The following is a 115343-nucleotide window of genomic DNA, read 5'->3' on the forward strand; positions in this document are numbered from 1 at the left end:
ATCAAAATTGCCTTAGAAATATTTAAAGCGTCCAACAAGCCAAATAAACGTTGCGCATAATCTGTTGCATTCGGTTGAGACGTATTTAAACCCGCTGATTGACCATAACCTGGCGCATCCCAAGCAATCACATGAAAATAACGACTGAGTACATCAAGCTGATTGATCCAAGATGCTGAACCTGAGCTAATGCCATGTAGTAAAACCAAGTACTGCCCTTGTCCCGCCTCGCGGTAAGCTTGCACATCATCCTTGACGATTACGGTTTTAACTGGATATTTGGCTAATACATCAATCAGTGTCATCATTTCATTCCTTATATCGGTATCCGATCAAACGATTAACGTTTGATTTGAGACAATGGATGCTCAGGTGGATAGTTTGGAATCGTCGGTTTTCCAGTACCTAACATGACGCACATCAAGGCATCTTCTTCACCAGGATTAAATAAACCACGATAGATTCCCGGTGGAATTGAAATTAGATCACGCTCTTTCAACTTGGTTTGGAATTTCTCACCGTTATGCTCAATGAACAGATCAATCTCACCACGTAGCATGAAAAACACTTCCTCCACATCATGATGAATGTGCAAAGGGCCTTCACACTGAGGCGGGAGCACCATGGTAGAAAACGTAAAGTTTTCGGCTGGAACAGTATTATTGTCATTGGCAACTCCTGTTGCCCCTGTCCCCATATAGCGCATTTGCGCGCGACGATATTTCGGGTCATAGTCAGCTTGAAACTTCAAAGCATCAAAATCATATTTGCGTGTTTCAAAACGGGCAATTCGTGTATTTAACCAATCTTCTAAACTTGTACCGTTCGGTTGAGTCCATGTTTCAAATTGTTGAGTAGTCATTTTTAACTCCTGAATATCTTTGATTAATAACGTTTCAATAAAGGAAGCAAGAAGAATGATCCAATCACGGCAACTGCTGCTAAAAAGGTAATTCCTAAATTAAAACTATGGGTTTGCATTACAATGTAGCCAATCAAAACAGGTGCGATTGCACTGGCAAAATTACCTAGACCATTGAAAATCCCACCTGCTGTTGCGCCCACATCCGCTGTAGTCACTCGAGCGAGTAATGCAAATACTGCAGCGACACCAAAGCCCCACGCCATGGCACTTAAAGACATCGCTGCGATGACTAAAATTGGATTGGTCATAATGACCATGACATACATAAAGATTCCCGCGACCAGTAAGCCACTAAAGACTTGGATAGCACGGCGTCCTAGCTTGTCGGAAAGAAATGCACCAATCACTTCGCCCAGTAACATGGCAATAAATGGGAAGCTGGAATAAACCCCAAACTCTTTAAGATTAAAGCCCTTGTCTTGAATCAAATAAGACGGTACCCAACTGTTTAAGCCCCACAAATAAGTCATCAATGCAATATTGAAAATACACACCAACCAAAATGAACTGTTCTGCAACAACGACTTGGTGTTTTGAATATGTCCTTTAAAGTTGATACGTTTATTGGTTGACTCCAACTCAATGGTTTTCTTCAGTTGTAAATTACGCAGCCCAAATACAATGGCCAGTAATGCAATTACAGTTAATCCTGCCATGACAAAGAATGTTGTATGCCAATCATCATGTGCAAGCACAGCCGCAGTAATTGGGAAACCTAAGAATGCTCCAATGGGCGTACCCAGTAAAAACATGGTCGATGCACGAGCTTGCTGATGATCTGTATAAGTTTGTTTTACGATCGTATAAGCAAGTGCAAACAATGGACCTTCTGCCAAACCCAACAAAACACGTAAAATCAACATGCCTGTATAGTTGGTGGTAAAGCCCATACAGAACATCAGCAAACCCCAAGATGCAACACTCCAAAACAACATTTTCTTGGGATTAAAAATATCGCCCAAAAAACTTAAAAATACAGATGAAAATCCATAAGCCAGCAAAAAACTGGTCATGAGCCATCCCAGTTTTGCTTTATCTTCAGCAATCCCCATTGCACCTTGAAAGTGAGGGTCAGCAAATAACACCGCGATACTAATTTTGTCGAAGAATGCCAGAACGACACATACCATCAGGACAAAAGCAGGAACCCAATGCTTTAATCCATTTTTCTCTTCATTACTCATATTTCATTCCTTCGATTGAGTCATGAACCGTACTTAATGCCTATGGTTTTAATTTCATGACATTAAATTCAGGGTCTGCTAATAATTTTGGGTCTAATACAGTTCCAGATTGCATCCAGCGCTTTGCCAATTTGACCAATTTTGCATCGTTGACTGCGACCATATTCAATAAACGATGTTGTTGATCAAGATACAAATAACTGCACTGTTCAGCTGAACTCTGTCGCAATACAATATGCTGAGGGCTCTCTGGCTGATAAGTCCCTAAAACCTGAATATTGAAGTGGTACTGATCTGACCATAACCATGGGATATCGGTATATTCCGTTTCAATGCCCAACATTGATTTCGCTGCTGCAATCGCTTGGTTTTGAGCATTTGCCCAAGACTGAATGCAATATCCCAAGCTTGGATGGATCGCGACATCACCCGCAGCGTAAATATCCTGATCTGAGGTTTGACCGAAACCGTTCACCACGATGCCATCTTTAACGTCCAAACCCGCACTCACACCCAGCTCTTTTGCAATCTCTGCACCAGCACCCACCACGACGCAATCAAACAGTTCACTGCCATGTGGATGATTTAGCACTTCGACTTGCTTTAGTCCTGCTTCAACCAAATGTAGATTTTGGCTGTTTAAGTGAATCTGAGTGCCTTGCTGTTCATGTAAGTTTTTTAGAAATTGTGATACTTTTGGACTCACACTACGTGCGCAAAGGCGATCACCATATTCAAAGATATGTACTTCTTTACCTTGTTGACGAGCAGTCGCTGCGATCTCTAAGCCAATCCAACCTCCGCCAATCACAGCTAATTTTTGTGTCTGATCTAAAATGCCTGATAATCGTTCACAATCTTGGACATTGCGTAAAGTCACCACATTAGGAATAAATTGCCATGAATTGACAGGAACGCGAGCTCGACTTCCTGTAGCAATCAATAATTTGTCATAGGGTAAAATTTCACCACTATCTAAAACTACATTTTTCTGCTGGCGATCCACATGTGTCGCAATCGCAGGCTTATGCCATTGAATATTAAAGTCCTGAACCTGTTCAGGAGAAAATAGATGCAGGCTTTCATAGCTGGCTTGTCTTGATAACACCTGTTTTGACAGGGGTGGACGTTCGTAAAATACACGGTCTTCATTTGAAACCACATGAATCTCACCTGAATATCCATTTTGACGCAGTGTACTGACAGCCCAACCTGCGGCTTGTCCTGCACCCACGATCACCACTCTTTGCATAGCTTATGCTCTCAATTCAGGCGTGTTTTACACAGGTTTAACTTGTCTACGGGTCTGATCATCCAAACCACCTTCAATGGCCCATTCGGTGAACAGTTCTAGGCGATGCTCTTCCACGCGTGGCTGCCATTCTTCCGTCAAATAATCATCATTGGTGTAATATTCAAATGCTCCACCCAAAGGTGAGTTGACGTACCAAAAATAAGCCGAAGAAATTGGATGACGACCCGGACCAATAAAAGTTGACCATTCAGAACGGTTCATGTTTAAGCCACCACCGATCACTTCATGAATATCACGTACGACAAATGCGACATGATTAAGCCCAGCAGGTTTATTCGGTACTGATAGCAAGAACAAATCATGGTGATAACCTTGACCGCGACAACGTAGAAAGGCTCCACGATTGCGATAGGCATCTGATAAGAAAAAACCGATCTTTTCGATATAGAAGGACTCTGTTTTTTCTAAGTCAGGAGTAAAAAACACCACGTGACCAATCGCAACAGGCTGTCCTTTTTGATATACAGGACTTGCTGCATTTACTCGATTGATACTGCCGTATTGGTTAATTCCTTCTGTTTTTAATGCCGGTAAGTCATGAGTAAAACTTTGCTGAAAGCGAATGGTCATGCCATTTGGATCAAGACATTGCAGCATACCAGCAGACTCTTGATAGCCTTCTACATCTTTTAGACGCAGCGATAAATCAGATAAATCCTGGGGGTTCTCAACTCCCCAAGTCACTTCTCGCAAGGTTGAACCAGTTTCAATCGCCTGTGGCAAACGTAAATCATCGCAGTCAAATAGATAAATCTTGCTCGCATTTTGGGTTTGATAAAGATCGGTTCCATCGATATCCGACTCGATTTTTTGGAGACCAAAGTCTGCCAAAAACTTATTCGAAGCAACTCTGTCTTCTACACCAAATTTTAAAATTTCAATCCCTGTAATCATCGGATACCTCTTCAATTAAAGACAAAGCCACCATTGACTGGAATATTTTGCCCAGTCACAAATGAGGACAAATCAGACAGTAAATATAGTGCTGTTCCATTTAAATCTTGTGGTAACTGCTGTCGTTGTATTGCTCGACCATTGACATATAAATCGTGGCGTTGTTGTGGGACATATGCTGTGGCCTCAACCAAGGTTAGACCTGGAGACAAGGTATTGACACAGATATTGAACTGCCCGAGTTCCCTTGCCATAGAACGGGTCATCGCAATTAATGCGCCTTTGCTCGCCACATAAGCCATCAAATTTGGCGCACCCCATAAAGCGGTGTCTGAAGCAACATGGATCACTTTGCCAGTGGCTGACTGTTTGAGATATGGCACACACGCCTTAGTTACCAACCAAGTGCCTTTAACATTGATGTTCATGACTCGATCCCAAAGCTCCATGTCATAATCCATCATGTCCTTCCCACCAACATTGGTTGCAAGTGCAGCACAATTAACCAAACCATCGAGTCCAGATAATCGGGCAACAGCTTGTTCAACAGCTTGTTGAATTGAAATGTTATCTGCCAAGTCAATCGTGACAGCATCCACATCAAGCCCTTTGGCTTTTAATGCCTTCGCCTCTTCAGCAAGCAGGTCTGTCAAAATATCTGCCATAACCACTTGGGCACCTGCTTCCGCAATAGCTTGGGCAAAGTCTCGCCCCAAACCTCTGGCTGCGCCTGTGACAAGGACTTTTTTACCTTGCAGCAATGCCATGTTAACCATGCGCTTCTTCCTGCAACTCAATACGATTTGCACTTTTTAAATTGGCAATTTTCTTTAATTGCTTTTCCGCTTCTTTTTTCATTAAACGACGCAGACGAGATAGCCCAACATCATGCTGATAAAGAAATTCCTGCTGACGTGCGTGTGGCGCAAGGTTTTCTAAAATAATGCGATCTTGCTCAAGCACATCCCAATGCAATTTTTCTAAATGGTTGCGGTATAAGAAACGCCAAACATTACGCTGCCAACCACTCACTTTACGACAACGCCAAAAAAACACACGAGTGTTGTCGGCATCGATTGGCGTAGCATAGCCAACAATCCAAAACTCTCCGCCGGGTCCAAAGTCTTTACGATAAGGTATCGACAAGCGCAACCAGCTTGCTCCAGTATTGGCATATTCAACCCAATCAAAGTTCACACCGACTTGACCTTCTTTTTCAAAAACAAAGCCATGTTCTGTTGAACGGTGTTTCATTTCCGCAGTGCGGTCGCCTTCAGCCATTGAATGCGAAGTACAATGTAAATAACTGCCATGCATAGGGTCCATCACGTTATCGATGGCATATTGATGATTGACTTTCCAATCTGCCTGACACAAAAATGAACTCCATGCCTCACTGGCCAATTGTTCTGGAAATTCAAGTGGCTTTGCTGGTTCTTTGGCATCAATACCAAACCACATAAAAATCGCACCATGCTGTTCAATCACTGGATAGCTTTTGACGCAACTGGTGCCTTTCATTGGACATTCATGCACTGCGGGTACATCTTCAACAACACCATCATGGCGGACTTCGACACCGTGATACCAACAAGCCACACGATTGCCCAAATTCCAGCCCAAAGAGAGGCGAGCGCCACGATGTGGACAGCGATCCTCTAAGGCATGTACTTGGCCCTGATCATCACGCCACACCACAATGTTTTCGCCCAAGCGTGTAATTCCAACAGGATTAGCTGCAACTTCCCAACTGGCTAAAACAGGATGCCATTGATCACGTAGACCTAAATCTAAATACTCTTCCACACTTGGTGTTACTGATACTGCTGCATTCATCTCTTTTCTTCCTTGAATCAATAACCTAAACGTTGCATTTCGTCTGAGAATGTTTCAGACGTCCATGCTTCACCAGATTCACAGCGAAAACCTTGCTGATTTAAAGATTGGACAAGCTCATCTAGCTCAGTGATCCCTGATGAAAAAGCTTGAATTAAGTATTGAACAAAATCCTGTTCATAGACCGTGGGCGCTTTATAACGGGTTTGCCACACCAATAATTCAGGTTGCCCTGGGATTTGAATATTGTTTATTCCTGCTTCAGTTGCTGGCGTGGCATGAATCCAGTTCGCGAGCTTCTCATTAAATGTATTCATGAGATTCCATCCTTCTTAATGAAACTTATAGTTGAATTTGGACATCCTGCCCTTCAATCCGCACGGGATAAGTGCATAAATCACGACATCCCGGACCACTTTTTAACTCACCAGTGGGTATATCAAAAATCGCCTCATGCAATGGACATTCCACAGTCTGATCTTCAATAAAACCTTCTGTTAATAAAGCGAAGGCATGCGGACAAACATTTTCGATTGCAAAATATTGATCATCGATGAAAAACACACCAATTTTTTTACCGTCGACATCAATGGCTTTAGGCTCATCTTCGGTAATGTCATCTTGCTGACAAACTGAGATCCAACTCATTTTTGCATCCTTAATTTGTTTTATATATAAAACTTAATTTAGCATTTAAAACATAATAAATAGCATAAGCTTTGATCATTTTAATTGTCAATTTTTATATTTTGTTAATTATCAATGGATTAATAAAAAATCACATTTTTGTAAGTTTTTTAATGAAAAAAATGTTTTATATATAAACATTGAGATAAAAAATTTGCTGATTAAAATACAACAGTTCCTTTTAGAGGAATTTCATGATGAACACAGGTTAACTTAACAATGAATTCAACAACGACAGATGTTCTTTTAGAGCAAAACACGGAATCCAATACCGATGAGCGCTATTTAGTACCCGGTTTGGTACGTGGATTAGCCATATTAAAATTATTTGATCAGCACCATCAGGAAATGACCATTTCTGAAATTGCAGAGAAATTAGATGTCAATCGTTCAAGTGCTTTTCGTTTAATTCACACACTTGAGTTTTGTGGTTATTTAAGAAAAATGTCGCAAAAAACGTATGCCTTAAATAGCAATGTGATGGAGTTGGGTTTTAATAGCCTCTCAAAATCCTCACTCACCGATATTGCTGCACCTATTATGCGAGAGTTGCGCGATAAAATTAAAATAGCGGTACATCTATCAATTTTAGAAGGTACTGATATTGTGTTTACCAGCAATGTTCAATCGATCGGTTCATTTACCAGTAATGTCCATATCGGAACCCGTTGGCATGCGCATGCCACGGTCATTGGACAATTATTACTTTCTCGTTTGCCTGAGTCTGAAGTGATCAAACGTTATGAACATTTTAACGATTGGAAAGTCTACTCTGATCGAACGCCTCAAAATTTGGCAGCACTATTAGAGCGTTTAAAATACGTTCGCAGTCAAAGCTTTATGATTAGTTGGGGACACTTTAATACCGATATGGCCGCCAGCGCTGCACCGATTTATAATCAAGCCACACAAGAAATCGCTGCCGTGCTTTCAGTCAGTTGCCCACTCAGCACCTATTCAGAAGATGTATTTAAAAATGAAATCTCTCAAGATGTCGTGGACTATGCAGATAAAATTTCAAAGTTCATTTATATGCAATAGCAGTTATCTTTACTCAACCACATCCATTTTATGTCGTGGTGTGTAATTCATTGTGTGGATTAAATGAGCTGAAAGTGTCAACGAACATTATTGTTAAATGCGATCTGGGCATTCTATTGGATAAGAATAGGAATGCCCTAATGGTAAAATGACAATTGTTATGCTTACTTAGAATCTTATTATTGAATGGTTTTGGCATTCAGACAGAATTCGTATGACCTATCACCAAGACAGTCACGATAATGGCGACATACCAAGCACGATTTAAATTCAATCCCTTTTACAAACATTCTTAGTTGGCTGATTGGAAAAAACTTTTTTTGCAAAACTAAAGGCATCTTCTTGAGATGCAGGAATGACTGAACGATGTGTTTCTCCTGAATACTCGTGATATTCAACTGTTGCGCCACGAGAGCAAAAACTCGAAATCATCGCTTTAGTTGTCGGTGGCGTGACTGTGGTTTCATCCTGTGTGCCCTGAATAATGGTTACAGGGACTTTCATGGTCAATCGTGATGGATCTTGAGCTGTTTTCAAAAAATCAGTAACTTTGTCATAATCAGCACCCGCGTTTAAATATTGCCCAGCTTGCAACTGTTTTAATTTAAACAAAGGTGCAAGACATTGTGTCTTTGCTGCTTCAACTTGTGGTTTCATGGGTGCTTTCAGCAACTTATCCAAATCTATACTTGGATCTACAATATTTGCACCAAGCACTGTGACTGATAAAAATGGTTGGGCATGAACTACGCCACCATTCACAGCATTGTCCATGAATTTTAGAATCCCTGGTCCTACAGGTGCAATTGCGATCGCACCTTTCAAGGGATATTTCCCACCCGCTTGTTGAGTGAGCCCGGCAACCCACAAAGCCGCACCACCGCCTTCACTGTGTCCTACGACAATCCATTCATTGCTGAGTTGATTAGAATACCGATGTGCAGCGGTCACTATATCCGTCAAAGCAGCAGCATTGCTTTTTCCATCCAATAATGGACGATGCCCTACAGAACCACCCCAACCTTCATAATCTGTTTGCAAGACGACATAACCACGTTTTAACCATTCATTGAGATATGCATCACGTGTTGCATTTACGGCTTGAGAAGGCATACATTGCGCAGCAAATCCGGTTGTGCCACTGCCCCAACTCACCACAGGATAGCCCCCTTGAGGAACAGGTGTTTTCGGCAATGTCATGAGACCATTCACTGTTGTCGCTTTGCCATTAAATGAGCTTGTTGTATATGAAATCTGCACACGTTTTGCGGCGTCTGGTAATGTAGAAATATCTATATCTTGCTGAACAGATATTAATTTTCCTGTAGTCGCATTTTGACTGCTGTCCGTATTCATACAAGCACCGAGTAACAATGATGATGTCAATAGACCTCCGATCACCATTATCTTGCTTTTCAATGTTTGATAATTCAGAAAAATCATTATTTCCCCTACACGTTTATATTTCCTTTTCATCTCATATTTCCCTAGTTTGCTGGCTGATGTTTATCGTGCTTTAGTTTTAATTTGTTTTATATGCAAAACTATTTTTTACATACAAACAATTCAATTTATATCAGTCTAGAGCAATAGATTCAAACCGTTTTATTCAGACATCATTTGAGATAATTTTTTATTTATGTGATTTTTACTAAGATTGATCGATTGCTATATCTTCAAATCAACTGCCCACACCTGCATCAAAAATGTCAAAAAACTTCTAAATTTATCGTTTAAATAAGACTGAATAAAATCTTGATCAGGTTTAAAATTTTAATGAAAAAGAAAAAATAGCTTGAGATTGATTAAAAAAGTAAAGTAAGACTTATAGCCATAGATCACCTGTTGCTGCATTTAAATTGAGTCATTTCATTTCATGATAATTTTCAAGCATTTTAGCATCATATTTTAAACTCAATTTTTCAGACTTATTCGTCTGTTTCATCATGTCAATGAGCCGTCATAAAGATGACACTCAGTTGTCACAAGCGCTGTTTATGGTGTGGGCATCTTTAATTATGGATGAACCAGATGCTAAAAAACTCAAAGCAATTGCGCGCGTATTTTTATATTTTTCCCATTCTACTGCTGCTTACTGCTTGTAACGATTCCAATGATGATCATTCTACGGCTCAACCTGATGGTTCCAAAAAACCTGTTATGCGTTGTGCACCATAAGTCTTAAATATAAACATTTAATTAGGAGAAATATTGTGATTGATCGTCGTCAGTTTTTAGCAAATACCCTTAAAACAGGTTTTGGGGCAGCAACTTTATCAGCCTTTCCAGCCAGTATTCAAAAAGCACTCGCTATTCCCGCCAACAATAAAACCGGAACTATTCAAGACGTTGAACATGTCGTCATCCTGATGCAGGAAAACCGTTCATTTGACCATTATTTTGGGACACTTAAAGGCGTTCGGGGCTTTGCAGACCGTATCACTATACCTGTACAAAATGGGCGTAGCGTTTGGCAGCAACAACGAAGTAATGGTGCACTACTTACCCCGTTCCACTTGGATGGTTCAAGTAATAATGCTCAACGTGCACCGGGAACAAACCACACATGGGTGGATAGTCAAAAGGCATGGGACAATGGGCGTATGTCCAACTGGCCAACCTACAAAACTGATTATGCGATGGGTTATTTCAAAGAACAAGAAATTCCATATCAGTTTGCCTTGGCAAATGCCTTTACCATTTGTGATGCTTATCATTGCTCCATGCATACGGGTACAGATGCCAATCGCTCATTTCATTTAACTGGAACCAACGGCGCAGTACCGACCAGCACTGCCTTCGTAAATAACGAATGGGATTGGATTGATGGTGATCCGAAAAATGTGGATATTGGTTATACATGGAAAACTTATGCTGAACGCTTAGAAGAGGCTGGAGTCAATTGGATTTGTTATCAAAACATGCCAGATGAATGGGGAGATAACATGTTAGGTGCATTCCGTACCTTTAAAAAAGCCAATATTGATTCTGGTTATCCTGTTTCAAGTGGTGGTGCACCTAATAGCCCATACAATGCCGCAGCACAGAAACTACCATATAAAGCCTATGATGCCAGTAAGGACAATGCGAAAAATCCACTGTATAAAGGGATCGCTAACACATTACCTGGCAATAAACCTGAAGAGTTTTTAGATGCATTTAAAAATGACATTAAAACAGGAAAATTACCCCAAGTTTCATGGATCAATGCCCCTTCAATTTATTGCGAGCACCCTGGACCATCAAGCCCAGTACAAGGTTCATGGTTTATTCAAGAAATATTAGATGCTTTGACTGCGGTACCAGAGGTTTGGAGTAAGACCGTCTTTCTGATCAATTTTGATGAAAATGATGGTTATTTTGACCATGTACCATCGCCATCTGCTCCAGCATTACTTACAGATAACACCTATGCAGGTAAATCTACACTTAGCCAAACCGATATGCAGTATGAATACTATGTTCATGATGCACCTCTCGGTAGTAGTGGTCAGCCTAAAAAAGACAATGGCGTTTATGGACCTGGACCTCGAGTACCTTTGTTTGTGATTTCTCCGTGGAGCCGTGGTGGCATTGTTAACTCACAAGTCTTCGACCATACTTCGGTATTGATGTTTTTAGAAAAACGTTTTGGGGTCAAAGAAACCAATATTAGCCCATACCGTCGTGCGATCTGTGGGGATTTGACCACAGCATTTAACTTTAAAACACCTAATGAAGATGTATTGCCTGAATTAAATGGTAAACAAACTCGTGAACAAGCAGATCAATTACGATCAGCACAACAAAAATTACCCAATGTGCCAATCCCAACCAATTTACAACTTCCAATTCAAGCCAGTGGTATTCGTCGTTCAAAAGCTTTGCCTTATGAATTACATACCAGTGCACGTTGTCAAAGTGATGGAACAGTAAAACTTTTGTTTACAAACACAGGAACCCAAGGTGCAGTTTTTCATGTGTATGACAAATTAAATCTAAGCCGTATTCCACGTCGCTATATCATCGAAGCAGGTAAAACTTTGGATGATGTCTGGAATGTCAAAAAGGACAATCAAGGTCTCTATGATCTTTGGGTCATGGGGCCAAATGGTTTTCACCGTCATTTCAAAGGTGATTTGAATCGAAATCAAGATTTGCAGATCAATCCTGAAATCCGTGTTTGTTATGATATTGCTAATGGCAATGTTTATGTCGATCTGAACAATACGGGTGCTAAAGATACTGAGTTTGTGATTACCCCAGTGGTTTATCGAACTGATTCGCCTTTAAAAATCACGGTAAAAGCAGGTCAAACTTCAACTCAACACTGGGAATTAAAAGATGCTTGGCAATGGTATGATTTTGCTGTGACCTGTAGTCAAGATGCCAAGTTTTATCGCCGTTTTGCAGGGCGAGTGGAAACTGGCGAAGATTCTATAAGTGATCCTGCAATGGTCTAAATACTCAGGGCTGATCCCCATTTGATTCATCAAAAAGCCGTTTAATTTTAATCAACTAAACGGCTTTTTTATTATTAAATAAGTTATTGCTCTTGGCTCAAGTTTTTCATATCGCTTGATTATTTTTGAGTCAAGATATTCTCTGTCTATTCAGACCATATTTCAATTCAACGCTCGGATAAATCAACGACAAGTTTGTCATTTGATTTATCCCTCAAGTCACGATAATGTATTGATTATTAATTTATAGCTAAACCATTCTTATCTTATTTTTAACCAATGTTGTTGATCAATTAAAAACAATCATTAAGAAAGTATTAACAAGCGAATTTATTTGTAGAATGCAGTCATCTACCGAGGAAATCTCATGTTTGTCGTATTAGTTGAAGATGATCCCTACATTGCTCAAAGCATATTGGCTGCACTAGATTATTTAAACATTTCAGTTGAACATGCACGAACAGCTCGTGAAGCTGATTATTTTATCCGTCAAAGTTCAGTAGACCTGTGTTTATTGGATTTGGGGCTTCCAGACCAAGATGGCTTAGAATTACTTGCATCATGGCGAAAAGATCAAATTCATATCCCTGTTCTAGTCTTAACCGCACGCAATCGAACTCAACAATGCATTGAGACATTAAATGCTGGTGCCGATGATTACCTCACTAAGCCTTTTGATTTAAATGAGCTTATTGCGCGAATATTGGCATTGTCACGCCGCTATGCTGGCTATTCTTCCAATATATTACAGATGGGTGAGCTCAAAATTAACTGTGAGACACAAGAAGTTTTTTATCAAAATCAATTATTAAGCTTGTCTCGACGTGAATACAGTTTGCTTGAAATCTTTATGCTCTATCCAAATCAAATTTTAAAAAATGAACAACTGATTGATAAAATTTACGGCTTTCAAGATTCTATAGAAAGTAACGCAATCTCAGTTCATATCCATCATCTAAGACAGAAAATTCATAGCAATATTATTCAAACCGTTCGAGGGGTCGGCTATATCTTAAAAAATCCGGAGCAAAGCAAGTGAAAGGATACAGTCTCAAATGGAGGCTCGTGGTCAGTATTACTGTTATCTTTGTATTACTGTGGTCATTTGTTTTCTTTTGGCTTTATTTTGATTTAGCCAAACGTTTACAAAACACCTTAGATGAACGTTTATCAGCCTCAGCACATATGGTGATCCGTTTAGTCCAACAGCTCCCTCTACAAGACATTCATTCAGCACTCCAACATGAAACTCAGGATATTAATCATCCAAATCTGATCGCCTGTGAGGTCTCGGTTTTTAGCTCAAATATTGCCGTTGAACAAAAAATCGTGGCTCGAACTCGTGGTGCGCCAGAAAATCTACAGACACAAAAAACTGGTTTTAGTACATGGCGTTATCAGAATACAGAATGGCGCAGTTATGTCATTCAAAAAGGCAATATTCAGGTGGTAACTGCTGAAAAACTACAACTACGCCACTCATTGCTCAAACAAATTTTACAATCCGTTTTGATCCCACTGATCGCTACACTCTTTTTATGTATTCTGTTGATTTTATGGATTATGCGAGTGGAATTTCGTCCGCTACAAAATATTTCCAATACCTTGATTAAGAAAAAACAGAATTTATCGGAATCCGCCCTCTATTTGATTGAATTGAAGTCACAAAATACTCCCAAAGAAATCCAGCCATTTGTGGACAATTTATTTGATTTAATTCAACAACTTCATAAAAGTCTTGAAAATGAAAAGAGTTTTACCGCATTCGCTGCACATGAGTTGCGTAGTCCATTGACCGCAATCAAAACACACGTTCAACTGAGTAAACTCATGTTAGCTCAGTCTCAAATGACAGATCATGCGGCATTTAAAAACCTTGAACAAGCAGAACATAGTATTAATCGCTATGAACAACTATTAAAACAACTGTTATTGCTCAGTCAGATGGAGGCTATGACTTTACAAGCATTTCAGCCTGTCTCTACAGATATTGGTCAAAGTTTAAAGCAAGTTATGCTTGAACTTGAGTCGAACTACCCTGAAATCAGAAACAATTTAAACCTGACTATAGCGGTTGAGCAAACTATTCAAATTCCTGAAACTGAGTTGAATATCATCTTAAAAAATTTGATTGAAAATGCATATATTCATTCAAATTCTCAGCAAACAATTGAAATTCAATTAATAAAAGGTAAATTGATGATCATTGATCATGGTATCGGACTCGCTGACAATGAACTAACTTTATTAACACAAAGATTTTGGCGTAAATCGTCGCAAAATAATGGGCATGGATTGGGCTTATCTTTGGTTAAATTGATCCTTGAACGCTACGGTTACTCCATTCAATTTAGTCACAACCAACCACAAGGTTTAAAAGTCACCATCTATCTCGATAAAAGGCTCTAAAATAAACTCTTGGCATTTTTAAAAGCGTCATTTAATTCGATACATTAAAATCCGTGAAGATGTTTTCATTTGCGGAATAATTGACATTAAAGTAGTTAAAATAATGCCCATTCGACGCCAACCTTTAAACTGATTAAATAAATAAGTCTGCCCATATTTGAGTTTAGGATGCCAAGCTTCAATCGCTTTGTCGTCATCTAGACCAAACTTAAAAGTTGCTTTGGTTTTACTCACAGTGTCATGTAATGATGATTTGGTGCTCATCCATTGATTCAGCATATCAAAATGTACTTCTGCCCCTGAAAAACGTTCTGCCAAACCGATAAGAACTTGTTTATTTTGTGCTTCATTAAAATACATTAACACCCCTTCTATGACGAACATAAAGTCTCCTTGAGGGTGATCTTGTTTCAATTGATCCATCCATGTTGTTGTGAGCATGGAACTGGCAATTAAATGTTCATTTTCTTGTGGTGATAACAGTTTCTTTCGTTGTTCTATCACTTCATCGAGATCGAGTTGATAAAATTGTGCTTGCTGAGCACTTTCACCAATACGTTGAAGGCGTGTGTCTAATCCGCACCCAACAAAAACAACTATTGGGTTTTGATGGCATTGAATAAATTGCTTCACCTTCTGATCAAAATGATTAGAGCGAATTGCAACCCCAACTGAACTTGCGGTTTTATTTTTGTATTTTGAAAAATCATAATCAATTTTTTCGACCAATTCACAAGCCGTTTGATCGTTGATCAGAGGAACTTGTTTTCGTGTTTCTACGGACTTTGCATACAATGTAATCAATAAAGTATCAGCAATTTCATCTTGTAAATTCAAGGCAATCTTATTCATTGTGCTTTCCTTATAAAATTAAATATCTTTTTTGAACTGATTGATGCTCACGTTCAAAAGGGAAAAATTCACAAAAACCAAGTCTCCCCCCCGACACACTGTTTTATTTCATTGATCAACATCATGAAAAGTTAGACATCATGCTAAGCCTAATGCAACATAAATGCAAATAAATATCATTATCATTTAATCATATTTTTTGAATGAGGAATCTACACATTTTCTTGATGTATTTCTTTTATTAACTGATGTTACGCAGTAACTCTAAAATTAAATTTTGGAGCTAGAAGAATATGGATACGCGAAAACGTCATCCGCAATTGCTTGAGGCAGGACTCCTTCTAATAAGTAAAGTTTCTGCGAAACTTTGAATATTTTGACGATAGTGAACGAGTTCTGCGGTGAGCAGCGATGTCGCTGCGCAAGATAGTTGCCCTTGCGGAGCTTTGCTCCTCATGCCAAAACAAAAGTACATCGAGCCGAAGGCTATTCCATAAATTTAAACTTTGGATGTAAGACTCCGTCGTGTAAATTTAGCTTTTTCTTTTTCACCTACTTAATTTAAATCAAGTGCGTAACATCAGTTATTAAATTTAGAAAAATTAATGGGCTTATTCATTTAAAGTAAGAAAAAATGCTGATCTTTTCATGGCAAAAATTGAATATGGATAATAATTTTATCCATATTCAATCAATGATAGTTTTTGATTGTTACGAAGCCCAATGAAAAAATATTGAGTTTTCCATCCAATCAAAATTTGAATGTATATGTTCCTAAAATACGGTTTTCTATAAAATCTGCGCCTGGAGTATTTCCTGCTCCGTATTTAATATCAGCACGAATATGCCGCCACTCAGCACCTAGACCTTTAAATTTTCCTTGTGGAACGATGTAACTAACAATCAGATTTTTTTCAGTTTCTTTATTGTCCTTTAATCCTGCTCGATAAATACCACTTCCATTTAAATAACGTAATGTCAGTTTCAAACCTGGAATTCCGTTGTCTTTAAAATCATAACTATATAAAGCATGCCAAGTGAATTCTTTGGCTTTATAGAAAGCAACCGATGACCACGTTTGTAAATAGCCTTGTGGAACAAAGCCATTTAACAAAGGAATATTATCTTCTCCTGAATTTTTCTGTATGCCTAAAGACAATGTATTTGCACCATTTTGCATAGTACTTTGCAAACTCTTGGATTGAGCATCAATCTTTCCAAAATAAGCATCACCATCCTCTTTGTAATTGAAATAGCGAGTTTCAACTTTAAATTTTGTTGCGCCTATTTGATTTGAATATGCTGCACTGACATAGTGTTGTTGATAAATATCTTCAAGTTGTCCAAACCAATAAGCACCATTCCAATGCGGTGTCAGCTTATAGTCCAAACCAATGAAATTTAATCCATCACTGCGTTTACGAGGATCTGTCGATGCTCCTAAAGTAAATTTCCTAAACTCGTCATCATCACGTGCATTGACATGCGTAAATCTACCGGCAGATAACTTTAAATTTTCAATGTCTTTGCTTTCCAACATTACACCAGCAAAAGTTGTGATCAGTTGGCGAGAGTCATCCATGAATAATACGGGCGTTTTTGGAAAAAGCTCACCAATTTTGAGTTCGGTATCCTGATATTTTAATTTTAAAGTCGCACCCAGTTTTAAATAATCTCGTGCCTGACGCCCTTCAGATTGATCATATTTAAAAATGGTATCTGATCGTTCGTCATAACGATCCCTCAGACGCAATGCATACTGCACACCTAAATCTAATCCAAACTGTACGGGTGTATTTGTATAGCCAGACTCAAAACGTCCCATCACAGCTTGTGACCAACTCCCAATATCTTTATTTGTACCTTCAATGTCCCGTTCCATATAGAAATTACGTAAATAAATACTTTTTTCACTATTTTCTAAAAAGTCTGCATGAGCAGCATGAACATTTAAGTAAGCTAAAGCGGTATAAAGTGCGATTTTTTGCACTTTATAAAATACATTTAATCTCAACATAGGAAATCCTTTCCTGAAAGCTTAAGTTTTTGTTTATTGCAACGATGGGACCTTTACCCCGTTGTTATCTCAATCCAGTTCACTTTAATAAATTAAATAAAAATCAGTGCTATATAATCTTTAAGTGTTTTGGCTTAAGCTTAAGTATTGGAATTATTAATGTAATTTTCCATATCATTAAAAGTATATTGTCATACCTTTTGCTAAATCCCCATCTCATCATCCATTTTGACAGGCACAACATACATCACTCAGCGATTAAAGCTAAAATACAACAAAGCTCCTACTCGCTGTATTTGACCTAGTACCCTTCGAATTGCAAGGGAATTCCTTCTTCTTCAAATACCTGTTTAACGCACTCTAACACTTTGGATAAATAAGGACTTTGATCCATATTTCTTACCGCTAAAGAAATCGGACTATATGCTTCCATATCTAATATTGGGATATAAACTAGATTTTTCATTCCAATATCACTGGCACTTTCAGGAATAATACATACCCCTTCACCCGATGAAACCAAACCTAATGCCATATGGATTTCACGAACTTCTATCATGTTTTTTGGCACTAAACCTAATTCAGTGAAAATAGATTGAATCAACGTAGAAAAATTAGGTTTTTGTGTTGCCGGATAAGAAAATATCGATTCATCAATAATTTGAGATAAATAAATCCCTTTATGGACATACTCAGTCAGATAATGATTTTTATGAATTGCTAATTTTAATTTTTCTTTGCGCAGTAAAATTCGTTTGATTGCAGGATCACTGATTCTCAAACGTCCAAAACCCAAATCAATTTTTCCAAGCTTCAAAGCTTCAATTTGATCTTTGGTTCCGTATTCGAGCAACTCAACCTGAATATCAGGATTATTTTGACGAAATAAGTAAATAATTTGTGGCAACAAAGCATACAGTAAAGAACTGACATAGCCGATCCGTATAATCATATTGATTGAACTGATACGCTTTGCCATAGATGTTGCTTGTGCAGTATGTGTAAGAATTTGCACAGCATGTTGATAAAAAAATTGACCTGCATCTGTTGTTCTTACGGGTCGAGAACCCCGTTCAAATAACAAAATACCCAGTTCTTCTTCTAACTTCTGAATTTGTCTACTTAAAGGTGGCTGAGCTATACATAACTTTTCCGCAGCTTTGGTAATACTCTGCTCTTCAACGACCGTGACAAAATAACGAAGATGTCTTAATTCCATTTAATTGCCCTGCTTTGTTGAATTTCCATAAGATACAAACCCAACAGTCACAAATATAAAATATATTGAGTAATCAGCTTGGTGTTTAAGCATGATCCAATCATCCTTCATGGAACATTAATAAAGTCACAACATCTCAACTTTAATCACACCAAAACTGAACAATCCCACTCAAAACTCGCTTAACTTATAGAACGCTCCATCTTTAATATTTAAAAACAACAGCTTTAAAATACAGATCTATAAATTTGATCTTTTTCTAGTCTCCAATGAATAAAAAATATTTGAGAGTCTGATTTATAAACATTTGATTAAAGTAAAAGAACCAATTCAAGATCATATAAAATAAATATATAAATCATATTCTTAATAAATATTCATCATTTTAAAATAGACTTTTAAAAATGCATTTTGGAAAAAGTATAAAGATATACCTTACAAATACTAGAAAATTACATATAAAAATAACAATAATTTTATCAACAATGCAAGCCCGTACGTCTTTAAGCTCACTATTTTTAGACCGATGCCACTGAAAGTATTGTTTTCTCATAATAATGAAAAGGATATTTCAATTGAAACTAAGCATATATAACCCTCAGCCACTCCGTTTAGTCGATTTGCTCAAAGCTAGTGTTTTAAGTTGTTTCTTTCTAGCAGGCTGTAGTTCCTCTTCACATCTAGAGTCAAATCAACCACAAAAGCAAGTCAGCATTAAACGAGATAATTATGGGACACCTCATATCTATGCAGATGATACATATGGGCTTTTTTATGGTTATGGTTATGCGGTAGCAACAGATCGTTTATTTCAGATGGAAATGTCTAAACGCACGGGCTTAGGCACTGTTGCGGAAGTACTTGGGTCAGAATACCTTCAATATGATATCGCAACACATAGCCGCTTTAACCCAGATGAAATTAAACGGCAAATTGCGCAACTTTCCCCTGAAGATCGTGCCATTTTTGATGGCTATGCCGCGGGTTTCAATAAACGCATCGAAGAAGTATTGGCAAATCCTGAACTGATGCCAAAAGAGTTTATTGATTATGATTTTCAACCATCGCTATGGGCATCAGAAGATATTGCAATGGTTTGGGTTGGTTTAATTCTGAATCGATTCTTTTCTGCCAGTTCAGAGGTCTCAAATTTAGATTTACTGACACAACTTCAGAAAGAAAAAGGTCAAGTTACAGGTTTAAAACTCTATCAACAATTGCGTTGGCTGGATGATCCAAGCGCTCCAACGATCATTGAAAGTGATCAAAAAGCACAAATCTCAGTGCATCAAAAAGCGCAAGTAAAAAATATTTCACCGATCTCAGATCAAGCCGCTCAGCAATATCTCGCTCAAGCCCGAGTCGCAATGGGTAAGAATGTGGTCGATGGTGTTCCTACTGCAAGTAATGCATGGGTTGTCAAAGCAGATAAAACGGTTGAAGGTCAAACGGTTTTATATAATGGTCCACAGCAAGGCTGGTACACTCCTGCAATTACTTACTCCATAGGATTACATGGTGCTGGTTATAATCTGACAGGGATTACACCAGTTGGATTACCTGCAATTTTATTTGGTACCAATGGTAAAATTGCTTGGGGTTCGACAGTCGGCTCTCTTGATACTAACGATATTTATCAACTCAAATTAAATCCGAATAATTCAAAGCAATATCTCTATCAAGGACAATATATTCCTTTAGAACATCGTCAAATGAGTATTAAAGTACGTAATCAAGCAGACCATGTTTTAGATGTTTATAAAAGCAAACAGGGCTTTGTCAGTACATGGGATGAAAAAAACCATACCGCATATGCTCAAAAACGGAGTTGGGAAGGTCTAGAAATTGAAACCTTATTAGGTTGGGCAAATGCAGCTAAGGCAAATAACTGGAATGAGTTTCTTGATCAAGCCAAGCGTGTTGCAGCATCTATTACTTGGTTTTATGCCGATACAGAAAATAATATCGGTGTTGCTGCATTGGGGCGTTTACCGATCCGCCCTGAAAATCAACATATTCAGTTGCCAGCTCAGGGTGATGGCTCAATGGAATGGCAAGGTTTTTATGATTTTTCGCATAATCCCAAAGCTTATAACCCAGAAAAAGACTATATCAGTAGTTGGAACAATAAGGCTTATGCTGGCTTACGTTCAGACTCATCCAACTTTTCCTATGTCGATCGAGTCAATGAACTAATAGAACCTTTGACGAGCAAACAAAAATTAAGCCAGCAGGATATTTGGGACATCAATAAACTGGGGGCTTGGTCAGACCTGAATGCACGCTATTTTATTCCTGATATGGTCAAAGCGGCTCAAAGTCGTAAATCTTCGTCTTTAGCCAAAAAAGTCGCACCATTATTAGCAAGTTGGGATTTTAAATTACGCCCTGACAGTGAAGGAAAATTTTATCAAGGTGCAGCTCCAGCGATTATGCGAACATGGCTCAATCACATGATAGAACTTGTGCTTAAACCTCATTTATCTGAAAATATTTATACACGTTACACAGATACACTTTATCCAGTCAACAATGATCCGAGAAGTACTCAGCCAGCCAGCGCATCGAAACTCATCTGGAATGCATTACAGGGGAAACAAGCCACGGTTCCTCAAACCGTTGATTTCTTGAATGGTCAATTGCCTGAAGATGTGGTTTTGATCGCACTTGAAAAAACATTGCTCGAATTAACTAGCCAATATAACTCGAAAGAACCGAGTGACTGGAAAATACCTGTCGCGACTATGGGTTTTTCAAACAAAAATTCTGTCGGTATTCCTTGGGCTGATCAGGCAAATCAACAACAACTCAACACTTATGGCAATACTGGAAGTGCGACTTTCCGTGTGGTATTAGATCCTAGCCAAGTGACAATGTGTTCTATTCTTGCCCCAGGTCAAAGTGGCTTTATTCATCGAAATGGTCAACTTGATCCACACTTTGCCGATCAGCTTTCATTGTTTGAAAATTACACTTGTAAAAATGATGCGGTCAGTCAAAAGCAAATTGATCAAAATACCCAACAAAGTATCACGTTAAATTATTAATTTTGCAAAAAAAATAATATGCGTTATAATTGATTTTAAAGGTTCCTTTTCCTATTCACTTAGGGTGAAGGTTCTCTGTATAAAAGAATTGTTCAAACAAATCTTCGTTGAAGAAGCCTATTGAACTCAATAACTTTATTATTTGTTATACAACTTCTTAGAATAATTTTATAATATTGATATCTTCGCGATTTTTTCACTTCTGTTAGGGACAGGATCTGAGTAATAATTTTCTTTATTTTGAAAATAAATATCAAAACTTTCACTCATAAAAGCATCATGTTTACTTTGCTTTTTATAGATTCTAGCGATTTGGGGAATATAATATTCAAACCAGTCATTTAAACTTTTAAAAGATGAATAGTTTCTTAAATGATCGAATAAATACTGTAAGTCTGTAATTACAGCCGATACATCTGGATTAAACATCCAAAGTGATATTTTCATTGGTTCTATTGCTGTCATCGTATAATTATCTCGATGATCCAAACGAGCTACTGTATACAGCTGTGCACCTTGTTCTGTAAAACGAGAACATAGCAATTTTGTCCTTTGTATCTGAGAATAATCTGTACCCACTTCTAACTCTTTAGCTCTTCTTGAAATCTCAAGACATTCAGGCAACTTTTGTATGTTTGAGCACGCAATTAAACTAAAAATTTCAAAAGCTCTTTGCACCACATGATACTCGCCACTCCCCGTAATCATGCCCTCTTCCCAATAGTGCATTTTTCTAATTTTTTCTTCTGAGAAATCTAAAAAACCATCCTCATGTAAAATGGCAGATTGATGATCAGAAGCCACGATGGCACTGTCTTTAAGTTGAATCGCAAGGATAAATGTCATTTTTGTAATTAACTTTGTAGTTTACTTAATAGGTATATTAATATAAATTAAATACAAATTTAACAACATCTATTATAAAAAGAGGAGTATATGGCAGCAGACTCTCAGTTAATCATTGGTAAAGATGGAATAACCTTTATTACACCACGAGAATTCAAAGTTCATGCAGGTCAACACCAATTTAAAACTGGTGAAAGAATATCTATGCCAATTTTCCCTTTACAACAACCCATCTGTGTAGAATGTTTAATGGATGCGGCTAACCGAGGTTTGGGAATTATCAGGCGATGATTATAACAATAAAAGATTTTGATCAATTCATTGAGAATAACCAAAAAAATCTAGGATTCTATTGTCTAATCGATGGTGCTCAGATCGACCATAAACAAATTACGCATATTGAACATACCTTTGGCTCATGTGATTATCTATTTAAGGATACCTTTGAAGAAGAAGCTTATTTATTTGGCGGATTTTAATTCATTTACCGTTTATTCAATCTTTACAATTCGAGAATATTATCAAGTTGATGAATCAACATAATGCGATGATTTTTTTCAAAAGCGCACTCAACATAAAACAATTGAAAAATATATTACGTGAAAAACTTTATCTTGAATTAGAAGATGGAGGAATCGGTATTTTGAGATTCTATGACCCACGAATTTTAAATAGACTTCACCAAATCTTAACGCCAGAACAAAAAAAAGAGTTTATGAACGGAATTGATGCATATTATTTTAAACTCAATGACTTGGGGTATGAGATCAACAATAATGAAACTTAATCAAAATCAGATACTCAGCCTAGAATCATTAAAAGATAGAGATGAAATATGTGAAAGTATTTACAACGAAATTTTAGAAAACTCGTTATTACTTTCGATTTATGATCATGAAATACAACATCTTAAAACAGAAATTTATAACAGTTTTGATTTACTCGTCACTCAATTAATTACAGATAACGGTGTCATGATTGAGCTCATCATTTGGAATGTAATTCTTAGAAAAAAATTTTTATTTGATGAAAATATTCAAAAATTTATCTTTGCATCGAATGTTAAAGCCAAAGATTTATTATCAGTCTTAGAGTACGAAATGAATTAAGGACATAAAATGGATAACCTCTCTACTTTGGTACTCGGTTGGGCTGGTGTTGGTGATCAACCGAATCCTACAAAAACAACACCAAAGCCTCAAATTGGACAACCTACTCCTACGTCACCTAGCATAGGTGGTAAGCCCATAGGTGTGGGAACAGGAGCTGTCATTTTCGCTGGAATTCCAAATACTAGAGAAATTCCGTTATCTCCTGAAGCTTTAGAAGATTTAAAGAAAACTGCCAAAGAAACACAAGAAAAAATCAAAAATAAAGAAATCGATAAGGAAAAACAAACCAAATGTAAAAAATGTGAAGCTTTTACGTTTGGCAAAAAACATCGCAAGAAAATTTCATTTGGTGATCCCGATAATGCCAAATATCAATTTAAAATATCCAATATGTTAAGTGATCCATTAAAGTTTAGAGCAGGCACGCCTTCAGTTTCAGAGGGAAAAACAAAACCTTCGACCCTGATTGAAGAATGGCTTTTAAATGATGTCTCTTTTGATGGCTTATGGCCAATACCATGTACACTGGTTGAGGCTAAAGGAAATTATGCGCAGTTTTTAGCAGAATCAAAAAGAAAAATCCGAGAATTTATATATCAAGGTCTTATCAAAGAAGCAGGCAGGCAGAAAACAATCAATTTAAGATATAAAACTACTAAATTAATTTGGTATTTTATAGAAGAAGATGCAAAAAAGCATTTTGATGATGTTAGTGGTAGATTAGTTACAACCGTATATGAGCCCCTGTAAATAGAGATAAAAAATGGAATATAATTTACATGCTTTATTTTATAAAGCCTTATCGAATTCTGATCAAGAGATTCAGCAACAATTAAAAGCTTTAGAGAGTATCGTTCTTGAAGCTCAAAAATTACATCCTATTTTTTCAAATCTTTATATTAATAATGCGATTAACCCATCTAAACCTTTGGGTTATTCATTTCCAGGTCAAGAAGCTTTTAATTATTTATATAATACTAGAAAAAAAGATCCTTTTGAATCAGTGCTTTTATGTAATGGAGATGATAAAACCACTGAATATATCAGTGTTGCGTTAAGTAACATCGGATTGAGATTTGGACTTGAAAATCAATTAAATACGGAAATTTTAAAAAAGCTATTCCAAATAATGCTTACTCATTTAAATTTTAAATATATTTTTATTTATGATGACTTTTTTAGAGATATTGTTGTTTTCGAACACAGGCATCCTGTTTCAGCAATATGCTATGTTCCACAAATCATAAGTGAAAATTCCATTCCCCACTTATATAAAAAAATAGATGTTTTAAATGATCTCAATCAAGGAAGTATCTTGATTTTTGATGAAAATATTTTTGAAGAATCTGGTCGTATGAAAAAAATTATTGAAGAAAATGCGATTGCTTTAGTTGCCTTAAATGCAATTCCTGAAACTGAGCTGGATTCAGATTTTTTTAGTGAAGTTGATTTGTGATTTTGACTATTGATGATAAGGCTTTTTGATATGGAATATAATTTACACGCTTTATTTTACAAAGCCTTATCGAACTCTGATCAAGAGATTCAACAACAATTAAAAGCTTTAGAGAGTATCGTTCTTGAAGCTCAGAAATTACATCCTATTTTTTCAAATCTTTATATTAATAATGCGATTAATCCTTCTAAACCTTTGGGTTATTCATTTCCAAGTCAAGAAGCTTTTAAATATTTATATAATGCTAGAAAAAAAGACCCTTTTGATTCAGCACTTTTATGGAATGGAAAAAATGACAGCGCTGAATATATAAGTATTACATTCAGTAATAGCGGATTGAGTTTTGGACTTGAAAATCAATTAAATACGGAAATTTTAAAAAAGCTATTCCAAATAATGCTTACTCATTTAAATTTTAAATATATTTTTATTTATGATGACTTTTTTAGAGATATTGTTGTTTTCGAACACAGACATCCTGTTTCAGCAATATGCTATGTTCCACAAATCATAAGTGAAAATTCCATTCCCCACTTATATAAAAAAATAGATGTTTTAAATGATCTCAATCAAGGAAGTATCTTGATTTTTGATGAAAATATTTTTGAAGAATCTGGTCGTATGAAAAAAATTATTGAAGAAAATGCGATTGCTTTAGTTGCCTTAAATGCAATTCCTGAAACTGAGCTGGATTCAGATTTTTTTAGTGAAGTTGATTTGTGATGACAATGATTTTGTCTTCTCTCATCCTATACGACAAAAAGCCAATAACTGAACTTAATCAGTTACTGGCTTTTATAATCTTATGCAATTCCTGCAATATCCTTTAAGATTTTTATAAATACTTCCTTTTCTTGTTCAGGGTATTTTTCAAAAACTTCATTTTGATGACTGTCTGCAATATCAAATAAATAATGTGCTGTTTTCTTACCCTTTTCGGTCAATTTGAAAAAACCATCACTTTCAACCATTAAGCCATCTTTTTTAAGAATTGTTGCAGCCTGTTCAACCTCGCGCATCGGCATGGCAATATCTCGAGGTAAATCCGCTTTATTGGAAGCTGTTCCACTTCCCAATACCAATAATAAGCGAGCCTCACTGGTACGGAACCCTGTCACAAGCTGTTTAGGAATATAATCGGTTTGATAGAATTTAAACGCCCGACTCATCAGATAACACACATTACTGTATAAATGTCCTTGATGAAGTTGCCCTAAATCCTCTGGTTCAGCTTGAACAGTATCTTTCAACTGAAGCAAAGGGTGTGGAATTACCCCAGAATAAGCCCCTTGATGGTACACCAAAGGACTACGTCCTTGATCATGAAACTTCACCACTTTTCCAATAATGATCCAATGATCTCCACCTTCAATAATTTCATGTCGCTCACATTCAAACACAGCCGAACAATGGTCTAAAACTGGCGCTTTGCCGGCACCAGTCTGATAGCTTGTTCCCTCATATTTGTCGATATTACGGCGTGAAAATTTGTTGGATAACTCAATTTGAGAACCCGATAAAATATTCACAGCAAAATGAGTGGCTTGTTCAAATACAGAAAAACTAGATGAGTTCTTATCAATACTCCATAAAATCAAAGGCGGGTCCAAAGACACAGAGTTAAAGCTATTTGCAGTCACACCGACTTTTTCACCTTGATCATTTTGTGCGGTGACGATGGTGACGCCAGTTGCAAAATTTCCTAATGCACGTCTAAACTGCATCGGATCTATTGCGATTTCATCCATTGATTGTCGTGAATTCATTATTCTCTCCTGAATTTTTATCCTATTCGATGTCCTATCTTTGTCATCTCGATATCGTGGTTTAATCCAACTGATTAAATATCAAGGACCAACCGTGCTGACTTAGATCGAGAACAACACACCAATATTTGTTCATTGCTAGACTTTTCTTCATCTGTAAAGTACACATCACGATGGTCTGGTTCGCCTTCAATCACATCGCACATACAGGTACCACACACCCCTTGTTCGCATGACATCTCGATATCTATGCCTTCACGTGCCAAAGCTTGCAAAATCGTTTCTTCAGCATTGACCATAATGATCTTGCCACTACGTTCAGCCACGACTTCAAAAGCATCTCCGCCAGTTTCTACCTCAACCTGAAAATACTCTTTATGAATTTGCTGTTCGGGAAAATTTTGACTAAGGGCTAAGTTAATTACCCAATCCATAAAGCCATTGGGACCACACGTATAAATATGGCTATCCTTTTCGATGTCTTGAAGGGCGGATTGGAAAAACTCACGATGGTTGGCACCTTCCGATTTAAAATGAAAGGTGCTAAACGGTGCCAGCACACCATTTTTAATTTCATCGACAAAAGCACACTGCTCTGGGCTTGCTCCACAATAATGCAGCTCAAAGGAAGCGCCTTCTTGTGCAAGTTGATAAGCCATCGTAATCAAGGGTGTGATTCCAATACCCCCTCCTACTAATACCGAATGTTTAGCCTTAACCAATGGAAATAGATTTTTAGGTTCACTGACCTGAATCTGCATGCCATCTTTTAAGTCATCAAATGCAGATACTGACCCACCACGTGATTCAGGATCACGTAAAATTCCTAATCGAAAGGTACCAATCGCATTTGGATTTTGGCAAAGTGAATACTGACGTACCATGCCATTCGGCAAATGCACATCAATATGAGCACCTGCTTCAATTTTTGGTAATGCCGTTGAATTTGCAGACTCAAACTCCATGACTGCAACATTTCCACCTTCAACGTGACGGTTTCTGACAACCACATTATAGAGTATCGTCATGATTTATCTCCTTATTATGTGCTGAGCGCTAGGCTTAGCGCATAAATAATCCACCGTTAATATCCCACGTTGCACCAGTCACAAATGCAGCACTTGGGCTTGCCAGTAATGCACAGGTCTCAGCGATAAACGTCATACTGCCTAATGCCTTAACAGGGATATTTTCAATAAATTGCGTCATTTTTTCGTCGGATACTACGCTATGTACAATCGGAGACTCCATCGGTCCGGGAGCAATCGCATTCACAGTCACCCCTTTGGCTGCAAATTCTTTAGCAAAAATTTTAGTTAGGGTAACGATTGCGCCTTTGCTCGCTGCATAGTGTGCGCCTGTAGCAGTTCCACCATTTTGACCAGCCAAAGAAGCCATATTCACGATACGCCCATAACCCTGATCAGCCATGTATTTGCCAATAATCTGGCAAGCTTGGAAAGTGCCACGTTGGTTCACCTGTGTCACCCAGTCAAAATCCGCAGCAGTAATCTCTAAAACAGGCGTTGCCTTGGTCACAGTTGCATTGTTAACCAATACATCCAGTTTTGAGAATTTCTCTTGAATCCACTGCACTGCTGCATGAAAGTCAGCCTCTACTGAAATATCGAGTTTTAAGGCAAACATATTTTCAGCATATTGACTGCGTGCTTTGGCATTCTCTGCCTTTTCTAAGCTACTTGCTGAAATAATGACTTGATGTCCTTGAGCCGCAAAATATTCGGCAATGACATTACCCAATCCAGAAGCAGCACCTGTTACTAAAACCACCTGTTTCATTTTTCTGCTCCTAGAGGATATAACTGATACCCGCCAAGGTATCGGTCGAGTTAACTAAATTAATAATTTTTCTGTTGATTTTAAATCCATGCTCTGAGTCACGAACCAAATGAAATGTCACATCAGCGGTATAATGTTTTAGACTTTCCTTACGAAACTCACGTAAGTTTTGTGCGCAACGTAAAATAATTTCTCCATCTTGATTTTTTACAATGCGAACACGTGAGACACTACGTACAGTATTGGCTTTTGGTGCAGTTGAAATTGCCTCACCATTTTGTAAGCGTTGCACACGTAACTTACGCATATGATGATCGTCATAGGCATAGTTCAAATTATTTTCATAATCTGTCAGTTTGGGATCAATTGGAATAATATAGACGCCCTTCTCATTCCATAAATCTAACCAGTTATCATGCTCAGAGTGGTCCAACATATCTGCCTCAGCCCAAATAAAAGCTGTAATTTCATTGAGCAAATCTAAATCAATTTTCATGGCAATCTCCTTAAGCCGTCATCAACTTTTTCCACTGCTGATAAGCAGCACGCATGCCTGTTTCAGCACTGACATCACTCTTTAAACCATCATCAGTTTTCACTTCACCCGGTAGACCGCGATTTAACATGATCCATAAATCATTGCCTGCGTTTGCACCATGTTGTACACGTTCCCATGCCTCAGAATCGTCTGGAGTTCCAAAACCAAATGGTCCTTGGAAATGTTCATGTAGACGTAAACGATATTGATTGGCGATTTGTGGTCCACCATCCATGGTAATGACAGAGTGGTGAATTTCGGTTTCTTTGGCTGAAATAGGTTGCATAACTCGGAAGAAAGCCATTGAGCAAGCGATGTTAGGAAACAAATTCAAGTTAAAACCAGATCCGCCAACAGCACGTACGATGCGACGGACTTCCAATTCTTCATGACCTTCATCACGTAAAGCCTGAGCCAAGTCCTCAAAGCGCTCTTGGATTGGTCGCTCCATTAACTCTTCATCTAGATCGACCAGTTCAGGAATCATCACCATGACACTGTGACCATTGCCTAAGTCTTCGACAAAACCGGGTTGATTTTCAAAATTGAACAGTTCTTCTGTTTTCTCATCAACTGAGCTTAAGAAAGACTTATGTACTAAAGGGAAATGATAGGCATCCGTGGTATTTTCTAACTGAATTTTCCAGTTACCTGGGAAACGAAAACGATGCTCACCCAATACTTTGATTGGATACCCTGCACCTTGCTTCATAAACAGATCAATCCATTTTTTAGCAGCCCCCAAAAAATCTTCTAAGGGTTCGATATCCTGTTTAAAGGTGGCAAAAATCATTCCATTGTATTCTTCAACCCGTAAGCTCACCAACGGAAATTCAGACTTGTCGAGACAGTCGCCATAACTTTCGGGTGAAGGTACACCACGTAATGAGCCATCAAGCGCATAACTCCAACCATGATAAGGACAGACAAAACTATTGGTCTTGCCCTTTTTATGTTCGCATAGTGTTGCTGCACGATGACGGCAACGGTTTAACAAAACATGAACTTTCTTCTTACGATCTCTAACCACAACAACAGGTTGTTGACCTATATTGATCGTTTTATAACTTCCGCCTTCAGGAATTTCACTGGCATGTGCCACCCAGACCCAAGTGCTGTAATAAATTTTTTCCATCTCTTGTTCGAAGATATGTTCATCTTTATATAAAGAGGTATGTACACGATCACTTTGAACCAAATCACTGTAATCAACTTCAATGTTCTGCATTGGAATAATACTGTTCATATCAATTATCCTTTTCAATCTATCCATAGGTTATTGCTGAGACGGTACTGGCAATTTCGCTGTACTGTTCCAGTGGGATACGGGGCGACTAAAAATATTTTCAGTCTGGAAATGTTTAATTTTCCAACGCCCATTGGCTTGCTGTTTAAACTTCACTGTAAGTTTTGCGGCGTTTAAATGGCTTTGATCATTAGCAAAGGTTGAGGTTTGCAACATCAACCAACTTGCGTTTGCCTGTTCATCATTTATTTCAATTTGTTCTGAACTGACGAAGTGCGCATTCATCACAAAATGTGATTCTTTCTGGGTATAGCTTTTAAACATATTAAAAATGGCGTGCCAAGAATCATAACGTCCAAAAGATTGGGCATATTTTTCCCCAATCCCTTCCCATATACTGTCTGGATCAAATAAATCCATGAGTTCATCTAGATCAGTATCGGCATTTAAGCCATCACAAATTTCCATATAGCGGTTGATACAATTACGAATCGCATTTTGTGCTTCAAGTTGTTGTATCCGCTGTAAAAGATGCTGTAAAACGACTTGATCATTCATCTTTGCTTCATCCCTGTACTATTTTTTAATGTTGTTTATCAAACTATAGATAACCAGGTGTTGGCTTCATGCCAAAACTGACCAATGCCGCATTTTGTAAGGTGGCATCTCCCATAAAGGCATGCTGTGTCACCACATTGGTATCATTCACAAAACGGCTAAATGGATTGTGGGTATAGATTGCGGTCATACCTGCCAGCATTTGGATTTTACGTGTTACTTGTGCGCAGACTCTTGCTACATGGGTACATGACAAACGCATGTCACTAATCTGTTCCGCTGTTGGTGTACGGTCAGCAAGCACTTCATTCCAAACGATTTGCATGGTGTCATAGAACCAAACACGTGCTGCTTTAAACTCCGCTTCAGCCTGTGCAAATTCATATTGGGTCACCGGACGATTGGCAATTTCAGCCCCACCTGTAATTGAAGATTTACCCGGTGCCAACTTTTGAAACTCTTCAAGTGCTGCTGCCGCTACACCAATCCCGACCACAGTTAAAACCTGTGTTGCCAGTGACAGTGAGGGATATTTAAAAAATGGTTCGGATAACTTCGATGGTTCGCCACGAACAAAAGTCCATTCTTTTGCGACCAGAACATCTTTCACCACCAAATCATGACTACCTGTTCCTTTAAGTCCCACTGTATCCCAAGTCATTTCAATTTGTGCCTGTTGAGCAGGCATAACTGCCATACGTGGCAAACCTTGAGTTTCATTATTTTTTTGTGGTGAAATCCCGACTCCTACGATATCAGCCCCCATGCAACCACTAGAAAATTTCCAGCGCCCACTGACCACAACGCCTTCTTCAGTAATTTCCGCAGGTTGTGGTGGGAAAATACCTCCTGCAAAAACGATATCGGGACTGTCTTGGTATAACTGCTCAAGCGTTGCTTCAGGTAAACTGCCTAAATATGCAGGGCTCATCCCAAAGCTTGCAACCCAACCTACTGAGCCATCCGCTTTAGACAGTTGCTCAATCAATTCACAAAACTGTTTTGGTGACCATTCATTGCCACCAAATCGTTTCGGAACCAAAGCACGATATACACCAATTTTTTTGAGTTTCTCGATAATGTCCTGACTAACATAAGCTTGATTGTCAAACTCACCTGTACAAGCACGCTCGCGTATTTCCTGACATAAAGCGTCTAATTCTGCTGTTTTTGTGTCCATTACAAAATCCTTTGTCGCTAACTGATTCATTACCTGCTTCCTTGTAATTTATTGCCCTGCCTGAACGATATATTTCGCAATTGCACAGAGATATTCATCTGCATTTTGTTTTGCCACGATTTGTAAACCGATCGGAAAGCCTGATGCTGTTTGTAGGGGTATTGAAATTGCTGGGTGTCCTGACAAATTAAAAGGACGAACCAAACTGGTTAAATTCAAAAACGCCACTGTATTTTCAGCCTCACTCACTTTGGGTGGAATCTGTGGCAAGGTTGGTAAAATCAAGGCATCGAATTGCGCCAGTAAAGCATCAATTTCAGCCTTAAAATTGGCTTTGATTTGTTCTGCTTGTTGGACTTGATCCATTGTTGTTTGTGCAGCTTTGAGTAATCGACCGTTGACATCTGCTCCAACCAGTCCTGTTTCGGTTAAAGCTGCATATGCCTGCCAGTTTTCATAATTGATAATCTGCATACCTGCTTCAAATGCTGGATCAAACCATTTTGATTTCACCTTAGTCAGTGTCAAATTAGCGTTGGCAAGATAATTCTGAATGGATTCAATCACTACAGCATCAGCACTGACATCAAGCCAAGCGAGTTTTGGTGCCTGCGCTAAGTCCGTTAAAGGGTGAAAGCTTGGATCAATAATCTGCATTGCGGTTTCAATCATGTTGACTGACATTGCAAATGGTCCAACACAGTCCAAAGAACTTACCGCTGGATGCACGCCTTGACGACTGACTCGATCAAACGTTGGTTTTAAGCCATATACACCACAGCATGCAGCAGGCATACGGATTGAACCGCCTGTATCAGTACCTAATGTAAAATCAGCCAAACCTGCTGCTACGGCTGCCGCAGAACCACTTGAGGAACCACCGGGGATCAACTCAGGATATTTAGGATTAATTGCCGTACCAAAATGATGGTTAATGCCTGTAATGCCAAAGGCAAGTTCATGCAAATTGGTTTTCCCAGTAATTTGACAGTCAGCTGCCAAAATACGATCCACAACTTCTGCATTTTGAGTCGCAGCAGATGTATTCATTAACGCTTGGCTGCCTGCCATCGTTTTCATACCTTGAATGTCGATGGAATCTTTCACCATCACTTTCAAAGCACCTGTGCCTTTTTGTACCTCTTGTACAACGACATTCATTCACTTTTCCATGTATTTTTATAGTTAATATAAATATCGGAAAAAGTAATGTAATTGTCAAGATATTTTTATTGATAAACAACAAAGAAAAATAAATTTAATTTTTGTATAATGGGAAATATCCATTTTTATAAAGTTATTACTTGGCTATGCTGACTCATTTAGAACAATTTCTACCTAACAATGAACCAAGCAGTTTACAAAGCTACCCTTTTTTCTGGATCTCGCAAGTTAACGGAAAATATACCCAGCTTATTGAAAAATCGATTAAAAAATTAGGTATAGATAACACGCGCCGTAAAATTATCTTGAGTACTAATGCTTTAGAACAAGCCAGTATTACAGAGATTGCCAATCTTTCTACGCTCAAATTAACCACGGCAACCAAAGCGATTTATCGTTTAGTTGAAGATGATATTGTGCAAGTTTTTTCATCAGAGGCTGACGAACGAATCTCGATGGTCAAACTGACTGATAAAGGTAAAGAACTGGTTGAACAAATTAATCAGATCAGTCAGGTGACTTTGTCTGGGATTCTAAATGCCTTTGAAGATGAAGAACTTCATCAGTTAAATGCCCAACTCAAAAAACTGTTTAATCTCATGCCTTCGAGTTAAATTTGATCGTAAAAGCTCATCTCTATCGAGATGAGCTAAGTAGCAAAGTTTAAACGGCATCATTTTGTAAGATATTAAACAGTGGTTTTAACTGCTGGCTGGTGATTCGATCTGCAAATTGATGTAACACTTGCTGTTTGTAATCAGCAATATCAACCTGATCATAATTATAAAAGCCTTGTTTTTCACGTAAGCCATTGCGTTGTTGACGCATATTGTCAGCAATGATTTCAGGTGCTTGATAGCGATCTCCTAGCTCCCTCTGCAAATATTGTGAGGCATAATACAAAATATCACCACCACCCCAATCAATGAATTCTAATAATCCCAAAACAGAAAAGCGCAAACCAAATCCTGTACGAATAGCAATATCAATATCTTCAACAGAGGCTACGCCTTCTTCGACCATTCTTGCTGCCTCATTCATTGCCAATGCTTGAATCCGCGGCACGATATACCCAGCTTTAGCATTACATACAACAGGAACTTTGCCGATGTCATGCAAAAAGTGTTTTAAGTCAGCCACCACCTCATCTGAAGTTTCTTCAGAACGGCTTAATTCCACCAAGGGAATCAAATAAGCAGGATTCAACCAGTGTGCATTGATCACTCTCTCAGGATGAGAAATCATTTGCGCAATATCCGTGACCAAAAAGGTAGAGGTTGTCGAAGCAACAATACAATTGGCTAAAATATAGGGGTCTAGCCAAGCAAAAATTTCCTGTTTGAGTGGTTTTACTTCTGGAATAGCTTCAAGTAATAAATCACAATTGGATAAGATCTCGATTGATGCATCTCGGCTTAAAATACTAATTTGCTTATCTATGAATATATGCTGTTCAGCATTGATAAATTTTATTGTTTCAAGCAATCGAAGCTCTTTTTGCAAATCGCTCTGGATTTGATTGTGATAATCTTGGAATTCTATTTCACTTCGTTGCCTAGCATCAATTAACGCGACCTTAAGCCCTGCGTAGGCAAAAGCAATCGCCATTGCTTTGCCCATTCGACCCGCACCCAATATTGCAATCTTTGAAATTTTCCTCATTTTAAACTCCTTGCAATAAGATCGCTTGCAGTTCAGCTTTACTGTGATGGGCTAGACCTAAATTTTCAAAGGTCCGACCTTCCAGATATAAATCTTTTCCAGTAATTGCAGAGGCAATATTCAGCAAACCCTCTGCCACAGGTGTTGCGACACCCGCCCAACGTCCCACCGAAACTAAAAAGGATAATCCTAAACGCGTGTCTTCCAACATATAACGATGTGACTGTAGATCAATATCTTCTCGCCAATCTCCACTATCAGTTAATTTGCCATGCGCACCTCGACCATACATCCATTCATCTCCCTCATCGGCTTTGTTATAGTGATCCGCCAAAGGGAAATGAGGTGCAGCATAACCTAGTGCCTCACGTACTTGCATTCGCTCAACATCGAGCTGATTGGTCACACGGCGAATTGAAGGTTGCGTACCTTCATTGTGAATATCCCAAGCTTCAAAATGCTCTAGCGGACCAGCATTCATGAGGATCAAAGGAGGATGAATAATTGGACCAGCATTCATCAATGCTCCGCTTAAACTATCTTCAATCGGCTCTACACTTGGATAAGCCTGCTTAAGCTGCTGAAAAGCATGTTCTGACAATGCGCTGGGAAACACACCCGTCGGCAATCTTGTAGCATAACCACTAATTACAATTTGATTGACTCCATGTTTGCGCACTAAATACGGTAAAGTCCCCGTTTCTGCAAAAGCCACTTCGGCATGGTTATCAGCATCTCGCATGGCTTTGGCGAAAATAAAACTACCAAATGTTGCTGGAGGTAAAAACACCACTTGCCCTGCTTTGAAAAATTTTGCCGCTTGTTGGGCTAAATCTTCATGTGTGGTCGCTGGCAAAGGAATAATGATCAATTCGGCATGTTGGATCGCCGCTTGCAAATCATCAGTCAAGTTGATCTGACTCTGTTCAAATCCCACTGTTAGGGTTCGATCTCCTTGATAATCCTTAACCTTCAATTGCCCTGTCATGGCGAATTGTTTTAAGGCTGCTGAATCACGACGCCATAACACCACGTCATGTCCTTTTTCTGCCATTTCTGCTGCAGCTGCATAGCATCCATGCCCACCGCCGAGTACTGTAATTTTCATGATCTCTCCTGATGATTCATTTTCAATTGATCATAGGTGAGCCACAATCATCTGGCTTATCCAAATGCGCATGGCTTATTCAATTCACGCAGGCATTTTTTAGTTGAGCTGAGTATTCATTTTTAAGGTCTGAGAAGGCAAACATCCATAGCGCTTTTTATAAATTGTCGAAAAATGTCCAAAACTTTGGATACCGTAACGCAATAAAATATCAGTTACCGTTTCATTGATTTGTGTCGCTTGTAAAGCCTGATGCACATGCTTCAATCGTTGCTCACGGATATATTCCACTGGGGTTTGCTGTAAATATTGCCCAAAGCCTTTTTGCAATGTACGGATCGACACATCACAGTGTTGACTCAAGTTTGACAATGAAATCGGTTGTTGTAATTGATCTTGAATATACTGTTGGGCTTTTTTCAGATACCGTGGTAAAAGCTGATGACCTTGGATACGCAACTGCTCGCTATAGTTGTTTGGAATTTTGAGTAAAATCAATTCAATCAGATACTGGCTAAAGCTACTCGAAATAAATTGCCAGTTGTGAATATGATAATAAGCATGACACAGATAATTGAGCGTTTCGATCACAGCATCTATGCGCTCATTCGTACAAGACGGCGAAGTATCAAACTGAAGTGGTTTATGAGCAGAATGTCCCAACATCTTACATAACTGTGCTTCTACATCGTGCTGTGACAATTTTAGAATAATATTGCGACAATCTTGGTTGGTGATAATCTGTTGCCGTGTATAAGGATGTGTGACGGACATGATTCCAGCGGATTGCAGCACATGTTGATTTGCTAGACTGACTTTGCATTGTCCTTCAAGCGTAAGTCGAAATAAATAAAAGTTAAATCGCTCATCAATCGTAATCATCACAGGCGCACTATATTTCAAATCGTAGAGCGCATTATTTCCAAAACTAAAACCATTTAATCGTGTATTCAAAGGTTCTCTTAAAGCAACATCAAAATGATGCGGACATAAGTAATGGCTAATTTGTTCTTTGATGGTCTGATAGTCATCAGACTTCAATAATAAAAATTCATCCAGATAATGAAGGTGATTCAGTTTGACAGATATTTCCATCATTACACTCCCTTGTTATGGATTGATCAAATCAACAACAACGCCCATCACTAAAGAATGGGCGCTGGTTGGTCATCAAACATGACTAAATCATGAAGCATGTTCCCTTTGCATACTGTCACTAAATGCCTGACAGCCTTTTTTCAATAAAATAAATGCCAATATGCATGAAATTGTTCCCACAATACTCAATGAAGTTCCGGCCATCAGTGGGTTTTCAAAAACTTTATCGCTAATTAATGCCACCAAAGTTGTACCTATTCCAACGGCAACCAGATTACTGATGAGTAAAAAGATGGCAGAAATTTGAGCACGGAGTTGGTTTGGTGCCAACATTTGCATCGCTGTGGTTGAAATTGGCATCGGAAAAGATGCAAAAAACATAGCAGGTACAAGTAAAACAACTGAGAGCCATAATTGATCGACGTGGGTAAATATCATCATCGGTAAAATTAAACCGACAATTCCAATGACACCGGTAATCATCGGTGCATCTTTACGACCTTTTTGAATAAACCAGTCATTTAACCAGCCTGCACAGAATACCCCTAAAATATTTGCCACCAATAAAACACTTCCAAGCATATAGCCAGCTTCTGTTGGAGTCAGTCCAAATTTACGCATATAAAATGCAGGTGACCAACTGATTAAGCAGTACAACGCCATCGCATAAAATGTAAAACCTAAATAATGACATTTAAATGTTTGTGCATGTTTTTTGATGAATTTGAAAGCATCAGCCATGCTGGTTTTTTCCACTTCGCCTTGTGCATTTAAACGTTGTCCCTTACGTTTTGGTTCTTTGACGGTGAGTAGAACCAATAATCCAATAAATACCCCTGGTAAACCGACAATAATAAATGCCGCCTGCCATGCTTTTAAGGCTCCAAATACAGGAATCAAGATCGTATCCATATTTTTGAGCAAACCAATCACGTACCCACCGACCAGAAAGGCAATACCACCTCCGACAAAAGAACCGATGGAATAAACTGCTACCGCTCGTCCCAATTTATCCTTACTAAACATATCACTAAACATCGAATAGGCTGCTGGGGATAAGGCCGCCTCACCTACACCTACGCCCATACGACTTAAAAAAAGTTGAATAAAGTTTTTACTGAGCCCACAAAATGCTGTTGCAATACTCCAAAAGACCACACCGATTGCAATAATTTTTGGTCGTGAAAATCGGTCTGCCAAATAGGCCAAAGGTAAGCCCATAAAAGCATAAAACAATGAAAATGCTAAACCATGTAATAAGCTAAACTGAGTATCTGATAGACCAAGATCGGCTTTAATCGGTTCAATCATCAGTGCCAATATCTGTCGATCAATAAATGAAAATATATATGCCAACATACATAGTAAAACGACATACCATGCATATATATTGGATTGAGCCCTTGTTGGCTCAGTTGTATGAGTATCCATCTTTCTTCCTTGTCCATGCCATTTTTCTAATGGGTCTACTTATTGAAAAATCTTGCGACCAGAACACATCTCCTTTTCCAGTCAATCTTCAATAAGGTAAATCATCCTGCCATATAATTATTATTTTTACATGGAATTTTCCATAATAGTTCAGGTATAAAGTTATACCTTTTTTGCTATTTTGGCTATTCCCGATTTTCCTCAGTATGATAAATAATTAAAAAATAATTTATAAACATATGATATATTTGGTTTTATGATATTTTATTGCTTAAATAATTTTCTGACCAAAATATATTTTTTAAATTTATATTGAATTTTACATTTATTTTTGCAATAAAATAAAAAGAGAGAAAAGCTTTCAACGGAAATGGATATGGCACTTTTAAAAGAACACGCAATCGAAAGTATACATACAATGCATGTATTGATCGAAAAGATTTTTACTGGACAACATTCAGAACAAGATCTTCCCCTTCTGATTGATTATTTTGCGGATCATTTTGAAATGGTCGGTGCGGCAGGAAAACGAATTAAACTCCAAGAAGTCAAAGGGCTGTTTGCAAATAATCAAGGAAAGATGCCCGATCTTCAAATTGAAATTTATGATGAGCAAATTCTGACACAGAGCTCAGATACCATCGTACTTAGCTATACTGAGAAACACACCAAATCTTCGGGTGTACTGATTCGCCGTTCATGTGCACTGATTGAGGAAATTGAAGGAAAAATGCGCTGGAGTTATTTACAAGAAACCTTCTTATCTTAAACATAACCATCATCAATAAATCATGCCCTGTATCTAATTGATCTGCTAAATGTATATGGGGCATACTCTATTTTGTGATATTCCTCTTTTACTGCCATTTAAAGTTGTTGCGGCTTAAAATGTATTTGTCTTTTTATCCCTTAAAAAAACAATCTTCGATGCATTCAACCCTCCATAAAAATAAATTTATTTCCTCTCATGGTAAAACCCTCTCTTTATTTAGTTTTTTTCTCAATACTTCCGATCTCAACGACAACTGATCATTAAAAAATCACATCATTTTAATGTCTATATTGCATATGAAATTTTAAATTGTTCATAAAATCAAGCAATAACACACCCATCAAAACAATCTAACATTTTTAAAATGTACTCAAATCTGATTCTCTCATCTCGGCAGTATAAGAAAAAAATCGTTTTTAATTTTCTGTTGACATCATCAAGATTAAATTATATACATTAATAACGATACGAATCGTATCATTATAGATAGAATGATAAATGGGATGTTTAAAAATGATCGGACTAATTGGAATAGTCATATCCTTAATGTTGCTGATGTATTTAGCCTATAAAGGATTTAGCGTTATTGTACTTGCTCCACTACTCGCTTTATTTGCAGTGGCTTGGAGTGGATTAAGTAATGAGTTGCTTGGTTTTTACTCGCAAGTGTTCATGACAGGTTTAGGCGGTTATATCATCAAATATTTTCCACTGTTTTTATTGGGTGCAGTATTTGGAAAATTAATGGATGACTCTGGTTCAGCCCAAACCATTGCCAACTTTTTTGTTGATAAATTAGGACATCGTCGTGCAATGTTATCTATTGTGCTGTCCTGCGCTATTTTGACCTATGGCGGTGTTTCGCTTTTTGTAGTTGGTTTTGCTGTATTTCCAATTGCCTCAGCACTGTTTAAAGAACTTGGTATCCCGAAACGCTTGATTCCAGCAGCGATAATGCTAGGTGCGCTCACCTTTACCATGACTGCTCTGCCTGGCACTCCTGCGATTCAGAATGCGATTCCAATGCCTTTCTTTAATACCGATCTATATGCCGCACCGGGTCTGGGCACTTTAGCGTCAATTTTTATTTTGCTGACAGGCATGTGGTGGTTAAACAAGCGTCTTGCACAAGCAGACCTCAATAAAGAAGGCTATGGCAACCATGTTGAAATGCATGTTGAAACAAAGTTGGTGAAATCAAACCCAAGTCTGATCATTGCATTTGCCCCAATTTTAATTGTGATTATCACCAACTTAGTGCTGACTAAATTGATTTTACCTTCGCTGGACACTGCCTATTTAGCAACAGATAAGTTTGGTAATACTTCATTGAATTCAGTGATTGGATTATGGGCAATTATCTGTGCCTTAGTCTTGGCGTGTGTGAGTATTATTGTTCTCAACTGGAAAGCCATTGTGGATATTAAAGATTCCATTCAACAAGGGGTTTCCTCTTCCTTTTTACCCATATTCAATACTGCCTCGGAAGTTGGCTATGGTTCGGTCATCGCATCATTGGCTGGTTTTATTATCTTACGTGACTTTTTGGTCGGCATTGCGCCAAACAATCCGCTGATCTCGGAAGCCATTGTGATCAACGTATTGGCAGGCATCACAGGTTCGGCATCTGGGGGATTAAGTATTGCACTCAATACCATGGGTGAAACCTATAAAAACCTTGCGATTGAGCACGGTATTTCTCAAGAACTTATGCACCGTGTCGCTTCTATGGCTTCTGGGGCACTTGATTCTCTGCCTCATAATGGCGCTGTAATTACCATTATTACCTTATGTGGCTTGACGCACAAACAATCTTATTACGACATGTTTGTGGTTGCGGTCATTATTCCACTGATTGCGCTGTGCGGTGTAATCACATTGGGAACATTATTCGGTTCATTTTAAAAAAACATCATCCATTACGAAAGGAATTAAAAATGTCTCATTCAATTAACCTTCCAAGGATTATGGAAGTTGGAAAAAATGCCAGAGCGAAGCTCCCGGCGATTCTTGAAAGTTTAGGTGCAAAAAAGCCACTGATCATTACCGATAAAATGATGGTTACGTTGGGTTATATTCAACAGATTCAAAACATTCTTGAGGCAGCCGGAATTGAGAGTGACTATTTTGATGAAACGATTCCTGAACCGACTTCAGGCTCAATCGAAGCTGGCGTTCATCATGTGCAAACTCATCAATACGATGCGATTATTGCGATCGGTGGTGGTAGCCCGATTGACAGTGCAAAAGCGATCAGTATTTTGAGCAAACATGGTGGCAAAATTTCGGATTATAAATTTCCTCGTCAAGTCAATGAAATGGGACTTCCAATTATTGCCATTCCCACAACAGCAGGGACAGGTTCGGAATGTACCCGTTTTACCATCATTACCAACGATCTCACCAGTGAAAAAATGCTCTGTGCAGGTTTAGGATTTCTCCCTGTTGCCGCCATCATTGACTATGAACTCACCATGTCCTTACCTGCTCGTACCACGGCAGATACTGGTATTGATGCATTAACGCATGCGATTGAAGCCTATGTCAGTAAGAAAGCCGGACCATATAGTGATGCTCAAGCAATTGCAGCGATGAAACTCATCGGACCAAACTTGCAAGTTGTTTATCATCAGCCTGATCACGAACAAGCTCGTGAAAAAATGATGCTGGGCTCTACTTTTGCAGGCATTGCCTTTTCCAATGCTTCAGTCGCTTTAGTGCATGGAATGAGTCGTCCAATTGGTGCATTTTTCCATGTTCCACATGGCTTATCCAATGCCATGTTGCTGCCGATGATCACTGAATTTTCAATACAAGCTGCACCTGAACGCTATGCAGAATGCGCTAAAGCAATGGGCTGCGCACATCTTGATGATTCAAATGACGTGGCAAATCAAAAACTAATTAATACTTTAATCGAAATCAATCGCGATCTCAAAGTGCCGACTTTGGCGGAGTTTGGTGTAGACAAACAATATTTCGATGAGGTAGTGCAAACCATGGCAGAGCAAGCGCTGGCATCTGGTTCACCATCCAACAACCCTATTGTTCCTACAGTTGAACAAATGGTCTCGCTCTACCAAAAACTTTGGTCATGATTGAACGCCCTTTTACTATTTTTTATCACAATGAGGATATCCCCACATGGAATTAATCGGACATTTTATTAACGGTGCTTTAAATACTGAACACAGCAGAACTCAAGCTGTTTTCAATCCATCACTTGGTACACAAACAAAAGAAGTCGCATTAGCGACCAAAGCAACAGTTGAAGAGGCAATTACTGCTGCTGAAGCTGCATTTCCTGAATGGCGTAACACCCCTGTGATCAAACGTGCCCGTGTCATGTTCAAATTCAAAGAGTTGCTTGAACAAAATGCTGAAAAAATTTGCCAATTGATTGGTGAAGAGCACGGAAAAATTGTGCACGATGCAGCAGGAGAATTACAGCGTGGCATTGAAAATGTCGAGTATGCCTGTAGCGCACCAGAGTTTTTAAAAGGTGAATTTAGTAAAAATGTAGGACCTTCAATTGATTCATGGAGCGAATTTCAACCTTTAGGTGTGGTTGCAGGGATTACGCCTTTTAACTTTCCTGTGATGGTGCCTTTGTGGATGTTCCCGATGGCGATTGTCTGCGGAAATACCTTTGTCTTAAAACCGTCTGAACGTGACCCATCTTCGACCTTATATATTGCACAATTACTCAAAGAAGCTGGACTACCTGATGGTGTACTCAATGTGGTCAATGGTGACAAAGAAGCAGTGGATACTTTACTGCATGATACACGTATCCAAGCTGTGAGTTTTGTGGGCTCAACACCAATTGCAGAATATATTTATAAAACCGCAACAGCGGCAGGTAAACGTTGCCAAGCATTGGGCGGCGCCAAAAACCATGCCATCGTTATGCCAGATGCAGATATTGATAATGTAGTAAACTCATTACTTGGTGCGGCTTTTGGTTCATCAGGTGAACGCTGTATGGCATTATCTGTAGCGGTTGCTGTAGGAGATGAGATTGCAGATCAAATGATTTCAAAGCTCTCTAATGAAATCGGTACATTGAAATATGGTCCATACTCCGACAAAAACAATGACTTTGGTCCCGTCATTACTGCACAACATAAAGCAAAGGTTGAGGGTTATATCAGTAGCGCAGAACAGCAAGGTGCAAAAATTGTTGTTGATGGTCGAAATGCAGCACCAGTTGGCTATGAAAATGGTTTTTATGTTGGTGCAACATTAATCGACCAAGTTCAGCCCAATATGACCAGTTATAAAGAAGAGATCTTTGGTCCAGTACTGCAAGTCATTCGTGTAAAAACCATGCAAGAAGCCATGAATCTGATTGATGATCATGAGTATGGCAACGGAACGTGTATCTATACTCGTGATGGTGAAGCTGCCCGCTATTTTAGTGATCACATCAAAGTCGGTATGGTGGGTATTAATATTCCGCTTCCAGTTCCTGTGGCTTATCATAGTTTTGGCGGATGGAAACGTTCATTATTTGGTGATTTAAATGCATATGGTCCAGATGGTGCTCGCTTCTACACACGCAGAAAAACCATTACTCAACGTTGGCCAAGTACCAATGTCCGTGAAGGCGCACAGTTTGCGATGCCGACATTAAATTAATCCTATTAACTGATGTTACGCACTTGATTTAAATTAAGTAGGTGAAAAAGAAAAAGCTAAATTTACACGACGGAGTCTTACATCCAAAGTTTAAATTTATGGAATAGCCTTCGGCTCGAGGTACTTTTGTTTTGTCAAAAGTACCCAAAACCATTGTCATCCGCAGAACTCGTTCACTATCGTCAAAATATTCAAAGTTTCGCAGAAACTTTACTTATTAGAAGGAGTCCTGCCTCAAGCAATTGCGGATGACGTTTTCGCGTATCCATATTCTTCTAGCTCCAAAATTTAATTTTAGAGTTACTGCGTAACATCAGCTATTAACTTTGTTTGAACAAAAGCAGGCTTTATCGCCTGCTTTTTTATGCAACTTCAATTAATTTATTTAAATCATGCGCTGCTTGACGTAGTAAAGGTTCAAACTGCAACAGATCTTCAAGCGATTTTCGGATGGTTGGTGCATGTACATATAAACAGGCAATAATCGTATCACCACGCTGAATCGGTACTGAACATGCCACCATTCCCGAAATAAATTCCTCATTGTCTGTTCCAATTTTATTTAAATAAATCTGGTCTAAATTTTCTTCAAGTAATACTGGGTCAGTAATGGTATTTCGAGTGAGTTGCGTAATCGGTAAATGCTCTAAAATACTTTTTCTACGTTGACTGGGTTGAAAACTTAAAAAAAGTTTTCCACTTGAACTACACCATAAAGGAACAGTTGAACCGACAGGTAAATACACCTGCAATGGCCAATTGGCTTGTACTCGGTCGGTATATAACATTTGATTATTATTTAGGATGGCAATGCCACAAGTCTCATTAATTTGGTCTGAGAGTTTTTGTAATATCGCCAATCGTTCCATTTTTCGCGGCTCTTGCTCCCAAGAACTTAGCAGCAATTTATAGGTTCGATCACCCAAGATATATCCACCATACATATCCGTTTTAACGAATTTTTCTTGTTCCAGTGTCTGTAGTAAGCGATGAATACTGGGTTTTGGTATATCCAGTTCAACGGAAAGATCGAGGGGTGTTGGTGGATGTTTTGCTGTTGATATGGCTTCAATAATGTCTAAAACGCGTGTAATTGATGAACCTTTTTTATTCATTCTGATGTTCCCAACAATTCAATCTGGTCAGTCTATGTTCTGCACTTTGTTTATCATAACAGATTGTATCTGATAAATAATAATTGAGGTTTTATCAATAATTCCAAAGATAGACATCAACCGCCTTATAGACGACTTATATTTAATCTTTTTATAAGCGCTTCTCAGTTATACCTGTTAAAATAAAAACTAATTTCAGCCAAAGCATCAATAAAATAAATCATCTTGGCTTCACACTGCTCTTATGGATTTGACGGTGAACACGATGCAACAAGTATCTTCCAATGCTTATGATGAGGTTTCTCCTACCCCAGAAAACCTTTCAAAAATTAAGCCTGATCTCCGAGTTGGCTTTATCCTCATGGATAAATTCACTTTGGCGCCCGTTTCAGGTTTTGTCGAATCTTTAAGATTTGCTGCTGATCAATCTTTCCGTAGTTTGCAAATCTATTGTAAATGGGATTGGATGACCTATAACAACCTTCCTGTGAATGCCAGTTGCGGCTTGTCGGTCAACCCAAGCAAAGAAATGGATATCCAACAGCTCAAACAAAACTATGATTATATTGTTATTGCAGGTGGATTGCTCAGTGAAACTCGCAAACCTCCAGAATACTTACTGGAAGCTTTAAAAGAGATACATGCTGCCAAGATTCCGATTATTGCTTTGTGTTCAGGTTGTTTTGTTTTGGGCAATGCCGGCTTACTTGACGGTCGTAAATGTGCCATCCATTTTACGACCCGAGATGAATTTGTCGGGCTTTTTCCCAAAGCCATTACGCTCATTGAACAAACCTATATTGAAGATCATGGCATATTCACTTGTCCGGGTGGAACAGCAATTGATTTAGCGGCTGATTTAATTCGAGTCCATTGTGGTGAAATCCGTGCACAAAAAACCTTGGATTATTTGCTGATTCAGCAGAAACCACTTCATTCACAAGACAAAGAAAAAACCACTTTAGACAATCCGAGCACTTATGAAAATAATATGGTGTCTAAAGCAATCGCGTTTATGAGTGAAAATTTAAGTGCCCATGTGACCTTAAAAGAAGTTGCTGAACACGTAAATACCAACCCGAGACAGTTAAATCGAGTCTTTTTAGCAAATACCAATGAAGCACCTGCCAATTACTGGCGCAGACTGCGCTTAGAACACGCTCGAAAACTACTTGCAAACACCAGTGCGTATATCACCAATATTGCAGTCGAATGTGGCTTTTCCGACGGTTCTCACTTTATCCTATGGTTTAAAAAGCAATATGGTGAAACCCCGTTTGCCTATCGAAAACGCCGTCATGGAGTAGACAAACTGAAATGAAATATGACTGTCTATAAGATGATTACACGCTTAAATCACTTACAATATTTTATTTTCCAAACTTCGCTCATGTAAAAATATTCTAGATAATGTCTTAATCTTTCTATTTTACTTGGTCATTTTTTTCTATTCTGTAGGGCTACATTTATATTTACCTTCTCTACGCCTACCGTCACCCAATTTTTGAAATCTTTATGTCTAAAAATTTAGCAACATTGATCGGCCTAAGTGCAATTCTCATGTGGGCATCCATGGTCGGCTTGGTCAAATATATCAGTACTGCTGTCGACCCTGCGATGGGTATTACCCTGATTTATAGTTTAAGTGCGCTGATCGTCCTGCTTATTTTTAGGTTTCCCAACTTTAAACTGATTTCAAAAAAATACTTAATTCTTGCTACATTTCTGTTCATTGTTTATGAGTTGTGCTTTTCATTTGCAATCGCCTATTCAAAGACATCACAACAAGCCATTGAAGTGAGTATTGTAAATTATTTATGGCCAAGTCTGACCATTGTGGCTTTTGTCATCTTTAAAGAATTAAAATTTAATGTTTTGATATTAATTGGCTTATTTATTTCAATTAGTGGCATTATTTATATTCAAGCAGGTAGTGGATCTTTTAGTGTCCAAAGTGTTGTCACAAACCTAAAAGATAATCCACTCAGTTATCTTTTAGCACTTTCAGGCGCAGTGATTTGGGCATTTTACTGTGTGGTCACCCGAAAAATGAGCAACGGTCAAAACCCAATCTCACTTTTCTTTATCGGTGTTGCACTCACCCTCTGGTTAAAATTAATAGTCACTGATCAATTGGTCATGCCCGATTTTGATCTTGGATTGTCCTTATATCTATTATTCGCTGCTGCTGCCGTTGGTTTAGGTTATGCAGCTTGGAATATTGGCATTATTCACGGCAATATTACTATTCTTGTTGTTGCATCCTACTTTACACCGATTGTCTCATCAGTCTTGGCGATGTTTGTATTAGATACTCAATTACCAATCACTTTTTGGCAAGGGACCAGCTTAGTGACACTGGGCTCCTTTATTTGCTGGATTTCGAGCAACTGGATTGCAATCAAACCTTTATTAAAAAAATTAAGAACCTATTGAAGTCAAAGCTTGTTTTTAAAAGCTTATTTTGCTCAAACCTTAATTTATAAAACATTGTCCTTGATCTGAGCAAGATACAAGATTTTGTATCCTGCTCATGTTACCAATAGCCTTCACTCTATATCATTCCAATGCGGCTGCCTCAGAAAGATCTTTTGATTTGGTTTCTGGCGCCCAAGCAACTGAAACAATTAGCCCAACCAAAGTTACCGCCGCAGCAACATACATGGTATTTCCAATCCCGATGGTTTCAAGGGACATCGGAACAAGAAAGGTTCCTATTGCCGCACCAATCCGTGTCGCTGAGACCGCCCATCCCATTGCATAAGGACGTAACTCGGTCGGAAAAATCTCATTCGGATATACAAGTTCCAAAACTTGCGCACCACCAATCAATAAGGCATAAGCGCCAAAAAAGACCAATACCACCATTTCTGAAGAATCAGAGAATGCACCCAGTAACAACAAAGCCAAACCTGACCACAAAAAACTGTGGATCAGCATTTTACGACGCCCCAACACATCAATCAGCTTGGTTCCCACAATACAGCCAATGACAAATAACAGTGTGATGGCAACCGAACCATAGGCTGCCCAATCTCCTTCTAACTTCAGCGCTGCAAGCACTTTTGGAGCAAAAGCATACACAGCAAAAACAGGAATGATGGCGCATGTCCAAAATATAATGACAAACATGAGACGCTTGCCATAGCCCATACGCAACATATCGGCCAATGAGAGTTTTGAAGAAGTCGGTTCTTTAGGTAAATTCGCCAATGAAAATTGATTGCCATATACCTTTTTGATGACATCTTCCGCATCAGGACTTCTATTTTTGGTAATCAGCCAACGCGCTGATTCGACAGTACCTAGACGAGATAAAAGTAAAATCACACCAATGACAACTGAGCTAGAAAGTGCCCAACGCCAGCCTTCATTGCCCATGACACGAACAATAATATCGCCAAAAATATAAGCCATTGCTGCACCTGCAAACCATAGAATGGTAAAGCTGGCTAAACGTGAACCTCGGTATTTTTTGGGAACAAACTCTACAAACAGACTGGTTGCAGCAGAATAATCAATCGCAATCGCGATCCCGATTAAAAACCGCAACATAAAAATCATGATGGGTGAGTCTGTCCAAAATTGTAAAACTGAACAAATCAAAAAAATAATAGGTGCCACAAATATAACTTTTCGGCGACCAAACTTATCGGTGAGCCAACCACTAAATAACCCACCAGCAAAAATTCCAAGGAGTGCCGAAGTTGCAATCATCCCTTGCCAAAAGTTGGTAAGTTGTAGATTGGCTGTCATCTGTACCAACGCAATACCAATGATACTGAGTATATAGCCATCCATTAATGAAGCGCCGCCAACAGAGACTGTAAGTCTCTGATGAAATCCATTTAACGGGACATCTTCAACTGAAATGTTAGAATTATTCATTGTTACTTCCTTAATTAAAAGTAAGCCGAACCCACTAAACAATTGAAATAAAAATATTTCAAAGTTTATATTTTATCCCTGAGATTAGGGAATTCAGCTTTTTTCCATTTAAAAACGAGTTGTTATAATATTTCTCTGATCTATGACCTCATTTAAATCAAGAGTCGTTACTTCTGGCGTGTGGCAAACCAACATAAAATTGAACCTAAACACACCATGCCAGCTCCTTGCCAGAAAGAGAGTGAAAGCGGCGTTTGTAAAACGATTGCCGCAAGTGCAGCTGAAAACACAGGAATAAAATAAGAAGCACCAGCCAAAAGTGTGACATTGCCATGCAAAATACCAATATTCCAAGCTGCATAACCAAAACCCATTGCCCCCGCAGCAAGTACAAGATAAATCAGCGCATGTAAATCAAAGTGCATCGGTACTGCACCCATAGCGAGATATTTAATCCATAACACCGCAGCCGTAAGCATAAAAAAGAGTGTGACTCCATTTTTGCCATTGGCAATTCTTGCTGTAACGGTGCAATAGGCAGCCCAAATCAAAGCACCTATAAATGCCAGTCCATAGCTCAAGGGATTATCTTGAATATTTCGCCCGATACTGACCAAATCAAGTCCCTGCTCTCCACCTAAAACCCAACAAATGCCTAAAATTGCGATGATAAAACCGGGTATAACCAGTAAATTTGACTTTTGATGATTGAATAAAATGGCACAAACCATGGTCAAGGCTGGCCATAAATAGTTGACCATTCCGACCTCGATTGCCTGTTGACTGGTATTTGCATAGCCTATCGACAGTGCCAAACACAGTTCATAAGATACAAACAGTAGGCTTCCCCACATTAGGTACGCTCGTGGGAATTCTCGTAGTTTGGGAAATCTAATACTTAAGAACAAGAACACTGAAGCAACGCTATATATCATTGCTGCACCTCCTGTTGCTCCCATACTCTCACTGACGCTACGAATCAGCCCAACAATTGCACTCCATAGCAAGACTGCAATGAGTCCTATGAATGTTGCATTTCTTCTATTTACAATCATCTTCATCACTTGTTTAGGTTGTGACACTCGGTCTTTTGTTTGACCGAAGTGCCATTCTTACAGCCCTAGAATCATTTAAAAGTTGTATACCAACATCAGATTCAGCAGCTTATTCCATTTACCATCGTCGCCTTTTACCAAAGAGTTGACTGTTCCACCAACAAACGGATCATTCTTACTGATCAGATATTCGGTGTATAGCGTTGCATTCTTATACTCCCAAGCCAGTCCAACAATATTTCGTTGTGAGTTTTCAAATTCTTTGTGCTTTTTATCAAACCCACTGAGTACCCAATATGGTATTAAATTCAAAGCGCCACGCACATGATCGAAGTGATAACTGCTGTCAATTGTGTAGAAATAACCTTGATTGGCAATATCATATTCACTATCAAAAGAACCAAAACCAGAGCTGTCGGGTCTGAGATGATCTTTGTTGTTGATCGATTGTTTTCCACCCGTCATGACAATATTTAGATTTTTATAACCAATCCGATTAAACAGTGCCCATGTATTTCTTGAGCCATTTTCTGAGGTTTTACGGTTCTCAATCTGTGAATACCAATAACTTGCACCTGCCGAAAGCTTAAGATCATCATGATTAAAAAAGGGGCTTAAAAATTTTAAATCTTGATCTACACGTGCCATCCACATGTTCTTTTCTTGCAAGTTGATTTTTAAAGGGTCAGAGGATGTCACCATATTTGCACTGTAACGAGCTGAGTCTCGACTCTCACCATGATAATTGCCTCCATCTGTAGCAAAGTAAGCCAAATCCACTTTGGTTGCTGACGGCATTTCAAAATGATAATTCACACCTAAATTATGTATATCTTGCAGACCCAGCGTATTGTTGATACTGGCATAGAAACTGCTGTCCCAAAAACGACTTGGACCAAACGGTATAGGCTGTAAACCTACAGTAAGATAGTCAGTTGAATTGAAACGATAGCCTGCATAGCCATAAATTAGCGCTGAAAAATCACATAAAGTGTCATATTGATAGCAACGATACTCGGCTTTTCCAAACCAATCAGGAGCGTCATATGCCAGTCTAAGAATTGCAGCATCAAGTTTTACCTTCTGATCTGCAGCAACTTCTCCATAATCTTTGTCTTGATAATTGACGCGTAATGTACCAGATAGCGTTAATGCACCTGTTTCACTTTCTGCTGAGCCAAACGTAATCCCTGCCATAACGGGAAAAGACATCCCCAAGGTCAGTAATCCCAAGCCTATTGTGCTTGCTCTTGTATTTGTTGTTTTAAGCATTTTTAATTCCTTTCTTTCCATGATTTATCGCAACAGCATGGTTTTAAAATTCTTGAACGCATCTGATGCAAATGTTGATACTTTTGTCTGGTCCACAGATCAAAGATGAGGAACGATTAAAGGTTGTAGCACTCATCATTCCTCGTTGGTCATCCGATTAAGCTTCTGAAACATCAATCCAGATTGTTTTCAGTTCTGTGTATTGGTCATGTGCCCAAATGGATTTGTCACGTCCACCAAAGCCAGACGCCTTATAGCCCCCAAACGGTGTGGTGATATCCCCTTCACCAAAACAATTGACTGTGACTACACCGGCTTGAATCGCTCGCGCCAATTTGATGGCATGACGTAAATTACTGGTATAAACCGAGCCAGCAAGCCCATAGATTGTGTTATTTGCCAAAGCAATCGCTTCTTCAATGGTGTTGAAAGTGGTCACGGCAAGCACAGGTCCAAACACTTCTTCTTGAAATAAAGTATCCGTGGCTTTCACACCGTCTACCACGGTCGGTTCAACGAAAATTCCTTTTTCAGTCTGACCACCATGTAGAATCTTGAGTTTCTCTGCTTTGGCTTGCTCGATATAGGATTTAACTTTTTCAAAATGGGACTGGCTAATCAATGCACCCAATTTATGTTCTGGATCAAGCGGATCGCCCATTTTCCAATCCGTTAGATGGACGCCGATCAAAGCTAATAATTCATCTTTGACATCGTGATGTACAATCAGGCGTGACGAGGCTGAACAGTTCTCTCCCATATTCCAGAAAGCCCCATTAACAATATGTTGAGCAACCTGATCTAAATCTTCAACATCGTTCATCACCACAGCAGGATTTTTACCGCCGCACTCGAGTACGACACGTTTTAAATTTGATTCAGATGCATATTGGAGAAATAAGCGACCTGTTTCAGTAGAACCCGTGAAGCTGACCATGCTGACATCCATATGCCTGCCTATAGGTTCACCAACTTCGCGTCCCCCACCCGGCAGCACGTTGAACACGCCCGCAGGAAGACCTGATTCAACAGACAATTCAGCAACACGTAATGCCGTTAATGTTGTTTCTTTTGCAGGTTTCACCACCACAGAACAGCCTGCCGCTAAAGCAGGACCAATTTTCCAAGCCAACATTAACAGTGGAAAATTCCATGGTAAAACCAAACCCACGACACCAATTGCCTCACGCTCAACAATAGATAGAGTATCTGCTCCCACAGGCGCAGTGTTATCATAAATTTTATCAATCAATTCAGCATGCCAACGGATGGTATGAATCATTTCAGGAATATCAGTGAGCTGACATTCACGAATTGGTTTACCACTATCCAAACTTTCCATGACTGCAAGTTCAATGGTATGCACTTCAAGTAAATCGGCAAATTTGAAGAGAATATGTTTGCGCTGATTTGGTGAAAGCTTACTCCAACGTCCATCTTCAAATGCTGCTTTGGCATGCTCAACAGCAATATTGACGTCCTGTTCATTACAGGCAGTAATTTCAGCGAGCACTTCACCTGTGGCAGGATTGGTGGTTCTAAAGGTTTTTCCTGAAACAGAAGCTTGAAATTTGTGATTGATAAAAGCCATTGTTGGCAATTTTAATTTTTGTGCAATATCACGATATTCTGCTGCACTTAACAACTCAGCCATTACGCACCTCCTGTAATCGCTGCAACATCACGTTTAAGCTCTGCGACAATAGTTTGGAAGGTCTGCTTTTTCTCAGCGTCCATATCTTGCAATGGCGCACGCACACTTCCTGTACGTAAGCCATTTGATTCACAACCGTATTTAATACATTGAATAAAATGACCTGTTTCGAGGAAATCCATCAACGGCATCATGGCTGCCATAATTCGGCGACCTTTATCAAAGTCTTTTTCAATGACACATGCTTCATATAAGGCAATATGTTCACGTGGAATAAAATTTGAACCTGCACAAGTCCAACTGCGTGCTCCCCATGCAAAGAACTCAAGTGCTTGGTCATCCCAACCACATGAAATTTCCAACTCTGGATAGTGACGTGCCAACATATGTAGTTGATTCATCTCACCAGAACTCTCTTTCAGTCCGACAAAATTTTTAGATTCAGCAAAAACTGTGTCAAAAAATTCTTTCCCCATACTCACACCCATACGTGCTGGGTAGTTATAAAACATCACGGGTAAGTCTGCTGCTTGGTCTATGCTTAAAGCATGAACAGCGACTTCTTTTTCAGTCGGTAATGCATAAGGTGGGATCGTCACCAAAATACTGTCGGCTTGAATTTGCTTGGCAACTTTTGCAAACTCTATTGAATCTTCGGTACGAATAGCCCCTGTTCCCACCATCAATGGAACGCGTGAACCAATCACTTCTTTGGCATACTTTGCCAAGTCATAACGTTCTTGCGCAGTATGGGCGTAATATTCACCTGTGGTTGCAGCAACAATGACCCCATGTACTTTTGCCTCGATTAAATATTCTAAAACATCTGCAAAAGCTGCTTTGTCTATTGCGCCATCTGCTGTCAATGGGGTAATTACAGGTGTGTAAATGCCGTCAAAATTCATGTTCTTTTCTCCATTTGAGGTGTTATATGCTTGCCAGTGCTCAGTTCCAAATCATGGCAAGGTTTTCTGAACTAATTTAAGGTTGTGGATTGTTCCAAACTCATTCCACGTGTTTCAGGTGCAAATGCCAGAGAGACAACCAGTCCCAACAGCGTGACACCCGCTGCCACATACATTGTGTTTCCAATGCCAATTGAATCTAGCGACATTGGCACTAACCATGTTCCTATTGCTGCCCCAATCCGAGAGAAAGCAGCGCCGATTCCTACGCCAATGGGACGTATTTGTGTAGGAAACAGTTCATTTGGATAAACAAATTGCAAGACTTGTGCACCGCCTATGAACAGTGCGTAAAGTCCAAATAAAACTAAAATAAGAATGGGTGAAGCTTCTGAGAAAAAGCCCAAACCCAGTAAAGCCAACCCAGACCACAGGAAACTTTGAATGACCATACTGCGACGCCCCATATGATTGATTAGGCGAGTCGCAAGCACACAACCCACGACAAACAATAGGGTGATCGCTACTGATCCATAAGCCGCCCAGTCACCTTTTAAATGCAAGGCATCCAGAACTTTTGGGGCAAAGGCATACACGGCAAAGACAGGAATGACTGAACATGCCCAGAACATAGAAACAAAAAACACCCGTGTTCCATAACCAGAAGTTAAGAAGCTACTAAAGGAGATTTTCTTTTCTAAAATTTGTGATTGCAGATTATTCAGTGAAAAAGTAGGTCCATAGACTTTTTTAATAATTGCATCTGCTTCAGCAGTACGCCCTTTGCTCAATAACCAACGCGGAGACTCAGGTGTACCTAACCGCAGAATGATCAGTAAGATACCAATCACGGCTGGACTCGCCAGTACCAAACGCCAAGCACCTTCAAAGTGACTATTTAAAATCAAGTTTCCAACGATATAAGCCAGTGCAGCACCCACAAACCATAAAATGGTCAAAACGGCCAGACGAGGTCCTCGCGACTGTTGTGGCAAAAACTCAGCAAGTAATGACCCTGCAATGGTGTATTCAAATCCTACACCGATACCAATCACGAAACGGCAGAGGAACAACATCATTGCTGACTCGACCCAATATTGAGTTAGAGAACACAAGGTAAATAAGATCGGTGCAACAAAATAAAGTTTTTGTCGTCCGATTAATCCGCCAAGCCAACCACCGAGGAAACTACCAAAAAAGATTCCGATCAAAGCCGAGGCTGCAATCATTCCCTGCCAAAAGCTTGTCAATTGTAATACTGAAGATAGTTGTACCATTGCCACACCGACAATACTCAGTACATAGCCATCTAATAGCCATCCACCACCAGTACGGATGGTTAACAGTTGATGAAACCTATTTAAAGGTACATCTTCTATAGAAACATTATTAGTTGTCATCTCTGTCTCCGATCCCTCCAATATTGAAAGGGTGTGCTTCCTACACATTTCCCAAAATAAGGCTGAACAAAGCCTGCAAAATCGAATCAACAATTTCGCTGCGATGAAATGCTTCTGTATTTAGGAGGACTGAATTAATTTAAATCGTTTAAATTCAAAAGTTAAAAATAAGCTTTCATGATGTTGACATATTAACTCTCCAATCCAGCTTTCATTTGCCCCCACCATAGGGTTGCATTTACACCTATGGATAAAAAGGGTTCTGGTGGAACTTTATTCGGTCCAGACGTTGCCAGTAAAAAGTCAATTAATTCACTCCGTTCACCTGCAAGCCAATCTGCCAACAATGTTCCTGTCACCGTACCACGTGTAATGCCCAGTCCATTGCAACATAGTGCACCAAAGACATTTGGCGCTAACTGCCCAAAAAAGCCTTTATGATTTTGTGAAAGCGCCAGTGAACCACTCCATGTATATTCAAAATCCACCGCAGGTAACATGGGGAATCTGTTCTTAAAAGACTGTTCATGGCGTTGTAGAAAACGTTTTAAGCAATGTGGCTTAGGTTGACCGTTGGGATTAAAACTAAAACTGTTTCGCATCAAAATACGATGATCATGAGTACGGCGTACAGTACTCCCAAAAGGATCAGAAGGAATCACGCCCCAGAAATCTTTACCACCCAGTTGAGCTTGTTCAGTTTCTGTCAAAGGTCGTGTCATGCTGGCATAGAGAAAAACCGGCAACATGGTGCGTTGAATCTGTGAAAAACCAAATCGTTGCCCAAAAGCATTATTGGCAAGGATTAGCTTGTCAACAATGATTAGTCCATTTTCATGTTTTAGAACAACTTTATCCCCATATTCAACTTCAGTAATTGCTGTATTCTCATACAGAGTGACATTGGAAGGCAGACTGTCCGCCAAACCTTTTACCAATGCCGATGGCTGTAATAAAATCGTTCCTGGGGTAAACAATGCCTTTTTATAAAATGAGGTTCCAATGTGATTCGGCAAATCCTGTTCACTGATCACTTGATAATCTTGCCCGAGCTTATCTAAGCCACGCTGGTATGCCTCGAGTACTGCTATACCGCGGTTTTCAACTGCACCTTGATATTTACCACTACTGCGCATATGACAATCAATGCCATGCGTTTTTACCTGTGTTTGAAGTAGTGATTGACCCAGTACATTGAGCTTTAAGGTTGTTTTGGCAATTTCGATATCACCGATATAATCTTCTGCGCCAATATCGTGAGGCAGATCTATCGCAAAGCCTGCATTGCGTCCTGCTGTACCATATCCGACTTCCTGTGCTTCAATTAAAATCACTTCATCATGAGGAAAATGTTCAGCCAAACGTCTTGCTGCTGCCAGTCCAGTATATCCCGCACCAATCACAGCCCATCTCGCAGTACTTTTGCCTGTATGGCGTGCTTTAACTTGCCTTTGATGGCTCAAATGATACCAAGCGCATTGCTGATCATCTGCGGGTAAGGCGGTGACTTTTGTCATCTTTATCAAACTCCATTGATATATTCACTTCATATTCCACTGTGAAGTGAGCAGATATGTTTAAATCTTTCGTTGATCAATATGAAACGGGTACTTCTATGCCCACAGGCACAACATATTCAGTCATTCGACGGCGAGACAAATCCATATGCAATCTAATGATCTCACCTGCTTCACCTGCATTGTGAGCTTCAATTGCTTCAATGATTTGCTCATGTTGTAAAACCGCCGTATTCAAATCTTCTTGCATATCCTCTGTAGTTGGCGAGCGATAAAAGATTTTGCCTAAACGAGCATGATCAATCAGTAAACGTTCCAAACTTGGTAATAAATATGTGTTATTTGCAATCCTGCCAATTTCCAAATGAAATTGATTGTTATAGTAAACTCGCCCTTCTATATTGCCTTGATCAATCGCTTCTCGAAAGCACTGCTGAATCTGTTTCAGTTGCTGAATTTCAATTTGTGTCGCATTGATGGCTGCTAATTGTGTGGTCGAAATATAAATTAAGGGCGCAGCCAAGAAAAAATTTCGAAGCGACTGATGGCTCATTGAAGACACACGTGTTGCACGATTTGCCTCAAGTTCTAAGTATCCTTCAGCAGCCATTTGCCTTAAAAGTTCTCTGACCGGCGAACGAGACAGACCAAACTCTTCACTTAGCGCCACTTCATCGACAACAGCACCTGGCGCTAATTCCATGCTAATGATTCGGCGTTTTAGTGTTTCGGCTAAACGTATTTTCTTGTCCATAAAAAACCTCTGCGCCCCTCAACTTAATGTGATTGTTAAACTATTCAAGTTGTGTCGACACTTTGTATAATCTCCACTTTTTCAAATCATACAATGCGTCGACAATGCAAAAGATAATAAAAAGGACAGAAAATATAAGAAATTTACTCGACTCATATATTTTTTATGTAGCAAATCGGAAAAATTAAACAACACTTAAAATTATTCATAAATATCTAATACTTATAATAAATCTTATATAAGGTCATGCTGAAAGATAAAACCCAGAAAGGTCATACATAATCATTTCAAACAAGATTGATTCTATTGAGGATTTAGTAACTTACATGAATCCACCTCAAAAGCATTATTCAAGATCAATGCGTATTGGTATTCAATAATAATGAAAGTGAAAAGATTTTAGTTTGAATCCATTTCCTCCCTACAATCATCATTTGAGTGACGAAACAACTTCATTTATTACGTCATCATCATCGTTCATTTTTTAATTTTGAAGACACCATATGAAGACATCATAGTTAAATTACAAATTAGTCATTTTTAAGAAATTCTAAACATAGAAATAAAAATGTCATGATCCGTGACTAGACTCAAATTGAACAAAAAAAAGCCACTATTATTATTCAAAGGGTATTTGATCTATGTTCTTTCTAAAAATGACCAAGAGGAAAAAACTTCTCGCATTCAGCTTGTTAGCAATCCTCGGCGGTACAACCATTACAGCTTGCTCGGACAATGACAAAGATAATCCGCAAGTGGTTACACCAGTAAAACCAACGACGAAGAATGTCATTTTCTTCTTAGGTGATGGGATGGGCATCACCACCTTAACCGCTGCACGCATCTATTCAGTGGGAGAAGATGGCGATTTAACCATTGATCGCTTACCAGAATCAGCTTTTGTACGGACCTTTTCTGAAGATGGTCAAGTTACAGATAGTGCACCATCTATGGCTGCCTATATGACAGGCGTAAAAATGAAAAATGAAGTCATTTCAATGCAGACAGGTACTGTTGCGACACCACCCAATAGCAATGGAACAAGTAACTGCGACAGTGCTGCCGACAATAAAGATAAAAAACCAGCAGAAACCCTACTTGAACTTGCCAAGTCAAAAGGAATGGGAACAGGCATTGTTACCACAACACGTGTTACTCATGCTACGCCTGCAACCACATATGCTCATGTTTGTCACCGTGATGCAGAAAACGATATTGCAGCACAACTGGTTCCAGGGGGCAAAGGCACAGGTTATGCAGCATATAACACTAAGCTCAAAGATGGTGTTGATGTCATTCTCGGTGGTGGTTTAAGACAATTTAAACCTACCACTGCGGGTGGAAGACGTGCCGATGGTCGTGATCTTATTCAGGAAATGCAAAAGCAAGGTTATAACTTTGTTGCAAATGGAACTGATTTTGCAAAAGTCGATCCAAGCAAAACTCAAAAACTTTTAGGCTTATTTAATTCCAGCCATCTCAATTATGACCTTGATCGAGTGAATAAAAAAATTGATGAACCAAGTCTTGCCGACCTTACCAGCAAAGCGATTGATGTACTACAAGCTAAAAATAAAAGCTTTTTCTTGATGGTAGAAGGTGGACGTATTGACCATGCACTGCATGACACCAATGCAAAACGAGGACTTCAAGACACTGTGGCATTTGATAATGCAATTAAAACTGCAATTGAAAAAATGAAAAAAACAGACCCTGAACTCAAGAATACATTGATCGTCGTCACTGCTGACCATGACCATACAATGGTTCTGAATGGCTATGCAAAGCGTACAGGGAAATATGTTAAAGGTGGCGAAACCAGTGTTCTTGGACTGGTTAAAAACTATAACGGTGAAGGTGTAGCAAAAGATATTAACGGAAATCCGTATGCCATTATCGGATTTGGTACAGGTAAAAAACGCCTTGATTTTGATCGTAAAGAACCACGTGGTGTGCTCGTCGACAACGATATTTGTAATCCAGTCAAAGGACCTATTGGAAACTATAAAGACAGTCTCGGTACAGACATCAGTACTGTTGGCTGGTGTACAGGGGTTGCCTCAGATGACTTTCAACAAGAAGCCGTCGTTCAAACAGGTTTCGCTGATGACGAAACACATGGAGGAACAGATGTATTTTTAGGTGCAATAGGAGCTGGATCTGAAAACTTTTACGGCAGCCTTGAAAATACTGAAGTGTTTCAACGTATTCGAAAAGCCATTGGTCTATAAACAAGGAATATAACCATGTCAAAAAATATAAAACGAGACAAAATTAACCTTGGGTCGTCCATCATTGCTACCACATTATTACTGAGTAGTATGTCTGTTCAAGCTGCGGGTGAAGCCAAAAATGTGATTTTCTTTCTAGGTGATGGTATGGGACCAACCGTGGTCACTGCCAGTCGAATATATGCTTATGGTGAATCAGGTAAACTCACCATGGATACATTTAGCCGTGCTGTGCGTATCAAAACCTTTTCTGAAGATGGACAAACGACGGATAGCGCACCTTCAATGGCAGCCTACATGACAGGACAGAAAACCCGTAATGAAGTGATTGGGATGAGTCCTGGTACCGTAGCCGTTGAACCAGCAGCAGGTAAAGCACCTGATGGGACAAGCGTTCGGAATGCTGTAAATCGTTGTCCAGAACCTGGTTCAAGCACTGCGGCAGGTACAGCTGCAATGACAATTCTTGAATTGGCAAAAGCCAAAGGCAAAAAAGTTGGAGCAATTACCACAACTGAACTGACCCATGCAACCCCTGCTGCAACTTTTGCACATGTATGTAATCGAAATGCCCAGTTTGAAATTGCCCGTCAAATTATTCCTGGTGGAGCTGGCTACAACAGCAAACTACTTGATGGTGTGGATGTATTGATGGGCGGTGGTCGTAATCACTTTACCCCATACAGCCCTAGCAATAGCAGAGGGCGTATTGATGGACGTAATTTATTAAGTGAACTGTCGGCAAAAGGTTATACCGTTGCTGCAAACAAAGCCGAAATGCAATCTGCGCCACTCAACAAAAAATATATTGGACTTTATACGGCAACCTCTCACCTTGCCTATGATCTGGATCGTTTGAATGGTAAGGCACCAGATCAACCTAGTCTTGCAGAAATGACCGTAAAATCACTTGAGATGCTACAGGCACAAAGTGGCGACAAGGGTTATTTTTTGATGGTCGAAGGCGGTCGTATTGACCATGCCCTGCATGGCACTAATGCCAAACGTTCACTACAAGACACTATCGCCTTTGATAATGCGATCAAAGCCGCTTTAGACAAAGTGAAACAAACTGATCCTGATCTCAAAAACACCTTAATCGTGGTCACAGCAGACCATGACCATACCCTAACCTTTAATGGCTACAACGCCCGTACAGGAAAAACTACAACGACTAATCCGGGGATTTTAGGCTTAAGTTATTTATATGCTGTTGCCAACACAGCTGCCGCACCAAATCGCATTTTGGCGGATGGAAAACCACATGCTCCTGCCCTTGATGTAAATGGCAATAATGGATCAGTACTGGTATTTGGTAATGGTGGTGGTCCTCGTCCGACTTCTCGTGTCAACATTTCTGAACAAGATGCTGCTTCTGATGATTATCTACAAGAAGTTGGGATTCGCATGGGTGCACCTGGTTCTGAAACCCATGGTGGTGGTGATGTCATGCTATATGCAGAGGGTGCAGGTTCATCGATATTTAAAGGAACACGTGATAACACTTGGGTCTTTAGCAAATTAAAAGAAGCTTTTGGGTTCTAAATTTTGATCTATTTAAAACCTCAGCGAGGTGTATCTAGCTGAGGTTTTCTTGCTTATACAGGGTTATTTATGCGTTTCATTATCACTGTTTTACTTATCTTCTTCATCCACACTGTTCAAGCCGCACCAGTGCTTAAAGCGACCATTAGCCGAGAGTCTCAAGTGATTGGCAATGATGGTGTTACCCACACTTCAGTATTTCAAGAACACATGTATCGTGATCAAAATAATGTTTGGCTTGAGCGAGTGCTTCCAAAACATCATCAACATTCAACCAATGCTAAAAATAAACCCAGCCATAAACACCTAGATTTATCTGAAACGGCACAACATTATTTTCTCGACAATAAAAAATCAACACGACTCAATTTGGTTTTGCCTGAGGATAAAACTGTCATTCATTTACAAACTGTAGATATTGAAATGCTGGGTTTGACCAACTGCTGGACTTGTGTCTTTTCCATTTTTGATTCCAGATCAGTGAAAAAAATGAAAATCACTCAACAAGGTAATGGCTATACATGGTATGAGAGCCAAAATGCAAAAAATAAGATTAAAGTAAAATGGGACAATAAAAATAATTTAGCGCTGATCATCGATATTCGCAGCTTAAATGGGCAAAGTTACAGCTTGACCAAAACCCACATCCAACAAGTGAATATTACGCCACCATGGACTCAATATGGCAAATTCATCTCGAAGGAATATGCAGATTTTGGGGATTGATTTTGGCTAAAGCATAGATTCAATAAACTTAACGAGATAAATAGCTTAGCTCGAATTATTCTCAAACCTACAAAACTGTACACACTATCCTTACTTTAAAAATTTAAATTTACCGCAAGCAATGCCAATAGCGCTGGGATTGCTTGTATATAAATAATTTTTTTACTGGCAGTCAGTCCACCATAAATACCTGCTACCAATACACAAGCGAGAAAGAAATTCGCCAACGCAGTTGCATAGATTTCAGGTGCACATAAAGACCAAAATAAACCAGCAGCAAGAAAACCATTATACAGACCTTGATTTTGCGCCATCACTTTGGTCAGTTGTGCTTTCTCTAAAGTGTTGCCAAATGCTTTTAACCCATAAGCTTTATCCCATAAAAACATTTCCAACACCAGAATATACACATGCAACAGTGCAATTAAACCGACTAAAATTTGTCCAACCATGTTTTTTCCTTATTTTTAAATATGGTAATAGATCAGCACTACTGCCGATCTATGTCAGATACGATTATGGCTTTAACAGTACTTTACCTTGACGCGCGCCTTGAGTGGCTTTTGACGCAGCTTGTTTAATTTGATCAAAACTAAATATGCCTTCAACTGGGAGTACTAATTTTTTCTGAGCGGCAAGCGTCAATAATTCAACAATCAAAGCTTTTTTACGTTCTTTAGACAACTGCTTGTTCACTACACTTGCCCAAAAACCTTTCACTACAGCTTGTTTAAAAATCAAATCACCCGAAGAGATCTGCATCAGCTCCCCAGTCATGCTTCCGAAAGAAACCAAGACACTATTTTCACTGAGTAGAGCCAACATTTCACCACTGGCTTTACCACCAATTGAATCTACCCCAGCCATCAAAGGCTGATCTGCATGGATTGCTTTGACTTGTTGTTTCCAATCTGCCTGATCTGTAGCAACAACGTTTTCAATACCCAAAGCATTCATTTCTGCAATAGCTTCCCTACGGCGAACCAAGTGAATGACTTTTTGACCACGAGCCTGTGCAATCATGGCAACTGTTTTGCCTACAGCACCATTGGCAGTATTTTGAATCAACCAATGATCTTTTTGAAGATCTATAAAATCTAGCAACATCAATGCGCTGATTGGCATACCAATCAATTGAGCCGCTGTTTCATCGTCAATTGTATCTACTAATGGAACCACACCATGTGCGGGTGCAATAAAATACTCTGCCCAACTGCCATGCACAGCTGCAACAGCAACACGTTGTCCTAACGATAGTTGTTCTACCCCCTCACCCAAAGCATCAATGACGCCGACACCTTCACTTCCTCCAATTGCTGGAAGTGTAGGCTTGTAGCCATAATTACCTCTTACCGTCCATACATCATGATTATGGATGGGTGATAAAATCATTTTAATACGAACTTCACCTGCTTTCGGTTCAGGTTTAGGCATTTCCGCTGACTCTAATACATCAACTGGTTCGCCAAAATTACGGTGGATAATACTTTGCATTTGTTCAATCCTTTAATGGTTTTAGTAATTGCTGTGTTGTTTCCAATGCAAGATAAAGCGGTTGTTTATCTTGTGCGAGTCTTGCCAATAAGGCTGCACCCAACCAGAGCTGATACATGGTTTGTGCCATTTTTTCAGGTTCAATATGTATTGGAATTGAACCATCTTGTTGCCCTTCTCGAAGTAAATTCGTAATGCGTTGTGTCAGCTTGCTTACGCCAAAATTTAAAATTTGACGCATATCTTCAGATAAATCTGAGACCTCAGCTGCAAGTTTTACAATTAAACAGTTTTCAGCCCAACCACCATCATCATGGCTTGGGTCATCAATCCATGCTTGCCAAAGTGCCACTAAACGCGCATATGCATTGCCCTGTTCTATCTGCATAAGCTCATCTATTTTGACTTTATAATTAGCGAGATATTGCTTTAAAAGCTCGCATCCAAATGCCTCTTTGGAGGCAAAATAATGATAAAACGATCCTTTCGGAACGTCACAAGTCTTTAAAATTTCCTGTAAGCCCACTCCAACAAAACCATTATGTAACACTAATTTATAACTGGTGTTGAGAATATGTTGTCGAGTTGCTTCACTTTTATCTGATCTTTTCATGGCTACACTATAACCAGTAATAGACCAGTCGTCTAGTGGATTTATTTGTGGTGTAGTATTGCAATTTTTAATCGGTACAAATAGTTAATTCATAACTAATTACATGATATTTATTTAATTTTTAGTTTTAAACTGACAAATTCACTTCCCTCTTCTGCTGGTCAGTATTACTTCTATACATTTTTAGACTATTTTTTAAACATTAAATTTATTACACAATGACAGCATTTTTTATACACTTTATTCATGATTAGCCAACACATAAACTCAACAAAAAACCTAAAATTATAATCAATTGATATTTATTAATTTTCTAAGCATCCAGTGATCTAGATGTGTTTATGAACGATGTTTTAATCGTACCTCTCCATATTTTATCTTTTGATTATGTTTTTTAGTGAAAACTGTAAAACAGAGTCATAAATCAGGATTAAGCATATATGTATAAAAGAAAAATCAAACCCCTTGAAATCGATGATGTCGAAATTATTGATTATGATAAGACAAAAAAAGCCATTAAAGCAGCAGCTTTAGGAAATGCGATTGAATGGTTTGATTTTGGTGTTTATGGATATGTGGCTTATGTATTAGGTAAGGTTTTTTTTCCTAATTCCTCACCCAGTATACAAATGATCGCTGCTTTAGCGACCTTTTCAATTCCCTTTATATTTCGCCCTTTGGGTGGATTGTTCTTTGGTTTTTTAGGGGATAAATATGGTCGTCAAAAAATTCTGGCAATTACCATTATTATCATGTCGGTCAGTACTTTTGGTATTGGATTAATTCCATCATATGAGAGTATTGGAATTTGGGCACCGATCTTATTACTGATAGTAAAAATTGCACAAGGCTTTTCAGTCGGTGGAGAATATGCGGGTGCAGCAATCTTTGTTGCCGAATATTCACCTGACAGAAAACGTGGCTTTATGGGTAGTTGGCTTGATTTTGGGTCTATTTTAGGTTTTGTCGTTGGGGCTGGTGTAGTCTCAATGATCAGTTTTGCCGTAGGTGAAGCAGCCTTTGTCGATTGGGGCTGGCGAATTCCCTTCTACTTAGCACTTCCTTTAGGATTGATTGGCTTATATCTACGTCACTCCTTAGATGAAACACCGACCTTTCAAGCACATTCCGAAGCGCAATCACAGCTCAAGAAACCACAAAAAGTCGGTTTTAAACAAATTTTACGAGATCACCAACGTAGTTTATTGGTCTGTGTGGGATTAGTGCTGTGTACCAACGTCACTTACTACATGCTTTTGACCTATTTGCCCAGTTATTTTTCACACAACTTAGGCTATTCAGAAAATCATGGTGTTCTGATTATTATCGCAGTCATGGTTGGGATGCTGTTTGTACAACCCTTTGTTGGTATGCTCAGTGATAAAATAGGTCGTCGCCCCTTTGTTTTCGCAGGTAGTATTGCACTGATTGTCTTGTCATACCCTGCCTTCTTATTGCTTGCAACCAACAACGTTTATTTGATCTTCTTGGGTTTATTGATGTTGGCACTTTCATTGAATATGCTGATTGGTATCATGGCTTCAACCCTGCCTGCACTTTTCCCGACAGAGATTCGTTATAGCGCACTTGCAATTGCTTTTAATATTTCGGTGGTCATTGCCGGTTTAACGCCAACGATTACGGCGACCTTGGTGGAAACTACACAGAATATTATGATCCCAGCTTATTATCTTGTGGTTTGCGGTTGTTTTGGTGTGATTACTGCAATTTATCTTAAAGAAACTGCAAACTTACCACTAAAAGGTGCAAAACCAATGGCAGTGGATATAGAAGAGGCTGAAGAACTGTTGGAACAGTATCATGACAATATTGAGCAAAAAATCGAAAAAATTGATGAAAAAATCGAGGAGTTACAAGAAAAGCGTGATCATCTTGCAAAACAACATCCTGATATAGATTAGTTTAGGAATTAATTTGTAACGCAAAACACTTTCGTAGAGTGGCACATAAGATACTCAATGTACTATGAAACTGTCTATTCAAATATTTTAAAGTAGCCAGTTTCATAGTACATTCAATTTTCTCAACGTCATTTTTTGAAATATTATTACATCCTAATCTGCAAAATCATTATGCTGAATATATCGACTTGGGCTCATTCCCAAAACACGATGAAACATAGTGCTAAATGCAGCAGGATTTTTAAAACCAAAATCATAAGCAATCTGTTGAATTGAATGTTGCCGAATCAGCCTTTCTAAACTTAACAATACACACGCATGTTGTCGCCATTTAGAAAAGGACATCCCCGTTTCAGTTTTGAACAGTCGACTAAAATGACGTTCACTGACACAAAGTTGTGCAGCAAAGTCTTCAGGAGAAAAGTGGATATTTGGACGCTGAATAAATGCTCTACAAATCTTCAGCATCGTTGGGTTTTCAGGTAAGGCTAAATGTAAATCGATCACTTCAGACAATTCAAGCTCACTTAAAATCAAATCAAAAATCAATTCATCACGTTTGCAGAAAGGTGGATTAAGTTGGGGCGCTTTTAAAAGTAGCTGTCTCAGTAGAGGAGAAATTGCCAAGACTTCACATTGTGTTGAAGGACGAGGTAAATATTCAGGACGTATATAGATACTACATGTTTTCACATTAAACAAAGTCAGCTGATGTGGAACTTCTGGGGGAATCCATACTGCTCTTTCAGGCGGAATAATCCAATTGCCTTGAGGTGTTTCAACATGCATCACACCTTCTGCGCCATACAGCAGTTGGGCACGTTGATGACTATGTTGTGCAAGTCTATAAAATTCAGCATATTGGGTTTCAATGGCAATGATTTTATGCTCTAGATGCTCAATGCTATGAATAGAAATTTGCTTCATACACATGTCTGAATTAAGTAATTGAAAGCTGAATATAACAAACTTGCCTATTTTATAAAGCTCTAAAATCTGAATTATTTTTTAAGATTTTGATTATGGAACTCTATTTTATTCTACTGGGTGCAGGCATTCTTAGCGGTATACTTACCATTTTATTTGGTTTTGCAGGCGGTTTCGTCGTCGTTCCATTGGTCTATTCCACCATTCGCCTGCATGAAGTATCTGATTCATTGGCGTATACGATGGCGTTCAAGAGTGCTGTTGCAACTTCCTTATTATTGATGATCATCAACTCTGGGCTTGCCTCATATCAACAGTTCAAACGAGGCAATATACAGCGAAAATATCTTTTCCCGATTGCCTACTGGATAGGAATAGGTGCAGTAATCGGGACTTTTTTATCAATTTATATAGCCCCTATTTATTTAAAATGGGCATTTGTAGCCTATTTATCAATGACAATTCTGGACTGTCTCTCACGACAACTCAAATCACAGCAATTTCAGCAAATTTCTACACGTGTCTTAAACGCCAAAGAACAGCGTCTGGGTGGCATATTCATAGGTGGTATTGCAGCTGCACTCGGTGTTGGCGGAAGTGTGATGACCGTTCCTTTATTTCGCCGTTGTGGCTTAGATATGTCTAGCGCTGTCGCTCTGGCTAATCCTCTCAGTATGCCTGTTGCACTTGCGGGTTGCTTAACCTTAATCATAACTCAATGGGTACAACCACCTCACTTAGGGATACATTTTTGGGGATATTTCTATTATCCAGCATTAATATGTTTAATCCTTGGAGGCTTTATAGGGATGAAACTCACCCTTGGTTTGTCAAGTAAATTATCCAATACAGCCCATGAACGCGGTTATATTGTCTTGTTAACTTTGGTCCTATTCAGTATTTTACTGACTTAATGAGATAAGTTTGTCTGCTCGTTCTTAAATCAGAATCCGCATTTTCAACTGATAAGATCCTGAATAAATTAGGATCTTCATCAACTTAAGAGTAATCACATTCAAACGATGGTATAAAAACAATAAGTGTCATTCTACTCCACAGACAATGACGCAAATAATGGAATAGACATTGATAATATTGATAATTCAGTCATTCAAAAAATCAGCAATATCATTATGATAATAGAAAATTTCACCACTATCCCCTGTTTCCACACAACTAAAATGGCATTATTTCAATGAATAAATAGCAAACTTCAGCTTGTAAAGTTAAAACAAATTAATTAACCTACCTAACGTTAGGTAATCTCACAGATCAATCATTATGAATCTAAATATACGCCATCAAAAAATTGGTTTTGCTCTTATTGTGCTGCTTGCGATGTTGACTGCACTCGATGCGTTAGCGATCGATATTTATTTACCTGCATTTCCTGAAATTGCCAAAAGTCTCAGTGTCAATCTGAATGAAATGCAGCAAACTTTATCCATATTTTTAATTGGTTTAGCTATTGGACAAGGTATTTATGGTCCCTTATTAGAGCGTTTTGGACGTAAATTACCATTAATCATTGGCGTATTGATCTTTATCATCGGTTCATTGATTGCAAGTTTTGCAAGCTCACTGGAACTTTTGTTGACAGCACGTTTTTTACAAGCGCTAGGTGCTGCAGCAGGTTTGGTTACACCACGTGCGATTATCAGTGATCTTTGTAATGAACAGGAAGCCGCAAAGAATTTTTCAATTTTAATGCAAGTCATGATGGTGGCACCTATCGTTGCACCCATTGTCGGCAGCTATTTAATTCAGCATAACTCATGGCACATCATATTTTATACTTTAGCCGGTCTAGGCACGATTCTACTGCTTTGGAGTATCCGATCATTGCCTGAAACTTGCGCTCCTGAAAAAAGACAAGCATTGGATTTTAAAAATATATTCAACAATTATCGTTCGCTCTGTAGCAATCACGCTTATTTATACTTTACCCTTGCAAGTGGCTTTTTATTTGGCGGATTCTTCTTTTACATTAGCAACTCGCCCTATATTTTTCTTCAGCATTATCAGCTCAATAGCAGTCATTTCAGCTATCTTTTCGCATTTAACGCCTTTTGTTTTATCATTACAGGGCAAATTTCAATTTGGCTGCTGAATCAGTTTTGGTCTGCTTATAAAATATTAAAATTAGGTTTGGGTATTTTTTCACTTGCCAGTATAGGGTTATGCCTCAGTAGCTTGTTTGGGCAGCCGACATTAATAGAATATATTTTGACCTTAGGCTTAGCGATTTGGTCAACAGGCTTCTTATTTGGAAATTTGACCGCTTTGGCAATGCAACAAGCAGAGCGCCATTTAACTGGAGTCGCATCATCATTTATGGGACTAATACAATATGCCTTAGGGGCAATGATTGGATTCCTTGCCAGTCTGATGCCTGAGCACATTTCAGTTTTACCTCTTACACTCCTGCTCTGCGGTTTGTTGATGTTCGCACTTAGCCTTTATGCAAACAAAATGAGTAAATATGAAAAAACCACTTGATTGAACTATTGAAAAACACTCATTTATTTGCAGGTGTTTTTCAATACATCCAATACATTGAGTATTGCGGTTAAACGAAGTTGGTATTTTTGTTTACCACCATAAATTAATTCACTCTGCAGGGCATCCACAAAGCTCATATACATTCGAGCCAAAGTCACATGATCTAACTGATTTTCAGGTAGATCTTTCAGAGCCTGCATAAAAATTTGCTCTAAATGTTCCATAAATAAGTGCATGGGTTCGATTACTTCAGCATAAATATGTTTTGGTGGATTCAACAAAGCATTGACCCAAAATTGCACATCAAATGATTGATCAAATCGCTGATCAATACTACGCAAATACAGATTGAATTGTTGAAATACTTCCTCGCCACCGATCAATATTTGTTTTGCATAATTCAGTTCATGCTCAACCATGATGGGAATTAAACTTAAATACAAATCATCTTTATTTTTAAAATGCGCATAAATTGATGGCTTTTTTATACCGACATCCGTTGCAATTTCGTTCATCGAAGTTGCACTAAACCCTTGCTTTGCAAAACGTTCCAAGGCAGCTTTTTGAATTTTGATAGCAGTCACGAAAACAAAAACCTTTATTGCGAATCGTTGAATGATAGCATGTAAAGCAAATCCAACCCAAGCCTACCTATTGATACAGTCAAATGACAAAAGTTTATATAATTTTAGAAAAATAAAATCAATTCAAATCGTTATATTTTATGAGACTTCTTTTTGATACTGGTCTTTTGATGAGTTCTTTAGCCGATATCAAATCAAAATTAAGTTTAAAGATGATTTAACCTCATTTTGTAAATCGGCATAAAAACTTACAGGTAAAAATAGTGCCCGTCTTTCCGGGCTGCCAACTTTTTTCGCGAAAGGATAGATGAGAATCTATCGCAACTACGATATTAATAAAATTTAACTTTGATTTCAACATTTCTTCATAACTAAAATTTATAAAAATAATGATCTTGAGCACGAGCATTTTATGAAATTCATATCTATGTATAATCCGTTATTTATACTCAGTGCGTCGATGATGAGTCTATTGTATCAATCTGATTTTATCGTACTTATTTGTTTAAACATCATGTCCATAAAATGAGTGTTTTAGGTTAACTTTTTGAGTTGGTAGGAATGGGGGCATACGGTTAACTCGACAATCAGTTGACTAGCAAATTAGATTAAAACCTTTAAGGAACAATTCCCCTTCTGCAATCTTATAGAACGCTATGTATTGATTTGCTGATCCACCCAATCCAAAAATTTATTCTTATGATCAATCTCAGGCGCATTGATGATATTGATCATTTTTTTATTTCCAAATTGACCAACAACTTTATCAGGAATTTCGAAAATAAAATCATCATCTACACCTTGATTAAGCACTTTGAAATATTCAACAACTTTTTCAAAATTAGTCTTACTTTTGAAATCAGGTGTAAGCAACAGAAAGTTATAAATCTGTTCTAAAACATATGAATAGTTTATATTTTTCATAATTGATCCAATGTTTAATATTCAATGTATTCGATAATTTTTTAGCATTCCCACCAATCGTCAATAGAGCCAGCAAGACTCTATTGAAATTGAAGAAAGCACTTACATTTTTCCTCTAGAAATAAAACCAATAATGGTCAGTATGACCGCTACAACTAAAAGAATAACTGCAAAGTCTTTAGAAAGCCCAGCTACACCGCCAAATCCAAGTAAACTTGCCACAAGTGCAATGACTGCAAAAATGATTGCCCAACGAAACATATGTATTACTCCATAAATTAATCTTTTACTTTCACATTAATATTTAAAGAACTTGATACCAATACATGTTTATATCGGCATTTAACGCTTCAATACTTTTATATAAAAAATAATTTTCAAAGAATCATTTTTTATATAACTTATTAAAACTAAAAATGTGATCAATCTCTGCATTCTTCAATTTAGGCATAACAAATTTAATTGAAAACAATACAGCACATGAAATGAATAGCATGATTAACACATCAATCGAATAACTAATCATGAATAACAGGGTATAAAACCCAAAAAAGAAAGATAGACTTAAAAATATTTTTTGAAAATAAATGGTAATGAACGCCCCATAAATTAGCGCTGCTGTAAATAAATTTACATACTTGTTCATTCCCAATCTATCAAAAATAATAATAAGCAAGGAAATAGCGAATATTGAGACAACAAAAATAAATAAATTTTTTAAAATTAACATTTCATTCCCTCATATTTTATAGCTTAGAAAAACCCCTCCTCCTTAGTAAACCGTCTAAGGAGGAGGGCTACCCCAATACACAACAATTTTTATTATGTTCATTAATTTAATAAATGCTTTTTTAATTTAAGTGTTAGCGACAAACAACTTAAATAATTATTCAGCTTTATAATAATGAACACTTGTGGTGTATGTAGGCAGTATAAATAAATGAAAAACAGGCGGTATAATCCATAGCTTACATGATTGTGAGAAATATCTTACATTTGTATACTTTTTAATCAATTTATTTTAATAAAAATTATAATTTTTCTTTTATTTTCAAAATTTTATTTTTAACAAAATAAATGTCCATCAATTTAACTTAACAAATCACTCAAACAGCAATAAAAAAACGTTACATTTCATATTTTTTAATAAATTCTTCCAATATGTTCGCTTTCAATTTAGAAACCCTGTATGGTAATCATCAGTACTAATCTTCCTATGTGAAAACATAAAGCTTATTAATAAAATTAAAGCGTTAGCACCGAGTTCGGAGTAAATTTTATGATGGAAGACTACCAATGGAATTTGTGAGAGTTTTATATGCAAGTAAAGCTACGAGTATTCATCCTGATGTCAAAAATGATCTCATAGAGATTTTGAATTCAGCTGTGGATTTTAATTCTCGTAATGAAATTACAGGCGTTCTTTACTATGGGCATGGATATTTTGTTCAATGTTTAGAAGGACGTAAAAGTAAAGTAGATGATCTTTTTTACAATCAAATTTTGAAAGACCAACGTCATCAAAATTGTGAAATTTTATACTATGAAAAATGTGACATTGGATTATTTAAACATTGGAATATGAAATTTGCTCCAGTCAACAAAAGGCTTGGAGACTTTTTTATAGAAAATCACCGGGATGATTTTAATCCCTTTCTTCTCTCAAGCGAGACGATTCCTTCTTTTATTGATCTTTTAGCTGGAGAGTATGATGTTGAACCTTATAACTTTGATGTCAATCAGTGATCCAGTGTTTTCTTCTCAAAATGACTTGAGAAAACGCATATGTTGATTCGATTGTGTTATGCGAGTTCTCGCAATCAATTGACTTCTGATTTACTTGAAGATCTGAATGATATCTTAAACACTGCTAGAGAGTTTAATAGCAACAATCAGATTTTTGGTGTTTTATATTATGCCAATAATTACTTCTTTCAGTGTCTTGAAGGTGATAAAGCGATCGTTCAAACTTTATTTCAGCAGATAAAGAATGACCTAAGACATCACGATATTGTTGAGTTCAAAATCAAGCAAATTGACAAAGTTTACTTTAAGAACTGGTCAATGAAATATGTTCAGAAGTGTTCGAAAATTGATATATTCTTCAATCAAATGGGATATGAATTATTCACGCCAACTGCGCTCAATGAAGATAATTTAGATATATTCTTAAAAGAACTTCTGAGCGAAAAGCAAACTCGTATGCGTAAAAAGGTGGGGCTAAATCAACGCGGCGTATCAACTTTTCTATAAACTTAGATTAGACGAACATTCGTTCGTCTAATCTACCAAGCATTTAAAGCTTCACAGATTGGCTGCTACCCAGTTGCTCAGTTTCACCGGTGATAGATGCTTTGGCGAGTTTGAATAAGGTCACCAACTTCCCATTGCCTTTCCAATATTGTGCCCCATTACAAACGACACGAATCAATTGGATATTAGGATCATTTTTCCCTTGCTCAAAAAATGCTTCATAGGCTGGCGACCATAATTGCTCAAGAATCTCTGGATCATGCACACACTCTGCAATAGCGTTAATTGACACGTAATCATTATTTGAAATATGACTATACCCGAGATTAACCTGCTGACGAGTTGCTATATTTTTAACTAATTCTGAGTTTTTAGCGCCAATAAACCACACGACACCATTAAAATCAGTATTTTGTGTGGTCATAGGCACTGAATGTAAATGCCCTTCTTCAGTGATAAATGTGACCATCACAAATCGAATATCTTTTATTAATGCATTAATCTGTTCATAATCTTGATTTAAATTTTCCACGTTGCTATTCCCTTTATAAACTTGAATCTTAAATATCTACCAACCGGCAAAACAAAACAGTTCCTTTATGTTTATTAAATGTTTAATCATGATAGTTAAAGATCATGATTTATGAATAATTTATCTTTTTGTTATTATTAATACTCACAACTTTAAAAATATTTTTTTTATATCTAATATATTGACCTATTTCCGCATGATCCAATTCATTCCACAAATCAAAATAAAAAAATTCAGATGTATCCGAATAAATCCAAAACCACATGAATGATTCGTTTTTATGAATGGGATTGTAAATAGTGTCCTTAACCTTAACAAGTTTGTGTAACTGAAATTTCTCATCTTGAAGTACAATTTCATAAATACACAATGGCATATTCTCTAAATTTAAAATAATTCAAACTATAACCTAAATCAGATTCAGCTTAATATTTTTATTTATTAAAATTATGTAATTTATTTTTTCAATTAATATTTTTTATTTTATTTTTTAATAGTTATCTTTCATAAATCTTAAAATGATCATTTTTATCGAATTAAAGAGGTATTGAAAGTTGTGCCGCCAATAGGATAAAGGTCGGAACTTATGTTGATTTGTAGTATTAAAAAGGAGTTATAAAAGAAGCCGAATATGTAAGTTTAGTTTAAAAACTCTGATTACTCAGTAGCTTTGACAAAATAGCTAAAGCATCACAGATTAAGATCACACAGCGATTAAAAAAACCATAACAATCATATATATTTAAAAAACTGAGTACCCGATCTTGGTAAAAGTAAGACAAAGCACTCAGTTTATTTCTAAATCGTTCAAAATCAAAAAATTATTCAAGCTCGTTTAATATAGCTTGATTAAAAGCAGGGATATCATCGGGATTACGTGAAGTGATCAAAACCCATCCATGAGTGTTACAACGATGTACTTGCTCGTCAACCCAGTTTGCACCTGCATTCTCTAAATCTAAACGTATACTTTTATATGAAGTTAAATTTTTGTCTCTAATTCGCTCAGCATTAATGAAAGCCCAAGGACCATGACATATAGCCGCAATGGGTTTTTTATTGTCTGTGAATGATTGGATAATTTTTAGTGCATTTTCATCAATTCTTAATTGATCTGCATTCACTGTTCCACCTGGAATGACCAGTAGATCGTAGTCATTTGGGTCTAATTTTTCTAAAGTTGCATTTGGTGAATAGGATGCAGATTTTTCATCATCATGAAGAACGGTCTGTACATCTTTTAATTCAACTGCGGCATGAATGCACTCAATTCCTTTACTTGTTAAAAAGTCTAATGGCTTTTTGAGTTCATCATGCTCTACACCAGAGTTTGAAGTGATAAATAATACTTTTTTTGACATTTCTTACTCCACCAATATGTATGTATGTTTTTAAGCTAACAAAAAATTGGCTTTCGGATGTACTTGTTTAAACACCTTCTTGTTAATTGTTGAAATGCATTGTTGTAAGATTTGTTATATCTGTTGATTTAATTTAGACCTTTTTACACAAATCCAAAACGACAGTACACTCAAGTCTGATGGATGTATTCAATCTTAAAAGTTCATTTACCCTTTTTGAAATGAGAGTTTTGCGCGCTTTGATATTAAAGATTGTGTTTAATTTTTTATAAAATAATCAATCATATAGATTACTTGATTGCGTTTTATGAATATTAAAATATTGTACGCCTTTAAGCTATTCCAAATGCCTTATGGTTGTAAAAAATTTTTCACCCATAATTGATCTGTCGAATTGAGTGAATATTGTGTCCTTAAATGTAGACGTGTTTCTTTAAACTCTAAAAATTCGATCTGTATGGGTTTTATGATAAATCCCCCCATGTCTCAGGACGAATCAGATTATGATGATCATATTTACTTTTTTCATCAAGAAATTTTTGTTGCATGGCTTCGAGTGTTCAATTTCTTGGCTTTGATGAAAAATATAAGACACCACTTGAGCGTCATGAACCCGTTTTTCCCAATAGGAATCTGCAAGTTGAGAATCAATTAGCGAACAGAATCCCTGTATTCTGATTTGATGTGCCACATGCTCCCACCAAATCGTTAGACTGACTTTGGGATTATTCAAAATCTCTTTTGCTTTATTTGACTTCAATTCTGTACAAAATATGAGGGTCTGTGGACAATTCGTCTATGTTTGCGACTAGGTGTATTTTTTAGGCGATTCTAGGCGCGAAATACGAAATTTAGTCATTCTAAATGAGTAGTTCGTAACGACGAAGTGACAAAAAACACGCTAGTCCCGAAGGGTTGTGGCTAAAATTATCTCAGGCTACGTTATGAAACTTAAAAATAGTCTCGCTATTCTCTTCATTTCCTTGCGGAGTATACTCCTCATACCTGCTCAATTTTAACCTACAACGCAAGCCATTTATGAAATGTCCACAGACCCTAACCCTTCTTGATTAATTTCTTTTAAGTCTACGAATCGAGAGTGAGGAAAACCCTGATCATCAATGGTCGAAACACAAATCGCATTTCAATGTGGTAGAACACCACTTTGCTTTGCTTTTGACCAAAGATCTTGGAGATGTCTAAGCGGATGATTCATATGATCCATAGCTTTTATCCTAAGTTACGCTCTAACACTTGCCCTGACCACCCTTCATCATTAAAACTCAATGTAGATCGATAACCGCAGGATTGATAAAACTTGACTAAATTTCCATTACCGCCCGCATAACAATCAAGCCGTAGATGATGGATTCCCTTCTCCTTAGCTTGCTGATCAGCAAAAGCCAATAATTGACGCCCTATTCCCTTATACTGCTGCCCCCGTTTTACGATAAGTAAACGTACATAACATTCTGGCTGAGCTGCAAGCGGAACATAAGGCATAGCATCCCCCATAACAATAGCAGCACAAACACCACCATCTTGTGTTTCAACAACCCAAGCATCAGGCAAAGCAAGTGCTTCTGAGACACGATCAATCTGTCTGGCTGAAGTGGACCACGGCACTTCTCCCCATTGTTGGGCATTTCCAATGGAGACGAGCCACGCAACAACGCCATCAAAGATATCTAACACCTCAGGTAAATCTTGAGCCTTTGCTTTACGAAGTACAAAGCTTTGTCTTGCGGTGGTTATTATTGTTTGCATATCTATTCCAATTGCTTTAATTGAAAATATCTCTTGCTCAAAACAAGCGATTGCCGTATTAAAAAATGTCAATGGTGATCATGCTTACACCGCTATTTTTGTGTCACATTTATTCGGTTATATAATTTGAAATTTCTATTAAATTTTCATCTGGGTCACGAATATATACTGACATGATATTTCCGACAGCGCCTGTACGCCGAACTGGACCTTCTTGAATTTCTACCTGTTGATGCGCTAAATGTGTGATCACCTCATTCAAGGGTGTAGCGGTGATAAAGCATAAATCAGCAGAGCCCGGAGTTGGATGTTTCGCTTTTGGCTCAAACTCCTTACCTGCTTGATGCAGATTTATTTTTTGCTGAGCAAACTTTAACGCTTTTCTATTATTTCCAAATGTAATAATTTCAAAATTTAAGACGTGATGATAAAAAACACAAGTTCTCTCAATATCCGCAACTGTTAAAACCAAATGATCTAAATGTGAAATTTCCATAGAATGCCTTCAAATCGATTGATCATAAATAACCAATTTATCAGCTTTTTAAATGAAATTTAATGTATTTTTTTCATACTCAACATCGTTTCAAGACTATGAATGTGGACCGATTCTTTGCCGCATCCAATGTTAAACTGTCTAAATCAATGCAAAGCCGATATAGTCAAACCGCCTAATTTTTCATACAAGCGATTCATCTTCAATCAATTTTATGCTTTTTATATAAATGTTAAAAAGTTTTGCTTAATCAGTTTTTTGTATTTTTGATTCCCAAATAGTCTTGCGATCGCGAGGCGACATGGATGTCTCCATGTTGAGTAGAGCTATATGAGTTAAAACAAAGCACTCCTTTGTTTGCAACGCAAGAATTCAGTTAAATATATGAATATTTAAAGTGCCTTCTCCATGATGAAGAAGGCAAGGTGCGGGGATTTTATATTGATTTAAAGTTTAAAAAAAGCCGTACGAACGCAGCCTATCGGATATAGATCAATCCATAAACTTAAATAGCACAATGACAGCTATTTGCATTTGTGCAGTGAGATTAAGTACAAGTCACACCATCAACACGCGCTATTTTTTTTGAATCTAAAGATACGATCGAAAGTGCCACAGCATCTACGACTCGGTTTAAAGCAGTGTTGGCTGTAGTGACGATATCTTGCATTTGTTTATGATTGCCTGTTACGTCTTGAGCAAAACTCATACGGCATGCCAATTGCTGATTTTGGGTAGAGTTTTGATCCAAAGTAATCGTGGGATCATTACGCTTCACAATCCAAGCTACAGACACCTCTATTTTTTCATTCGTTTGATTTGTCGAATGAACAATATCGAAACGTGAAAAATCAGTGGCAATCCGATAAGAAATTTTTCCACCCACCATCCCGCTATTATAACGATCCACTGCCTCCAGTTTTTGTTGCAAACCTGCAGATAAATTATCGCGAAGTTCCGCTCCTAAAGTTGAAGTCCACCGCTCATTGTCTAAAATTTGAGATTTACCCGTAATATCCTGAATCACGATAGGAGCACGATTGATACGATCAGGCAATCCTACAGGCAATACCTCAATGACAGTAACCTTTGAGTTGGCTAAAGGAGATACTTGAGTCGTTAAACTATAGTAGTTCGGTACTGGCGAGCTTGAACATGCAGATAACAATATCGCTGTAGATAAAGCACCAGCGTATCTCATAGTCAAAGCAGCATCGAATAATTTTTTATCTATTTTTTTCATTTATTAGCCTCTGCTTTTTTACCACGGATTAATGATTCTGGGTGTTGTTCAATATAATCAGCCATTAATTGTAATGAAGCAGCAGCTCGGGTCATTTGTTGCAAAGCTTTACGTACATCCTGCTGCATTGGCGCATCACTGGATAAAATCGATTCACTAGATTGCATTGTCTTACGTACATCATTCAATGTTGCTTGTAAGTTTGGTGCAACTTTATCATCCAACTGTTTAACCAGTTTATCTGTAGATTCAATGGTCTTATTCATATTGCTGAATGTTTTTCGTACATCTTGTCCAATTTCATCGAGTGGGAACTTACTCAACTTATCCGCAATTTGTGACACTTGAGCTTGTAAACCACTTAATTCCGTCGCAGTGGTTGGAACCTCAGCTCGCCCATCTACACGCATTTTCAAAGTTGCGGCTTTGGCTTTTGGAAACTTATCAAAGGCAATATAATTTTGACCAGTTAGCAAGTTGCCTGTACGCATCTGTGCACGCCAACCATTTGCGATAAAGTTTTTGAAAATTTCACCATCAGGATCAAGCTCTTTACCATGCGCCAAGCGAGATGGGTAAATGGTTGCATCTACACGCATACGCAACTGGGTATAAGATGGATCAAACTCAACATTAATGGCTTTAACATTGCCAATTTCGATACCCATAAAATCAATAGGTGCACCTGCGGTTAGACCTCGTAATGAATGATCAAAGTACATAATAATTGGACGTGGCTTACCATCAGGTTCTTTCATTGCCTCTTTACGAGAGTCTGATAAAGTAAAATAACTATGATTCGGTGCGATACTGCCCGCTGAATTTTCTGGATAACCAAAGGCAATCCCTCCAGCAACAATACTGGCAAGGGATTGTGTATCTAAATTAAAGCCTGAAGCATTTAAAGAAACATCTACCCCACTAGCTTGCCAAAAGCGTGCATCTGTAGTTACGAACTTATCATAAGGTGATTGTATAAAAGTTTGTAATTCGACACTTTTCCCATCATTTGCCAATTTATAAGCCGTAATCTGCCCCACATTTATTTTGCGATAATAAATCGGTGCGCCAATATCAAGCGAGCCGAGATCTTGCGCCTTTAAGAAAAAAACTTTGCCGGGAATATCAGAGGCTACAACAGGTGGAACTTCAAGCCCAGTGAAAGTCTCCTGCTTTTGTTCCGCCTTGCCACCATCCACTTCAATGTAAGCGCCAGACAATAATGTATCAATTCCAGAAATGCCCCCTGTCCCTACACGAGGTCTAACCACCCAAAAGCGTGAATCCTTAGCAGCAAAATTACTGGCATCTTTACGTAATTCAATTTTGGCAATCACGTGTGAACGATCATCAGAAAGATCAATTTGACGGACTAAACCGATATCAACCTGTTTATAACGTACTGTGGTTTTGCCTGCGACCAAACCTTCTGCAGTACGAAATGACACTTCAATCGTTGGACCTGTATCCAGTATGGCTTTAGCAGCAAGTGACAATGCGATCAAAAGTGCGATGAATGGAACTAGCCAAATCAGCGCAGGTCGCCAACGCGCCTTCTTCTTTTCAGGTTCAGCAAGAAATACACCATTCTCCGTAGTCTCACTTGGGCTTGGTGTAGAATCTTGGTTGTTTGGCGTATTGTCTGGCATAGTGATCATTCTTTAGCATTTAATTATGAGGATTTGGTTTCGTTTTAACTTTTCAGTTGATGAATAACAACTGTGTTCATCTGTTGGGGTTGTTGAGAATTCGCCTTGTGCGCTTTGAAATAATTATCCCAGATCAGTCTTGGATCAAAGCTCAATGAAGCAAACATGGTTAAAACAACGACTGCACCAAAAGCCACAGCTCCAGGTCCAGCCAAGATGGTCGCTAAGGATTGGATTTGAATAAGAGCTGTCAATAAAGCCACCACAAAAACATCAATCATCGACCAGCGCCCAATAAATTCAACAATTCGATATAACAGTGCACAATGTTCAGGTGAAAAATGCCATCTTGAAGATGATTGCATATACACGGCGACCAATAAAAAAATCAAAATTAATAATTTTAAAATTGGAATGAAAATACTTGCCATGAATATGACCACAGACACTAGATAATCTCCATTTTGCCAAAAGTAGATCACCCCACTGATAATGGTATCTTGCTGACGTCCCAATAAAGAATCCGTTACTGTCATCGGCATTACATTGGCTGGAATATATAAAATTGCTGCGGCAATGACTAAAGCAAAAGTTCGATTTAAACTTTGCGGTTTACGCGAGTGTAATGCACTTTTGCACCTTGAACACTTTAGCTCAGAATGTTCGTCTATGCTTGAGCCAACAGAATTCAGTAAGCCACAACAATGGCATTGTATTAATCCAACATCCTTTGCGCGCACATCGCTTTTGACTTGTAAATCAACATCAGAAAGATTCTCTAGCAGTGAACTAATCTCATCATCATGATGATTCTTTTGTGTCATGTTAAGCTCCGATCGACTTCATCCCAAAGATCTTTGATCTTCACCGAAGCAATATAAACCAAAAGAATACTTAGGATCGTAAACGCCCAAAGTGCCACACCCGGAATTACCGTCACCATTCCAACCAATTTAACTAAGGTGACCAATACACCAATTAAAAAGACTTCCACCATCCCCCATGTTCTAAATAAAAATAAAGTTTTCAGTGCCAATCTGAGATAGTGAGGTCGGTATTTAAACAAACCAACACAACTTAAGACATAACTCAACAATAACAACTCAATCAATGGAACAATAAATGTAGTCATAAGAATCAGTGCCCCGACAAAAGGACGCTCAATATGAAACATGGTCCACGCAGCTCCAATCAGCGTGGTTTGTGAGGTATTCCCTTGTAACTCCACAATCACGATAGGGAAGCTATTGGCAATAACAAATACAATCAGTGCTGCAATGACTAAAGCAAGCAATGATGAAAAAGGTCGGCTACGTCGATATAACTCTGCACCACAACAGGTGCAATAAGCACGCTCATTCGGTAATAAGTCAACTTTACGATAAATCGCATCACATTCTTCACAACCGACCAACTCATTTAAGTGAAGAGGTTGCGCCGATGCTAAAGGCTGATTATTTTTATTCGCCATAAGCTGACATCCGTTCGATTGATTCTTTCATTTAGAAGAACAGTTCATCTATCTTATACATTTTATTTTTAACATCTCAATCATTGTTTCTCTTAACTACACAATTTTTAAACAAATTAACATTCAATTCAGGCAAGATAACATCAATGATTAAAATAATGTTTTTTTAGACTATTGAGACTTAATTTTTTTCAAATCAGGAGTAAAAAGTAAAACTCAGAACAATCATTCTGTTACTTCTATTGTTATACGATTGCAAACCTAAAAACACCGATATACTATTAATCCATCAGTAAATTGATCATTAACCATAGCTAAAAAGCTTTCAAAAAAAATTTTCCCCTTAAAAACTAAATAAAAGATAGCCTTTTACACAAGGCTATCTTTATCTTTGTTTAAGTACTTTTGATATTCAGTTGCATATTGTTTAGCCAAATCTTTTTTCTCTTTTTCACCTAATATTTTACCTGCTTGTTGGAAAAAACTATGTTCTTCCTCTTTTAAATGATGGTGAACAATTTCTGATAGTTTTTTTGCAGTTGTTAACCAACTTGGATGACTAAATTTTGTTTCAGTAAGTTGCTCTAACAATTCATCCATTTCATGATGTTCAGAAAGTGCATGTCTGGTGATATTCAAACCAGGATCTGTCATCATTAAAGGAATATAAAAATATCGATCTTCAGCAACAGCATGAGCAAAAAGTTCATTTTTCAGTGCATCAAATAAATTTCTTCTTTCTTCAGTATCCCCTGAGGTTTGAATGAGTTGTTCAGCGTATTTTCTTTGCTTATCATGACTTCTTCTCAATTCATCAAAAATATTATTATTTACTTTAGCATTCATCATTCACTATCCTTTTCCAATAATTAATATCAATTATTCTTAATGGTTTAAAAAAATGTTGTTGAAATTTGTTAGTAAAAAGCAATTCAACTGTATAGCACTGTAATTTTTATAAACTATTGTAAAGTTTCGTTTTTATTCATATATCTTAATGATTAGACCATTCCATCAAAAATTTTCTTTTTTTTAAATCGTGTGAAAATTTAATCAGAATTTGTTATTAATTTAACACTTAGATATTTTTAAAAAATTTTTCTATTTTCTAAACTTGAGCTCAATTATTTTGAGCGAACATCTTGATATTCTGACTGGGTAGGTTGCTAAATCAAATTTGGAGCTAAAATGCCGAAAAGAAAATATATGGTCTTTTTCTATTTTAATAAAATCCTAAGTTCATAATTAAGGCGATCAAGACCCAGTAACAAAGTCAAAGATGACATGATATTTTTCCTATCTGACTTCACATCTCGTTCACAACTACTTATCTACAGTATTAGATAAGACTCCAAATGGATAATGAACGTGAAAAACTCAAAAAAAATATTTGCCTCCATATTCACACTTCTTTGTGTATCTGGATGCAAAAGTATTCCTAGTTACTCCGCAGATTATGGTAAAGCTAGAAATAATGTAGTTGGTATTCCATTAACCGATACTCAAGCATTAGATATTGGCACCCGCTTTACATCCACCTTCAATACCTTAGGTACAACTGAATTCATCGATAAGGCAAGTTCGTTATACGCAGATCAACTCTATATCAATGACACTCTTTCTCAATTTTCATCGCGACAAAATTTGATTGAACATTTTAAAGGCATGAATAAACGAGTTAGCAATGTTACAGTCAAATTATTAAACACGACCTATCACCGAGATTCTGCATATATTCATTGGTTTATGGCTTATGATTTCAAAATTTTTGGTGTGAATAAAACGATGGCGTCTTATGGCATCAGCGAAATCAAAGTCAATAAAGATCAACAAATTATTTTCCAACAAGACTTTTGGGATCCAGCAAATGGTTTGTTTCGCCAGTTACCTTATTTCGGAGGCTTATATTCATGGGTATTAACATTCAAAAAATCACCGTAATGATTATATCTGTAGCAAGTTTATCCATCAGTATTTCAAATGTACAAGCAGCAACATTTAAACAGTGTGGAAATGGTGCGATTTTAGTTGGTACAAAACAGATTGGTCAGGCAAGCTACTTTGCAGAATCTTGTAAACAGACTTGGGAAAATCAAAGTATTCAAATGAATTTTTTATACAACCAGAATATTCCTGAATGGGCTTTCAAACGTGCAGCCACTCATTTTTTAAAGAAAAATATTCCTGATTTTAAAGAAACATCGGCTTTAAACCAAATTACACAGCTTTATAAACCAGTTAAAAATGGGGATTTATATAGCTTAAGTTACGTCCATTCATCCCGCATATTAACGCTTTCAATGAATGGAAAAATATTAGGTCATATCCAAAATGATCAAGCCAATCAATATTTTAAAATTTGGTTAGGTTCAGCGCCATTTAATGCTAAATTGAAGCAACAACTCTTAAATTAACAACATAAAGTTATTGTAATGACAAAATATTTTATCCTTATGGTGGAAGACCATTACGAATTAGCCTCTACACTCTGTGAATTTTTAGAAGCACATGATTTTGTCATTGATCATGCACGTAACTTAGATACAGCACGTAATTTATTGAAAAATCATCCTTATCATATTCTTTTATTGGATATCAATTTACCTGATGGTTGTGGTTTCGATCTTTGCCACTGGTTAAGGACTGAACAAGGTCTAGATATCCCTGTGCTTATGCTAACAGCACGTGACACATTGGATGACAAAATTAAAGGTTTTTCTTCAGGAACCGATGATTACTTGATTAAGCCTTTCGACTTTAATGAGTTGGTTATGCGTGTTCGAGCATTGATCAAAAGATCTATAGGAGAGGTCTCGAATAGCAAATTACAAATTCATGATCTGATCTTAGATAGTTCACAACAGACAATTCACCGTGCCGGAAAAAATATAGAACTTCCACCTATTCAATTTAAATTATTAAAATTATTGATGAGGAATTCACCCAAAGTTATGACCAAACAAGAAATTATCATAGAACTTTGGGGAGATGAAGAACCTGAAAGTGATGCACTACAGAGGTGGTCCCACATGTTTGAACAACTAAAAGCTTATTTATAAGTGATACTCTGCTCTAGTTAAGCTACCTTATTTTGTTGTGGTAGCTGGTCATAGTAAAACTCATCTGGAGTCATTTTGTCCAGACTCGAATGAGGTCGTTTCAAATTATAAAATTCAAAATATGCGTTTAATTGCTTCTTCGCATCCAAAACATTGCTGTAGGCTTTGAGATACACCTCTTCATATTTAACGCTCCGCCATAATCGTTCAACCATCACATTATCAACCCATCGACCTTTACCATCCATGCTGATTTGGATGTCATTTGATTTCAATACATCAATAAATGCATCACTGGTAAACTGACTGCCTTGGTCTGTATTAAATATTTCAGGTCGACCATATTTTTCAATAGCTTCATTTAATGTTTCTATGCAAAATGTAACCTCCATACTAATCGATACTCTATGCGCAAGTACCTTGCGGCTATGCCAATCAATCACAGCACATAAATAAACAAAGCCTTTTGCCATAGGGATATACGTTATATCCGTAGACCACACTTGATTACTGCGCTGAATAGCCAATCCTTTGAGCAGATATGGATATTTGCGGTGAGCTTGATTAGCCTGGCTTAAATTTGGTTTGCAATATAACGCATTAATGCCCATTTTCTTCATTAAAGTACGTGTATGACGTCGTCCTATATGATGTCCTTGACGATTCAACAAATCACGCATCATACGGCTACCTGCAAAAGGGTATTGCATATGTAACTCATCCATACACCGCATCAGCTTCAGATCTGATGCACTCACAGGTTTTGGGCGATAGTAATAACAACCACGGGAGACTTTCAGCAGCTGAGCTTGCTTAGATACTGAAATCTGAAGTGAGTCATCGATTAACTTTTGTGGTTGAAGCGGCCCAGTTTCTTCAACACACCTTCTAAAAAATCAATTTCTAATGCCTGCTCACCGATTTTTGCATGTAGTTTTTTTAGATCGATGGGTGGTTCTGTTGGAGCTTTTGATTGATCGAAAGCTTGCGAGGAAGCTGAAATCAGTTGATTTTTCCAGTCGATAATTTGGTTTTGATGAACATCAAATTCAGCACTCAATTCAGCAAGTGTTTTTTCTGCTTTAATCGCAGCAAGTGCTACCTTAGCTTTAAAATCATTTGAATGATTTCTTCTTGGTCTACGTGCCATAAAATACTCCATATATTGATGTTTATAACATCATTTGGGGAGCAAAATATCACTTATAAGTGTTGTTCAAATTTCCTGATCCACCTCTCTACGTAGCCATATTTATAACTTACGAAAAATGGTGGATAAGCCCTTTAATCAAAAATTAATTCATACCGTGTCAGGTGTTGGCTTAAAAATTTCTCTTGAACCTGATTCATTTAATTAAGATAAACCACAACGACCAGTCCTGTCGATGGTATTAACGCTATATCATTGTGAATACTCAAATAATAGAGGCGATCAAATAACTCTACACGCCAGCCTAATTGTTTACACAGCTTTTGCACCAGTTGGAGTCCAATACCGTGTCCTTTAGTTTGCAACCTTAATTGAGGGCTAGATAAATCCTGTACTTTATTATCATTGAGTAAATGAATACCTATACCGTTATCAGCAATCAGAACTTTGTTTTTTTGTATGATGATATCGATTTCTGATCCTTGGGAATAATTTAAGGCATTCCGTAAAATATTGCCGAAAACCATTTTTGTCATAGAGGGATACAACTGTCGTGTCTGTTCTGCTATCCCCTGATGAAGATTAATTTGTATTCCTTTCACTTGCCCCACACTTTCAAGATCAGTTTGTAATTCTTGTAAGATTTTAAATATTGAGCTGTGTTCTGGTATAAGTGTGTTTGTCGTATTACGAGCAATTGCCAATAAAGTATCAACCAGTAACTGCATATCCTCTATGGTATTGCTCAAACGAACAAAGACTTTATTATCTCCATAACGAGCTTGGCAAAGCTGAACATTACCTTTAAGGACAGTTAAAGGTGTTCGTAGTTCATGACTAACATCACGACTAAATTCACGCTCACGATGAATAAATTCACTCAAAACTTGATGGTATTTCTCTAACGCTTGTTTTAAATATTCTGCTTCCATATTTGCATCAGTACTAATATCCTTAAATGGTGATGCCCCTTTGTTCTGGTGATCCCAGTCAATATTTTCTAAAGCATTGGCAAGTCTAGTGATTGGAGAAAAATAACGACGTGCACGACGGTTCCACCACCAAAGTACGCTATAAAGCACAAACAAACTTAACATGAGAGGTGCCAATCCAAACAACCAAATCAGTTTATTGACATTACTTTCACCAAAAACTAAAAGCACATGCTGTCCATTACGCTCACCATAAACAGTCATACGCTCCTTGCCATCCACAAAATGACGGCCAACGCCTGGTGTTAAATGCATGTTCTGAAAACTATTTGGCGCTGCCTTAGTCCAGCGATATCCATATAAATTTTTAGTATCAGGCAAATCTGCATTTGGATTACGCTCTACACGCATCCAATAATGTTCCATTTCCTGTTCTAGTGCAGTTTTCAACAAAGTGCCTTTAATCACCCACGCACTACATGTAATACCAATCACGATCGATAAAGCAATCAATCCGATTTGTAACCAGTAATATCGATTAAAGACTTCACCCAAGGGATGGGCACGCTTGCCCTTAAATAGTCTCAGCATAAATATGCTCCCTTGTGTGCCGCAATAAACAACACATTCAATTCAGATTATAAGACTTTCTTGCAAAACAAAAAATGACCAATAACCCATTCTTGTCCCTGTTCAAAACCAAAAAGTTCAGCACAAGCCATAAAAAAGATTCGCCAACGTTGCCACCATATTGCTGCATCTTTACCATAGGTTTGTTCAAATAATGGTTTTAAACTTTGATGTTGTCGGTCCATATTTTCAAGCCAAGCATTTGCTGTTCTTTCATATTGTTTACCTGACCATTGCCAATGCTGTTCTAATTGTAAGTGATCTTGAAAATGTAAGAAAGTCGATGCAGATGGCATAAGTCCACCACTAAAAAAGTATTTCGACATCCAATCATATTCATTTTTAATTTCAAATGGATAATGTAAAAACCGATGACAAAAAATGTGACACCACAATAATCCATCAGGTTTAAGCCAGAGATTTATTTTTTCAAATAACTTTTGGTAATTACGCACATGCTCAAACATTTCCACCGATACCACACGATCATATGCACTGGATTCAAGTTCTAATACATTGACATCACAGGTGATCACTTTTAAATGATTGTACTGCCGTAATTTAGCTTGTTCCTGAATATATTCACGTTGCGTTGCTGAGTTTGACACCACCGTAATGGAGGCATTCGGATAATGCTCAGCCATCCATAAACTTAAGGATCCCCAACCACAACCGATTTCCAAAATGTGTTGGCCATCTTTTAATTTTGCTCGCTCGCAATAACATGCTAAAGCCAACGCTTCAGCTTCGTCTAGACTGGTTTGTGCATCTGTAAATAGACTCGCACTATATTTTAAGTGCTTTCCTAGTACAGACTGAAAAAATGCAGTAGGAAGTTCATAATGCTGCTCGTTAGCTTTGTCAGTTTCAATCGCAATTTCACTACGTTTAAGCATGTTCACAACATCCATGTAACGCTGACTACCCAATTCAGGATCATAACGTCCTTCTTGAATTAAACGCTTTTTACTTAAACTTCGGATCACCGCACGTATAGCTTGATCTGGGATCAGCCCACTTTCGACCAGCTTTAAAGATTGTTGAATAATATAATCCATATTTTGATCTACTCTTTAGGTTGCCACGGAATAAACATTGAGGTTCGTTTTTGATAATCCCGATAATTTTGACCACGATGACGTAATGCTTGCTGTTCGCTAAACGGAATACCCGTGATGTAATATAAAAATACCCACATCAGTAATGGATAAATCCATAGCAGATAAAGCCCAGCCGCTAATCCTAGAATAGGATAGGCAAACCAATGTAACCATTCAAAAAAATAATTCGGATGACGCGAATATTTCCATAATCCTTGATCCATGGTTTGACCTTGATTATTTGGATTCTGTTTAAAACGATATAGCTGCTGATCGGCAGTGCTTTCACCAATAAAAGCCAGTAACATCACCAGTGCGGCTGCAATCTGTGCCCAATAGATCCATTCATTCCACTGTGTTTTTGGGGAACTGAGTAACGATAGCATGGGATAAGAAAACAAAAGCGCGAGTCCTGCTTGAAACATAAAAAAAGCCAAGAATCCCAAATGTTTGAATTGCCCCATAGCACGGCGCATATTGGCATAACGACGGTCTTCTTCTGTTTCATGCCAGTAACGGCGAAATAAATGCCACGTCAGGCGTAAAAACCAAATGCTGCTTGAAAGTCCAATAAAGATACGCACACTTAGAGGTGCTGTATCCAGCAAAAAAGCCGCTAACATCACATTCAATGCAATACAGAAACTCCATGCTACATCGACTAAACCCGCACGATTGTTATAGCTTACGATGAGCCAACAGAGCAGCATAATTACAACATCAAGTAAAAACAATTTCAAAAACATTTTGCTTACTCCTTGATATATCAATGAATGCTTAGAAGTTAATAAATATTTGCTTCAAACAACATATGTACATCACTGATTACGCCCTCTTTGAATCCTCCTTCGCAATAACATAAATAGAAGTCCCACATTCGAATAAAATTTTCATCAAATCCAAGTTCAAGAACTTGTTCACGAGCAGCTAAAAAATTTTTCCGCCAAAGATGCAATGTTTGTGCATAACTTTGACCAATATCTTCCAAATGTTTTAAACGTAATTTTTGTTCGGATGCCGTTTGCGTTAATACGCTGATACATGGAATAAAACTACCAGGGAAAATATACCGTTTAATATAATCAACAGTTTTTAACGCTTTTTTATAGCGTGCGTCTTCAATGGTAATGGCTTGAATTAATCCCAATCCTTTTGGTTTCAATAAATTACGACATTGTTTAAAATAAGTAGATAAATATTGTTCACCTACCGCTTCAATCATTTCAATTGAAACCAATTTGTCGAATTTACCGTCAAGCAAGCGATAATCTTTTAGTTGCACCTCTACCCGATGTGATAAGCCTGCTGCTTCAATACGGGTCACGGCTTCATCATATTGTGCTTGTGAAATCGTAATCGTTGTTACCTTACAGCCATAATTTTGTGCAGCATAAAGTGCAAAACCGCCCCATCCACTTCCAATTTCGACCAAATGATCCATGGGTTTGAGTTGTAGTTTTTGGCAGATCAAATCTTTTTTATACTCTGAGGCTTGCTCCAAAGTCATTTCAGCATCTTTAAACACGGCACTCGAATACATCATTGATGGATCAAGAAATAATTTAAAGAAATCATTACTCAGGTCATAATGATCTGCGATATTTTTACGACTCCCCTTGATCGAGTTTTTACGCTTTTTATACCAAGCTTTTAAAAAAAATTGGCTCGCTTGAGCAATAATATTTTGATTTAATTGATCCAAAAGATCACGATTACGTGCCAAAATTTGGATCAATTCAACCAAATGATTGGTACTCCAATAACCACGAATATAGCCTTCAGCTGCGCCTAGCACACCATACTTGAAGATCAAGTCCACCAATTTTTTATCATGAACCTGAACTACTGCTACTAACTCAATACTGTCACCGACAAAACCATTCCACACCCCGCTAAATATAATTTGACCATGACGGAGTTTTAACAAACTTTGTAAAATCAAAGGTAGAGAATCTTGTTCACTGGAAATAAGTGCTTTCATCGCTTTGTTTTTCCTTTTTGTTTATTCGGATGCCGATAAAATGGGACCTTTTTCTTCCATAAACGAACAGCATTTAGATAAATTCCCGCCATCATTTTGAAAGGTTCAAAGACACTATGAATAGCATATCGATGCTGTTGTGAAGAAACTGTGATGGGGGTTAGTGAAAATCGCATAGTTGCATCAAATTGCAGTATATCTTTTTGAAAAAGCTGCATATGAATCACATTTTGTTGCGCAGAGAAATTAAAACTCCATTTGTAATTGATGTCCATTGGCATAAAAGGAGAAACATGAAATGATTTTTTAAACTCGAATTTATAGCTGTTAAATTGAGAATGTTGTACAGCTTTGTCACGACAGTCGTGTACATATACTTTACGTTCTTCCCATGGCGTGTTGGTGATTTCACTTAGAATAAATAGCGGCTTTTCACTGGCATCAAAAATGAAAAAGAATACCACTGAGTTAAATCGATAACCTAAAGTTCTCGGCAAGGCTAAAACTCGAATTTGTGTATCTAAACCTAGTAGACTATTGGCTTGTTTTAATAATATTTTTTCAATTTTTTGCCGAATTGTTCCATATTCTTCTATTAAAAAATCATTCGGATCAAGTTTGAGTAAATTCCAACGTTGTGATGACCATAAATAAGATTGCTCGGTAAAATAGTGGATTTGATCTGGGTCAAACCATAAATAATTTAACTTTGCTTCAAATTGATGGGACTTGGGTAAATAGCGTCGATGCCGGATCGAGGCTGGAGCTATAGCTAATTCAGTCAGCAACATGAGAACTCCTAGATTAGCTTTTCTATATGCTTCACAACTTCAGCTGCACTACGTACACCATCCTCGTGAAACCCCCATCCCCAATAGGCACCACAAAATGATGTTCGATTTTGTCCATTAATCTCAGACCAGCGTCCTTGCGCTCCTATGGCTGATACATCAAATACAGGATGACGATACTCGCGCTCAACTAAAATCAGCTCTGGTTTAATGTCAAAATTTGGATTCAATGTAGCGAAAATTTGTGTTTGGCAGGACAAGTTCTGTAGTTTGTTCATCCAGTAGCTAAATGTGTAATGAACTCTTGGCTTGATATTTTGCGTATCAAAATTTGATTGATCTTGAGTAATATGTACATGCCAACTCGCCCATTGAGATTTCGACTTGGGCATAATTGTCAGATCATGATGTACCACCATTTTATTGTCTTGATAGGAAAATTTGGACAACACCTCCTGCTCTAATTCAGATGGATCATTTAACAACTTTAGACTGTCATCCGCATGACTTGCAAAAACCACCCAATCAAATTTTTGTGTCTCATACTTTGTTTGAACAATCACTTGATCCGTCAAACGAGATACACTGATTACTGCTTGTTTTTTAAACTCAATATTTGCAGACTGCTGTTGAATGGCTTCGACATAACGAGCTGAACCACCAATTATAGTTTGCCATTGAGGGCGATCTTTAAGCTGAAGCATTCGATGGTGTTGAAAAAAACTCACCACAAATTTATAAGGAATTTTTCCTACTTGATCAATCGGACATGACCATAATGCGCCACACATTGGATATAAATGCTCTTGGCGAAAAGCCTCGGAATATCCATTTTGATTTAGATAATCTTCAATACTTAAATTGATCTCAAGATCATTCACCACGACAGTTTTATTTGCTGAATAAAATTTAAAAAGATCAGAAAGCATGGCTCTAAATTTTGATTTAAAAAAATTTTGTGGCCTACTTAGTAAAGAAATTTTTTTTGAAGGGTTATATTGTAAACCCGTAATTAGATTATTGACCGAAAAGCTCATATCACTGTTTTGTGCTTTTACACCTAACTCAGCGATCATCTGGCTAAATAATGGATAATTATAATGATTGAATACGATAAAACCACTATCAATAGCGAGTTTTTGCTCATCAATAATCAAATCATGTGTATCAGTATGCCCACCAAAATACGTATTTTTCTCAAATATAGTGACCTGATGATGTTTTGAAAGTTTCCATGCAGCATACAGTCCAGAAATTCCTGACCCAATAATCGCAATTTTCATGAAGATTCCCCAGTTGAACTTTTATTGGTGTTTGTTTTAATGAAGATATTTACTTTAGTTGCTGATTGAGCAATTTTACTGAATTCATAGACTCGTGCTGGTATTGGTTTCAGTCCCCAGACTAAACCGATCCAAGACATCATTTTTAAAAGATAGTAAGTGATATCAATTTGCCACCAATAAAAACCTTGCCTAGCGCTCCCAGCATAATAATGATGGTTGTTATGCCATCCCTCACCTAAAGTAATGATCGATAAAAATAAGTTGTTTCGACTTTGATCTTCTGTTTCAAAATCTCGACTGCCATATAAATGTGCGAGTGAATTAATACATAAAGTGGCATGAATTAATAAAACAGTTGAAACAACAAAGCCCCAGACCAATAGTTGTAGACCTGATGTGGCAAGTGATGGATAGACAACGGCAAGCCACTCACCTAAAGCATAAATTGACACTGCGGTTAGCAGCACAATGATCAAGCTAAAACGATCTAACCACACCAGTTCAGGATATTTCAGCCAATCTTTGACCACTTCTTTACGCGTGGCAAAATTATAATCATTTAAAAACCAGCCTAAATGGCTATACCAAAAACCATAGGTCGATGAATGTGGATCATGTTCTGTATCCGTAAACCGATGATGATAACGATGATGCGCAGCCCACCACAAAGGTCCACGTTGAGCACTCATCGTTCCAATCAACACAAAAACAAATTGAACTATTCGTGAGGTTTGGAACGTTTTATGTGACAAATATCGATGGAAAAATGCAGTAATTGAAAACATTCTTATCAGATAAAATAGCAACATGAAAGTGACAGCAAACCAAGATACCCCGACGTAAAATATACCGAGACAGGCAACATGTAGAATGATAAAAGGAATAATGCGTACCCATTGAATTTTCTTGCTTTCTGAAGAACTGGTCTGTACCTGAATCGGACGGGACCAACTGTCTATCCACTGCCTAACACGATTCAACATAGAGGTATCCTAATTTTCTAATCATTGGATTTTATATAAAGAAGTTTAATCAACCCGAAATGAAATTTATGTGAAGTAAATATTTTTTTTCATGACACTAAAACGTTAATGTAGATGACTATATCGGTCAATAACTCCATTTATTTTCATTCTATTGTTATAGCAATATCTTAATTAGTTTGCACATAACGTTGCCATGCCCATACTTGGCTTATATAAAGTATTTAAAAATGTATTGTCTGATTCTCATCACTAAAGTCAAAGGTAATCTCCCCTCAAAATAATCGATTTATGTGCTAAACAGATCGTTAAGGTCAACCAACGTCAAAGTTAAGGTTCAATTAAATTGGGTGAGTGAAATCAAACATAGAAAGATAATTTTGAATAAATATTCAGAAAAAATAAGAAATGATCAGGAAATGGCTTTTACCTAAAGTAATTTGCTATTTCAAGAATGCCAATCAACTTTATTGGCATTCTTTTCATCGAATCATCAATATATTATGGATTTTTCATCAATAGGTTTTAATTGGGGTGGTGTTTGAACTAGCTCAGACTTAGCCCAATTAGGATCATTTAGCATACGTTGTACCTGTTGAACATCTACATCTTTTTCCCAAGAGCCAATGACTAAAGTAGCAACACAGTTGCCAATTAAATTACTGACTGCTCGAATAATTCCGATCACCCAATCTATTGAAAGAATCAGCACTAAACCAATTGCAGGTATAATTGGAAAGCTGGATAACGTAGCAGCTAAAACAACAATTGCTGATGCAGGAATACCATGCGCACCTTTTGAAGTAAACAAAGTTATAAGCAAAATGATGAGTAAGTCTGAAATTGATAGATGAACGCCAGTAGCCTGAGCAATAAAAACAACAGCAAGTGTCAGGTAGATTGAAAATCCATCAAGATTAAAAGAGTATCCAGATGGAATAACAAGACTTACAGTTGTGTCTTTAATACCGAGTTTTTTTAATTTATACATGACTTGTGGTAACACCGAATCAGATGATGATGTCCCACAGACAATCAAAATTTCTTCTTTAAAGTATCTTATGAATTTAAAAATGTTATACCCTAATAATTTTAATATGAGTCCAAGTATAACAACGACAAAGAAAATAACGGTCATATAGTAAATGAGTATCAAATAGCCTAGATTAACAAGCGTTGCAATTCCGAATTGAGCTACAGTAAAAGCGATTGCACCAAAAACGCCTATAGGTGCCAATTTCACAATAAGCGCCATTATTTTAAAAATAACTTGAGAAATCTTATCGATCAAAGATGCCACTGGATCCTTAGTATCTTTAGGAAGCATTGATAATGCAACACCAAACAGAATAGCGAAAACAACAACTTGGAGAACATCATTCCCTGTAAATGCTCCTACAGCAGTTTGAGGAATAATGTTTAAGAAAAAATCTGATACTCCAGTAACAGCATGAATATTCTCATTATATTTTTCCAACTGTGATGCATCTAATGTTGATAAATCTACATTCATTCCATGACCAGGTTTAAAGATATATGCAACAATGAGCCCTAGTACAAGTGCAATTGAGGTCATGACCTCGAAATAAATTAAAGTCTTTGCACCAACCTTACCTGCTTTCTTTAAATCGCCAGCACCATATATACCTAAAACAATCACGCAAAATATAAGTGGAGCAATAAGCATTTTAACTAATTTGACAAATCCTGTACCTAAAACTTGGAAATTCTTAGCAATTTCTGGAGAAAAAAACCCAAATAAACATCCCAAAAATAAAGCAATAATGACTTGGGTAAATAAAGAATTTCTAATTAATTTCATAAATTAGCTCAATGATAGGACTAAATTAAGAAAAGCAAAATGGATGCCAACTCAAATAAGCCCTTTTGAGTTCTTTCAAATTTAGATTACAAATTACCAAAAATAGCCAACTTTTTAACTTGACTAATATTCTTCCCCCTTGTTTACAGCATCTTCTTTCTCATTTTATTAATGACCCGTGCAGATAGCGCCATCTTTCTTTTTGCTGTTTATTTCCTCACTCATCTCAGGATTATTTTTTATTAATCCTCCTCAATTTGCTAAGATGGAGCTTAGAGAAATTGAGCTAATCGTCTCCCCTTTGTTGATTTAATTTCAACAATCACAAGTACACTTCAAGGTATACTTCCGCTTTGATTAGTTCACATTCACTCAGAAAAATTGGATTCGGTTAGACGGCCAGGCTTTTTTAGATTTATATTTTTTGCTTAAATTCAGGGATTTCATGTACATGAATAACACAGAAATAACGGCTGACTTATCTTCTCACACGCCAATGATGCAGCAATATTTAAAAGTAAAAATGCAGCATCCACATTCATTAATGTTCTATCGCATGGGCGACTTTTACGAACTGTTCTTTGATGATGCAAAAAAAGCTGCCAAACTGCTTGGAATCACGCTTACGCACCGTGGGAAAGCCAACGGTGAACCTATTCCAATGGCGGGTGTACCTTATCATGCAGCTGAAGGCTACTTGGCTCGTCTAGTCAAAAAAGGCGAAGCGGTGGTGATCTGTGAGCAAATTGGTGAAGTCACAGGAAAAGGACCTGTTGAACGCGGCGTAGTCAGAATCATTACACCAGGAACGCTAACTGATGATGCCTTATTGACGGCAACACAATCCTCCAATCTTGTTGCCTTATGCTTTCAGCAAAATCAAATCGGTATCGCCTTACTTGACCTAAGTGCAGGTATTTTTAAAGTACAGCAGCAAGATTTTAAATCTGAAAATTTAGCGATTGAACTGGCACGATTAATGCCAAGTGAAATTCTAATCGATGAAGACATTGTCGACCCGAATATTATTGAGCAAATAAAAAAACAAATTGAGTGTCCAATCACCAAACGCCCTAATGTTGATTTTAATTTAAATAATGCACAAAAAACCTTATGTGATCAGTTTGCCGTTTCCACACTTTCTGGCTTTGGGATTGATCATTTACCGCTGGCTAAAGCCGCAGCTGCTGCCTTACTTCATTATGCGAAAGAAACTCAAAAAACAGCTTTACCGCATATTCGTTCAATTAAGTTAGAACAAAGTTCTGATTTCATTGCGCTCGATCCTGTCACACGTCGTAATTTAGAAATTATTGATCCACTCTTTGAACATGGAACATCATTATTTAGTTTGATCAATGATTGCCAAACTGCAATGGGCAGCCGATTGCTTGCACGTACGCTGATGCAACCCATACGCGATACACAAATACTCGATGAGCGTCTAGACGCCACAGATACATTGCTCAAAGGTTATCATGAAGCGCCTGTACGTTTAGTGCTTAAAGAAATTGGAGATATTGAGCGTGTTTTAAGTCGAGTCGCTCTTGGAAGTGCTCGTCCACGTGATTTGGTACAACTGCGTCAGGCATGCGCCCAAATCCCATTTTTAAGGCATGCCCTGCAACCCATTCTCAATACTCAACAATCTAAATTAATTGGACAATTAAATGAAGAATTGGGTGATTTTAATGGATTGCACCAACGTTTAATGTCAGCCATTGTTGAACATCCACCTGTTTTATTGCGTGATGGCAATGTCATTGCAGAAGGCTTTGATACTGAATTAGATGAACTTCGTAAAATCCGTGATCATGCAGGGCAATTTTTAATTGATCTGGAAATTAAAGAACGTGAAACAACAGGAATCAACACCTTAAAAATTGGCTATAACCGTGTGAGTGGCTACTATATTGAACTCACCCGTGCTCAGGCAGAACAAGCACCTGAACATTATATACGTCGCCAAACCTTGAAAAATGCTGAGCGTTACATTACGCCAGAGTTAAAATCCTTTGAAGACAAAGTGCTTTCCAGTGAATCTCGAGCATTGGCTAGAGAAAAGCTACTCTTTGAAATGTTGTTAGATGAATTAAGAGCAGACATTGCCAATTTGCAAATGATGAGTGCATCCATTGCACATATTGACCTATTGGCTAACTTTGCGCATCAAGCACGTTTAAACAATTGGAATCGACCAGAATATAGCCCCGAGATCGGCATTAAAATTACTGCTGGTCGTCATCCCGTGGTTGAATCATTAAGTAAAACGCCATTTACACCGAACGATACTCAACTCGATTTTAATCATCGTATGGCAATCATTACTGGACCAAATATGGGAGGTAAATCGACCTTTATGCGTCAAACCGCATTGATCAGTCTACTTGCCTATTGCGGTAGTTTCGTTCCTGCAAAAGCTGCAAAACTAGGTCCTATAGATCGTATCTTTACCCGTATTGGTTCTGCAGATGATTTGTCTACAGGTAAATCTACCTTCATGGTTGAAATGACTGAGACCTCTCAAATTTTGCACCATGCCACCAATCAGTCTTTAGTGCTGATGGATGAGGTTGGTCGGGGTACAAGTACTTATGATGGTTTGTCACTGGCTTGGGCATGTGTACTCGACTTAACTAAACGCATCAAATGCTTATGTTTATTCGCAACCCATTATTTTGAATTAACCGAATTATCAAAAGAAGTCGCAATTGATAATTATCACGTCACTGCTAAAGAATTGAATGGTAATTTGATTTTATTGCATAAAGTACAGCAAGGTCCTGCCAGTCAAAGCCATGGTTTACAAGTTGCAAAACTTGCAGGGATTCCTGCTGGAGTGATTAAAGAAGCACAAAAACGCTTAAAAATTTTAGAGAAGCAACAACAGCAACAATTGCAATCCGTTGTACAAAATGATCTATTTGCCAATGTTGACCAACCTGAACCTGAAACACAGGAGCAGATTATTGAAATTGAAAAAGTCATTGAAATTATTAAACCTTCTCCAGTGCTCGATACTTTGGCAAATATCGACCTAGATGATTTAACTCCTCGCCAAGCACTTGAACAATTGTATGCACTGAAAGCTGCGTTAAAGTCATAGACCAATATCCCAGGACCTGTTTATTGTTTAAGCGGGTTCTGGAAAAATGTATTACAAGTAAACCGATTATCTAAATTCAAAAACATAAAGTTTTGATGTATAAAAAGTCATTAAAACCGATTTGAGGGCTGTAAAATTAAGATTTCCTTTAGACCATTACAATACGCTGAGATTGATTTAATTTGGCAACAGATTGATCGAAAAGAGTTAATCACACATATGTATCTACAACACAGCCAACAACTTCAGCGTATTGACTGCTTTTATGATGTTCAGTGTTGGGATCAGTATCATCTAGAAAATGACCCACCTTTGATCAAACATCTTTGCCAACAAGGTGCAATTTGCATAGGTGGCTTTACTCCGTCAAACCAACTCATCGCAGTTCAGGTCGTATCAAATCAAAAAATTACTGATTATCCTCAAGCGAAGCTACTGCAATATTTTTATGTAGATGCCCATCATCAAAGTCATGGCATTGGCAGTCAGTTAATGCAAACAGCCATCACATCAGCAAAAAAATTAGGTGCAAAACAACTCTATATTTCAGCAACCCCCACTCAACGCACAGTCGATTTTTATCTCAAGCAAGGCGCAAAGCTTTTAGAAAAGCCTGATCATCAACTCTGGTCTTTGGAACCTGAGGATATCCATTTAATCTACAATCTCAGCGAATAGTCCATATAGAGAAATATAGTCAACGATCATTCAGTCTAAACAGACAGCAGGTTCGGTTTATTTTTCAAGCAATAAAATAATTTTTGTGTTTTTTCAATATTACAGTTATGCCCTATTTTTAATATGCTTAGCATTTTTTTAACTATACTTTCTCTATAATTATTACTCATACTCACATAAATGAGAAATACATCACAAAATAAACCTTCTTACTATAAAAAAAATTGATTCAGCAGGTTCTTCTATATTAAATATCAATAAAAGCAATTGTTACTTTGTCGCGTTTTCCCTAAAATACACCATTATTAATTAGAACCATATTTTTAGGTAGCTGACGCCATGACCTTTGTTGTCACTGAAAATTGTATTAAGTGTAAATATCAAGACTGCGTAGAAGTATGTCCAGTAGACTGTTTTTATGAAGGTCCGAATTTCCTTGTGATTAGCCCAGACGAATGTATTGACTGTGCATTATGTGAACCTGAGTGCCCTGCAAATGCAATTTTCTCAGAAGATGAATTACCTGAAGGTCAAGAAGTCTTTATTGAATTAAACGCTGAACTTTCACAAAAATGGCCGAACATTACCCAAATTGGCGATCAACCCGAAGATCGTGAAGAATGGAATGGTAAGCCAGACAAATTACAGTATTTAGAAAAATAAGTATTGTTCTAAAAGATCAGCTTAGGCTGATCTTTTTTGCATTTAAATATGTAATTTATACATTTATTTGCAATTTATTCATAATACCCAACCTAAACTAGACTAGAATACTCCGTTACTTGCTTTAGCTAATATTGAGAATGAAATTTATTTTGAAAGGTCTACTTGCTGTCGGTGTTACTACAATGATTCTGGCCGGATGTACATCTTCCCCTCAAAAGAATCCAACAATTAGCACACCACATGGTCAACGTATTTATATTCCTGAAGAAAAAATTACGATTGAACGACCCATCCCACAAAAAACCATGCCCGCCTCTTATCGTCAATGGTTAATGTATGGTGACAACCAGTCTCGTGCGCGTGGTTATGAACGTTTTCTTGAACAAAACAATGCAGGAAATATTATTCCAAGTTTTGAATTATTTAAAACTGCACGGGATTGGGAAAAATGCGGTAAATCAGAATATATGATTCCAAGTCGAGAGCTATGGAATAATCAATTACCGACATTGAAAGTGTTCAAATATCTGGTTGCATCCAAAGTTTTAACAGACTTTACAGTTACTTCAGTTTATCGTGACCTACCATTGAATCAATGTGCGGGTGGCGCTGGTTCTTCACGTCATTTATTTAATTCAGCCATCGATTTTCGTATAGGTCCTGAAAACCCTCAACCTGAAGATTATGCTTATATTGAACACACCAAGTTTAAACTGTGTCAATTTTGGGCACAGTATGGTCAGAACTTAAACATGGGCTTAGGTCTATATGCTTCAGGACAAATCCATATTGATACTCAAGGTTATCGGACTTGGGGACCTGACTTGACCCGTAATAGCTCAATGTGTAATTTTTAAGTCAAGATTCAATTTAAAAGAGATCGATAAGATCTCTTTTTTTATGACCAAGTATTTGATCATAAATGAAGCTTATGTTTCTGTATGAACTTTAAAAACTAGGTGATCAATTCGTTTTTGTGCTTTTAGGTTCTAGATGGTTACCCTACCGTGGGGTGACATGGATGTCGCCGTTGGGTGGAGGTATTTAAACTTTGAATGCAAGCTGTGGCATTGCAAGCTTCTTTACAAGCAAATAATTTATTCTTACAGGGAATTGATTTAATTAAAAGAGATTATATTCTTGCGTCTGAGTTTTTGACAGGTTGACTATATTTTAGACCAAAACACCTTTAAATAAAAACGCCCAATGAAATTCATCGGGCGTTTTTTGAAATAAACAAAGTCTATTTCATTTCAATCAACATAGTTTAAACCTAGTCAATTGCAGGCGTATATGTACCATCAGCGATTGCTGCTTTGATACGATCTGCTTCTTCCAATACCAAAGCAAGAAGATTCTTCACGTTATCTAAAGTTGCAACTGGGCTTAAAGTGGTCATTTTCAAAGATTGAACCTGCCCCACTTTAGTCACACCAATATTGGCTTCACCACGTGCAAATAATTCATCTGCAACGTTTTGATTCAATGTATCCAGTAATTCCACAGGGTAATTCTCTGGAACGACACGGAACAACACCGATGCAAATTGTGGATCAACCAGCATTTCCAAACCAGCAGTAGCATTGATGTAATCTGCCACTTCGCGAGTAAGTTTAACGCCATGATCAATCATTGAACCATAAAGCTCTTCACCTAGGTTTTCGATGGTCATCCACAATTTTAACGCATCGAAACGACGCGTTGTTTGTAGAGACTTCGAAACAAGGTTTGGTACGCCATGTTCTTCATCATAAGCCGAATTTAAATATTCAGCTTCATAATGCATGAAACGATAGTTCGCTTCATCTTTCAACAAGAACGCGCCACATGAAATGCTTTGGAAATAGTGCTTATGGAAATCCAAGGTGATTGAATCAGACAATTCAATACCATCAAGCATTGATCGATAGTCATTTGATAAGATCAGTGCACCACCCCATGCTGCATCGATATGCATCCACGCGCCATATTTATTAGTGATTTCACGGATTTTTTTCAATGGATCAATCGCACCAGCGTCGGTTGTCCCAGCAGTCGCAACAACACAAGCAACAATTTTGCCTTCAGCCTGCAAATGCGCCATAGTTTTTTCTAGCGCATCGACATCCATCTGTGCATTTTCATTGACAGGTACAGTCACAACTGACTGAAAGCCCATGCCCATCATCGCCATGTTCTTTTGGACAGAGAAATGTGCATTTTCAGAGCAAATCACTTTGACATTACGCATCGCTTCGTTTGGAACACCGTCACGTTGAACAGACCAAGGACGACCATCCTCATCTTTCCAATTCTTGGCAATGCACCAGTCACGCGCCAACAGTACACCCATCAAATTAGACTGTGTACCGCCAGAAGTGAACACCCCTGCTTGACCTGCACCATAACCTACTTTTTGACGCAACCAATCGATTAATTGAACTTCCATCAATGAGCCTGCCGGGCTTTGATCCCAAGAGTCCATTGACTGGTTTGTGGCATTAATCAGCACTTCAGCAATTTGACTGGTCACCATCGTTGGACAGTGCAAATGTGCTAAAGAATGTGGGTGATGTACTTTTAAACTTTTATTAAGGAAAAGTTCAACCATACGCTCAAGCGACTGGTGAAGTCCTAAACCTTGTTTAGACGGTGCAAAAGAAATCGCTTCACGAAGTTCTTTGATACTTCCGCCTGTGTACATTTTATCGTTTTGCAACCATGCTGCGACTGCTTTAGTCGCCTCAGCCATTGCTGACTCATAGTCAGCAATAGATTGAGCATCATTGCAGAGTAACGCTTTACGATGTTCTGCAAAATCTACCATAAATCAAGCGCCTCGAACTGCAACAAGAGCTTCTGCAACAGCTTTCTTAAAGCGCGCAATTGCATCTTCACACTCTTCTTGAGTAATGATCAACGGACAAAGTAGACGAATCACCGTACCACTGCGACCGCCTTTTTCTAACAATAGCTTATTATTAAAACATGCTGTTTGAATTGCAGCTGCCAATTGTGAATCAGCAGGAAGCGAACCCATATGATCTGCTTGCTTACGCTCATCCACAATTTCAACACCGATCATCAAACCGCGACCACGAACATTACCAATACATGGGAATTCTTGGGCTAATTTTTTCAATTCAGCTTGTAAGAAATCACCACGTTCTTGTGCATTTTTCGCCAGATTTTGCTCTTTGATTGTTTTAATCGTTGCAAGACCAGTACCCATAGCAAGTTGGTTACCACGGAAAGTCCCCGTGTGACCTGCTGGCTGCCAAGCATCAAACTTACGTTTAATCCCTAATACAGCCAATGGTAGGCTACCACCGACTGCTTTTGACATCACCACAACATCAGGTTCAATACCTGCATGTTCAAAGGCAAACATTTTACCTGAACGTGCAAAGCCTGCTTGAACTTCGTCTAAAATCAATACGATATTATGACGTTCAGTCACTTCACGGATTTTTTGCAACCATTTTGCAGGTGCAGACACAACACCACCTTCACCTTGAATCGCTTCAAGGATTACAGCAGCAGGTTTGGTCACACCGCTTTCGACATCTTCAATGAAGTTCTCGAAATAATAGGTAAGGGCATCTACACCTGCTTCACCGCCGATCCCTAGTGGACAACGGTATTCATGCGGATATGGCATAAATTGTACGCCTGGCATTAAGCCATTCACCGCATTTTTAGCAGATAAGTTACCTGTCATCGCTAGTGCACCATGTGTCATACCATGGTAACCACCAGAGAAACTGATCACAGTACTACGACCAGTATATGTTTTTGCCAACTTAATCGCTGCTTCTGTACCATCTGCACCAGATGGACCACAGAACTGTAGACAATACTCTTCTTTTCCACCTGGGAGTTGTTCAAGTAGTGCTTCAGTAAAAGCATCTTTTAAAGGCGTTGTTAAATCTAAAGTATGTAAAGGTAAACCACTTGCTAAAGTGTCTTGAATACTTTTAATCACCGCAGGATGGTTATGGCCTAAAGCCAATGTTCCTGCCCCAGCTAAACAATCGAGGTACTTTGTACCTTCAACATCGGTAACCCAACAACCATGTGCTTCCGCTATCGCTAACGGTAATTTACGTGGATAACTACGAACATTCGATTCCATCTGACTTTGGCGAGTCAAGTAGTATTCGTTTGTGGAAGTGGCAGCAGGATTTACAGAAGTAACGCTCATATCGAATTACCATCTCTGATATGGGTTGAAAGAAATAAGTCGGGTGACTTGTGGTCCTTTGACTCGGTGCTTTATAGAAATCTAGTTAGAGAGCTTTTAATATTCATAACTAGGAGCGCGATAATACAGTTTTTTACAAGAAAATAAATAACTTTTATGTACTTATCTACTCTCCATTTATCGAAAAAAACATTTAGCTCAATCCAGTTCAAGTATTATTATCATACTATGTGACAAAGCAAAGAAAAGTAGACAATTAAAATCACTTTACCTATAAGACACGATCTTATACAAATCCAATAGTCTATAAGTGCGTAAATAATTCATTTTAAAAAATTTTTAAATAAAACATTATTGCAATTTCTATGTAAATTATTACAAATGCACCACAAAATCCGCCATAGTTTTTCCACAAACTACCATTATCATCAAAAACAGATTCAATTTATACAATATATCTTTTGGTCATAAAATTTAATCAAACAATTTTTAAGGATAACTTATGCGTTACTTAGCTTTAACCACTTTACTTCTGGGAACTACACTGAGCACAATGACAATGGCAGCTGATAATGATCCGCTAAACTACAACATCGTAAATGTTCAAGCAGATGCGACACGTCAAGTGTCTAATGATGAAATGCATGCCGTACTGTTTATTGAAAAGACCAACAAACAGCCTGCCGAGCTTTCCGCACAAATCACTCAATTAATGAATCAAGCCATTGCGATCTCTAAAAAATATCCACAAGTTAAAGTCGAAACAGGTTCACAAACCACCTATCCTGTATATGACAATGACAATCAAAAGTTAAAAGATTGGCGTGGTCGTGCTGAAATCCAAATCGAAAGTAAAGACTTTAAAGCAGCAAGCCAACTAATCAATGAATTGCAAAACAGCTTCCAAACCCAGTCAATTAATTTCACAGTGTCTGATGAACAACGTAAAAAAGTTGAAAATGAATTAATGGTTGAAGCTTCGAAAAACTTCCAGCAACGTGCACAAATTTTAACGCAAGCATGGAACAAATCGTCTTATAACTTGGTGAATATCAACATCAATACCAGCAACTCTTATCCACAACCGATTTATGCCGCACGTGCATCTATGGCTAAGTTTGAAGCTGCCGATGCTGGTGGACAAAATATGGCTGCTGGTGAGTCGAAGATCACAGTAAATGCCAATGGTTCTATCCAGTTTAAATAATCTCGTTGATTTAACTTTAAATCAGATTCATAGAAAAATCAGATTTATAGAAACCGTGCTTAGGCACGGTTTTTAAGTCTTTATGCCTAACAATTTGATTGTTTATTACAAATTCCACTTATTTTAACCAAACCATAGTTTTAAATGATAATCATCATGATTTAAAAATAACATTGAACAGATTAAGATACGCACAATTCCAAATTTTTAAGCGCATATGAATATTTCGATTCACAACACACGCTGTCACTCAGCGTTCAAACCAAGCCCTCTGAGTCTTGCGATTGCAGTTTCATTCAGTTTTATATCCGTAGCATCTTATGCAGAGGATATCCAAGAAGATACGCCAAAAGCACTTAAAACAATTACTGTTCAAGCCGAAGGAAATTGGCTTGAAGAGGCCAATGCTGAAAAAGTGCATAAACATGCTGGCGCTCGTAGCATCGTTGATCGTAAAAAAATGGATGAATCTGCGGTGACCTCCATTCGTGATGCACTCAAGCAAGTTCCTGGTGTACAAGTTCAAGACATTAATGGTACTGGTGGTAGTGATGTATCACTCAATTTAGGTGTACGCGGTCTCACCTCTCGTCTCTCGCCACGCTCTACAGTTTTGATGGATGGTGTTCCATTATCTTTTGCACCTTATGGACAACCACAATTATCTATGGCACCTGTGTCAATGGGTAATATTGAATCTATTGATGTTGTTCGTGGTGCAGGTACAGTTCGCTTCGGACCTCAAAATGTCGGAGGCATCATCAACTTCAATACACGTGCAATTCCTGAAAAATTATCAGGTTCTGTTGGCTTAACAACTGAGTTTGCTACAGGAACAGACCAACTGAAGTACAGCCCAAACCTATTTGTTGGCGGAACAATGGAGAATGGTTTAGGGCTTGCCTTACTCTATTCTGGAACCAAAGGGAATGGTTATCGTGAAGCCAATAATGACATTGATATTGATGATGTGATGTTGAAATCTTCATATCAGTTTAATGACCAAGATGCTTTGGCGGTCAATCTGCATCATTATGAAGGTCGCGGTGAAATGCCTGAGGGTTTAACCACCGCTGACTATGCAAAAAATCCTTACCAATCCAATCAATTTCGAAATTATTTTGCAGGTCGACGTTCTGATGTTTCTGTGAAATATAGCCATAAAGACGAACTGAATAATTTTGAAATCTTAGGCTACTATGTCGATTCTTTCCGTACCAGTGATCTAGAGTCTGCCATTGAAGGTACTGCAAATAGTCGAATCAGCAACTCTCCACGTGATTATAAATACTTTGGAGTTGAACCACGTTATTCACGTGCCTATAGCTTGGGTAATATGAATAATGAGGTGACTGTAGGCTATCGTTATTTACAAGAAGACAGTTCTGAATTTTCAGGCCGTACAACACCATATAACACGGCAACAGGTATACCAGGCGAACGTTTAGCCAATACAATCAGTGATGGTGGAACCAAAGCCCATGCGCTCTATATAGATAACCGTTTTGGATTAGGCGCGTTCACCATTACCCCAGGTGTACGTTTTGAATCGATTAAAACACATAATAATTATAGCGCTTATCAAAGTGGAAAATTCATCAATACAGTACATCCAAAAATTAAATCGGATGAATTTCTACCAAGCTTAGCATTGCAATACAATTTCAATGATCAATGGAATATCTTTGCCAATGCTGCTGTTTCCTTTGGTCCTCAACAATATAATCAGTTAGCAAAAGTTGATGCAGGACAAGCCGTTACGACACTAGATGGATTACACCCTGAAAAATCTAATAACTATGAAATTGGTACCAAATACCTTGGCAATGGTTTAAACGCAGAACTCACTGTATTCTACTTGGACTTTGACAAAGAACTGATATTAGAACGTCCTGATAATATTGGTACAGGGATCTGGACCAATCTAGGTGCAACCAGTCATAAAGGTATAGAGTTGGGCTTAAATTACGATTTTGGGCATCTCTATGACATGCTTGAAGGTCTGAAAGTCTATAGTAATTATACCTTTACCAAAGCTGTCTCAGAGGCTGGAAAATTTGAAGGCAAAGATCTCCCTTACTATTCCCGTCATGTAGGGAATTTAGGACTAGGCTATACATTTGACAAATGGTCGGTCAATGCTGATATGTTTGCTCAATCTAAACAACATGCACCTGGCTCAGGCAATATTTATCAAACTGTAGAAAGTGCAGATGGTCGTATCGGGGATATACCTGGATATTCGACTTTTGCTGTGCGTACAGGCTATGATTTTGGTGAAGATTTTTATGGTTTAAAAATCGCAGCTGGTATTAAAAATGTATTTGATAAAGAATATTTTACTCGTTCCTCTGATTCAACAGGTGGAAAGTATGTAGGGCAACCACGCACTTTCTATTTGCAAACTTCAGTTAATTTCTAATCAGGTTGGCAAATCAGTTTAGAATTTCAAATTGTTTTTAATTTAAGCACAAATCTCAAAACATGAGATTTGTGCTTTTTTAATTACTTTTATTCGAATATCTTTTATGATTGTTTTCTTAAAATAAGTTAGAACTTCTATAATGGAATACGAAACAATACTGCTGAGTTTGGGGTTCTTTGCGTTTTGCGCGGGTTTAATTGATGCTGCCGTGGGTGGTGGTGGATTAGTACTCCTACCTGCGTTAATGCATGCTTTTCCAACGCGAAGTTTAGCCACTGTTTTTGGAACCAATAAAATTATTGCTATGGCAGGTACAGTGTCATCTGCATTTGCTTACTTTAAGAAAGTTACGATCAATTGGAAACTTATCTTGCCGACCATGTTGGCAGCATTTATATTTTCATTCTTCGGTGCGATGTCTGTTTCCTTAATTCCAAAAGAATTGATGCGCTATATCGTATTCTTTTTGCTTATCTTGATTGCAATCTACACTTTTGCCAAAAAAGATTTAGGTAAGATACACACAGTTTTACAAACTGGAAAAAAAGAAATTGCACTTGGTCTATTTTTTGGTGCATTGATTGGTTTTTATGATGGAATTTTTGGACCAGGTACAGGTAGCTTCTTGCTGTTTTTGTTTGTTAAAGTATTTGCTTTTGATTTTCTAAATGCCTCAGCTTCTGCAAAATTGGTCAATGTTGCCACCAATATTTCCGCAATGTTTTTCTTTATTCCCGCAGGGCATATTTTATGGATGGCAGGAATTATTTTAGCCGTATGTAATGTACTCGGCTCTCTCGCAGGAACCGCCCTCGCCTTTAAATATGGGAGTGGTTTTATTCGAATTTTCTTTCTGATTCTTTTGATCTTTCTAATTGGACGGATGGGATATGATTTATTTTTCTAATCCAAACCAACCATTCAGATCTGCGTTTAGATCGGTTCCCGATGTAAAATAATAGCGTTATAGCCATAATCTAAACTTGAACACCCGACATCAAGCCTATACCCCTTTTGAGGGTTTTGCTCAAAGGCGACACTCCATAAAAAATTTGGATCTTGTTCAAAGATATAACAAAGCTCAATACAAGAGATATGATTAAATGCATGATATCGGATTGAGTTTAATTCACCATTGCTTAAATCCAAGGCAGAAAATTGCTGAATATACTGTTCTCCAAATTGCACCAAATCTGTAACCAAAGGTTCAGCAAGTTTTAAAAAGTCAAACTGTTGCTCAGGAAATATCTCGGCATATTCATTTGGAATCAATACATCAACCCATTGATTTTCAATGCTGGCAAACCAGTGCTGGAATTCAGAGACATACTGAAAATCTTGAAGTTTAGGAAATTTAATCATTCACCTCTCACACAGTGCTTACAACACAATTAAAACTTACTCAAAATCAGGGCGTGCCCATCGTTCACTCATATGCCAATTAATGATATCAATCGTTGGATCAGTTTCTAGAAATTCATTTTCATCTTCTAATGCCTCTTCATTCAACTGATATAAGTCAGCTTGTAAATCCTGACAAAACTGTTGGAGTAAGTCATCAATCGAATTGGCAACCAAAATCCCCACGTTATAATCATGATCAATAAAAATGACCTGCCCACTGACACCTAAAGCTGTCGGTGCTAAGTCCAAATATAAACCAGTTCTTCCACCGTCATGTGCAAACTGAATCCAATCTCGATGATAAGCATTACTTGGGTTAATTTGCGGATCGGCATGTGCTAACACAAAAAGCTCATCCACTAGGTCTGCAAGCTCTAGTCGTCTATTTTCAATTGTGGAAAGAGATAAAAACGCCATACCATAAAACAAACTTCCAAGGTTCTCTTCTTCATTCATACCATTATGCCAACGGTAGAGTGCTTTAAAATCTTCTGGCAATGTTCTTGAAATCTGATGTTCAAAGCCTTCAATCTCGACACTGTTTGCCGCAGGATTCAATGATTGCTTGGCAATTTGTAGCGCATGCTGTTCTAACCAGCTTTGTATATCTTCTAATTGTTTGTGAATCATTTTCATTATTCGCGGAAATAACCTTTGACTAGAGTTTACTCAAAAAAATCAAACAATGACAATAAAAAAGCCACTCAAAAGTGGCTTCATATTAAAGCATTCATTATTTTTTAAATGGAAAAGCATATTTCACGATACGTCCGAGTACCTGACCATACTGCTTAAACAAACTGGCATTGTTGTAGTTCAAACCATATTTTTTACATACGGCTTCCACTTTAGGTGCCATTTTACGATAACGGCGCGCAGGTACTTCTGGAAATAAATGATGCTCAATCTGATGGCTCAAATGCCCTGTTAAAATATGGAATGCTTCAGACCCTGTGAGATTTGAAGAACCCCGAATCTGACGCATATACCAATGACCACGGCTTTCATCCTGTAAAACAGTCTTAGGAAAAACTTCAACATCTTTGGTAAAGTGACCACAAAAAATGATACTAAATGTCCAAATATTACGAACACCATTTGCCACTAAATTACCAGTAAATACTGGCAAAGCAGCTGGACCAGCAATCAAAGGAAAAAAAAGATAATCTTTAAAAAACTGCTTACCGATTTTTTTCTGTGTTGGTTTCCATTCTTCTTTAAATTGCGCCCATGTTTTTCGCTTATAGATTAATCTTCCGATTTCAAGGTTTTGGATCGCAACCCCCCATTGAAACAATAAACAGAAAGGAATTGCGTATAAAGGCTGAAGCAGAAAACCCGGCTTCCAACGTTGTTCTGGAAAAAGGCGTAGCAAGCCATAACCAATGTCATCATCCATGCCTTTAATATTGGTATAGGTATGATGTTTATAGTTATGGGTTTGACGCCAATTGTCAGACGTCCCCACAATATCCCATTCGTAAGTTGTTCCTTTAAAACGTGGATCATTCATCCAATCATATTGCCCATGCATGACATTATGACCAAGTTCCATATTTTCCATGATCTTTGCAAAGCTGAGTAAACCTGTCCCTAATAACCACGCGGGTGGAAACCAACCTGCAAACAAACAGGCACGTCCTAAAATACTGCTATAGCGAATAGCGGCATATACTTTTTTGATGTATTTGGCATCTTTCTCGCCAATATCATCCAGCACTTCTTGCTTAATCGCATCCAACTCTCGTGCAAGTTCATCCAACTCAGTCTGACTCAGTTCACGATTTTTGGTATTTTTAAAATATTGAATTTTAACTGGCATATTCATGGTAAAACTCGCTTAAATATCAATGACTAAATCAGTCTGAGCTGTATTTACACAGATTCTCAGTAAATTATTTGGTTCCGCATTCTCTTGACCATTTACCAAGTTTTGCGTTGCGCCCTGCACTTTGTTACATGCACATTTATTGCAGATTCCCATTCGACAGCCATGTTCTGGTTTAACATTTTGCTGTTCTAGACCGACTAAAATTGCCTGCCCTTTTGGAATTGCTATCACTTTATTGGATTTAGTTAAAGTAACATTTACAAAGCCTATATCATCTGATTTTACAGGGCTCAAACTAAATGCCTCACTTCTAAATTGTTTGGCATTTTCAAACAACTGTTCTGCTGTTGCGACAAAACCTGATGGTCCACAGGCATAGACTGTACTCAGTTCTAAGTTTTTAATCAGGTAGAGATACTCTGTATTCAAACGTGTATCCGCTGGTGCTTCTTGTGTATAAAATACATCGAATTTAAATTGCGGATATTGCTGTGACAATTGTTCAAAATATTGCTGAAACACCACATCACTTTGCTTTTTAACCCAATACAGTAGATGTACAGGCTGTTGATCCATTTGATGTTTGGATAATAAAGCCTGAATCAAACTGTACATCGGTGTGATGCCACTACCCGCTGCCAATAAAATCAGTGGATGTACCGTTTCAGGAAGCAGCATATCGCCATAAGGTTGACCAAACTCAATGATGTCACCGATTTGGATATGATCAATCAACCATTGACTAACAACACCTTTTTCAACTTTTTTTACAGTAAGCAAGACATGTTGTTGATCCAGTTGTGTCAGACTATATGTACGCTCATAGCGTCGACCGTTGACTTCAACCACGACTGGATGATGTTGACCTGCCTGCCCCATTTTAAAATGACGATTCGTTTTAATTTTTAGACTTACAGTGTCTGCAGCTGATTGTTTCTTTTCAACAATTTCCCCTAAAGCTTGTTGAACAGACCACAAAGGATTAATTTTTTGTAGCCAAAAATTGGCAGTATCATTCCCCAATACCATATCAAATATAGACGTTACAGGAGATTTTTGCTTTTCAATAGCGTGCATGTTGAGCTCACCATCTGAGTGAATTTTAATTATTATACACATGTATATATATTTGTATATATAACCGTATTGTATCTAGACATTTCACTTATGTAATCGCAACCGCTATAATGAAAAATATTTTAAAGATTTGATAATTTATGAATCCAACGTCAGCATTACCTCAGAACGCCTCTTCTGTTCAAGATCAAATTCATGAGCTTGAAAAAGTTTCTGTACGTACCGTTGGACGCAAAGCAACCATTACCAAAGAAGAATTATTCCAAGCAGCATTAAATTTAATTGGTCCACAAAAAAGTATTTCTTCACTGAGCTTAAGAGAAGTTGCTCGTGAAGCCGGGATTGCGCCGAATAGCTTTTATCGACACTTTAAAGACATCGATGAATTGGCGATTGAATTAATTGATCGTTCAGGTGTGGTATTGCGTCAAATTTTGCATGAAGCACGCATCAAGGCCGTAAGACAAAGCAGCATTATTCGTAGTTCTGTAGAAGTTTTTATTGAACAATTAGATGCCGATGAAGGTAATCTAAGCTTATTACTGCGTGAAGGCTATACTGGATCAAAACAATATAAATTGGCTGTTGAAAAACAGTTAAATTACTTTCAACAAGAATTACAGGAAGACTTGATTCGAATTGAGCGAATTAATCACAGTAAACTGACTCATCCTGATTTAGTGGCTAAAGCCATTACACAGTTGGTCTTTAATATGGGTGCGAATGTGATTGATTTGCCAGCCGCTGAACGCAAGGAAGTTGCGGAGCAAACCATGATTATGATTCGGATGTTACTTGAAGGCTCTCGTCATCTGGATGAAGCACAAATTAAATAATCCCTTTACTTCAACGACCTCATACCATTATAAGCATCCAATAATGAGCAAAAATCAACAAAATATCCGCGTAGGTATACTTGGTGTGACAGGTAGAATGGGACAAATGCTTGTTCAAGCATCTATTCAAGCTGGATTACACATTACGGTTGCGACAGGCAGAGCCGGAAGTCCATGTATTGGTCAAGAACTCGGTACATATTTCAATAGAGACTCCTTAGATGTCATCATTACTGAAGACTTAGCAGCAGTTATTCAAAATTGTGATGTGGTGATTGATTTCACCACAGCTGAAGCTTTGTATCATCACCTTGAAACCTGTCAACAAGCAAACAAACCAATCATTATTGGTATTACAGGTCTATCTGAAGCATTGAATCAGCGTATTGTAGAAGCAGCTCAAACGATCACTGTTGTACATTCAGGTAATTATTCCATAGGCGTCAATTTATCAGTCGACTTGGTACGTGTAGCAGCACAATTACTCGGGAATGGTTTTGAAGCTGAGATTATTGAAGCCCACCACCGTCATAAAATAGATGCCCCATCAGGGACAGCCTTGATGTACGCTGATGCAATTTCCGAAGTAAGGCAGACATCTCTCTCTGATTTAGCCGTTTATCAACGCTTTGGCAATCAAGCTGAACGAGATCCTCAAAGTATTGGATTACAAGCAATTCGGGGAGGAGATATCGTGGGTGAACACAGCACGATTTTTTTTGGTCATGGTGAGCAAGTTGAAATCAAACATATTGCATCCAATCGCATGAATTTTGCTACGGGTGCTGTTCGCGCAGCAGTGTGGAGCATGACTCAACCATCTGGTTTATATGATATGAAAGATGTCATCAATTTTCATCCAGATTAGCATTTCAATGCCAACTCACTTTTAATTTCCATCTAGAGCTTTCATTGAGAACTCAAGCCATTTAAATCTTTATGCCGGAATAACTTTAATTACTTAGCAATAGTGAAAGAATATATTTCATTCAATATTGATGCAAAATATTTCACATAGAATTAAGATTCATATATAAAAATAGTTGTTGTCGTCCAAAGCTAGAGCGGTTTAAATTTAGTTGCGGTTTTTATGACCCATACATCAATTGTATAATTGAGCCAAATTCACATGAAAATGTTAAATGATCGTCAAAGCATTATTGCAAGTTATTTGCTTATGCTGATCTTTTTGTCTTTACTCATTCCACTACATTTACTCGCATCTTTTTTTGCAGGATTTGTTGTTTTTGAAATCATTAACAGTCTAGGTACGGTCACGGAAAAATATATTGATGGTCAACGAGCACGACTGACCATCAGTATTGTACTCGCGATCATTATTATTTCTCTGATTGTATTGAGCATCACCGGTCTTATCAGTTTTGTGCAACATGATTTGCAAGGTGCTGGAATCCATGCCATTAGCGATCAAGTAGATCAAACACTACAAAAACTGCAACTTGAAGTTGCCCAGTATTTCCCAAGTTTTATTCCCTATTCTTTAACTGAATTAAAAGATCAAACCTTTGATCTAATTAAAGATAATTTATCAACTTTAAAAAATACTGGAACTGGTTTTTTACATAACTTAGCCACGATGCTCATCGGGATGATTGTCGGAATACTGGTTTCATTAAATCGCCTACATCCGCAACCTGACCAACCTGCATTTAAACGAGCCATGATCACTCGGATTGAAAATCTTTCCAGCTCTTTTAAGAATGTAGTTTTTGCTCAATTTAAAATCTCATTGATTAATACTTTCTTATTTTTGCTGTTCTCACACCTACTGCTCCCTGCTTTTGGTGTACAGTTGCCCTTTGCCAATACCTTAGTGATTCTGACATTTATTTTTGGGCTTATTCCAATCGTTGGGAATTTACTCTCCAATACGATTATTGTGATTGCAGGCTTGACCATTTCAGTGTCTACAGCCGGTATTGCACTGCTCTATTTGATCTTTATTCATAAACTTGAATATTTTATCAATGCAAAAATTATTGGAACCAAAATCCATGCAGCATCGTGGGAAGTATTATTGGCAATGCTGGTTTTTGAATCTCTTTTCGGACTTGCAGGCTTAATTATTGCACCTGTTTTCTATGCTTATCTCAAACTTGAGCTTAAACAAGCTGAAATGATTTAAGTGG

General features: G+C 37.9%; 108 protein-coding genes and 2 pseudogenes (1 of these 110 running past the window's edge). 42 read left to right on the forward strand and 68 right to left on the reverse strand.

Annotated elements, in window-relative coordinates:
- The 9 genes in view from TOL5_RS13405 to TOL5_RS13445 are tightly spaced (at most 40 nt apart) and all read right to left on the reverse strand, a layout consistent with a single transcriptional unit that may run on beyond the window.
- On the reverse strand, nucleotides 1-308 hold the 5' portion of the coding sequence (locus TOL5_RS13405) for an alpha/beta fold hydrolase (RefSeq protein ID WP_121774839.1). Its footprint begins 508 nt before the window's first position; the window shows 308 of its 816 coding nt (coding positions 1-308); its start codon is at nucleotides 306-308; its stop codon lies beyond the left edge, outside the window.
- 32 nt (nucleotides 309-340) lie between these two features.
- Nucleotides 341-862, reverse strand: a complete 522-nt coding sequence (locus TOL5_RS13410; protein WP_121774838.1) for a cupin domain-containing protein — start codon at nucleotides 860-862, stop codon at nucleotides 341-343.
- 23 nt (nucleotides 863-885) lie between these two features.
- Complete coding sequence (locus tag TOL5_RS13415; protein ID WP_121774837.1) at nucleotides 886-2109, reverse strand: MFS transporter; 1224 nt, start codon at nucleotides 2107-2109, stop codon at nucleotides 886-888.
- Between the two features lie 40 nt (nucleotides 2110-2149).
- Nucleotides 2150-3361 (reverse strand): NAD(P)/FAD-dependent oxidoreductase, encoded by a 1212-nt coding sequence (locus TOL5_RS13420; RefSeq protein WP_121774836.1) that lies wholly within the window; start codon nucleotides 3359-3361, stop codon nucleotides 2150-2152.
- A 27-nt stretch (nucleotides 3362-3388) separates the two neighbouring features.
- Nucleotides 3389-4318: a VOC family protein gene (locus TOL5_RS13425; protein ID WP_121774835.1), complete on the reverse strand. Its 930-nt coding sequence runs from the start codon at nucleotides 4316-4318 to the stop codon at nucleotides 3389-3391.
- Nucleotides 4319-4329: 11 nt separating this feature from the next.
- Complete coding sequence (locus tag TOL5_RS13430) at nucleotides 4330-5094, reverse strand: SDR family oxidoreductase (protein WP_151780986.1); 765 nt, start codon at nucleotides 5092-5094, stop codon at nucleotides 4330-4332.
- Nucleotides 5087-6154 carry an aromatic ring-hydroxylating oxygenase subunit alpha gene (locus TOL5_RS13435; RefSeq protein WP_151780987.1) on the reverse strand — a complete coding sequence of 356 codons (1068 nt, stop codon included), beginning with the start codon at nucleotides 6152-6154 and terminating at the stop codon, nucleotides 5087-5089. The genes TOL5_RS13430 and TOL5_RS13435 overlap by 8 nt, the downstream gene beginning before the upstream one ends.
- Nucleotides 6155-6171: 17 nt before the next feature.
- Nucleotides 6172-6471 carry a recombinase-like helix-turn-helix domain-containing protein gene (locus TOL5_RS13440; protein ID WP_009587234.1) on the reverse strand — a complete coding sequence of 100 codons (300 nt, stop codon included), beginning with the start codon at nucleotides 6469-6471 and terminating at the stop codon, nucleotides 6172-6174.
- 25 nt (nucleotides 6472-6496) lie between these two features.
- Nucleotides 6497-6802 (reverse strand): non-heme iron oxygenase ferredoxin subunit, encoded by a 306-nt coding sequence (locus TOL5_RS13445; protein WP_005029766.1) that lies wholly within the window; start codon nucleotides 6800-6802, stop codon nucleotides 6497-6499.
- 258 nt (nucleotides 6803-7060) lie between these two features.
- Here TOL5_RS13445 and TOL5_RS13450 point away from each other — a divergent pair, with 258 nt between their 5' ends.
- Nucleotides 7061-7882: an IclR family transcriptional regulator gene (locus TOL5_RS13450; RefSeq protein ID WP_121774832.1), complete on the forward strand. Its 822-nt coding sequence runs from the start codon at nucleotides 7061-7063 to the stop codon at nucleotides 7880-7882.
- A gap of 270 nt (nucleotides 7883-8152) precedes the next feature.
- On the opposite strand, the gene TOL5_RS13455 is transcribed toward TOL5_RS13450, so the two are convergent.
- Nucleotides 8153-9358: an alpha/beta hydrolase family protein gene (locus TOL5_RS13455; protein ID WP_227544007.1), complete on the reverse strand. Its 1206-nt coding sequence runs from the start codon at nucleotides 9356-9358 to the stop codon at nucleotides 8153-8155.
- A 476-nt stretch (nucleotides 9359-9834) separates the two neighbouring features.
- Here TOL5_RS13455 and TOL5_RS13460 point away from each other — a divergent pair, with 476 nt between their 5' ends.
- The 4 genes from TOL5_RS13460 (at nucleotide 9835) to TOL5_RS13475 (ending at nucleotide 14733) form a co-directional block, all read left to right on the forward strand.
- Nucleotides 9835-9987, forward strand: a complete 153-nt coding sequence (locus TOL5_RS13460; protein WP_221260399.1) for a hypothetical protein — start codon at nucleotides 9835-9837, stop codon at nucleotides 9985-9987.
- Between the two features lie 108 nt (nucleotides 9988-10095).
- Nucleotides 10096-12324: a phosphocholine-specific phospholipase C gene (locus tag TOL5_RS13465; protein WP_221260400.1), complete on the forward strand. Its 2229-nt coding sequence runs from the start codon at nucleotides 10096-10098 to the stop codon at nucleotides 12322-12324.
- 367 nt (nucleotides 12325-12691) lie between these two features.
- Nucleotides 12692-13363 (forward strand): response regulator, encoded by a 672-nt coding sequence (locus TOL5_RS13470; RefSeq protein ID WP_004831272.1) that lies wholly within the window; start codon nucleotides 12692-12694, stop codon nucleotides 13361-13363.
- Complete coding sequence (locus TOL5_RS13475) at nucleotides 13360-14733, forward strand: ATP-binding protein (RefSeq protein WP_151780989.1); 1374 nt, start codon at nucleotides 13360-13362, stop codon at nucleotides 14731-14733. The genes TOL5_RS13470 and TOL5_RS13475 overlap by 4 nt, the downstream gene beginning before the upstream one ends.
- A 27-nt stretch (nucleotides 14734-14760) precedes the next feature.
- Here TOL5_RS13475 and TOL5_RS13480 read toward each other — a convergent pair whose 3' ends face one another.
- The 3 genes from TOL5_RS13480 to catM all read right to left on the reverse strand — a co-directional run bounded on the left by TOL5_RS13480 (nucleotide 14761) and on the right by catM (nucleotide 18821).
- Nucleotides 14761-15585, reverse strand: a complete 825-nt coding sequence (locus tag TOL5_RS13480) for a class I SAM-dependent methyltransferase (RefSeq protein WP_100884966.1) — start codon at nucleotides 15583-15585, stop codon at nucleotides 14761-14763.
- Nucleotides 15586-16336: 751 nt separating this feature from the next.
- Nucleotides 16337-17602, reverse strand: coding sequence for an OprD family outer membrane porin (locus TOL5_RS13485; protein ID WP_198114480.1), 1266 nt, complete (start codon nucleotides 17600-17602; stop codon nucleotides 16337-16339).
- A gap of 301 nt (nucleotides 17603-17903) precedes the next feature.
- Nucleotides 17904-18821, reverse strand: a complete 918-nt coding sequence (catM, locus tag TOL5_RS13490) for a cis,cis-muconate-binding transcription regulator CatM (RefSeq protein WP_009584605.1) — start codon at nucleotides 18819-18821, stop codon at nucleotides 17904-17906.
- Between the two features lie 575 nt (nucleotides 18822-19396).
- Between catM and TOL5_RS13495 the strand changes: the two genes are divergently transcribed.
- On the forward strand, nucleotides 19397-21868 hold the full coding sequence (locus TOL5_RS13495; RefSeq protein ID WP_221260401.1) for a penicillin acylase family protein: 2472 nt from the start codon (nucleotides 19397-19399) through the stop codon (nucleotides 21866-21868).
- 168 nt (nucleotides 21869-22036) lie between these two features.
- Here the strand turns inward: TOL5_RS13495 and TOL5_RS13500 are convergent, their stop codons facing one another.
- Nucleotides 22037-22714 (reverse strand): hypothetical protein, encoded by a 678-nt coding sequence (locus tag TOL5_RS13500; RefSeq protein ID WP_151781721.1) that lies wholly within the window; start codon nucleotides 22712-22714, stop codon nucleotides 22037-22039.
- Between the two features lie 90 nt (nucleotides 22715-22804).
- Here TOL5_RS13500 and TOL5_RS13505 point away from each other — a divergent pair, with 90 nt between their 5' ends.
- From TOL5_RS13505 to TOL5_RS13530, 7 genes are read left to right on the forward strand one after another with little or no spacing between them, the layout of a single operon-like run.
- Nucleotides 22805-23005 carry a hypothetical protein gene (locus TOL5_RS13505; protein WP_009584604.1) on the forward strand — a complete coding sequence of 67 codons (201 nt, stop codon included), beginning with the start codon at nucleotides 22805-22807 and terminating at the stop codon, nucleotides 23003-23005.
- Complete coding sequence (locus TOL5_RS22505) at nucleotides 23002-23193, forward strand: hypothetical protein (protein WP_227560590.1); 192 nt, start codon at nucleotides 23002-23004, stop codon at nucleotides 23191-23193. The genes TOL5_RS13505 and TOL5_RS22505 overlap by 4 nt, the downstream gene beginning before the upstream one ends.
- Nucleotides 23194-23243: 50 nt before the next feature.
- Nucleotides 23244-23501 (forward strand): DUF4123 domain-containing protein, encoded by a 258-nt coding sequence (locus TOL5_RS22510; protein ID WP_227560589.1) that lies wholly within the window; start codon nucleotides 23244-23246, stop codon nucleotides 23499-23501.
- A complete protein-coding gene (locus tag TOL5_RS13515) occupies nucleotides 23491-23823 on the forward strand; it encodes a hypothetical protein (protein WP_151781720.1) in 333 nt (110 codons plus the stop codon). Before TOL5_RS22510 ends, TOL5_RS13515 begins: the two co-directional genes overlap by 11 nt.
- A gap of 9 nt (nucleotides 23824-23832) precedes the next feature.
- Nucleotides 23833-24576, forward strand: a complete 744-nt coding sequence (locus TOL5_RS13520) for a Tox-REase-5 domain-containing protein (protein ID WP_151781719.1) — start codon at nucleotides 23833-23835, stop codon at nucleotides 24574-24576.
- A gap of 13 nt (nucleotides 24577-24589) precedes the next feature.
- Nucleotides 24590-25282: a hypothetical protein gene (locus tag TOL5_RS13525; protein ID WP_198114479.1), complete on the forward strand. Its 693-nt coding sequence runs from the start codon at nucleotides 24590-24592 to the stop codon at nucleotides 25280-25282.
- A gap of 30 nt (nucleotides 25283-25312) precedes the next feature.
- Nucleotides 25313-26005 (forward strand): hypothetical protein, encoded by a 693-nt coding sequence (locus TOL5_RS13530; RefSeq protein WP_198114478.1) that lies wholly within the window; start codon nucleotides 25313-25315, stop codon nucleotides 26003-26005.
- An 80-nt stretch (nucleotides 26006-26085) separates the two neighbouring features.
- On the opposite strand, the gene TOL5_RS13535 is transcribed toward TOL5_RS13530, so the two are convergent.
- From TOL5_RS13535 to TOL5_RS13570, 8 genes are all read right to left on the reverse strand, one after another.
- Entirely contained in the window at nucleotides 26086-27051 is a 966-nt protein-coding gene (locus tag TOL5_RS13535) for a p-hydroxyphenylacetate 3-hydroxylase reductase component (RefSeq protein ID WP_171064867.1), read from the reverse strand.
- A 71-nt stretch (nucleotides 27052-27122) separates the two neighbouring features.
- Nucleotides 27123-28076 (reverse strand): PDR/VanB family oxidoreductase, encoded by a 954-nt coding sequence (locus TOL5_RS13540; protein WP_151781137.1) that lies wholly within the window; start codon nucleotides 28074-28076, stop codon nucleotides 27123-27125.
- A 34-nt stretch (nucleotides 28077-28110) separates the two neighbouring features.
- Nucleotides 28111-28848: an SDR family NAD(P)-dependent oxidoreductase gene (locus TOL5_RS13545; protein WP_151781138.1), complete on the reverse strand. Its 738-nt coding sequence runs from the start codon at nucleotides 28846-28848 to the stop codon at nucleotides 28111-28113.
- Between the two features lie 10 nt (nucleotides 28849-28858).
- A complete protein-coding gene (locus TOL5_RS13550; RefSeq protein ID WP_151781139.1) occupies nucleotides 28859-29344 on the reverse strand; it encodes an aromatic-ring-hydroxylating dioxygenase subunit beta in 486 nt (161 codons plus the stop codon).
- Nucleotides 29345-29354: 10 nt separating this feature from the next.
- Nucleotides 29355-30632, reverse strand: a complete 1278-nt coding sequence (locus tag TOL5_RS13555; protein ID WP_151781140.1) for an aromatic ring-hydroxylating oxygenase subunit alpha — start codon at nucleotides 30630-30632, stop codon at nucleotides 29355-29357.
- Between the two features lie 30 nt (nucleotides 30633-30662).
- Nucleotides 30663-31190, reverse strand: a complete 528-nt coding sequence (locus TOL5_RS13560; protein WP_151781141.1) for a nuclear transport factor 2 family protein — start codon at nucleotides 31188-31190, stop codon at nucleotides 30663-30665.
- A 43-nt stretch (nucleotides 31191-31233) separates the two neighbouring features.
- Nucleotides 31234-32400 (reverse strand): acyl-CoA dehydrogenase family protein, encoded by a 1167-nt coding sequence (locus tag TOL5_RS13565; protein WP_005029794.1) that lies wholly within the window; start codon nucleotides 32398-32400, stop codon nucleotides 31234-31236.
- Between the two features lie 18 nt (nucleotides 32401-32418).
- Entirely contained in the window at nucleotides 32419-33531 is a 1113-nt protein-coding gene (locus TOL5_RS13570) for an amidase (RefSeq protein WP_151781142.1), read from the reverse strand.
- Between the two features lie 149 nt (nucleotides 33532-33680).
- Between TOL5_RS13570 and TOL5_RS13575 the strand changes: the two genes are divergently transcribed.
- Nucleotides 33681-34148, forward strand: coding sequence for a MarR family winged helix-turn-helix transcriptional regulator (locus TOL5_RS13575; protein WP_004831289.1), 468 nt, complete (start codon nucleotides 33681-33683; stop codon nucleotides 34146-34148).
- Nucleotides 34149-34197: 49 nt separating this feature from the next.
- Here TOL5_RS13575 and TOL5_RS13580 read toward each other — a convergent pair whose 3' ends face one another.
- The 4 genes from TOL5_RS13580 to TOL5_RS13595 form a co-directional block, all read right to left on the reverse strand.
- Nucleotides 34198-35196, reverse strand: coding sequence for a 3-hydroxybutyryl-CoA dehydrogenase (locus tag TOL5_RS13580; protein ID WP_151781143.1), 999 nt, complete (start codon nucleotides 35194-35196; stop codon nucleotides 34198-34200).
- A gap of 1 nt (nucleotide 35197) precedes the next feature.
- Nucleotides 35198-36304, reverse strand: a complete 1107-nt coding sequence (locus TOL5_RS13585; RefSeq protein ID WP_009584616.1) for an NAD/NADP-dependent octopine/nopaline dehydrogenase family protein — start codon at nucleotides 36302-36304, stop codon at nucleotides 35198-35200.
- 99 nt (nucleotides 36305-36403) lie between these two features.
- On the reverse strand, nucleotides 36404-37399 hold the full coding sequence (locus tag TOL5_RS13590) for an AraC family transcriptional regulator (protein WP_151781149.1): 996 nt from the start codon (nucleotides 37397-37399) through the stop codon (nucleotides 36404-36406).
- Nucleotides 37400-37489: 90 nt separating this feature from the next.
- Entirely contained in the window at nucleotides 37490-38833 is a 1344-nt protein-coding gene (locus TOL5_RS13595; protein ID WP_221260402.1) for a spinster family MFS transporter, read from the reverse strand.
- 376 nt (nucleotides 38834-39209) lie between these two features.
- On the opposite strand from TOL5_RS13595, the gene TOL5_RS13600 reads away from it, so the two are divergent.
- From TOL5_RS13600 to TOL5_RS13615, 4 genes are all read left to right on the forward strand, one after another.
- Nucleotides 39210-39602, forward strand: coding sequence for a hypothetical protein (locus tag TOL5_RS13600; RefSeq protein WP_005029804.1), 393 nt, complete (start codon nucleotides 39210-39212; stop codon nucleotides 39600-39602).
- 516 nt (nucleotides 39603-40118) lie between these two features.
- Entirely contained in the window at nucleotides 40119-41510 is a 1392-nt protein-coding gene (locus TOL5_RS13605; protein WP_004831296.1) for a GntP family permease, read from the forward strand.
- Nucleotides 41511-41542: 32 nt separating this feature from the next.
- A complete protein-coding gene (locus TOL5_RS13610; protein WP_151781146.1) occupies nucleotides 41543-42703 on the forward strand; it encodes an iron-containing alcohol dehydrogenase in 1161 nt (386 codons plus the stop codon).
- A 46-nt stretch (nucleotides 42704-42749) separates the two neighbouring features.
- Nucleotides 42750-44246, forward strand: coding sequence for a CoA-acylating methylmalonate-semialdehyde dehydrogenase (locus TOL5_RS13615; RefSeq protein WP_151781147.1), 1497 nt, complete (start codon nucleotides 42750-42752; stop codon nucleotides 44244-44246).
- Between the two features lie 362 nt (nucleotides 44247-44608).
- Here the strand turns inward: TOL5_RS13615 and TOL5_RS13620 are convergent, their stop codons facing one another.
- Nucleotides 44609-45361, reverse strand: a complete 753-nt coding sequence (locus TOL5_RS13620) for an IclR family transcriptional regulator (RefSeq protein ID WP_046759840.1) — start codon at nucleotides 45359-45361, stop codon at nucleotides 44609-44611.
- 265 nt (nucleotides 45362-45626) lie between these two features.
- On the opposite strand from TOL5_RS13620, the gene TOL5_RS13625 reads away from it, so the two are divergent.
- Nucleotides 45627-46682, forward strand: a complete 1056-nt coding sequence (locus TOL5_RS13625; protein WP_100884939.1) for a GlxA family transcriptional regulator — start codon at nucleotides 45627-45629, stop codon at nucleotides 46680-46682.
- A 194-nt stretch (nucleotides 46683-46876) separates the two neighbouring features.
- Nucleotides 46877-47797, forward strand: coding sequence for an aromatic amino acid DMT transporter YddG (gene yddG, locus TOL5_RS13630; protein ID WP_121774234.1), 921 nt, complete (start codon nucleotides 46877-46879; stop codon nucleotides 47795-47797).
- Between the two features lie 123 nt (nucleotides 47798-47920).
- Here yddG (TOL5_RS13630) and TOL5_RS13635 read toward each other — a convergent pair whose 3' ends face one another.
- The 8 genes from TOL5_RS13635 to TOL5_RS13670 form a co-directional block, all read right to left on the reverse strand.
- Nucleotides 47921-49249 carry an MFS transporter gene (locus TOL5_RS13635; RefSeq protein WP_035300375.1) on the reverse strand — a complete coding sequence of 443 codons (1329 nt, stop codon included), beginning with the start codon at nucleotides 49247-49249 and terminating at the stop codon, nucleotides 47921-47923.
- Nucleotides 49250-49416: 167 nt separating this feature from the next.
- Nucleotides 49417-50304, reverse strand: a complete 888-nt coding sequence (yddG, locus tag TOL5_RS13640) for an aromatic amino acid DMT transporter YddG (protein WP_171496503.1) — start codon at nucleotides 50302-50304, stop codon at nucleotides 49417-49419.
- 75 nt (nucleotides 50305-50379) lie between these two features.
- Nucleotides 50380-51576, reverse strand: a complete 1197-nt coding sequence (locus TOL5_RS13645; protein ID WP_221260403.1) for a hypothetical protein — start codon at nucleotides 51574-51576, stop codon at nucleotides 50380-50382.
- A gap of 157 nt (nucleotides 51577-51733) precedes the next feature.
- Nucleotides 51734-53230 carry an aldehyde dehydrogenase gene (locus tag TOL5_RS13650; RefSeq protein WP_221260404.1) on the reverse strand — a complete coding sequence of 499 codons (1497 nt, stop codon included), beginning with the start codon at nucleotides 53228-53230 and terminating at the stop codon, nucleotides 51734-51736.
- Nucleotides 53230-54135 (reverse strand): dihydrodipicolinate synthase family protein, encoded by a 906-nt coding sequence (locus TOL5_RS13655; RefSeq protein ID WP_121774231.1) that lies wholly within the window; start codon nucleotides 54133-54135, stop codon nucleotides 53230-53232. Before TOL5_RS13655 ends, TOL5_RS13650 begins: the two co-directional genes overlap by 1 nt.
- Nucleotides 54136-54206: 71 nt before the next feature.
- Complete coding sequence (locus TOL5_RS13660; protein WP_121774230.1) at nucleotides 54207-55535, reverse strand: MFS transporter; 1329 nt, start codon at nucleotides 55533-55535, stop codon at nucleotides 54207-54209.
- Nucleotides 55536-55726: 191 nt separating this feature from the next.
- Entirely contained in the window at nucleotides 55727-57052 is a 1326-nt protein-coding gene (locus tag TOL5_RS13665) for an NAD(P)/FAD-dependent oxidoreductase (RefSeq protein WP_121774229.1), read from the reverse strand.
- Nucleotides 57053-57128: 76 nt separating this feature from the next.
- Nucleotides 57129-57806, reverse strand: coding sequence for a GntR family transcriptional regulator (locus TOL5_RS13670; RefSeq protein WP_121774228.1), 678 nt, complete (start codon nucleotides 57804-57806; stop codon nucleotides 57129-57131).
- A 641-nt stretch (nucleotides 57807-58447) separates the two neighbouring features.
- Here TOL5_RS13670 and TOL5_RS13675 point away from each other — a divergent pair.
- The 3 genes from TOL5_RS13675 (at nucleotide 58448) to TOL5_RS13685 (ending at nucleotide 62308) form a co-directional block, all read left to right on the forward strand.
- Complete coding sequence (locus TOL5_RS13675) at nucleotides 58448-60037, forward strand: alkaline phosphatase (RefSeq protein WP_121774227.1); 1590 nt, start codon at nucleotides 58448-58450, stop codon at nucleotides 60035-60037.
- A gap of 15 nt (nucleotides 60038-60052) precedes the next feature.
- A complete protein-coding gene (locus TOL5_RS13680) occupies nucleotides 60053-61582 on the forward strand; it encodes an alkaline phosphatase (RefSeq protein WP_139421223.1) in 1530 nt (509 codons plus the stop codon).
- A 69-nt stretch (nucleotides 61583-61651) separates the two neighbouring features.
- Entirely contained in the window at nucleotides 61652-62308 is a 657-nt protein-coding gene (locus tag TOL5_RS13685; protein WP_005029817.1) for a hypothetical protein, read from the forward strand.
- A gap of 95 nt (nucleotides 62309-62403) precedes the next feature.
- Here the strand turns inward: TOL5_RS13685 and TOL5_RS13690 are convergent, their stop codons facing one another.
- The 3 genes from TOL5_RS13690 to TOL5_RS13700 form a co-directional block, all read right to left on the reverse strand.
- Nucleotides 62404-62760, reverse strand: a complete 357-nt coding sequence (locus tag TOL5_RS13690) for a DUF1304 domain-containing protein (RefSeq protein ID WP_004831305.1) — start codon at nucleotides 62758-62760, stop codon at nucleotides 62404-62406.
- A gap of 64 nt (nucleotides 62761-62824) precedes the next feature.
- Nucleotides 62825-63802 (reverse strand): zinc-binding dehydrogenase, encoded by a 978-nt coding sequence (locus tag TOL5_RS13695; RefSeq protein WP_139421225.1) that lies wholly within the window; start codon nucleotides 63800-63802, stop codon nucleotides 62825-62827.
- A gap of 4 nt (nucleotides 63803-63806) precedes the next feature.
- Entirely contained in the window at nucleotides 63807-64415 is a 609-nt protein-coding gene (locus tag TOL5_RS13700; protein ID WP_221260405.1) for a TetR/AcrR family transcriptional regulator, read from the reverse strand.
- Nucleotides 64416-64855: 440 nt separating this feature from the next.
- Between TOL5_RS13700 and proP the strand changes: the two genes are divergently transcribed.
- Nucleotides 64856-66337 (forward strand): glycine betaine/L-proline transporter ProP, encoded by a 1482-nt coding sequence (proP, locus tag TOL5_RS13705; RefSeq protein ID WP_058972057.1) that lies wholly within the window; start codon nucleotides 64856-64858, stop codon nucleotides 66335-66337.
- A gap of 153 nt (nucleotides 66338-66490) precedes the next feature.
- Here proP and TOL5_RS13710 read toward each other — a convergent pair whose 3' ends face one another.
- Nucleotides 66491-67264 (reverse strand): AraC family transcriptional regulator, encoded by a 774-nt coding sequence (locus TOL5_RS13710; protein ID WP_171494711.1) that lies wholly within the window; start codon nucleotides 67262-67264, stop codon nucleotides 66491-66493.
- A 95-nt stretch (nucleotides 67265-67359) separates the two neighbouring features.
- Here TOL5_RS13710 and TOL5_RS13715 point away from each other — a divergent pair, with 95 nt between their 5' ends.
- Together TOL5_RS13715 and TOL5_RS13720 are read left to right on the forward strand one after the other, a co-directional pair.
- Nucleotides 67360-68178: a sulfite exporter TauE/SafE family protein gene (locus TOL5_RS13715; protein WP_151781729.1), complete on the forward strand. Its 819-nt coding sequence runs from the start codon at nucleotides 67360-67362 to the stop codon at nucleotides 68176-68178.
- A 367-nt stretch (nucleotides 68179-68545) separates the two neighbouring features.
- Nucleotides 68546-69763: a multidrug effflux MFS transporter gene (locus tag TOL5_RS13720; RefSeq protein WP_151781730.1), complete on the forward strand. Its 1218-nt coding sequence runs from the start codon at nucleotides 68546-68548 to the stop codon at nucleotides 69761-69763.
- Nucleotides 69764-69786: 23 nt separating this feature from the next.
- Here TOL5_RS13720 and TOL5_RS13725 read toward each other — a convergent pair whose 3' ends face one another.
- The 3 genes from TOL5_RS13725 to TOL5_RS13735 all read right to left on the reverse strand — a co-directional run bounded on the left by TOL5_RS13725 (nucleotide 69787) and on the right by TOL5_RS13735 (nucleotide 71535).
- Nucleotides 69787-70350, reverse strand: a complete 564-nt coding sequence (locus TOL5_RS13725; RefSeq protein ID WP_005029831.1) for a TetR/AcrR family transcriptional regulator — start codon at nucleotides 70348-70350, stop codon at nucleotides 69787-69789.
- 654 nt (nucleotides 70351-71004) lie between these two features.
- On the reverse strand, nucleotides 71005-71274 hold the full coding sequence (locus TOL5_RS13730; RefSeq protein WP_151781731.1) for a hypothetical protein: 270 nt from the start codon (nucleotides 71272-71274) through the stop codon (nucleotides 71005-71007).
- 102 nt (nucleotides 71275-71376) lie between these two features.
- Nucleotides 71377-71535: a DUF1328 domain-containing protein gene (locus TOL5_RS13735; protein ID WP_004831314.1), complete on the reverse strand. Its 159-nt coding sequence runs from the start codon at nucleotides 71533-71535 to the stop codon at nucleotides 71377-71379.
- 1035 nt (nucleotides 71536-72570) lie between these two features.
- On the opposite strand from TOL5_RS13735, the gene TOL5_RS13740 reads away from it, so the two are divergent.
- Complete coding sequence (locus tag TOL5_RS13740) at nucleotides 72571-73020, forward strand: BLUF domain-containing protein (protein ID WP_151781752.1); 450 nt, start codon at nucleotides 72571-72573, stop codon at nucleotides 73018-73020.
- Between the two features lie 39 nt (nucleotides 73021-73059).
- Nucleotides 73060-73527: a BLUF domain-containing protein gene (locus tag TOL5_RS13745; RefSeq protein ID WP_151781751.1), complete on the forward strand. Its 468-nt coding sequence runs from the start codon at nucleotides 73060-73062 to the stop codon at nucleotides 73525-73527.
- 43 nt (nucleotides 73528-73570) lie between these two features.
- Here the strand turns inward: TOL5_RS13745 and TOL5_RS13750 are convergent, their stop codons facing one another.
- The 11 genes from TOL5_RS13750 to TOL5_RS13800 all read right to left on the reverse strand — a co-directional run bounded on the left by TOL5_RS13750 (nucleotide 73571) and on the right by TOL5_RS13800 (nucleotide 82895).
- Nucleotides 73571-74059, reverse strand: a complete 489-nt coding sequence (locus TOL5_RS13750) for a pyridoxamine 5'-phosphate oxidase family protein (protein WP_004831318.1) — start codon at nucleotides 74057-74059, stop codon at nucleotides 73571-73573.
- Between the two features lie 821 nt (nucleotides 74060-74880).
- Nucleotides 74881-75420 carry a type 1 glutamine amidotransferase domain-containing protein gene (locus TOL5_RS13755; protein WP_121774678.1) on the reverse strand — a complete coding sequence of 180 codons (540 nt, stop codon included), beginning with the start codon at nucleotides 75418-75420 and terminating at the stop codon, nucleotides 74881-74883.
- A gap of 351 nt (nucleotides 75421-75771) precedes the next feature.
- Nucleotides 75772-75903, reverse strand: coding sequence for a pyridoxine 5'-phosphate oxidase C-terminal domain-containing protein (locus TOL5_RS22725; protein ID WP_080633148.1), 132 nt, complete (start codon nucleotides 75901-75903; stop codon nucleotides 75772-75774).
- 13 nt (nucleotides 75904-75916) lie between these two features.
- Nucleotides 75917-76180 (reverse strand): pyridoxamine 5'-phosphate oxidase family protein, encoded by a 264-nt coding sequence (locus TOL5_RS13765; RefSeq protein ID WP_227559301.1) that lies wholly within the window; start codon nucleotides 76178-76180, stop codon nucleotides 75917-75919.
- A 470-nt stretch (nucleotides 76181-76650) separates the two neighbouring features.
- A complete protein-coding gene (locus tag TOL5_RS13770) occupies nucleotides 76651-77187 on the reverse strand; it encodes a GNAT family N-acetyltransferase (RefSeq protein ID WP_151959958.1) in 537 nt (178 codons plus the stop codon).
- Nucleotides 77188-77296: 109 nt separating this feature from the next.
- Nucleotides 77297-77683, reverse strand: coding sequence for a VOC family protein (locus tag TOL5_RS13775; RefSeq protein WP_004831324.1), 387 nt, complete (start codon nucleotides 77681-77683; stop codon nucleotides 77297-77299).
- Nucleotides 77684-78230: 547 nt separating this feature from the next.
- Nucleotides 78231-78926: a PqiC family protein gene (locus TOL5_RS13780; protein ID WP_221260406.1), complete on the reverse strand. Its 696-nt coding sequence runs from the start codon at nucleotides 78924-78926 to the stop codon at nucleotides 78231-78233.
- Nucleotides 78923-80575, reverse strand: a complete 1653-nt coding sequence (locus tag TOL5_RS13785) for an intermembrane transport protein PqiB (RefSeq protein WP_004831326.1) — start codon at nucleotides 80573-80575, stop codon at nucleotides 78923-78925. The genes TOL5_RS13780 and TOL5_RS13785 overlap by 4 nt, the downstream gene beginning before the upstream one ends.
- Before the next feature lie 44 nt (nucleotides 80576-80619).
- Nucleotides 80620-81399 carry a paraquat-inducible protein A gene (locus TOL5_RS13790; RefSeq protein ID WP_221260407.1) on the reverse strand — a complete coding sequence of 260 codons (780 nt, stop codon included), beginning with the start codon at nucleotides 81397-81399 and terminating at the stop codon, nucleotides 80620-80622.
- Complete coding sequence (locus tag TOL5_RS13795) at nucleotides 81396-82046, reverse strand: paraquat-inducible protein A (protein ID WP_199995284.1); 651 nt, start codon at nucleotides 82044-82046, stop codon at nucleotides 81396-81398. The genes TOL5_RS13790 and TOL5_RS13795 overlap by 4 nt, the downstream gene beginning before the upstream one ends.
- Before the next feature lie 369 nt (nucleotides 82047-82415).
- A complete protein-coding gene (locus tag TOL5_RS13800; protein ID WP_004831329.1) occupies nucleotides 82416-82895 on the reverse strand; it encodes a hemerythrin domain-containing protein in 480 nt (159 codons plus the stop codon).
- A 513-nt stretch (nucleotides 82896-83408) separates the two neighbouring features.
- Here TOL5_RS13800 and TOL5_RS13805 point away from each other — a divergent pair.
- From TOL5_RS13805 to TOL5_RS13815, 3 genes and pseudogenes are all read left to right on the forward strand, one after another.
- Nucleotides 83409-83987: a hypothetical protein gene (locus tag TOL5_RS13805; RefSeq protein ID WP_042090277.1), complete on the forward strand. Its 579-nt coding sequence runs from the start codon at nucleotides 83409-83411 to the stop codon at nucleotides 83985-83987.
- Nucleotides 83957-84460, forward strand: a complete 504-nt coding sequence (locus TOL5_RS13810) for a chalcone isomerase family protein (protein ID WP_151713733.1) — start codon at nucleotides 83957-83959, stop codon at nucleotides 84458-84460. Before TOL5_RS13805 ends, TOL5_RS13810 begins: the two co-directional genes overlap by 31 nt.
- 18 nt (nucleotides 84461-84478) lie before the next feature.
- Nucleotides 84479-85093 (forward strand): annotated as a pseudogene (locus tag TOL5_RS13815) (response regulator transcription factor); the annotation flags it as partial.
- Between the two features lie 29 nt (nucleotides 85094-85122).
- Here TOL5_RS13815 and TOL5_RS13820 read toward each other — a convergent pair.
- Nucleotides 85123-86267 (reverse strand): IS3 family transposase gene (locus TOL5_RS13820; RefSeq protein ID WP_085944219.1). Its coding sequence is split into 2 segments (ribosomal slippage): nucleotides 85123-86003 and nucleotides 86003-86267, totalling 1146 coding nucleotides; the frame shifts between segments, so codons are not numbered across the junction.
- A 67-nt stretch (nucleotides 86268-86334) separates the two neighbouring features.
- Between TOL5_RS13820 and TOL5_RS13825 the strand changes: the two are divergent.
- Nucleotides 86335-86463 (forward strand): annotated as a pseudogene (locus tag TOL5_RS13825) (helix-turn-helix domain-containing protein); the annotation flags it as partial.
- Here TOL5_RS13825 and TOL5_RS13830 read toward each other — a convergent pair.
- From TOL5_RS13830 to dctA, 8 genes are all read right to left on the reverse strand, one after another.
- Nucleotides 86456-87778, reverse strand: a complete 1323-nt coding sequence (locus TOL5_RS13830) for a sensor histidine kinase (RefSeq protein WP_151779104.1) — start codon at nucleotides 87776-87778, stop codon at nucleotides 86456-86458. The pseudogene TOL5_RS13825 and the gene TOL5_RS13830 overlap by 8 nt on opposite strands.
- A 47-nt stretch (nucleotides 87779-87825) precedes the next feature.
- Nucleotides 87826-88875 carry an SAM-dependent methyltransferase gene (locus tag TOL5_RS13835; RefSeq protein ID WP_004831335.1) on the reverse strand — a complete coding sequence of 350 codons (1050 nt, stop codon included), beginning with the start codon at nucleotides 88873-88875 and terminating at the stop codon, nucleotides 87826-87828.
- Nucleotides 88876-88883: 8 nt separating this feature from the next.
- Entirely contained in the window at nucleotides 88884-89663 is a 780-nt protein-coding gene (locus TOL5_RS13840; protein WP_009584906.1) for a DUF1295 domain-containing protein, read from the reverse strand.
- Nucleotides 89664-89701: 38 nt separating this feature from the next.
- Entirely contained in the window at nucleotides 89702-90898 is a 1197-nt protein-coding gene (locus tag TOL5_RS13845; RefSeq protein ID WP_058968341.1) for an SAM-dependent methyltransferase, read from the reverse strand.
- Nucleotides 90895-91689 (reverse strand): DUF1365 domain-containing protein, encoded by a 795-nt coding sequence (locus tag TOL5_RS13850; protein WP_058968344.1) that lies wholly within the window; start codon nucleotides 91687-91689, stop codon nucleotides 90895-90897. The genes TOL5_RS13845 and TOL5_RS13850 overlap by 4 nt, the downstream gene beginning before the upstream one ends.
- An 8-nt stretch (nucleotides 91690-91697) precedes the next feature.
- Nucleotides 91698-92972, reverse strand: a complete 1275-nt coding sequence (locus tag TOL5_RS13855; RefSeq protein ID WP_058968345.1) for an NAD(P)/FAD-dependent oxidoreductase — start codon at nucleotides 92970-92972, stop codon at nucleotides 91698-91700.
- Entirely contained in the window at nucleotides 92969-93958 is a 990-nt protein-coding gene (locus TOL5_RS13860; protein WP_151713739.1) for an acyl-CoA desaturase, read from the reverse strand. Before TOL5_RS13860 ends, TOL5_RS13855 begins: the two co-directional genes overlap by 4 nt.
- 493 nt (nucleotides 93959-94451) lie before the next feature.
- The gene (gene dctA, locus TOL5_RS13865) at nucleotides 94452-95780 is read right to left on the reverse strand and encodes a C4-dicarboxylate transporter DctA (RefSeq protein WP_198114475.1); all 1329 of its coding nucleotides are present in this window, start codon (nucleotides 95778-95780) and stop codon (nucleotides 94452-94454) included.
- A gap of 451 nt (nucleotides 95781-96231) precedes the next feature.
- Between dctA and mutS the strand changes: the two genes are divergently transcribed.
- From mutS to TOL5_RS13885, 4 genes are all read left to right on the forward strand, one after another.
- Nucleotides 96232-98886, forward strand: coding sequence for a DNA mismatch repair protein MutS (gene mutS, locus TOL5_RS13870; protein ID WP_151781182.1), 2655 nt, complete (start codon nucleotides 96232-96234; stop codon nucleotides 98884-98886).
- Nucleotides 98887-99027: 141 nt separating this feature from the next.
- Nucleotides 99028-99564 (forward strand): GNAT family N-acetyltransferase, encoded by a 537-nt coding sequence (locus tag TOL5_RS13875; protein WP_058968364.1) that lies wholly within the window; start codon nucleotides 99028-99030, stop codon nucleotides 99562-99564.
- 339 nt (nucleotides 99565-99903) lie between these two features.
- Nucleotides 99904-100227, forward strand: a complete 324-nt coding sequence (gene fdxA, locus TOL5_RS13880; RefSeq protein ID WP_221260408.1) for a ferredoxin FdxA — start codon at nucleotides 99904-99906, stop codon at nucleotides 100225-100227.
- 140 nt (nucleotides 100228-100367) lie between these two features.
- Nucleotides 100368-101087, forward strand: a complete 720-nt coding sequence (locus TOL5_RS13885; protein ID WP_005029915.1) for a D-Ala-D-Ala carboxypeptidase family metallohydrolase — start codon at nucleotides 100368-100370, stop codon at nucleotides 101085-101087.
- Nucleotides 101088-101503: 416 nt separating this feature from the next.
- Here the strand turns inward: TOL5_RS13885 and TOL5_RS13890 are convergent, their stop codons facing one another.
- Both TOL5_RS13890 and TOL5_RS13895 read right to left on the reverse strand, forming a co-directional pair.
- The gene (locus tag TOL5_RS13890; protein WP_004831410.1) at nucleotides 101504-103036 is read right to left on the reverse strand and encodes a pyridoxal phosphate-dependent decarboxylase family protein; all 1533 of its coding nucleotides are present in this window, start codon (nucleotides 103034-103036) and stop codon (nucleotides 101504-101506) included.
- A 3-nt stretch (nucleotides 103037-103039) separates the two neighbouring features.
- Nucleotides 103040-104413 (reverse strand): diaminobutyrate--2-oxoglutarate transaminase, encoded by a 1374-nt coding sequence (locus tag TOL5_RS13895; RefSeq protein ID WP_004831411.1) that lies wholly within the window; start codon nucleotides 104411-104413, stop codon nucleotides 103040-103042.
- A gap of 502 nt (nucleotides 104414-104915) precedes the next feature.
- Between TOL5_RS13895 and TOL5_RS13900 the strand changes: the two genes are divergently transcribed.
- From TOL5_RS13900 to TOL5_RS13910, 3 genes are all read left to right on the forward strand, one after another.
- Nucleotides 104916-105620: an SIMPL domain-containing protein gene (locus tag TOL5_RS13900; protein WP_004831412.1), complete on the forward strand. Its 705-nt coding sequence runs from the start codon at nucleotides 104916-104918 to the stop codon at nucleotides 105618-105620.
- A gap of 217 nt (nucleotides 105621-105837) precedes the next feature.
- Nucleotides 105838-108042, forward strand: a complete 2205-nt coding sequence (locus TOL5_RS13905; protein WP_221260409.1) for a TonB-dependent receptor family protein — start codon at nucleotides 105838-105840, stop codon at nucleotides 108040-108042.
- 142 nt (nucleotides 108043-108184) lie between these two features.
- Nucleotides 108185-108952, forward strand: a complete 768-nt coding sequence (locus TOL5_RS13910) for a sulfite exporter TauE/SafE family protein (protein WP_005029922.1) — start codon at nucleotides 108185-108187, stop codon at nucleotides 108950-108952.
- 26 nt (nucleotides 108953-108978) lie between these two features.
- Here TOL5_RS13910 and TOL5_RS13915 read toward each other — a convergent pair whose 3' ends face one another.
- The 4 genes from TOL5_RS13915 to TOL5_RS13930 form a co-directional block, all read right to left on the reverse strand.
- Nucleotides 108979-109407 (reverse strand): hypothetical protein, encoded by a 429-nt coding sequence (locus TOL5_RS13915; protein ID WP_058968370.1) that lies wholly within the window; start codon nucleotides 109405-109407, stop codon nucleotides 108979-108981.
- Between the two features lie 36 nt (nucleotides 109408-109443).
- Nucleotides 109444-110085 carry an SMI1/KNR4 family protein gene (locus tag TOL5_RS13920; RefSeq protein WP_121774783.1) on the reverse strand — a complete coding sequence of 214 codons (642 nt, stop codon included), beginning with the start codon at nucleotides 110083-110085 and terminating at the stop codon, nucleotides 109444-109446.
- 97 nt (nucleotides 110086-110182) lie between these two features.
- On the reverse strand, nucleotides 110183-111277 hold the full coding sequence (locus tag TOL5_RS13925) for a fatty acid desaturase family protein (protein ID WP_004831418.1): 1095 nt from the start codon (nucleotides 111275-111277) through the stop codon (nucleotides 110183-110185).
- 12 nt (nucleotides 111278-111289) lie between these two features.
- Nucleotides 111290-112357 carry a ferredoxin reductase gene (locus TOL5_RS13930; protein ID WP_121774781.1) on the reverse strand — a complete coding sequence of 356 codons (1068 nt, stop codon included), beginning with the start codon at nucleotides 112355-112357 and terminating at the stop codon, nucleotides 111290-111292.
- Nucleotides 112358-112497: 140 nt separating this feature from the next.
- Here TOL5_RS13930 and fabR point away from each other — a divergent pair, with 140 nt between their 5' ends.
- The 3 genes from fabR to TOL5_RS13945 all read left to right on the forward strand — a co-directional run bounded on the left by fabR (nucleotide 112498) and on the right by TOL5_RS13945 (nucleotide 115339).
- Nucleotides 112498-113193 (forward strand): HTH-type transcriptional repressor FabR, encoded by a 696-nt coding sequence (fabR, locus tag TOL5_RS13935; protein ID WP_005029927.1) that lies wholly within the window; start codon nucleotides 112498-112500, stop codon nucleotides 113191-113193.
- A gap of 43 nt (nucleotides 113194-113236) precedes the next feature.
- Nucleotides 113237-114061, forward strand: a complete 825-nt coding sequence (gene dapB, locus TOL5_RS13940; RefSeq protein ID WP_121774780.1) for a 4-hydroxy-tetrahydrodipicolinate reductase — start codon at nucleotides 113237-113239, stop codon at nucleotides 114059-114061.
- A 261-nt stretch (nucleotides 114062-114322) separates the two neighbouring features.
- Entirely contained in the window at nucleotides 114323-115339 is a 1017-nt protein-coding gene (locus TOL5_RS13945) for an AI-2E family transporter (protein WP_004831423.1), read from the forward strand.
- The last annotated feature ends 4 nt before the right edge of the window (nucleotides 115340-115343 follow it).

The organism is Acinetobacter sp. Tol 5 (assembly GCF_019702905.1).
Lineage (GTDB): Bacteria > Pseudomonadota > Gammaproteobacteria > Pseudomonadales > Moraxellaceae > Acinetobacter > Acinetobacter bereziniae.

Bases quoted from the DNA above. Each gene is read 5' to 3' on its own strand.
- TOL5_RS13410 (WP_121774838.1), bottom strand. From the start codon at position 862: ATGACTACTCAACAATTTGAAACATGGACTCAACCGAACGGTACAAGT.
- TOL5_RS13415 (WP_121774837.1), bottom strand. From the start codon at position 2,109: ATGAGTAATGAAGAGAAAAATGGATTAAAGCATTGGGTTCCTGCTTTT.
- TOL5_RS13420 (WP_121774836.1), bottom strand. From the start codon at position 3,361: ATGCAAAGAGTGGTGATCGTGGGTGCAGGACAAGCCGCAGGTTGGGCT.
- TOL5_RS13425 (WP_121774835.1), bottom strand. From the start codon at position 4,318: ATGATTACAGGGATTGAAATTTTAAAATTTGGTGTAGAAGACAGAGTT.
- TOL5_RS13430 (WP_151780986.1), bottom strand. From the start codon at position 5,094: ATGGTTAACATGGCATTGCTGCAAGGTAAAAAAGTCCTTGTCACAGGC.
- TOL5_RS13435 (WP_151780987.1), bottom strand. From the start codon at position 6,154: ATGAATGCAGCAGTATCAGTAACACCAAGTGTGGAAGAGTATTTAGAT.
- TOL5_RS13440 (WP_009587234.1), bottom strand. From the start codon at position 6,471: ATGAATACATTTAATGAGAAGCTCGCGAACTGGATTCATGCCACGCCA.
- TOL5_RS13445 (WP_005029766.1), bottom strand. From the start codon at position 6,802: ATGAGTTGGATCTCAGTTTGTCAGCAAGATGACATTACCGAAGATGAG.
- TOL5_RS13450 (WP_121774832.1), top strand. From the start codon at position 7,061: ATGAATTCAACAACGACAGATGTTCTTTTAGAGCAAAACACGGAATCC.
- TOL5_RS13455 (WP_227544007.1), bottom strand. From the start codon at position 9,358: ATGAAAAGGAAATATAAACGTGTAGGGGAAATAATGATTTTTCTGAAT.
- TOL5_RS13460 (WP_221260399.1), top strand. From the start codon at position 9,835: ATGAGCCGTCATAAAGATGACACTCAGTTGTCACAAGCGCTGTTTATG.
- TOL5_RS13470 (WP_004831272.1), top strand. From the start codon at position 12,692: ATGTTTGTCGTATTAGTTGAAGATGATCCCTACATTGCTCAAAGCATA.
- TOL5_RS13480 (WP_100884966.1), bottom strand. From the start codon at position 15,585: ATGAATAAGATTGCCTTGAATTTACAAGATGAAATTGCTGATACTTTA.
- TOL5_RS13485 (WP_198114480.1), bottom strand. From the start codon at position 17,602: ATGTTGAGATTAAATGTATTTTATAAAGTGCAAAAAATCGCACTTTAT.
- catM (WP_009584605.1), bottom strand. From the start codon at position 18,821: ATGGAATTAAGACATCTTCGTTATTTTGTCACGGTCGTTGAAGAGCAG.
- TOL5_RS13500 (WP_151781721.1), bottom strand. From the start codon at position 22,714: ATGACATTTATCCTTGCGATTCAACTTAAAGACAGTGCCATCGTGGCT.
- TOL5_RS13505 (WP_009584604.1), top strand. From the start codon at position 22,805: ATGGCAGCAGACTCTCAGTTAATCATTGGTAAAGATGGAATAACCTTT.
- TOL5_RS22505 (WP_227560590.1), top strand. From the start codon at position 23,002: ATGATTATAACAATAAAAGATTTTGATCAATTCATTGAGAATAACCAA.
- TOL5_RS22510 (WP_227560589.1), top strand. From the start codon at position 23,244: ATGAATCAACATAATGCGATGATTTTTTTCAAAAGCGCACTCAACATA.
- TOL5_RS13515 (WP_151781720.1), top strand. From the start codon at position 23,491: ATGAAACTTAATCAAAATCAGATACTCAGCCTAGAATCATTAAAAGAT.
- TOL5_RS13520 (WP_151781719.1), top strand. From the start codon at position 23,833: ATGGATAACCTCTCTACTTTGGTACTCGGTTGGGCTGGTGTTGGTGAT.
- TOL5_RS13525 (WP_198114479.1), top strand. From the start codon at position 24,590: ATGGAATATAATTTACATGCTTTATTTTATAAAGCCTTATCGAATTCT.
- TOL5_RS13530 (WP_198114478.1), top strand. From the start codon at position 25,313: ATGGAATATAATTTACACGCTTTATTTTACAAAGCCTTATCGAACTCT.
- TOL5_RS13540 (WP_151781137.1), bottom strand. From the start codon at position 28,076: ATGACGATACTCTATAATGTGGTTGTCAGAAACCGTCACGTTGAAGGT.
- TOL5_RS13545 (WP_151781138.1), bottom strand. From the start codon at position 28,848: ATGAAACAGGTGGTTTTAGTAACAGGTGCTGCTTCTGGATTGGGTAAT.
- TOL5_RS13550 (WP_151781139.1), bottom strand. From the start codon at position 29,344: ATGAAAATTGATTTAGATTTGCTCAATGAAATTACAGCTTTTATTTGG.
- TOL5_RS13555 (WP_151781140.1), bottom strand. From the start codon at position 30,632: ATGAACAGTATTATTCCAATGCAGAACATTGAAGTTGATTACAGTGAT.
- TOL5_RS13560 (WP_151781141.1), bottom strand. From the start codon at position 31,190: ATGAATGATCAAGTCGTTTTACAGCATCTTTTACAGCGGATACAACAA.
- TOL5_RS13565 (WP_005029794.1), bottom strand. From the start codon at position 32,400: ATGAATCAGTTAGCGACAAAGGATTTTGTAATGGACACAAAAACAGCA.
- TOL5_RS13570 (WP_151781142.1), bottom strand. From the start codon at position 33,531: ATGAATGTCGTTGTACAAGAGGTACAAAAAGGCACAGGTGCTTTGAAA.
- TOL5_RS13575 (WP_004831289.1), top strand. From the start codon at position 33,681: ATGCTGACTCATTTAGAACAATTTCTACCTAACAATGAACCAAGCAGT.
- TOL5_RS13580 (WP_151781143.1), bottom strand. From the start codon at position 35,196: ATGAGGAAAATTTCAAAGATTGCAATATTGGGTGCGGGTCGAATGGGC.
- TOL5_RS13585 (WP_009584616.1), bottom strand. From the start codon at position 36,304: ATGAAAATTACAGTACTCGGCGGTGGGCATGGATGCTATGCAGCTGCA.
- TOL5_RS13590 (WP_151781149.1), bottom strand. From the start codon at position 37,399: ATGGAAATATCTGTCAAACTGAATCACCTTCATTATCTGGATGAATTT.
- TOL5_RS13595 (WP_221260402.1), bottom strand. From the start codon at position 38,833: ATGGATACTCATACAACTGAGCCAACAAGGGCTCAATCCAATATATAT.
- TOL5_RS13600 (WP_005029804.1), top strand. From the start codon at position 39,210: ATGGCACTTTTAAAAGAACACGCAATCGAAAGTATACATACAATGCAT.
- TOL5_RS13605 (WP_004831296.1), top strand. From the start codon at position 40,119: ATGATCGGACTAATTGGAATAGTCATATCCTTAATGTTGCTGATGTAT.
- TOL5_RS13610 (WP_151781146.1), top strand. From the start codon at position 41,543: ATGTCTCATTCAATTAACCTTCCAAGGATTATGGAAGTTGGAAAAAAT.
- TOL5_RS13615 (WP_151781147.1), top strand. From the start codon at position 42,750: ATGGAATTAATCGGACATTTTATTAACGGTGCTTTAAATACTGAACAC.
- TOL5_RS13620 (WP_046759840.1), bottom strand. From the start codon at position 45,361: ATGAATAAAAAAGGTTCATCAATTACACGCGTTTTAGACATTATTGAA.
- TOL5_RS13625 (WP_100884939.1), top strand. From the start codon at position 45,627: ATGCAACAAGTATCTTCCAATGCTTATGATGAGGTTTCTCCTACCCCA.
- yddG (WP_121774234.1), top strand. From the start codon at position 46,877: ATGTCTAAAAATTTAGCAACATTGATCGGCCTAAGTGCAATTCTCATG.
- TOL5_RS13635 (WP_035300375.1), bottom strand. From the start codon at position 49,249: ATGAATAATTCTAACATTTCAGTTGAAGATGTCCCGTTAAATGGATTT.
- yddG (WP_171496503.1), bottom strand. From the start codon at position 50,304: ATGATTGTAAATAGAAGAAATGCAACATTCATAGGACTCATTGCAGTC.
- TOL5_RS13645 (WP_221260403.1), bottom strand. From the start codon at position 51,576: ATGCTTAAAACAACAAATACAAGAGCAAGCACAATAGGCTTGGGATTA.
- TOL5_RS13650 (WP_221260404.1), bottom strand. From the start codon at position 53,230: ATGGCTGAGTTGTTAAGTGCAGCAGAATATCGTGATATTGCACAAAAA.
- TOL5_RS13655 (WP_121774231.1), bottom strand. From the start codon at position 54,135: ATGAATTTTGACGGCATTTACACACCTGTAATTACCCCATTGACAGCA.
- TOL5_RS13660 (WP_121774230.1), bottom strand. From the start codon at position 55,535: ATGACAACTAATAATGTTTCTATAGAAGATGTACCTTTAAATAGGTTT.
- TOL5_RS13665 (WP_121774229.1), bottom strand. From the start codon at position 57,052: ATGACAAAAGTCACCGCCTTACCCGCAGATGATCAGCAATGCGCTTGG.
- TOL5_RS13670 (WP_121774228.1), bottom strand. From the start codon at position 57,806: ATGGACAAGAAAATACGTTTAGCCGAAACACTAAAACGCCGAATCATT.
- TOL5_RS13675 (WP_121774227.1), top strand. From the start codon at position 58,448: ATGTTCTTTCTAAAAATGACCAAGAGGAAAAAACTTCTCGCATTCAGC.
- TOL5_RS13680 (WP_139421223.1), top strand. From the start codon at position 60,053: ATGTCAAAAAATATAAAACGAGACAAAATTAACCTTGGGTCGTCCATC.
- TOL5_RS13685 (WP_005029817.1), top strand. From the start codon at position 61,652: ATGCGTTTCATTATCACTGTTTTACTTATCTTCTTCATCCACACTGTT.
- TOL5_RS13690 (WP_004831305.1), bottom strand. From the start codon at position 62,760: ATGGTTGGACAAATTTTAGTCGGTTTAATTGCACTGTTGCATGTGTAT.
- TOL5_RS13695 (WP_139421225.1), bottom strand. From the start codon at position 63,802: ATGCAAAGTATTATCCACCGTAATTTTGGCGAACCAGTTGATGTATTA.
- TOL5_RS13700 (WP_221260405.1), bottom strand. From the start codon at position 64,415: ATGAAAAGATCAGATAAAAGTGAAGCAACTCGACAACATATTCTCAAC.
- proP (WP_058972057.1), top strand. From the start codon at position 64,856: ATGTATAAAAGAAAAATCAAACCCCTTGAAATCGATGATGTCGAAATT.
- TOL5_RS13710 (WP_171494711.1), bottom strand. From the start codon at position 67,264: ATGAAGCAAATTTCTATTCATAGCATTGAGCATCTAGAGCATAAAATC.
- TOL5_RS13715 (WP_151781729.1), top strand. From the start codon at position 67,360: ATGGAACTCTATTTTATTCTACTGGGTGCAGGCATTCTTAGCGGTATA.
- TOL5_RS13720 (WP_151781730.1), top strand. From the start codon at position 68,546: ATGAATCTAAATATACGCCATCAAAAAATTGGTTTTGCTCTTATTGTG.
- TOL5_RS13730 (WP_151781731.1), bottom strand. From the start codon at position 71,274: ATGAAAAATATAAACTATTCATATGTTTTAGAACAGATTTATAACTTT.
- TOL5_RS13735 (WP_004831314.1), bottom strand. From the start codon at position 71,535: ATGTTTCGTTGGGCAATCATTTTTGCAGTCATTGCACTTGTGGCAAGT.
- TOL5_RS13740 (WP_151781752.1), top strand. From the start codon at position 72,571: ATGGAATTTGTGAGAGTTTTATATGCAAGTAAAGCTACGAGTATTCAT.
- TOL5_RS13745 (WP_151781751.1), top strand. From the start codon at position 73,060: ATGTTGATTCGATTGTGTTATGCGAGTTCTCGCAATCAATTGACTTCT.
- TOL5_RS13755 (WP_121774678.1), bottom strand. From the start codon at position 75,420: ATGTCAAAAAAAGTATTATTTATCACTTCAAACTCTGGTGTAGAGCAT.
- TOL5_RS22725 (WP_080633148.1), bottom strand. From the start codon at position 75,903: ATGGGGGGATTTATCATAAAACCCATACAGATCGAATTTTTAGAGTTT.
- TOL5_RS13770 (WP_151959958.1), bottom strand. From the start codon at position 77,187: ATGCAAACAATAATAACCACCGCAAGACAAAGCTTTGTACTTCGTAAA.
- TOL5_RS13775 (WP_004831324.1), bottom strand. From the start codon at position 77,683: ATGGAAATTTCACATTTAGATCATTTGGTTTTAACAGTTGCGGATATT.
- TOL5_RS13780 (WP_221260406.1), bottom strand. From the start codon at position 78,926: ATGAAAAAAATAGATAAAAAATTATTCGATGCTGCTTTGACTATGAGA.
- TOL5_RS13785 (WP_004831326.1), bottom strand. From the start codon at position 80,575: ATGCCAGACAATACGCCAAACAACCAAGATTCTACACCAAGCCCAAGT.
- TOL5_RS13790 (WP_221260407.1), bottom strand. From the start codon at position 81,399: ATGACACAAAAGAATCATCATGATGATGAGATTAGTTCACTGCTAGAG.
- TOL5_RS13795 (WP_199995284.1), bottom strand. From the start codon at position 82,046: ATGGCGAATAAAAATAATCAGCCTTTAGCATCGGCGCAACCTCTTCAC.
- TOL5_RS13800 (WP_004831329.1), bottom strand. From the start codon at position 82,895: ATGATGAATGCTAAAGTAAATAATAATATTTTTGATGAATTGAGAAGA.
- TOL5_RS13805 (WP_042090277.1), top strand. From the start codon at position 83,409: ATGAACGTGAAAAACTCAAAAAAAATATTTGCCTCCATATTCACACTT.
- TOL5_RS13810 (WP_151713733.1), top strand. From the start codon at position 83,957: ATGGGTATTAACATTCAAAAAATCACCGTAATGATTATATCTGTAGCA.
- TOL5_RS13830 (WP_151779104.1), bottom strand. From the start codon at position 87,778: ATGCTGAGACTATTTAAGGGCAAGCGTGCCCATCCCTTGGGTGAAGTC.
- TOL5_RS13835 (WP_004831335.1), bottom strand. From the start codon at position 88,875: ATGGATTATATTATTCAACAATCTTTAAAGCTGGTCGAAAGTGGGCTG.
- TOL5_RS13840 (WP_009584906.1), bottom strand. From the start codon at position 89,663: ATGTTTTTGAAATTGTTTTTACTTGATGTTGTAATTATGCTGCTCTGT.
- TOL5_RS13845 (WP_058968341.1), bottom strand. From the start codon at position 90,898: ATGAAAGCACTTATTTCCAGTGAACAAGATTCTCTACCTTTGATTTTA.
- TOL5_RS13850 (WP_058968344.1), bottom strand. From the start codon at position 91,689: ATGTTGCTGACTGAATTAGCTATAGCTCCAGCCTCGATCCGGCATCGA.
- TOL5_RS13855 (WP_058968345.1), bottom strand. From the start codon at position 92,972: ATGAAAATTGCGATTATTGGGTCAGGAATTTCTGGACTGTATGCTGCA.
- TOL5_RS13860 (WP_151713739.1), bottom strand. From the start codon at position 93,958: ATGTTGAATCGTGTTAGGCAGTGGATAGACAGTTGGTCCCGTCCGATT.
- dctA (WP_198114475.1), bottom strand. From the start codon at position 95,780: ATGAAATTAATTAGAAATTCTTTATTTACCCAAGTCATTATTGCTTTA.
- mutS (WP_151781182.1), top strand. From the start codon at position 96,232: ATGAATAACACAGAAATAACGGCTGACTTATCTTCTCACACGCCAATG.
- fdxA (WP_221260408.1), top strand. From the start codon at position 99,904: ATGACCTTTGTTGTCACTGAAAATTGTATTAAGTGTAAATATCAAGAC.
- TOL5_RS13885 (WP_005029915.1), top strand. From the start codon at position 100,368: ATGAAATTTATTTTGAAAGGTCTACTTGCTGTCGGTGTTACTACAATG.
- TOL5_RS13890 (WP_004831410.1), bottom strand. From the start codon at position 103,036: ATGGTAGATTTTGCAGAACATCGTAAAGCGTTACTCTGCAATGATGCT.
- TOL5_RS13895 (WP_004831411.1), bottom strand. From the start codon at position 104,413: ATGAGCGTTACTTCTGTAAATCCTGCTGCCACTTCCACAAACGAATAC.
- TOL5_RS13900 (WP_004831412.1), top strand. From the start codon at position 104,916: ATGCGTTACTTAGCTTTAACCACTTTACTTCTGGGAACTACACTGAGC.
- TOL5_RS13905 (WP_221260409.1), top strand. From the start codon at position 105,838: ATGAATATTTCGATTCACAACACACGCTGTCACTCAGCGTTCAAACCA.
- TOL5_RS13910 (WP_005029922.1), top strand. From the start codon at position 108,185: ATGGAATACGAAACAATACTGCTGAGTTTGGGGTTCTTTGCGTTTTGC.
- TOL5_RS13915 (WP_058968370.1), bottom strand. From the start codon at position 109,407: ATGATTAAATTTCCTAAACTTCAAGATTTTCAGTATGTCTCTGAATTC.
- TOL5_RS13920 (WP_121774783.1), bottom strand. From the start codon at position 110,085: ATGAAAATGATTCACAAACAATTAGAAGATATACAAAGCTGGTTAGAA.
- TOL5_RS13925 (WP_004831418.1), bottom strand. From the start codon at position 111,277: ATGAATATGCCAGTTAAAATTCAATATTTTAAAAATACCAAAAATCGT.
- TOL5_RS13930 (WP_121774781.1), bottom strand. From the start codon at position 112,357: ATGCACGCTATTGAAAAGCAAAAATCTCCTGTAACGTCTATATTTGAT.
- fabR (WP_005029927.1), top strand. From the start codon at position 112,498: ATGAATCCAACGTCAGCATTACCTCAGAACGCCTCTTCTGTTCAAGAT.
- dapB (WP_121774780.1), top strand. From the start codon at position 113,237: ATGAGCAAAAATCAACAAAATATCCGCGTAGGTATACTTGGTGTGACA.
- TOL5_RS13945 (WP_004831423.1), top strand. From the start codon at position 114,323: ATGAAAATGTTAAATGATCGTCAAAGCATTATTGCAAGTTATTTGCTT.